Source organism: Paenibacillus sp. 2TAB26 (assembly GCF_052115145.1).
GTDB lineage: Bacteria > Bacillota > Bacilli > Paenibacillales > Paenibacillaceae > Pristimantibacillus.
Window position 1 is genome coordinate 1 of record NZ_JBFRGC010000032.1, and the last position, 86920, is coordinate 86920.

Annotated in this window: 67 protein-coding genes; 8 read left to right on the forward strand and 59 right to left on the reverse strand. The window is 46.5% G+C overall.

The annotated features are described in order from the left end of the window. The first annotated feature begins 16 nt into the window (after nt 1-16). On the forward strand, nt 17-97 hold the full coding sequence (locus AB4Z50_RS29165; protein ID WP_441884988.1) for an IS3 family transposase: 81 nt from the start codon (nt 17-19) through the stop codon (nt 95-97). Nucleotides 98-172: 75 nt separating this feature from the next. On the opposite strand, the gene AB4Z50_RS29170 is transcribed toward AB4Z50_RS29165, so the two are convergent. Continuing rightward, on the reverse strand, nt 173-1111 hold the full coding sequence (locus AB4Z50_RS29170; protein ID WP_441884875.1) for a VanW family protein: 939 nt from the start codon (nt 1109-1111) through the stop codon (nt 173-175). 143 nt (nt 1112-1254) lie between these two features. Between AB4Z50_RS29170 and AB4Z50_RS29175 the strand changes: the two genes are divergently transcribed. Continuing rightward, nucleotides 1255-2424, forward strand: a complete 1170-nt coding sequence (locus AB4Z50_RS29175; protein ID WP_441884877.1) for a hypothetical protein — start codon at nt 1255-1257, stop codon at nt 2422-2424. Nucleotides 2425-2497: 73 nt separating this feature from the next. Here AB4Z50_RS29175 and AB4Z50_RS29180 read toward each other — a convergent pair whose 3' ends face one another. Beyond that, entirely contained in the window at nt 2498-9379 is a 6882-nt protein-coding gene (locus AB4Z50_RS29180; RefSeq protein WP_441884879.1) for a rhamnogalacturonan lyase family protein, read from the reverse strand. Nucleotides 9380-10085: 706 nt separating this feature from the next. Between AB4Z50_RS29180 and AB4Z50_RS29185 the strand changes: the two genes are divergently transcribed. Next, nucleotides 10086-10442: a helix-turn-helix domain-containing protein gene (locus tag AB4Z50_RS29185; protein ID WP_441884881.1), complete on the forward strand. Its 357-nt coding sequence runs from the start codon at nt 10086-10088 to the stop codon at nt 10440-10442. 55 nt (nt 10443-10497) lie between these two features. Here the strand turns inward: AB4Z50_RS29185 and AB4Z50_RS29190 are convergent, their stop codons facing one another. The 20 genes from AB4Z50_RS29190 to AB4Z50_RS29285 all read right to left on the reverse strand — a co-directional run bounded on the left by AB4Z50_RS29190 (nt 10498) and on the right by AB4Z50_RS29285 (nt 33382). Then, entirely contained in the window at nt 10498-11367 is an 870-nt protein-coding gene (locus AB4Z50_RS29190) for a hypothetical protein (RefSeq protein ID WP_441884883.1), read from the reverse strand. An 85-nt stretch (nt 11368-11452) separates the two neighbouring features. Then, nucleotides 11453-14695, reverse strand: a complete 3243-nt coding sequence (locus AB4Z50_RS29195; protein WP_441884885.1) for a hypothetical protein — start codon at nt 14693-14695, stop codon at nt 11453-11455. 28 nt (nt 14696-14723) lie between these two features. Continuing rightward, the gene (locus tag AB4Z50_RS29200; protein WP_441884887.1) at nt 14724-16064 is read right to left on the reverse strand and encodes a UDP-glucose dehydrogenase family protein; all 1341 of its coding nucleotides are present in this window, start codon (nt 16062-16064) and stop codon (nt 14724-14726) included. 29 nt (nt 16065-16093) lie between these two features. Continuing rightward, on the reverse strand, nt 16094-17461 hold the full coding sequence (locus tag AB4Z50_RS29205; protein WP_441884889.1) for a sugar phosphate nucleotidyltransferase: 1368 nt from the start codon (nt 17459-17461) through the stop codon (nt 16094-16096). A 73-nt stretch (nt 17462-17534) separates the two neighbouring features. Further along, nucleotides 17535-18488, reverse strand: coding sequence for a polysaccharide pyruvyl transferase family protein (locus AB4Z50_RS29210; RefSeq protein ID WP_430059514.1), 954 nt, complete (start codon nt 18486-18488; stop codon nt 17535-17537). A gap of 1 nt (nt 18489) precedes the next feature. Continuing rightward, a complete protein-coding gene (locus AB4Z50_RS29215; RefSeq protein WP_441884892.1) occupies nt 18490-19842 on the reverse strand; it encodes a lipopolysaccharide biosynthesis protein in 1353 nt (450 codons plus the stop codon). A 9-nt stretch (nt 19843-19851) separates the two neighbouring features. Continuing rightward, nucleotides 19852-20751 carry a glycosyltransferase gene (locus AB4Z50_RS29220; protein ID WP_441884894.1) on the reverse strand — a complete coding sequence of 300 codons (900 nt, stop codon included), beginning with the start codon at nt 20749-20751 and terminating at the stop codon, nt 19852-19854. 3 nt (nt 20752-20754) lie between these two features. Beyond that, the gene (locus AB4Z50_RS29225; protein WP_441884896.1) at nt 20755-21786 is read right to left on the reverse strand and encodes a glycosyltransferase family 4 protein; all 1032 of its coding nucleotides are present in this window, start codon (nt 21784-21786) and stop codon (nt 20755-20757) included. A gap of 15 nt (nt 21787-21801) precedes the next feature. Next, nucleotides 21802-22374, reverse strand: a complete 573-nt coding sequence (locus AB4Z50_RS29230) for an acyltransferase (RefSeq protein ID WP_441884898.1) — start codon at nt 22372-22374, stop codon at nt 21802-21804. Beyond that, entirely contained in the window at nt 22371-23504 is a 1134-nt protein-coding gene (locus AB4Z50_RS29235) for a glycosyltransferase (RefSeq protein WP_441884900.1), read from the reverse strand. The genes AB4Z50_RS29230 and AB4Z50_RS29235 overlap by 4 nt, the downstream gene beginning before the upstream one ends. A gap of 1 nt (nt 23505) precedes the next feature. Then, on the reverse strand, nt 23506-24675 hold the full coding sequence (locus tag AB4Z50_RS29240; RefSeq protein ID WP_441884902.1) for a glycosyltransferase family 4 protein: 1170 nt from the start codon (nt 24673-24675) through the stop codon (nt 23506-23508). Beyond that, nucleotides 24672-26057, reverse strand: a complete 1386-nt coding sequence (locus tag AB4Z50_RS29245; protein ID WP_441884904.1) for a hypothetical protein — start codon at nt 26055-26057, stop codon at nt 24672-24674. Before AB4Z50_RS29245 ends, AB4Z50_RS29240 begins: the two co-directional genes overlap by 4 nt. A 21-nt stretch (nt 26058-26078) precedes the next feature. Continuing rightward, nucleotides 26079-27194, reverse strand: coding sequence for a glycosyltransferase family 4 protein (locus tag AB4Z50_RS29250; RefSeq protein WP_441884906.1), 1116 nt, complete (start codon nt 27192-27194; stop codon nt 26079-26081). Nucleotides 27195-27289: 95 nt separating this feature from the next. Next, nucleotides 27290-27979 (reverse strand): sugar transferase, encoded by a 690-nt coding sequence (locus tag AB4Z50_RS29255; protein WP_076269100.1) that lies wholly within the window; start codon nt 27977-27979, stop codon nt 27290-27292. Continuing rightward, nucleotides 27976-28884: a UTP--glucose-1-phosphate uridylyltransferase GalU gene (gene galU, locus AB4Z50_RS29260; protein WP_076269101.1), complete on the reverse strand. Its 909-nt coding sequence runs from the start codon at nt 28882-28884 to the stop codon at nt 27976-27978. The genes AB4Z50_RS29255 and galU overlap by 4 nt, the downstream gene beginning before the upstream one ends. 188 nt (nt 28885-29072) lie before the next feature. Continuing rightward, on the reverse strand, nt 29073-29765 hold the full coding sequence (locus AB4Z50_RS29265; RefSeq protein ID WP_441884909.1) for a CpsD/CapB family tyrosine-protein kinase: 693 nt from the start codon (nt 29763-29765) through the stop codon (nt 29073-29075). After that, on the reverse strand, nt 29746-30501 hold the full coding sequence (locus AB4Z50_RS29270) for a YveK family protein (protein ID WP_339204781.1): 756 nt from the start codon (nt 30499-30501) through the stop codon (nt 29746-29748). The genes AB4Z50_RS29265 and AB4Z50_RS29270 overlap by 20 nt, the downstream gene beginning before the upstream one ends. Nucleotides 30502-30664: 163 nt before the next feature. Further along, on the reverse strand, nt 30665-30949 hold the full coding sequence (locus AB4Z50_RS29275; RefSeq protein WP_430059502.1) for a hypothetical protein: 285 nt from the start codon (nt 30947-30949) through the stop codon (nt 30665-30667). An 863-nt stretch (nt 30950-31812) separates the two neighbouring features. After that, complete coding sequence (locus tag AB4Z50_RS29280) at nt 31813-32862, reverse strand: M42 family metallopeptidase (protein ID WP_441884911.1); 1050 nt, start codon at nt 32860-32862, stop codon at nt 31813-31815. A 43-nt stretch (nt 32863-32905) separates the two neighbouring features. After that, entirely contained in the window at nt 32906-33382 is a 477-nt protein-coding gene (locus AB4Z50_RS29285; RefSeq protein WP_441884913.1) for a GyrI-like domain-containing protein, read from the reverse strand. A gap of 164 nt (nt 33383-33546) precedes the next feature. Between AB4Z50_RS29285 and AB4Z50_RS29290 the strand changes: the two genes are divergently transcribed. The 3 genes from AB4Z50_RS29290 to AB4Z50_RS29300 are packed head-to-tail and all read left to right on the forward strand — an operon-like array spanning nt 33547 to nt 35459. Further along, complete coding sequence (locus tag AB4Z50_RS29290; protein ID WP_441884915.1) at nt 33547-34140, forward strand: bifunctional transcriptional activator/DNA repair enzyme AdaA; 594 nt, start codon at nt 33547-33549, stop codon at nt 34138-34140. After that, entirely contained in the window at nt 34124-34639 is a 516-nt protein-coding gene (locus AB4Z50_RS29295) for a methylated-DNA--[protein]-cysteine S-methyltransferase (RefSeq protein WP_441884917.1), read from the forward strand. Before AB4Z50_RS29290 ends, AB4Z50_RS29295 begins: the two co-directional genes overlap by 17 nt. 1 nt (nt 34640) lies before the next feature. Beyond that, nucleotides 34641-35459 (forward strand): SPL family radical SAM protein, encoded by an 819-nt coding sequence (locus AB4Z50_RS29300; protein WP_430059494.1) that lies wholly within the window; start codon nt 34641-34643, stop codon nt 35457-35459. On the opposite strand, the gene AB4Z50_RS29305 is transcribed toward AB4Z50_RS29300, so the two are convergent. The 26 genes from AB4Z50_RS29305 to AB4Z50_RS29430 form a co-directional block, all read right to left on the reverse strand. Continuing rightward, nucleotides 35456-36151, reverse strand: coding sequence for a DNA alkylation repair protein (locus AB4Z50_RS29305; RefSeq protein WP_441884919.1), 696 nt, complete (start codon nt 36149-36151; stop codon nt 35456-35458). The genes AB4Z50_RS29300 and AB4Z50_RS29305 overlap by 4 nt on opposite strands. 18 nt (nt 36152-36169) lie before the next feature. Then, complete coding sequence (locus tag AB4Z50_RS29310) at nt 36170-36787, reverse strand: DNA-3-methyladenine glycosylase family protein (RefSeq protein WP_441884990.1); 618 nt, start codon at nt 36785-36787, stop codon at nt 36170-36172. Nucleotides 36788-37242: 455 nt separating this feature from the next. Then, complete coding sequence (gene pgsA, locus AB4Z50_RS29315; protein WP_441884921.1) at nt 37243-37821, reverse strand: CDP-diacylglycerol--glycerol-3-phosphate 3-phosphatidyltransferase; 579 nt, start codon at nt 37819-37821, stop codon at nt 37243-37245. Nucleotides 37822-37910: 89 nt separating this feature from the next. Continuing rightward, nucleotides 37911-39839 carry a hypothetical protein gene (locus AB4Z50_RS29320; RefSeq protein WP_441884923.1) on the reverse strand — a complete coding sequence of 643 codons (1929 nt, stop codon included), beginning with the start codon at nt 39837-39839 and terminating at the stop codon, nt 37911-37913. A gap of 110 nt (nt 39840-39949) precedes the next feature. Continuing rightward, nucleotides 39950-41431 (reverse strand): extracellular solute-binding protein, encoded by a 1482-nt coding sequence (locus tag AB4Z50_RS29325; RefSeq protein WP_441884925.1) that lies wholly within the window; start codon nt 41429-41431, stop codon nt 39950-39952. A 104-nt stretch (nt 41432-41535) separates the two neighbouring features. Then, nucleotides 41536-42405, reverse strand: coding sequence for a carbohydrate ABC transporter permease (locus AB4Z50_RS29330; RefSeq protein ID WP_441884927.1), 870 nt, complete (start codon nt 42403-42405; stop codon nt 41536-41538). 24 nt (nt 42406-42429) lie between these two features. After that, on the reverse strand, nt 42430-43386 hold the full coding sequence (locus AB4Z50_RS29335; protein WP_441884929.1) for an ABC transporter permease: 957 nt from the start codon (nt 43384-43386) through the stop codon (nt 42430-42432). A 221-nt stretch (nt 43387-43607) separates the two neighbouring features. Then, the gene (locus AB4Z50_RS29340; protein ID WP_441884932.1) at nt 43608-45212 is read right to left on the reverse strand and encodes a response regulator transcription factor; all 1605 of its coding nucleotides are present in this window, start codon (nt 45210-45212) and stop codon (nt 43608-43610) included. Then, a complete protein-coding gene (locus AB4Z50_RS29345; RefSeq protein WP_441884934.1) occupies nt 45209-47080 on the reverse strand; it encodes a cache domain-containing sensor histidine kinase in 1872 nt (623 codons plus the stop codon). Before AB4Z50_RS29345 ends, AB4Z50_RS29340 begins: the two co-directional genes overlap by 4 nt. Nucleotides 47081-47082: 2 nt before the next feature. Continuing rightward, a complete protein-coding gene (locus AB4Z50_RS29350; protein WP_441884936.1) occupies nt 47083-48612 on the reverse strand; it encodes an extracellular solute-binding protein in 1530 nt (509 codons plus the stop codon). A 480-nt stretch (nt 48613-49092) separates the two neighbouring features. Then, nucleotides 49093-49974 carry a sugar phosphate isomerase/epimerase family protein gene (locus AB4Z50_RS29355; RefSeq protein ID WP_441884938.1) on the reverse strand — a complete coding sequence of 294 codons (882 nt, stop codon included), beginning with the start codon at nt 49972-49974 and terminating at the stop codon, nt 49093-49095. Nucleotides 49975-49992: 18 nt separating this feature from the next. Continuing rightward, a complete protein-coding gene (locus AB4Z50_RS29360) occupies nt 49993-51057 on the reverse strand; it encodes a Gfo/Idh/MocA family protein (protein WP_441884940.1) in 1065 nt (354 codons plus the stop codon). A gap of 30 nt (nt 51058-51087) precedes the next feature. Continuing rightward, on the reverse strand, nt 51088-52662 hold the full coding sequence (locus AB4Z50_RS29365) for an FAD-dependent oxidoreductase (protein WP_441884942.1): 1575 nt from the start codon (nt 52660-52662) through the stop codon (nt 51088-51090). Nucleotides 52663-52681: 19 nt separating this feature from the next. Continuing rightward, entirely contained in the window at nt 52682-53656 is a 975-nt protein-coding gene (locus AB4Z50_RS29370) for a sugar phosphate isomerase/epimerase family protein (protein ID WP_441884944.1), read from the reverse strand. Nucleotides 53657-53815: 159 nt separating this feature from the next. Beyond that, the gene (locus tag AB4Z50_RS29375; RefSeq protein WP_441884946.1) at nt 53816-55363 is read right to left on the reverse strand and encodes an ABC transporter substrate-binding protein; all 1548 of its coding nucleotides are present in this window, start codon (nt 55361-55363) and stop codon (nt 53816-53818) included. Between the two features lie 83 nt (nt 55364-55446). Further along, a complete protein-coding gene (locus AB4Z50_RS29380) occupies nt 55447-56337 on the reverse strand; it encodes a carbohydrate ABC transporter permease (RefSeq protein ID WP_076267076.1) in 891 nt (296 codons plus the stop codon). Between the two features lie 15 nt (nt 56338-56352). After that, nucleotides 56353-57258: an ABC transporter permease gene (locus AB4Z50_RS29385; RefSeq protein WP_441884992.1), complete on the reverse strand. Its 906-nt coding sequence runs from the start codon at nt 57256-57258 to the stop codon at nt 56353-56355. A 251-nt stretch (nt 57259-57509) separates the two neighbouring features. After that, entirely contained in the window at nt 57510-59081 is a 1572-nt protein-coding gene (locus AB4Z50_RS29390) for a response regulator (RefSeq protein ID WP_339204804.1), read from the reverse strand. A gap of 2 nt (nt 59082-59083) precedes the next feature. Beyond that, on the reverse strand, nt 59084-60829 hold the full coding sequence (locus AB4Z50_RS29395; RefSeq protein WP_441884949.1) for a sensor histidine kinase: 1746 nt from the start codon (nt 60827-60829) through the stop codon (nt 59084-59086). 92 nt (nt 60830-60921) lie between these two features. Beyond that, nucleotides 60922-63192: a glycoside hydrolase family 3 N-terminal domain-containing protein gene (locus AB4Z50_RS29400; protein ID WP_441884951.1), complete on the reverse strand. Its 2271-nt coding sequence runs from the start codon at nt 63190-63192 to the stop codon at nt 60922-60924. Between the two features lie 129 nt (nt 63193-63321). Then, a complete protein-coding gene (locus AB4Z50_RS29405) occupies nt 63322-64425 on the reverse strand; it encodes a Gfo/Idh/MocA family protein (RefSeq protein WP_441884953.1) in 1104 nt (367 codons plus the stop codon). A 22-nt stretch (nt 64426-64447) separates the two neighbouring features. Then, nucleotides 64448-65317 (reverse strand): sugar phosphate isomerase/epimerase family protein, encoded by an 870-nt coding sequence (locus AB4Z50_RS29410; RefSeq protein WP_441884955.1) that lies wholly within the window; start codon nt 65315-65317, stop codon nt 64448-64450. A gap of 519 nt (nt 65318-65836) precedes the next feature. After that, nucleotides 65837-66745 carry a fumarylacetoacetate hydrolase family protein gene (locus tag AB4Z50_RS29415; RefSeq protein WP_441884957.1) on the reverse strand — a complete coding sequence of 303 codons (909 nt, stop codon included), beginning with the start codon at nt 66743-66745 and terminating at the stop codon, nt 65837-65839. Nucleotides 66746-66786: 41 nt separating this feature from the next. Then, nucleotides 66787-67560, reverse strand: a complete 774-nt coding sequence (locus AB4Z50_RS29420) for an SDR family NAD(P)-dependent oxidoreductase (RefSeq protein WP_441884959.1) — start codon at nt 67558-67560, stop codon at nt 66787-66789. A 66-nt stretch (nt 67561-67626) separates the two neighbouring features. After that, entirely contained in the window at nt 67627-68787 is a 1161-nt protein-coding gene (locus AB4Z50_RS29425) for a UxaA family hydrolase (RefSeq protein ID WP_441884961.1), read from the reverse strand. Next, a complete protein-coding gene (locus tag AB4Z50_RS29430) occupies nt 68784-69107 on the reverse strand; it encodes a UxaA family hydrolase (RefSeq protein WP_441884963.1) in 324 nt (107 codons plus the stop codon). Before AB4Z50_RS29430 ends, AB4Z50_RS29425 begins: the two co-directional genes overlap by 4 nt. A 212-nt stretch (nt 69108-69319) precedes the next feature. Between AB4Z50_RS29430 and AB4Z50_RS29435 the strand changes: the two genes are divergently transcribed. Both AB4Z50_RS29435 and AB4Z50_RS29440 read left to right on the forward strand, forming a co-directional pair. Continuing rightward, nucleotides 69320-70192 carry an AraC family transcriptional regulator gene (locus AB4Z50_RS29435; protein WP_339204815.1) on the forward strand — a complete coding sequence of 291 codons (873 nt, stop codon included), beginning with the start codon at nt 69320-69322 and terminating at the stop codon, nt 70190-70192. A 134-nt stretch (nt 70193-70326) separates the two neighbouring features. Further along, nucleotides 70327-71193: a phytanoyl-CoA dioxygenase family protein gene (locus AB4Z50_RS29440; RefSeq protein WP_441884966.1), complete on the forward strand. Its 867-nt coding sequence runs from the start codon at nt 70327-70329 to the stop codon at nt 71191-71193. Nucleotides 71194-71302: 109 nt separating this feature from the next. On the opposite strand, the gene AB4Z50_RS29445 is transcribed toward AB4Z50_RS29440, so the two are convergent. The 11 genes from AB4Z50_RS29445 to AB4Z50_RS29495 all read right to left on the reverse strand — a co-directional run. Then, entirely contained in the window at nt 71303-72100 is a 798-nt protein-coding gene (locus AB4Z50_RS29445; RefSeq protein WP_441884994.1) for a polysaccharide deacetylase family protein, read from the reverse strand. A gap of 96 nt (nt 72101-72196) precedes the next feature. After that, nucleotides 72197-73909, reverse strand: coding sequence for a hypothetical protein (locus tag AB4Z50_RS29450; protein ID WP_441884968.1), 1713 nt, complete (start codon nt 73907-73909; stop codon nt 72197-72199). Nucleotide 73910: 1 nt separating this feature from the next. Then, on the reverse strand, nt 73911-74993 hold the full coding sequence (locus AB4Z50_RS29455) for a glycoside hydrolase family 88/105 protein (protein ID WP_441884970.1): 1083 nt from the start codon (nt 74991-74993) through the stop codon (nt 73911-73913). 1 nt (nt 74994) lies between these two features. Next, entirely contained in the window at nt 74995-76065 is a 1071-nt protein-coding gene (locus AB4Z50_RS29460; protein WP_441884972.1) for a TolB family protein, read from the reverse strand. Between the two features lie 26 nt (nt 76066-76091). Beyond that, nucleotides 76092-78434 (reverse strand): helix-turn-helix domain-containing protein, encoded by a 2343-nt coding sequence (locus tag AB4Z50_RS29465; RefSeq protein WP_441884974.1) that lies wholly within the window; start codon nt 78432-78434, stop codon nt 76092-76094. Nucleotides 78435-78490: 56 nt separating this feature from the next. Beyond that, nucleotides 78491-80104 (reverse strand): extracellular solute-binding protein, encoded by a 1614-nt coding sequence (locus AB4Z50_RS29470; protein WP_441884976.1) that lies wholly within the window; start codon nt 80102-80104, stop codon nt 78491-78493. 79 nt (nt 80105-80183) lie between these two features. Then, entirely contained in the window at nt 80184-80990 is an 807-nt protein-coding gene (locus AB4Z50_RS29475) for a carbohydrate ABC transporter permease (protein WP_441884978.1), read from the reverse strand. Nucleotides 80991-81090: 100 nt separating this feature from the next. Continuing rightward, nucleotides 81091-82071, reverse strand: a complete 981-nt coding sequence (locus AB4Z50_RS29480) for an ABC transporter permease (protein WP_441884980.1) — start codon at nt 82069-82071, stop codon at nt 81091-81093. A 1170-nt stretch (nt 82072-83241) separates the two neighbouring features. Continuing rightward, a complete protein-coding gene (locus AB4Z50_RS29485; protein WP_441884982.1) occupies nt 83242-84249 on the reverse strand; it encodes an ROK family protein in 1008 nt (335 codons plus the stop codon). Continuing rightward, a complete protein-coding gene (locus tag AB4Z50_RS29490) occupies nt 84246-84881 on the reverse strand; it encodes a D-sedoheptulose-7-phosphate isomerase (protein ID WP_441884984.1) in 636 nt (211 codons plus the stop codon). Before AB4Z50_RS29490 ends, AB4Z50_RS29485 begins: the two co-directional genes overlap by 4 nt. A gap of 50 nt (nt 84882-84931) precedes the next feature. Next, a partial coding sequence (locus tag AB4Z50_RS29495; RefSeq protein ID WP_441884986.1) for an S-layer homology domain-containing protein occupies nt 84932-86920 on the reverse strand: 1989 nt, incomplete at its 5' end.

Below are 86920 nucleotides of genomic sequence, written 5' to 3' on the forward strand. Positions count from 1 at the left end.
GGACATTGAAGCCTACATCCACTTTTACAATAACGAACGATTACAGGCAAAACTAAACGGCCTCAGTCCAATGGAGTTTAGGACTAAGGCCGTTTAACAGGTTTTATTATTTGTAATGTCTACTTGACGGGGGGCAGTTCAATTCGGCAGTCCCTTATCTAATCTTTCATGTTTATTTTTTTGGCTCCGAACCGCCAGCATCCATCTCCAGCTTGATTTCCTCAGGCAATTTTTTCGAAGCGCTGGGCACTTGTCTCGTTTTTGCATTAACGTCTTCCGAAGAGCAAATAACGATGCTAACCTGCCCTCCCTGCGCATAAGCACGAATGAGTATAGGCTGATCATATTTATTTTGAAACACAAAGTCCGGCCCATACCAGCTTACCGTCGCATCGCGGCCTGGCGGAACATATTTGACATGCCGGCTGTGTGAATAGCGCTCAACAATTTTGAGTCCTGCCCGATCCACTGCATTAAAGAGGGTAGATGAAATTTGACAAATACCACCGCCGACGTCTTCCGAAACCTCTCCCCTCACAATGACTGGAGCACGCAAATACCCTTTTTCCCTTGTCCGTATGCCAACTACCTCATTAAAAGAGAACCGTTCATCCGGGAAAACGACATGGTTATTAATTGCTTTCGCAGCTAATTCAACATTATGAGAACGGTTTTTGTTGCGTGAGTTGTAATATGTAGCATAGAGTCCAATTTTTTGGGTTTTGATGTTCGAGAGCAGCTCGCTGTCTACTTTCGGATAAGTCGTTAGCAGAGGAGCCTCAAGCTTTAATAGTTCCCCTTCATAAATAAAGCTGTAAAACTGCTCCTCGAACGCTTTCCGATTAAGCTTACTTCCTGTCTGCTCGGACATGATTCTCCCCGCTCCATCAAGCGCTGCGTTAATAGGAGGCTTCTGCACTCGTTTATCAAGCTCATCCATAAATTTATCAAGCTTCTCTTGATTAACGAGCGGAATGCCAGTCATCGAATCGCTATACTGTGCACGTTTCATTTCCGAAATCGCATGGCCTTCATGCTCGATAACTAAAGAATCAGAATATGCTCCTTGCTGGAACAAAAACAATATGGCCAGAATCCACGGCAATCCCATTATCGTTAATCACCCCCATACAGTAGTATCCGTGCTAGTATGAATCATTTTAGGCAGAAGCATGCATACTGCTGACCACATAATTATCGTGAAAATGGCTGAATATAAAGATAACGACAATTGTGATTGGAGGAGGACAACTTATGACCCGGATCTGGAGAAAAGCAGCTGTTGTTATATTCGTTCTTATATCGCTGTTAACCTTACAAACCAACGATGCCGCTGCACAGACGATGATGTTGAAGCCCAAAAAATCAAATGAGCAGCAGCAGCAACATATAATGATTATGACTGTCCGCTCTGGTCAACACTCCTCATTTATGAGCGAGCTGCAAATCGAAAGCCAAGAAATGAATGCCGCTTTGCGTCAATCCAAGCATGTTCCTGAAGCTGAAATAGACTATTACTCCGATATAGACATCGCGTTAAAGTCTGCTGAAACGGTACATTATCGCTTGGATCGCTCTGGACAGCTCTGGAACGAAGCTAAAGCAGAAAAAATAATTTTGCCTGACAAGCTGGCTAAGAAGCTGGTTCGGTTAGCCGAAGGGTTGCGGACACAGCATTACGGGAAATTGTTGACATGGCAGCAAGCAACGGAGCTTTTGCCTAAAAAAAGCATGTTTTCTGTGACGGAGCTGGAAACGGGATTAACCTTCCATGTACAACGGCGCGCAGGCAGCGATCATGCAGATGTTCAGCCGTTAACGAAAGAAGATTCCCGTGTTATGAAGCAAATTTATAATGACAAATGGAGCTGGAAAAGAAAGGCCATACTCGTCCACTCCGGCGACACCTGGATCGCTGCTTCTATGAATGGCATGCCGCATGGCGGTGACGGCATTCCAGAGAACGGCTTCTCTGGACACTTTTGCATTCATTTTCTAGGCAGCTCCACCCATAAATCAGACACTCCAGACCCCGCGCACCAAATGATGGTACATAAGGCTGCTGGTCAAATCAAACCTTATTTCGAATCTGTTCAGCCGAGCGTACTAGCTAGAAGCTTCGTGGAAGCGATGTATCATCAAGACCATGAGTTGTTGCTTCCGCTCGCCAAAGAAATGCCAAAGGAAAAGCTCGCTTCCATCTTACATGTTATGGAGTCACTCGTTTCCATACGAGAACAAATCCCGCCAAAATCCAAAGGCCAGATCCACACCGATGAGCTTGGTGAAGCCTTAACGACCGAAATAAGATTGCCTGTATCCATCCATCAGCTGAATAAGCCTCGCCAAAGCAGCGTCTATACCTTTATGTTCAAACGAGAAACCGCTAAGTCCCCATGGCATATTCAAGATATTATTGAATAAAAAATCCCTATAGCTGTGGAATCCGAATCATTCGGCTTTCCTTCGCTATAGGGATCTGCTCAGTTGACGTATTTTATTCGAGCATGCTCATCATCGAATAAATGACTTTTGCTGCTTGTGCTCTTGTACTCCATCCATTTGGCATAAATGTATTACCCGACATGCCGTTCAGAATGCCTGTCGACTGCATTTCCTGAACAGCCTTGACTGCATAATCGGCAATCTCCTCCTGATCGGTGAAAGCAATTCCGCCTCCACTCACAAGCTTCAAGCCAGCTACCTCAGCTGCACGGTAGGCCATAACGGCCATATCCTGCCGTAAGATAAGCTCGTTGACGCCAAAGGTTCCGTCAGACTTGCCTTTTATTATGCCAAGCTTCTCAGCTGCGGCAATTGAGCTGGCGTACCATGCGCCTGCTTTCACGTCGTTAAAGCTGCTTACTTCTTCGCTGTCTTCTAGCTCTAATGCCAGCATCAGCATTTTCACAAATGCTCCTCGTGTCACCTCGCCATTTGGCTGAAAGCTGCCATCTCCATAGCCATTAACAATGCTGCGCGCTGCCAATGCTTCAATCGGATCGATTGCCCATAAAGCTTGATTCAGATCCGTGAATGCAGATGCTGCGTATAGGCTAGAATAATAGCTGAAATGATTCGTTTTGAAGGTGATCATCCCTGTTTTTGCATCATACTTTCCATTGCGAACGATTTCGAATTTGCCATCGTCTGCGATATAATAAACGACCACATTACCCGGCTTCTCACCTGGCTTAAGCACATAAGGAACACTTATCTCAAGTGTATGCTTGCCGCCCGCGAATTCACTTATTTTCTTATCGCCTACATATAGATTGAAATCATAGACGGTTCCATCGCCAACTTTCTCTCGAATAGCCTCGGAGAGTCCAGAAGTATCCATCCTATCGATTGATAGTTTTAGCGTTGCTGTACCTGTGCCAAGCGCACCCTTAAGTGCTTTGTTCGAAAGGGTTACTTTTGCCGAGCCTGTATCAATTGTTAAAGATAATTCATCCTTCGTATTCCAGCCCGCAAACGCACCGCCACGAATGCTGATCTCTACTGATTTGGCAGAACCTACCGCATTCACCTTAATGGTGAGCGATTTCGCTGCTGCTTCGATCGCTTTTTGGAGATTCGCAGCTTCTACAACTGCTGTTGCCTTGCCGTTCACTGTCACTGCTTCAACCGTTACTTGATTGCCAGCAGGTGCTGGAGTTGGCGCTGTTCCACCCGACGATGAATCCGGTGTTGGACTTGGAGTTGGTGTCGGTGTTGGACTTGGTGAAACGACTGGATCTGCAAGCAGGGTAATTTTTTTCTCCCCTTTTACACCCGATCCATCCGCAGCCGTCGCTACGACGGTTACCTTTCCTTCCGCTGTCGCATGAAGCAGGCCATCTGTTCCGATTGCTGCCAGAGCAGTAGTGCTGCCATCCTCATCCACAACTGACCAAACAACATTTTTGTTAACCGCAGTATCCATATGAACCTCTGCATTCATCTGGAGCGTACTGCCCACCTTAACAGAATCGGCTTGCCCTGCCGCTGTTACCGTTATCGAGGTAACTAGCGCTTGAATATATTGAATATTTGGAGCTGCTGGCATCGCCATTCCGTCTCCTAAATAGAAGCTTGGATGCGGCGGCTGGTTATAAGCAACATTTTGCCAAGCTACTCCTAAACGATAGTTCGGATCATGCATCAGCGTGCGAATGCGATATTCGGTTTCATCCACAGTAGAGTAGATTCTAAATTCGCTGCTGTCTTCTGAACGCCACATGATCTCCTCACGCCAGTCGCCGAACAAATCAGCCTGCAAGCTAGAGTTCGCTTTCGTCGAGTTATTTGTAGAGGAGCCAACTGCGGTCAATAGATTAACCGTTTTTGCATTCATATAATCCCATTTATCGATGCGATTATAATCCTGCAGCTCGCGCAGCAGATCGCCATCCCACCATACGCCAAAGTTTGTCGAGCTTGGGATGCTCGTCGTTATTTTCTCGCCTTTGGCGCTGTATAATCCTGTAACCGGGATATGCTCGCTACTTACAATATTGGCGCTCCACATCTCTTCACCCAAATATCTTGGATCGAGATCCGCTGACATCCCGCGGCCCGTATCTACGCCGGTATGAATCCCCCAAATAATTTCGCCTGTACGCGCATCCTTCAAATCCATCCCGTATGGGGAGTCGCTATGCTCTTGTACAGCGAATATTTCCAGTCCCGGACGTTCAGGGTCAAGGTCGCCAAAGTGCATCGCATCACCGTGACCAAGTCCCGTATTGTAGAGCGGCTTGCCATCGTCATCAATACCCATCGCGCCAAAATGAATTTCGTCTTTGCCGTCGCCGTCCGAATCGCCTATCGATAAATTGTGATTCCCCTGGCCTGCAAAGGAGCCGTTTCCTTCATCGTTAGAGTCAAATACCCATCGCTTCGTCAGCTGACCATTGCGATAGTCATAAGCAGCAAGCACCGTACGTGTGTAATACCCTCTGCTAAAAACTAAGCTCGGCTTCTCGCCGTCAAGATAAGCTACCGCTGCTAGAAAACGGTCTACCCGATTGCCATAAGCATCTCCCCACGCTGTAACATCACCGCGAGGCGGATCATACTCTGTTGTGGCAAGTGCTTTTCCAGTTGAACCCTCGAATACGGTTAAATATTCATTGCCTAGCAAAACATATCCGGTACTGTTGCGATAATCCTTGCTTGGATCACCGATAGCTTTGCCCGTTCCGTCAATCGTGCCATCTGCTGTCTTGAACGTTACTTCTGCACGTCCATCACCGTCCAAGTCATAAACCATAAACTGCGTATAATGCGCCCCTGCTCGAATATTTGGTCCGAGATTAATGCGCCATAGCCGCGTGCCGTCAAGCTTATAAGCGTCCATATACACAATGCCAGTATAACCGGCTTGGGAATTGTCTTTGCTGTTGGATGGCGACCATAACATGACAATCTCATATTTACCGTCACCGTCGAGATCCCCTACGCTAGCGTCACCCGCTGCATACGTGTACGGCTGTCCGTCCTTCGTATAATCATCGGCTGGCTTCTGCAGCGGCACTGATTTGTACTGCTTTTGCCAAACGCCGAAGCTGCTGGTCGCCGCCTGCTCAACACCGCTCAGCACCGATGTAATATGGTACGAGGATGTGTCTTTACCCGCCGTATCCACATAGTTCGTGCTCTTCGTAATTAGCTCATCGTTAAGCTTGACGCCGTCACGATAAACATTGAAGCCGATTGACTCTGGATCAAGTCCTAACATACGCCATCCCAAATAGTTGCCGTTCTCCGTCTTAATGGCGACAGGCGAACGATCCAGATACTCCATTGCGCGAACTAGCGTTGTAATCGCCTGTGTCTCCAAAGCATCCGACAGCTCAGAAATGCCGCCCTCATTGACAGAGGCCACTTTATAGTAATAAGGAATCGTCGTCAAAACGGTGTTGTCGGTATAAGATGCCGTAGATGACTTTCCAATCAACGTATAAGGGCCATTCGCTTCTTTGGCGCGATACACATTGTACATTCTTGCCTGAGGAACGGCATCCCAAGTGAAGCTGATATCGTTTTTGTGAATGGAAGCAAGCGCAAGGCCTGTTGGAATCGCTGCTTTCTCCACATTCGGATCAATCATGGACACCTGTAGGAAATTAGATGTCACCGACTCAAATCCGGTATTGTCTATTGCCGACACCGAATATACGTACTCAAGGCCAACATCCGCGCTTGTATCAATAAACGTTGGTTGCGTCGTCACGCCTAGCAGCTCGGCGCTGCTGGCGACAGTAGCCTTGCGATAAACATGATATTTTACTGCATCTGCTCCTCCCGCCCATGAAAGCTCCGCCTTAATTGGATTGCTGCTCAAATCAAGATCGTTTAGCTCTAGCTTCGTAGGCGCTAGAAGCAGCGGTGTTATTTCAACCCCATTCAAATGAGCAGTCTGGCCGCTGAGGATCATGTTCAGCTGGCCGTCCTTAACGGCAATCATGTTGAACACCCGTTCAGCAATATTTTCCTTGCCTGAGGAAACCGTGCCGAAATCCTTGCCTTCGATATTAATATTCGTTTTCGTTGATCCGATCCAATCCCCTGTATAGGTTTTGACCGAATAATAACCGTTTGGCAGGTCCACTTTGAATTCATAGCTTTTGCCAAAATAAGCAACAAAGTCTCGTCTGAGCGCATCCGTACCCGCTCCGCGGTCGCGATCTATCATACCTGTGCTGTCCGTTATGCCATATCCGCGTTCAGCGGTGTAAATCGTATTGCGAGTAACCTCGGTATAACCAGCCTCAACTACACCGCCAATCGTTCCGAAATCATATTTGTACAATGCCGATTTCGTTTGAATAAAGATGGGATCGGATGGCGCAGACTCTCCTTTGCCATTCACTGCTGTCACATAAACATGATAGCTGTTCCCTTCAACAAGGCCGCCCATATTCAGCGTCGGAAGTGTAGAAGTACCAATCATGGCATACGCGCTATCCGGCTCTGAGGAAAGCTTGCGATAGATTTTGTAAATATCCGCTGTTGCTGTTTTGTCCCATTTGAGCAATGCTCCTGCATTGCTTATGCTTCCAGCGACAAGGCTGGTCGGCTTAGCCGGCACGTTTGCTGGCAATTCAATTTCTTTTACGGATTGAGCCAGAGGCAAATCCAGCTGCTTGATCGCTGCCGAGAGCATACGCGCGAGCTGGATGGCGCCATATTCTTGGAAATGCGTATCATCAGCGGAGCCATTCAGGAATGCTCCGTATACACCAGCTGGCGTATGAAGGAACACGGATAACGTTGCTGCTGGACCGATTGAATCGTAATACGCAATACTCAGCGCGCTCAAATCGACCACGTTAACGTCAAGCTCCTGCCCCACTTCCTTCATCGCTTGCACGTATTCTGGGAAGCTGACGTTAAACTTTCCAGTTTCGGCGTTGAAGCTGCGCCTGCCCATCGGCGTCACAAGAATTGGCGTTGCTCCGCGCTGCTTCGCGCCGTTTACATACGTTTTCAAATAGTTTTTGTAATCAGCTGGAGATGCATAACGATCCGGAACGCTAATCGTTGCATCATTATGACCAAATTGCACGAGGAAATAATCGCCCGGCTTTATAGCTCTCAGCACCTCATCCAAGCGGCCTTCGGATATAAAGTTTTTGGTGCTACGACCGCCGATCGCATGATTTTTGAAAATAACATTTTCAGAGAAAAAACTTGGAATCATTTGTCCCCAGCCCGCTTGTGGAAGCCAGTACGGATCGTATGTTTGTACTGTAGAATCACCTGCTAGATAAATAGTAGGCAGCTCGCCTGGTGTACGCTCCGCTTTTTTCGTAATGACGAGCGCGTTGATTTTTGGAGCAGTACCCGTAAACTCGAAGTTCAGCTGCCCGTCTACCAGCGCAATATCGAAGCTCATTTCAAGAAATTGACCTGCTGGCCTAACCGCATTGCCGTCCAGTCGTTTTACCTTTTCCATGTTCTCGACCGTAATTGAAATATCTGTTACGTCATTCAGATCCCCTGCAATAAGAGACACGGTGTAATCTGCATTCGGCAGATCCACAATGAAGGATGTGTCCTTTACGATGCTGAAGTCCGAGCGCAGCGCATCCGCTGTGCCGCGGTCGACGAAGCTTACCTTTGCCGGATCACCAAACCCGTATTTTCGCTCCGCGGAATAAGCAGCAGCAGAGGAAACGGAAACATAACCATCGGCTGCCCAACCTTTTCCAAAATCAAAACGTTTTACATCTCCATCCGGCAAGACAACCGGCGGCACATACACGGTGCTTGCCGCGTAAGCCGAGAAGTCGGACAAGACTTGTCCATTCCGTGCTTTTATTTTGTAATATTGCACGATAGCGGTATTCGCTGTTTGATCGATATACGACGATGCTGCTGATTGGCCAATCTCAGCATACGTCCCATCCACTGCATCCGAACGATATACGACATAGTCCGCCGCTCCAACAGAAGCGCCCCAAGCAAGCCGAGTAGAGGCGGCATTCACTTCGGTAACTGCTAGATTGGTGGGAAAAACAGGAGACTGCGGCATCGGAATCAAGGCAGCCTCGCTAGCTGTACTTAAAGGCGACTGCTGGCCAAAGGCATTGACTGACGAAACATAATACGTATAGCTGTCCCCAACACTTACATTAGCATCGGAATAGCTCGTTTCTTTGATTTGCTCAGCAATTGGCTCACTTGGCTCACTGCCGCCAGTCGTACGGTATACATGGTAGTAAACTGCATCCGTGACAGCTGTCCATTTCATTGAAACTCCACTTGCGCTTATACTCGTCAGCATGAGTCCTTCTGGCGCAGAAGGAAGTACTTGCTCGATAATAACAGCGTTCAATACACTGAATGTTCCATCGCCTGTCAGTTGAATATTTAGTTGTCCATCTGCGACTGAAGCATTATAAACCTTGCTCTCTACAGCTCTGCGAGAGTTGATAGATTCCCCGGCTACATCCTCAATCGTTACCTTCGTTTTGTAGGTAGAAGTCGTTTGAAGAAGATCACCGGAATAAAGCGTGACCTTATAGTTGCCATTAGGTATGTCCGCTTTGAATACAAAAGGAACATTTGTTCCTCCCAAAACAAAATCATTAATTACGTTATCCGGTGATTCTGCCCCTCGAAAACGAGAAGCAAGATTCATATCCAAACCATAGCCCTTCTCAGGTGTATAAAGCGTCGTTCCAGTAATTCCGATATAACCATCCGCAACAGGACCGCCTGTACTTCCAGCAGGTGCTGGCGCTGAACCAAAATCAAACTTCCACATCTGCGGCTGTGCAGTTTGCGCGGCCTCTGCTTGCTCATTTGTAAATCCAGCAAAAACCGTGCAGAAAACCATAACTACTGCCAACACTAACGACATGCTCCGTTTCAATCGCTTACTCATTCAGCGTTTGTTCCCCTTTCATAAATGGGCTAAAATAAGCTGTAAACGTTTCTAGCAATCACGCAAAATTTTTGGCAAGAAATATTTACCTCTTAATAGTACTCTTATAAAGAATGCGCTTTCATTAGAAAAAACCATAATGATTGTTCAAATATCCGTGTATTTAGGCAGCTTTTGCAAAAACGACAGACTTCGGCGGCGGCATACTGGGCTGTTGATTAGTGAAGGTGACTGTAAGCAAGCCGGTGTTCTAAAAGCCTTAAAGTTATGTTAGTTTGGTAGCTGTAGGTACATATATACGCTTATAGTGTTAGGTGGGCCGTTGGAGTGGGGATTTATGGTGGCTRTTAGMACGTATATGTTCTTAGAGCCTTGAAGTATCATGAGTTTGGCGGCTGTAAGCACATATATGTGCTTATGGAGTAAAACCAGCGTTGAAATAGTGATCTAAATTGGCTGTTAGCACGTATATGTTCTTAGAGCCTTGAAGTATCATGAGTTTGGYGGYTRTAAGCACATAGATGTGCTTATGGAGTCAATTCGCAGTCGGAGAGGGACTTTTGGCGGCTGTAAGGTTGCTTACAACAAGCTAGTGTTCTGATTTGTACATGCAATTGGAAAACATGATATAATTATGTGTGCATTTACCTTGCAAGCAATATGATCATTTAAAATAGACATTGTGACGTTGGAGAGGGGGATATTGATGTTTGCGAAGCGCCTTAAACAGCTGCGTAAATCGAGGAAATTAACGATGCAGGAAGTTGCTGATTATTTAGGAGTTGCGAAAAGCACCTATGCAGGCTATGAATCCGGCTATCGACAGCCGACTCTTGAATCCATTCAAACCATTTCACGCAAGCTGCGCACTTCCGCTGATTATCTTCTTGGGCTTACTGATTATCCTGAGCCGCCAATCGAGCTCAATCATAATGCGAAGGAATATTTGAATTATGATCAGCTGCACTGGGATGGGGTTCCTTTGGAAAAGGACGACCTGGATTTAATTCGCAACTTGCTCGAACGTGTACTCCGCGATCGCACCTTGCCAAAGGATGGATGATCTATCCACTATATCTATATTTGATTAAAATAAGGAACTCCAAACGTTCTTAGCTTCAACCGCCCATCAATTGCAGCAGCTTCGCCTCGAATTGCCCTTGAAGCTGCAGCATGAGATCGCTGAACGTTTGCTCCCACTTATCCGTAATTTCTGCCTCCACATTATCCTTTTCTGCTTGTGCAATAATTCCCTGCATTTTTGTACTGCATGTCGCTTCCACCTTCGAAAGCCCGTCCATCCATTTCTGGCTTAACTCCTGAAACGCGTAAGGGTCAGACATATCCAATTGCGCAACACTTGTTTCCGCTCCTGCCAATACATCATTCATATCCTGCGTACACTTAGCTTGAATCTGGACAATCTGCTGCTCATACTTTTCCGTTGACGTAATTGGAGCTTCCGTTTCCGGCACATTTGGCTGATCAGGCGAAGGCGAAGGCGTTGGCTTTGGTTTTGTCGTTGGCGTTGACGTTGAACCATCATTCGGCTTCGTCTCCGTCCCTTTGTTCGGTTTAGTTGTACTTGATGGCTTCGTCGTCTGAACGGGCAAAGGATTTTCATTTTCCCCAGCCGGCTTATCCGCCTCTTTCTCCGGCAGTACAGCTTCCCCTCCACTTCCAGCAGGCTTACCCGCCACCTGTTCCACTGGTTTGCCGGTTTTGTCAGTTGTTGGCGGTACGCCATCTACAGTTGGACTCGTTTTCTCAGGAGCAGTCCCATACAGTTCTTCCTCACTCAGCTGTGCTTGCTCGTTTAATGCTGCGCCATTCGCATTCACAATAAGTGATTGTTGTGAGGATTCATTCCAATAGAGACCGCCCCACACAAATAATAGAATAAGCGTTAACGAGCCTAAAATAATATTAATCGTATCCGGCTTCTGAAGCCGCGGACGCCGTTTCTTCCTTGCATGATGCTTGCTCATATTATGCTCATACCACCTTCCGTTTTGAATAGAAAGAAGCCAGTCTCCTTTCTCTTAGACGAGAAGGAAGACTGGCTGCTTTTTGTTAAGATCGCATGATTTCCGTAATAATAGTAGTAAGCAATTTGTTGACCTTGCTTTTCGTTTCGTTTATCGCCTTATTTTTCAGCGCGTTCGTTGTTTTTACTTTATTGATCTCATCAACAGCTACATTTCTAGCCTGTACAACATCCATGATCAGTTGTGCCTTCTGCTCATCGTTGGTCGCTGCTTTCAGCTTTTTCTTAACCTCGTTCAGCTTGCTATCCAATTCTTCAGCTATTCTCTTAAACTCTGCCTTAGGATCAATTTCCACATCTTCATTTACGAGCGTCACCTCTTGCTGGAAAATCACTTTAGCAGAGCCGCCGTATGGATTCACTAACGTCGCTTGAATAACAGCCGTACCATTAGCAACCTTTTTCGGAATCGTTACTTTCCCTCGCGAATCGACCGTGACATCTTTGCTTCCCGATACTTTCTTCCATTTCAAGAACGAGGATGGCAAAACAGTGCCAAGCAGCTTCAAGCTGTATTCATGCTGCCTTCCGCTATCCGTAATCTTCACCGCCGAAATAACTTCTGAACGGATATAAGCAACTGTTAATGCGTTAAGGGCCCGCTCATCATATTTCAGCTTTAGTTGGAATTTAAAAACAGATAGTCGTACATCAGCCGATTTAACACCTAAGTTGTTCAGCGCCTCGCTTAATGCATAATCATCCTTTTTGGATAAAATTTCACCCATGGCTTCCATAATAACCGCATTTATTTTTTCCTTGTTGCCGAGCAGCTGAGCGATCTCCTGCGGCTTCATATCCGAGATAATTTTGCGAACGGTCCCTTCAACACCAAGGCGGTCAGCTCCATCACCGAACAACAGAACGAGGAAATCATCCATGCTGAGGCTTGTTACCCCGCCTGCTGCGGCAATCGTCTTCAGTGCAGCACGGAATTCTGGATTCGTTCGAATCGCTTCAAGTCCCTTCGCTTCTGGATCATATTGCAGGGAGCCTACAGACTGAATGATCTGGAACACAGTCTTCTTCAGCTCCGCTTGGTTAACCGATGCGGGAAGCTTAGGAGCAATTTTGACCCAGACAGGATCAATAAGTGATTGATCCTTGGCAAAATCAAGCTTGGCGATCTCATCGCGCAAATTGCGTACATCCTGCACATCCGAAGGATCTCCAGCAAGCAGTGCCGCGTGAAGCTTATTCATTCTCTCAAGGAATTCTTCTGCCGGGAAGTGTTCTCCCTCTCCATTTGTAGCTGTTAACGTAACCTCTTTCTCAAATATAACTTTAGCTTGTCCACCATATGGGTTAATCAATGTGGCTTGAACAACCGCCGATCCGCTGGCAACGCCTCGCGGAAGCGTAACCGTACCGCCAGTAGATACTTTCACATCTTTGCTTCCAGATACTTTGCTCCACCGCAGCGCAAGCGGCGGAACATCCACGCCGAACACCTTCAAGCTGAATTTTTGCTCACGGCCATCTTCACTGACTTTAACAGCCTCGACAGCTTCAGAGCGCATATGAGCGATAATTAGCGCTTGAATTGCTGGCTCATCCATCTTCAATCGAGCTTGGAAGTTAAGCATGGTTGCAGCAGATTCCTCCGCCGTTACACCCAACTGGCTTAAAACGGAGCTGAACTTATAATTGCCGGTTTCACTTAGCAGCTCCTCTGTCTTCTGGAGCAGCAGTGTGGAAATCGCTTGCTTATCTCCAATCAACTGCAGCAGCTGAGTCGGTGACAGGCTGGCAAGCTTCTGCCTTATCGCGCCATCTACACCCGGGTTAACGCCACCATCGCCAAATAAAAACATGAGAATATCGTCTATGACAAAGCTAGTTTCGCCGCCTCCGGCTGCTCCAAGCTCAGCTAACACTGCACGATATTCAGGATTTTTGCGAATCTCCTCTAAACTTGCAGCCTGCGGGTCATATGGAATCAAGCTAATCTCCTTAACCATATTGAATAAAACAGCCTTCAGCTTTGCTTGGTCTGCTTCTGCGGGCAGCTTAGCTGCAATCTTCTTCCAAATCGGATCAATTAAATTGTGATCCTTAGCAAAGTCCAGCCCGGCAAGCTCATCACGCAAATTGCGAACAGCCCCAATATCTGCTGGATCTCCTGCTGCTAGAGCAGAATGCAGCTTATTCATCCGCGCAAGGAATGACTCTACAGGAAATTCGGTCTCATGCGAAATTGCAGCGTTTAAGGTTACCTCTTGCTCAAATATGACTTTCGCCGAGCCACCGTATGGATTAATCAGCTTAGCCTGAATAACAGCTGTGCCGGTTTTCGCAGCATCCGGTATAGTAACGACACCCGTAGGCAATACCTTTACATTAGAATCGCCGGATACCTTTGACCATTGCAGCACTTGTGGGAAAAGATATACGCCGAACACATTTAAGCTATACGAATGCACACGACCGGTGTAGTCTATTTTCACGCTTGATTTCACGCTTGATCGAATATACGCCACAGTCATCGCGCTGATCGCAGGCTCGTCCTTCTGAAGCTTCACCTGGAAGTTTTGTACGGTCGCTCTTACATCCTGCGGCGTCACGCCTAAATTTTTCAAAATAGAGCTGAACTTGTACTCCTTTGTCTCACCCATCAGCTTCTCCATCGCTTGAAGAAGAACCGTTACAATGCCCTGCTTATTGCCAAGCAGCAAAATCAGCTCCTCCGGAGACTTCTCCGCGATCAAGCTGCCAATCGTTCCTTCAACGCCTTTACGGCTGCTGCCATCGCCAAACATAAAGACAAGAAAGTCTTCCAATCGGATGTTTTCGTCACCGCCGGCAGCTGCAATCGTCTTTAACGTTGCACGAAACTCTGGATTCGTGCGAATAGCCTCCAAATCAGAGGCTTCAGGGTCGTAATGGAAGGAGCCTACAGCCTTGATCAACCGGAACAGGCTCGCTTTAAGTTCTGCTTTATCGGCAGACTCAGGAAGCTTCTCGCTAATTTTGGTCCAAATCGGATCGATCAGCTGCTGATTTGTTGCTTCATCCAAACCGGCAATTTCATCTCGCAAATTTTTAACCTCTTGCATGTCCTTCTTGTCCCCAGCTGCTAGTGCTGCATATAGAGCCTGCATACGCTCCAAAAACACGCTTGAAGGCAGCGCAGCTTCTGCGGCACTCGCCGCTTGAACAAATCCCAGCTTCTCGGTCAGCCCTTTCTGGCTGAGCGGTAATCCGCCTAGCGATGCTGTAAGCATAGAGATCGCCAGCGCGGATAAGGTTACTTTTTTTCGAAACGTCATTTCATTCACCTCTGGTCATTAGTTTGGTTTAAAATTGTAATACAGGTATTTGCTGCTTTACGCCTTGATTAAGGCTAGGGCGGCCTACGGAGTAATAAACAAATTCAGTACCAACCAAATGCTCCTCTTCGAAAACATTGCGGCCGTCAATCAGAATCGGACTTTTTAATACTTGTTGAAGCAGTCCAAGGTCAACATGCGAGAACTCCTCCCACTCTGTCAGCAAGCAAAGCGCATCCGCATCTTTTGCCGCTTCCATCGCGTCCTCGCACCATTCAACACCGCTAATTTCATATAAAGTGCGGAAGTTGTCAGTCGCAATAGGGTCATAAGCCTTGACCTTAACGCCGTTGTCCACCAAATGTTGAATAATTTCCGATGCTGGCGAATCGCGCACATCATCGGTATTCGGCTTAAATGCAAGCCCCCATACTGCAATCGTCTTGCCTGAAAGCTCACCTTGAAATATCGTCTCCAGCTTGCGAATGACGTTAAAGCGTTGATCCTGATTGACCTCTACTACCGAGCGCAGCAGCTTGAACTCATAATCAACATGTCCGGCAATTTGAATTAAGGCGCTTGTATCTTTAGGAAAACAAGAGCCCCCGTAGCCGATTCCCGCTTTTAGGAATGATGGGCCAATTCGCTTGTCATAACCCATTCCTTCAGCTACCTTCGTTACATCTGCGCCTACCTTCTCGCAAATATTAGCGATCTCATTGATAAATGATATTTTGGTAGCTAGAAATGCATTGGACGCATATTTAATCATTTCAGCGCTGCGAATATCTGTAATAACGATTTGTTCCGTTAAGGGAATATGAAGCAGCTTCATAATTTCTGCTGCGCTTTGTGAGCTGGCTCCAATAATAATGCGATCGGGATGCAGCGTATCTTGTATCGCCGAGCCCTCGCGCAAAAACTCTGGCAGCGAGATACTGTCAAACAACTCACTCGTGTGGGAGGAGATGACGGTTGCTAGACGTTCATTCGTTCCAACGGGTACGGTGCTTTTTACCGCTATGATTTTATAACCGTTCATCGCCTTAGCAATCTCTATGGCTGCTTGGTCAATGTAAGATAGATTAGCCTCGCCATTTGGCAACGGCGGTGTTCCTACCGCCAAAATGATAATGTCCGATTGCTGTACCGCGCTTCGCAAATCAGTCGTGAAGGTGAGCATTCCTGCTGCTCGGTTCGACGCTGCGAGCTCCTTGAGGCCTGGCTCATAGATCGGAATGCCGCCAGCGTTTAGTGTCTCAATTTTGCGCGGGTCCTTGTCTACGCAAATGACGCGATTGCCAAGCTCCGCATAACAAATGCCCGAGACGAGCCCCACATAGCCAGTTCCAATAACCGTGATGTTCATGCTATTCGCTCCTTCATTGAATGATTTATTTATACGGTGCATATTTGCATAATCTCATTCCAATCGAAGGCAAGCCGGACGATGTCCTCTTCTATAAGCTCCGTCCCTGTCTGAATTTCGATAATGTCCATTTCTGTTTCTGCGCGCAGGCTATGAAGGCTTTCTTTCGATATCGTTAGCACATCGCCTGATTTCACTTCAAAGCTTCGACCATTCAGCACCATGACGCCATGTCCGGCAACAATCGTCCATACCTCGTCTCTCAGCAGATGATATTGATAGCTTAAGTTCCGTCCTGGCGCAACGCATATTCGTTTAGTCAGCACTTCCTTGCCGTCGGGATATTTCAAATAATCAAGCACACGATAGCGGCCCCAACGACGCTCCTCATACATCGGACGCTGGTCGGAATGCTTCATGACCTCCTTGATCATAGGACTAGCCGCTTTGTCCGATACCAAAATTCCGTCCGGACTCGCCGCTACAATGACATTCGATACATTCAGCAGCGTAATCGGGATGTCGAGCTCATTAATGACATGCGTGTTCGTTGAATCTCCCGAAATAATCCCTTTTCCAATAAGCGGCGTTTCAATTTCCTCGGTCAAGGTGTTCCAAGTTCCAAGGTCTTTCCAATCGCCCTCATATGGCAATGCCACGATATGATTGGACTTTTCTACGATTTCATAGTCAAAGCTGTTTTTCGGCATCTTCCCGTATTGCTTCAGCATCTCGTCGTATTGAATCGGCAGTTCATTAGCAATCAGAATGTTAATGAGAAAATCAAGCTTGAATGCAAAAACCCCGCAGTTCCAAAGTGCAGCCTGCTCAATCATGGCTGCCGCTTCTTCTTCGCGGGGTTTTTCTCTAAAGCTGTTTACATTGACATAATTGTTCACCTCAGCTGCAAGCTCAGGAACGATATAGCCGTATTTTTCCGAAGGATACGTTGGCTTCACGCCCATAAGCGCTAAATCTGCTCCCGATTCATTCAAAACCAGCTCAAGTTCCTTCGTCTTATGGAAAAACGATTGCTCCACGTAGGGATCAACTGGCATGACAACGACTGTTTCATTCAAGCTTACGCCTTGCACCGAATATAAATAGGTTGCTGCGAGCGCGATAGCAGGGAAGGTATCCCTTCTTTCCGGCTCGACGATCACTTCAATCTCGCTTCCGAGCTGGCTGTGAATCATATCTACCTGCGGCTTGCTTGTTGCGATGTAAGCATGCTCGCGTAAACCCGCCTTCGTGATTTGTCCCCATACGCGCTGAACCATCGATTCACGCTCGCCGCTCTCGTCTTTTAGCACCTTCAAAAACTGCTTGGATCTCGATTCGTTCGACAACGGCCACAGCCGCTTTCCCGAGCCTCCGGATAGAAGAACAATCTTCATGTTGATTCCTCCTAATCGTTTTTATGATACGGTGATTCGATTCGCACTTACTCTCTTCGATATGCCAAGATCATTATGCTTCGTTCTTCACCACCAGCTGCGCTGACTTGATCCCGCTGGTCCATGTATTGTAATAGTTCGAGTTTTTGCCATATGAGTTATCGAGCAGCGTATTAGGCTTGTCCATCAAGCAGGATAATATATGCCCGTGCAGCCTAGAGGTTTGCACGATGCGATAGCCGCTGAAGCGCTTGACCGCTTTGTCTACGAGATAGTCGGAGTACTTGCCCCATATCGCCTGCATCGGCAGAGGGACACCGCTTTTCGTCATCATTTGCCCGATCATCTTAATTGATTTTTTCTCGACGCGATTGTATAGGGAAGCCCAGTCCAAATAATCGCCTCTCCCTGCCAGTTCAAAGCTCGCCTGCTCGCTTGTCTTCTCGATGTCGGTACGGAAGAAGCAGAGCAGCTCCTTGCCAGGGCTGCTTTTGGGCAAAATCGGCCACAGCTGATGTGCCATATCCGGCGATAAGTATACGCAGCATTTATCAAATTTTTGAGCTGCTATCCCATAGGACAGCGTATCCCGCACAAAAAGATGAACATCCTTATGCGCGTTAAAAATACGCGCCGTGCGATCATACTCCGCTTCCTTCTCGAAGAAAATCGTCTGCGGCAGCAGTACAATTCGGTGATTAGGATAATCCTTTACGATTTTCTCCCGCAGCTTCTGATGAACCGGGTACAAATCACCAAAGTTGCCTCCGCCTTGAAGCACGATAATTTGATCATTCGGAATGGTCAGCTTGTCTGGAAAATCAAGAACGCTATAACGCGCAGCCACGCGGATATGATTGTCTTTAAAAAACGCCTCTGCACCCTTCATAATGAGCAAATCGCCGCCATTGTTGTAAACGGGATAATCGATATAATAAATGCTTGAACCCGGTGGTATCACCTTCGTAATTCGGAGAAGCATCTTTTTGAGGCCCTCCATCGGATGTACCTGTGTTTCAACTTGCATATCAACGCGCTCCTTTACGTTGTTTTTTGTCTTTCAAACGCTCAATTAAAAAACAGAAATCATTTTTATCAAACAACATCCCTGATAGCTTTACTTGGAAAATAATTCTCATCGAGGCCAACGTCACTACTAAACGAATGACTGCACCAATTAATAAAGCAAGTGCAATTCCATTTAGCCCATACAAGGGTGTAAACAGAAAAAACAATCCGATGGTTGCCGCTAAGGCAATAAGCTGGCGGACAAGCACCAGCCCTGGACGGCCCATCGCATTAAACGAGGATGCCAAAATCCATGAGCCGCCACCGAGAATGCATTCGAACGACAGCAGATAGAAGGCCCCGCTTGCTTCAAGGAACGGCGCTCCGAACAGGATGCCCATCAAATAACGCCCGATGAACATGCTCGGGATGACGACAATCGTCATCAGCAGCATCGATAGCCGAAACGCCCTGCCTACCGTTGCGATGATGGCTGACTTCTCCATGCCGGTAACCTTCGGGAACACAACGTTCGTAATCGCCATCTGTACGACATTGAATACGCGGGACAGCGCATAAACGACGGTGTACAGCCCTAGTTCTCTAGCAGTCAGCATCGATAGAATGACAAGCTTGTCAAACTGTGTGTAAAGCGTGCCGAGAAGCTCCACTCCGAACACTTTGCTGCCATAGCCGAATAACGCTTTCGCTGCTAGCCGATTGCCGAGTCCCTTCAACCAGTTCATATGAAGCGTTTCTCTTAAACTATAGAGTGACCATGAAACGACAAGCACGCTGGTTACGAGAAATACAAGCGAAGCATTATGCAGGCTTAAATCGCCAATCGCCCATAACCCCAAGAGCCCAACCAGATTGCACAGCGGAACCAATAAGCGCAGACCGTTATAAATGTTAAACTTGCCAGTACTTTGCGCCAGCGCCGATATTAAATTAATAGCGAGTAGAATCGGCAGCATGAGTACCGTATACCATCTCGTAATTTGAATGATGTCAGCAGGATAGTTGCCGAGCCAAACCGGCAGCCATATCCACGCGACCACGCCAATGATGATGCTAACGGGAATTTGAAATAGAAAACCCGCTCTAACAAAATCGCTGCCGCTGCCTTTGTTTTGCTTCATATTATAAATAAGAGAGGTCGGCAGGCCGAAGCCAACAAGACCCGCGAGAAGCGTTGGCCAAAACAAAATGGCTGAAAATTCGCCCTTGCCAACAACGCCGAACATACGCGCCGTCACGATGGACGTCAGCGTGCTGATAACCATGACTAGCAGGTTCGTTGCACTCGTGCGCATAATCGTTTGAACGAGGCCGTTGCCTCTCCACGCTTTTGAAATAGCAAGCTGTGCCATAGCTTTCCGTCAACCCCTACCGTTATAGCGCAGAATGCCGACTAATGACCCGTTGCGATAACATATTTTCACGACTTGACTGATGAATTTCTTAAAATGAAAAATCGACAGCAAGGATGTTCCGATTGCCTGAATCATTCGGATCACATGTTTTACAATAGCAAAGAGGCTTCGATCCTGCCGCTTAACCGCATCGCTCACGCCTTGCCAGAAGATCCGCTTCAAAAACCATTTTTTTGTCGTTCTCTCCTTGGCAATTTTGTGTTGAACGGATCCATATGGCGTATAAAATACTTTGTAGCTTTCACGAATCCGTGCGATAAGCTCACTTTCCTCACTTGAGAGCAGGTTTGTGCCTACCCGCCCAAGATCCTCTCGGAACGGCTTATATTTATGAAAGACGCTTGCCCGAAACGCAACGTTTGCGCCATATGGAATGGACGGTGCAGGCATTTCCTTCACAACGTTTGCATAATCAAGAATCGTGAATACCGAGCGATGCTCCTCTGGAATCCAGTCCGGCTCAGCCGCTTCCCAGATCGGATCAATTTTGCCGCCTACGCAGCCAATCGCCGGATCGCTTTCGAACACGTTCACAATATGCTGCACCCAGTCCCGAGAAGCCAACGCATCATCATCCAAAAATAAAATGAATTCACCGTTTGCTTCCTTAATCGCTCGATTGCGGGCTACCGACAAACCAAGCTTGTTCTCAAAAATATACCGAATGCTTGGACCATACCGATACGCAAGCTTGCCTACCACTTCAGCTGTATTGTCTGTTGATCTGTTGTCGATTACAACAATCTCAATTTGTTCCCGCTCAAAGCTTTGAGCAATTACGCTCTCTATTGCCTCTCCCGTATCCTTCGCCCGGTTATGGGTGCAGATGGCCACCGTTACCTTCATCCTTTATCCCCATCCTTGGTAAACATTTTTTATCCTCTGTGCGATCGCGCTCCAGTCGAGCTCCTTAAGCACTTCTTCGTACTTAGGCGTCTTATGCTCTCTCTTCACATTTAACGCGGCTTTCATTGCATTTTCGAGACCGTTATAATCGCTTGGGTTGTAGCTCACGACCATATCCTCCATAAAATACTCATCGATAAAATCATTGTCAGGCATGACGATCAGCTTCCTGAACGAGAGGCCAAGTATCGCAGAGCCGGAGGTCGTAATTTCCTTGTACGGCATCACCATCACATCAACGGCGCTAATCAAGTCAGCCACTGCTTCATTTGGAATGAAGCGCAGGTCCAAAATAATGTTTTCCTTATCCTCTACCCGCTTCAAATAGGATTCCATTTGCTTGTCTGCTTTGCCCGCAATGATCAGATAGGTATTTCGAGTTTTGAATGCATTGAACGCTTCAATTAAATCCTCGACACCCTTATACGCCTTGATTGCCCCTAAAAACAAATAAACATCAGCTTCTTCGCTGATGCCATAAGACGCTCTGAAGTTGAAGCCTGCAGGCTTATACACGCCAAGATAATGACCATGCTTTACAACAAAAAGCTTGCTAGCAGGCACTCCGAATTCCATCATAACCTTACGTTTGATCGACTCCGAAGCAACCAGCAGCTTGCTGCAAAATTTGCAAATGATCGTTCGCATGTAACGCTCCAGCCGCTTAAACTTCACCTGATGCGGATACAGGTTATGAATCGTCCAAACCAGCTGCACTTTTCGCAGCTTCAAATAAATCATCGTCATTATAAATATGATCGATTTCACCATGAACAACAGCAGATTATCATTCTGATAGGCATGATGCATCCAGTGAATATGGACGATGTCGCCAGCTTTCGCTTGCCCGACCTGAAGCGCTAGCTTGCCATGCTGCAAATCCTTCACTTCCATGCCTTCACTGCTGAGTGAATCGGTCAATAAATCATTGTAAAAGTTCAATTCGCTTGATTTTGGCCACATCCATACTTTCATCGCCGTACGCTCCCTTTAGTTATATCTGCGAACCCATTCCTTCGTAATCTGGAGCTCGCGAATAATCTTTGCGGGTGCACCGCCTGCCAGCACATTATCCGGAATATCCCGCGTGACGATGCTGCCTGCAGCAATGACTGAACCGCTGCCAATCGTTACGCCAGGCAAAATAACAGCTCCGCGTCCAATCCACACATTGTCCGAGATGACGATGTCCTTGCTGCCTGCTCGGTCTTCCATATCTACGGGGTGGAAGTTCGTATCGATAATGTTCACCATCGGACCGATAATCGTGTTGCTGCCAATTCGGATCGACTTCGTGCAGCCAATGTCGAGGCCATAATTAAAAAACACATTATCCCCTACCCAAAGCTCCGCCTGCTTCTCTACGGTAACTGAAGAAGGCAGCGGCTTTGCATGGAAGGAAACGTTTTTCCCAACGATGAACCGCCCTTTGTTTCGCAAGGTCAGCTTTCCGGAAATACGGCCAAGCCTGCCAGCTGAACTCGCCTTGATTGGCAGTATGGCAGCTCCCTTCAATACAGCCAGGAGCTTGCCGAAGCTTAATCGATTATATACGGTGCTCATCTGACCATCCCGCCTGCCGCTTCCGATTTTAAGTTTGGCGCAAGCAGCTCACGATATGTCGACTCCACCTTCTTCGCAATGGAGCTCATATTAAAGTCGCTCATTACGCTTGCATAACCTTGGCTTGATAGTTCCTCATAATCAACTTCCCCATCGTAAACGCTTCTCATCGTCTGATACAGCTCTTCCACATCGCCGTCCTTCACGATGAAGCCGCCTCTCGTATGATGGATAATTTCTGGCGCTCCGCCCGAATCTGCAACGATAACTGGCGTTTCAACGAGCATCGATTCAATAATGACTCTGCCAAACGGCTCGTTAAGGGAGAAGTTTATCGTTAAATCACATTCCTTCATCACATCTAGCGGTTTTTTGCTGTAGCCATAGAAAACCACATGATGCTCCAAGCCGTAGGACAGCACCTTTTGGATCATGTCATTGTAATAGTCATCCGACCCGTCAACGGATGCATCGCCCACGATGAGCAGCTTCCAATTGTTCCGATTGCTGTCGCTTAGTTTCTTCACTGCCTCGATCATGAGATGGTATCTTTTCCATTCCACAATCCGGCCGAATGTGCCGATGACGAGTGTATCATCCTCCATAAAGGCTCTGCTCTTTCTCGTCAAAGCAAGCTCTGGATCAACACCGTTATAAATGATCGTCTTGTTGCTGCCCTGAATCGAATTGGCTACAAAATGCGAAATGCATATTACCTGATCGAAAAATTTAGGCAGCACTTGGTTGAACATACGCAAATGGGTATAGTCGCGATGATGCCAGATCAGCTTTGACTTCGTCATAAACTTTAGCGGAGCTGTGTACCAAGGTGCGCGCCAGCCGTTGGCATGAACGATGTCGATGCGATTTTTACGAACAAAGGACTGAATCTTAAGCACCGTTTCGATATAACCTAAGCCTAGTTTTTTCTTAATGCTGCCCAGCTGAAGCGGAAAATGAACATAATCCGATCTAATTTCATTTAGATACGTCGCATCGCGAGGACTTAACAAGAAAATCCGATATTTTGACGTGTCCAAATAATTGATGAGATGAATCAGGCTTTGCTCAGCGCCACCCTTCTTATCCGCATGGGTAACAAACAACACATTCGTTTTACCTCGACTCATATTAGAGCACCTGCTTTACTGGATAACTGACGTTTAAGGATTGCATATATGTTTTCAATACTTCTTTGTGATTGTAATGGGTGCGCAAGAAGCTTTGCGATGACTCCAGCAATGATTTTGCCCTGTGCGGATCATCGAATAGCTGCTTGATTTTCCCATAAAATTGCTCCGGCCGATCAGCGACCATAATATGCTCGTTATCTACAAGTCCTGTTCCCTCGTAGCCGATGGAGGTGGAGATAACCGGCAAGCCGTTCTGAATCGCTTCAATCGTCTTCAGCTTGACGCCTGCTCCATTCTGCATCGGGTTAACGAATAAATAGCCGCTTCGGTATATTTCATCCAAACTCTTTGGCGTATCATGTACAATGACATTCTTTAGGTTGTAGCTCTCGAGCCAGCTGAGGCTCTGTTTTCTGCTGTTCCCTGCTATGATGAACTTATAGTCCGGCTCCTTCAGCATCAGCGGGTGGATATGCTCCAGATACCACTGAATTGCTTCTCGGTTGTTCGGCATAAATAGGGAACCAATGAACACGACATGCTTGCTGCGAAAATCACTAGCTTCGAAGTTGACCTTCGTAACCGGAGGCGGAAGGAACAAGCTTTTTGCAGCAGGATGCTGTTTGCGGAAGCTTTCAAATTCCTTGCTCGATATAAACAAGTATTTATCCACCTTCTCCAGCATTTTTTTTTGCAAAATCGTGAATTTGCGGCTCTCCATGTGGTAATACATTTTGTGAACGACGTTTTTGGTGCTATTGGCTAGCGCCTTGAAATAGACCGCTTCATCGTTATGCACCCGCAGGATAACCGTATCATGCTTGATCTTTGGATTTTGCAAAACCGGATACACGTAGTCGCCTTCAAGCAGTACATAATCATAATCTCCTGCCAGCTCTACATTACTTAGTTCACTACGCGACTGCACCTGCATCGGAATAACATGCAGCAGATCAGCCAGCTTGCTTCTTCGATCACATAACGTAATCTCTTCCACGTAATTATATACTGTGTCCATTTCTTCCTTAGATGGCATCTGCTTGCCGCAAACGAGCAAGTGGATCTTCCAGCCAAGCTCCGCGAGCACCTTGATTCTCCCCCATGTGTCTACCCTTCCGCCATGATCGGCGGGATAGGGAAAATCACTGCACACCACAAGCATCTTCATTTGGATACCCCCGACCTTTTTGGTTGATCTATATCGTTTTTGCCTAAATAAAGGCTAATAAAAGCAAATAGCAGCCATATCTCATATTTAATCTCCAAGGAAACAAGAAGCATTGAAAATAAGATAAAAACTAAAGCAAGAAATAATATAGAGCTGGATTTCACTTTGACGATCAGGTTTTTGGCAAGCAGATAAAAGAACACGACTGCGAAGAGCCCGCCAAACATAATCCATTGGAAAAAGCCCGATTTGACGCCTAAGTTTTTGTCCGAGCCCGAATATTGCAACAGCTCCCCCGCATTAATTTGGCTGATGCCAAATGTATTGTAATAGAAATGGGACATCATGCTGATCGAATCATTCACATACTTATCGAAATACATGAGATATGCTCCTGTGCCAACCCCGAGCGGATTGTGAAACACCGTAATCAGCGCGATGATGATCGTTCCCATACGCGTGTAGGAAGATGTGTAGTTTTCGATGTCATTACTGAACGAGCTGACCAGCCCCGCAGAAAAATTAGTGATGAACATATACATGGCCAGAACGACTGAGATGAGCAAAACAAAATTTTTCTTTTTTCGAAAATCCAAAAACTTAATCATCGTCACGACTAGCGTGAACAAGCTGATAATCATAAACCCTTTGGAGCCTGTAATAAATAAGTAAAACAGAAAAAAACCTGAAGCATAAACGATCGTTAGCGTCTTGCCGAAGCTGTTCAAATACTTTGTCAGATATACCAAAATGGATGCATATACGACCACGATGGAGCCCGTCGTGCTGCTCTCCGAGGTCAACATCCGAACCCTCCAATAAGGGCTGCTCCCTGCATGCAAATACGTGAAGGCGTTCGGCATACTCATAAGCTCCAAGATCATAATGACCGTCAGCAGCGTAACGATTGCAAGGAAGCAACCATACAGCGTCTTAAAGCTTGTAATTTTGGAAAAAACGAGCTGCATATGCCTGATATAAAGCAGGATGAGCACAAAATAAATAAGTACCTTTATCGCTTTGCCAAGCAGACTCTCTGATCCGAAGCTGTAGCTGCCTTGAATGAATTGAATTAGCAAATAGGCAATGCTGATAAAGCACAAATATAAAATAAATCCGAATATATACTTCTGCAGCATGCTGCCATGCATCACCCGCTTATGCTTCGCCAGCAGCCCAATTTCGCATAACACAAACAGCGGAACCAGCAAAATAATGGGTGACCTGCCAATCTCGCCGATTATATTGACTAACGGGAAATCCTGGTAGACGGTCAGCACCAGCAAGAAGCATAAATAAATCGCCAAAAAGATTTGCTGCTTCTCTTCTTTTTTGGCTAATTTAGCTTTAATCACTAGATTGCTTTGCAAGATTTGGCTCATCTTCTCTCCATCCCCGTAAATCTAGACGTATTTTTTGACGGCGGAGGATAACGGTTTGCTTGATTTCTGCAAGGCTTCCTCGTAAAGCCGCTCGATTTGGTTGTTCATTTTATCCGAATGGAATTTCTCTTGGAAAATGTCCCATCCCGCTAAGCCAAGCGCTCTCAGCTTCGGCTTGTCCAGCTCATGAATGATGTCTGCCAGCTCCTGCTTATTATCGAAGTCGAATACATAACCGTTAACGCCATTGCTAATAATTTCCGGCAGCGCACCTCGATTGCTCGCAATAACCGGTTTCTTATTCCGCAGCGCTTCAATGGCGACGATGCCAAAGCCTTCCCAGCGTGATGGAATAATGACCGCATCACAGGATTGCATATAACGATCGATCTGAGAATTATCCACCCAGCCGATCTTAATTGTGTTCTCAGGAAACTTGTATTCAACTTCCTTCAGCACAGTATCGCCAACCAAATATAGGCGAACGTTTGTAAACTGATGCTTGTTGAACACCTCAAGCAGCAGATCAAACCCCTTCTGCCGATCAAAGCGTCCTACATAAAGTAGATGAATCATGTCAGGATCAGTCTCGAAAGGCGGGGTGCTTACTTCCGACGTATCCGAAACGCCATTATAAACGACTCCCGACTTGGCTGCTGGCAGTCCATAATGCATGGCCTTCTCATATTCATGCCTCGAAATATTGATAATGAAATCAGTCCGAAGTGCGAGCGTCTTCTCAACTAAGGCGAATATCCGCTGCTTCCACGGCTTTATATCCATCAGAAAAGCCCAGCCATGCGCATTATAGATGACGATCGGGCGCTTGCTCTTGAAAAAAAACAACGTCCGCAGGAAAAAACCTGCGAACGTTCCGTGTACATGTACAATATCAGGCTTGAAGTCCTTTACCTTACGATGAATAGCTTTCATGGCTTTCACAAAATAAGCCGGCTTCCTCTTGTAAGGGTACAAGCACAATCGATCTTGGCTAATTTGAAGCGACTCAGGGCTCGAATTCTGCTCAGAAGCCATAAGAAAAATATCATGTCTGCTCGCTTGGTAGCTCAGCACCTCGTTCAAGTGCGTCTCGATACCGCCCTTCGTAAACTCCGAAATATGCAGGATTCTTGCCATTTTTATCAACTCCTTAAGTTTTGCGTAGCAAAACTGACTTCGTAAGCATTAGCATAGTTTTGCGTAGCAAAACTATCTTCGTAAGCTTTCACACTCTAAAAAGCATCCTGAGAGCCGACTAACGTTTTCACCGTTCTCAGCATAATTTTGAAATCGAACCAAATGCATCGCTTCTGAATATAAGTCAGATCAAGCTCAACCATTTGCTTAAAGCATAGATTGTTTCTGCCGCTTACCTGCCAAAGCCCCGTGCAGCCTGGCGTTACGGACAAGCGCTGCTTGTCGTACTCCGTATATTCCGCTACCTCCCGTGAAAGAGGCGGCCTTGGACCAACCAAGGACATTTCGCCCCTCAGCACGTTCAGCAGCTGAGGCAGCTCATCGATGCTCGTTTTGCGAATGATCTTGCCGATCTTTGTAATGCGCGGATCATCCTTCATCTTGAACATTGCACCGCTAATTTCGTTCTTATCCAGCAGATCCTTCAGCTTGTCCTCCGCACCCGTCAGCATCGAGCGAAATTTGTACATGCGAAACGGCTTCTCATCCTTGCCGATCCTTGTTTGATAGAAGAAGACAGAACCTTTAGGGTCCTCCCACTTAATAAGGATAGCGATGATGATAAACAGCGGGCTTAACAGGATTAAACCGACTAGCGAACCAACAATGTCAATCGTGCGTTTGATAATCGAATACATGCTTACCGTTTGCTGAGCGCTGCGCCTATTCGAATAGTAATCAGAAACGCCGATTACCGCTTCATCCTGATATTGTGGAGGTGTCATCTTCTATCACTCCTTCCAGCTAATAACTGCTTGCTAAGCTCCCGTTCCATTAATTCCTCAAGCTCAGTCATCAACTGATACTTAATTTCATTATTTCTTAAGGCAAAGTCAAGCGTCGTCATAATGAAGCCTAGCTTCTCTCCGACATCATAACGAATGCCTTGGAAATCAAAGGCGTAAACGCCTTTTTCTACGTTAAGCTTTTGAATCGCATCGGTAAGCTGAATTTCGCCTCCAGCTCCGCGCTCATGGCGTCCTAAATATTCAAATATATCGGGAGTGAGCACATAACGGCCCATGATGGCTAAATTAGAAGGCGCTTGTCCTTGCGGCGGCTTCTCTACAAAACGATTGACCTCATAAAGATTGTCTACCCGCTGTCCTGGGTCAACGATACCGTAACGATGCGTCTGATCAACGCCAACCGTCTGTACGCCAATAACCGAGCGGCCGGTTTTCTCATATTGCTCAATAAGCTGCCTAGTGCAAGGGACTTCTGCTTCTACAATGTCATCCCCAAGAAGCACTGCAAACGGCTCGTCCCCAATGAAGTTGCGAGCGCACCATACCGCATGCCCAAGCCCCTTCGCTTCTTTTTGCCTTATGTAGTGAAGATTCACATTTGATGATTTTCTTACCTTTTCCAATATATCCAGCTTGCCTTTTTCTTCTAATATATGCTCAAGCTCAAATGCGATATCGAAGTGATCTTCAATCGCCCGCTTTCCTTTACCCGTTACGACGATGATATCCTCAACGCCTGATTCAATGGCTTCCTCTACAATGTATTGAATGGTCGGTTTATCGACGATCGGAAGCATTTCTTTTGGCATCGCTTTGGTTGCCGGTAAAAACCGTGTTCCAAGTCCTGCGGCGGGGATAATGGCTTTTCTCACTTTTTTCATTTGATTTCACCCTATCCTATTATTTTTTTTTGGTTGTTAAGGGGCATCTAACCCCTCCTCACGTCACACCCTTGACGATTAACGTCTAAGGTCGGCTGACCCACAGCATGACCGAGTGCCTCCGGTGATAGAGGTGCAGGAGACATTACCTATCTATTTCTTGCTTCTATGAGCTGGAGCAAAGACGATTAAGCTTCTGTCTTTTCTCCGTAGTAGTAAGAGTAGATATCTGAATGATTTCGATTGATCTTATTAAGCACGACGCCGATAAGATTTGCTTTCACATGTTCAAGTGACGCTTTTGCTTTAAGGGCAACATCTTTTTTCACTTTTCCCGAGTCGATCACAAGAACGACCCCATCGCTTTGCGTTGCTACAATTTGAGCATCCGTTACAGACATGATCGGCGGCGTGTCGATAATGACGACATCGTACCGCTCTCTAGCTGTCTTAAGCAGCTCCGCCATTTGCTCCGACGAGAGCAGCTCGGAAGGATTGGGAGGCGTTGGCCCCGCTTGGATAATGGACAGATTGTCCGTATTCGTAAACTGAATGATGTCCTCAAGCTTCAGTTGGTTCAATAAAGCCGTCGTTAAGCCGCTGCGGTTGGACTTCCCAAAGATATGATGCTGCGAAGGCTTGCGGAGATCCGCATCAATCAGAAGCACCTTTTTGWTTGCTTGTGCAAACGCGACTGCCATATTGGCGCATGTCGTGCTTTTGCCCTCGCTTGGCTTGGAAGAGGTGACCATAATAATTTGCAGCTTTTGATTAATTGTCGAAAACTCAATGTTTGTCCGCAGCATCCGGTACCCTTCAGAAATGGGCGATTTGGGATTCAGCTCCGTTATCAAGTTCCACTTAGGAATCAAACGAGACATTTTGTTCCCTCCCTGCATTCGTCTTTAACGTGGCGTTGCCGCTGTGTTCTGTCGCATCCCGCTCTTCGAACTTCGGAATCGATGTTAATACCGGTACTTCCAGCAGTGCCTCGATGTCCTCTTCGGTCTTAACCGTGTCATCCAAGTAATCCAGCAGGAAGGATATGCCTACACCTACCATCAATGCCATCATGAATGTGACTGCAATGTTCATCTTAGGATTCGGAGCAACGGGCCCGTGTTGTTCATGCGGATCAGCTTGGTCCAGCACGGAAACATTATCTACCTTCATCAGCTCTGGAACCGATTTTTGAAAAACGATGGCGATCGCATTCGCGATTTTTGCTGCTTGCTCATAGGAGTCATCACGTACCGATATGGACATGACCTGTGTTTCATTCACTGAGCTTACGCTTACCTTGCCGATGAGCTCGCCGTATGTCACACCGAGATCCGGGTATTGCTTGACAACTCGCTTCATCATTCGCGGCGTTCGCAAAATCTCTTTATAGGTTTTGATAAGTCCGATCGTGGAGTTAATCGATCCAACATCTATGCTCGGAATGAGCGAGCTGCTGTCCTTATACTGGTTAACGATTAACTTAGCGGATGCTTCATACTGTGGTTTGATAAAGTAGCTGGAGTAAATGCCGATGGTTAGACAGCTCACTGAAATAATTAAAGCTATCATCAATAGCCTTCTTTTCACGATGATCCAATACTGTTTTAATTCCAAATCATTTCCTCCATTGCTTTAAAATCATCCGTTGCCGAACTTCACGAAAGTTGTTCTTAATGAATATTAAAATTCTCTCATTATTCGAAACGCGAACTTTTGGGCATCGTTTGTTTACAGGAATAGGTTTATCCATGGATTCCTGCTTAGACATAAAATGTTATCATCTCGTGTTATTAATGAACTCATCCACGGTCCCGCCATTCATTACATGCTCCATCATATCGTCAGAGCAGGCTTGTAGGCCGATCTTACCGAGCAGCTGAGATATCAGCTTCGCCATGTCAATCGGTTCATTATGGATTAGGCAGCCAGTTGCCATAAGCAGCTCAGGCAGCGACCTCGCTTCCGATTGACCGTCTTTCTGTAATAGAGAAGGATCCTCGGATAGTATTTTCAAAAACTGCTTCAGCTTCATCTGCTTCTGCTCCTGATTTGAAACATTCATCTCTGAAACCTCCATTCATCAGCTCGCTCATACATTTTGAGTTTTGGAAAGCTTCTTGTCTCTCTTTGCACTCTAGTATGACACAGATGATAATAATTCTTGAGGGAATAAAGACATGGTCACACTTAGACAATCTTGCTCATTTTCATTATGGTTTTCATAAGTACGGACTCCTAATTGATGCGAATAGTGGGATATGTCATGTCATGTTTTTTATCGCCAAATTGATAATTCTGACTATTGAAAGCGCTTAATAAATTTTGGGTGAAAGTCCCACTTGGGACTCATGTTTTCCCRCATACTTTTTCCCTCTAACCCATGTAAAATAAAGGTTTTTTTCCTGTTTGCCACTTTCCAACGAACGAAGAATCCAATTAAAATTCCACTAATTTAGCGAAAAAATAAGGGACTATTGACCAGCATCCTACCTAAGCAGCAGTAAAACACCATTCGACATATTTCGCATTCCTCTTTTTCCTGTACGTTTTAACCCCTAACTGCCGCAAATTTACACTTAAAAAACAAAAAAAAGCGGGGTTTGAATTGAAAAATGGACTATTCGGAGCCTAAAAAGCGGATATTCCATCGTTCTCAGCTAATCGATCATACGTTTCAGCAATCTATATTTTGCACCCTGTCAGGATAAACCAACATCATTCGGGATAAATATAAAGCTTCTAAAGCACTGAAATCATAGAGCATTCCCTATCTTTTTGTCCCAAAATAACGCTTGGCGCTCTTCTACTAACGTCCTACTTCATTGTCTTTCTGACAAGTTTAGTCATCAAAAAAAAAGAAGAGCATCGATGTCATCGCCGCTCTTCTTCGCATTTTTTCTACCTATTGTATATTAACTAGAAATCTTACTCCATGACATAAGCCAGAAGCAAAGCAGACGTGCCAACGATGGCATCTGCGTGTGTGCGTTCCATGCCGTGGGAAGCGTGAACGCCCGGTCCGATTAATGCCGCACGAATATTGCTTCCGCCGCGCAGCGCAGCCGATGCATCGGAGCCATAGTGCGGGTAAATATCTACAGCATAAGCTAGGTTCTCACGCTTCGCTAATTCAATTAACTTAGTCGTCATATTATAATCGTATGGTCCAGTCGAATCCTTGGCGCAAATGGATATATCCTGCTCTGTCGCAGAAAGATCATCTCCCAGCGCTCCCATATCCACCGCAATCATCTCCGTTATATCCTCAGGAATATAAGAACTTCCGTGTCCCACCTCTTCGTAGGTCGAGAAGATCAGCTTGAGTGTATGTGCAGGTGTGTTCCCTTCACGCTTGAACCATTCCATTAATCCAAGCAGTGCTGCTACGCTTGCTTTATCGTCCAAATGCCGTGACTTCACCCAGCCATTCGGAAAGATGCGCACTCGCGGCTCCCACGAAATGATATCGCCTACGGAAATGCCCAGCCCCTCTGTATCTGCTTTGGTTTTCACCAGCTCATCTATGCGAATTTCCATATTCGCTTCTTCGCGCTTCCACTCCCGCGAATCGGAGTATACATGCACAGAGGCTTTCGTAGACAACACCGTTCCCTCATATTTCCGGCCGTCACGCGTGTGAATAACGCAATACTCCCCTTCGACCGTTTGCATATTGTAGCCCCCGATCGACGTGAAGCGAAGCTTCCCATCAGACTTGATCGAACGAACCATCGCTCCAAGCGTATCCAAATGCGCGGTTATGCCGATCACCTTCTCTGAATTGACGCCTGGAATGGTTATCATTCCGTTGCCTTTTGGCGTTATTTCGAGCGAATAGCCAAGCTTCTCTGCTTCCTCTCCTAAATGTTTTACAATGTCCATACAGTACCCGCTAGGGCTTGGAATGTTCAGTAAAGCTTCGAGCTGGCTAAGTATAAAATCCCGATTAAGCTGTTTCGAAAGTGGCAATGACATGATATTGTGCTCCTTTTAAAGCTATATTTTTTATAACCTCTCATTACTTCAATGCAATATACAAATCAATTTCATTATCGGGACTTTCGGGTTGATATCGTTCATCCCAAATTTCAAAATCGTAGTTTTTGGGTTCATTTCCCGTTTCACTCATCCAATCGCCATAGACATAGCCGTACGAACGACTTAGCTCGGATTCAAGTCCTTTGTGCTTGTATGTAACATACTTACTTTCAGTGACGGTATGACTAGTCATATCTACTGGAACATCAGCTTGTTGACTTACCTCGTAACAGACCAGATTCGTAAACCGATCGACATGTGGGTCAAAATCATCATTCATGGGGTAGATTTGCATTAAAATCACATTTTCATTTTTTCTATTCATAATTTCCGCTTTTCTTTCAACGAGTAATCGATAAGTATTCTTGCCAAGACCAGACTCAAACTCTGTTATGTTAGATTCAATACGATAGCCTACAACATGTAATAAAGGTAATGTTATTACTTTAGCTTCCATAAGCTCTCCTCCATTAGCAGCATTGATCCTTCTATTTTACGCGATTGCGCGTCAGGATCAAAGTCTACCCTCTAATCATCTCGCTTTCGTTATCTTGCTTTTACATTCTAAAATACGTACATACGTTCACTTTCGAGGTTATACTAATGATGGAGGTGAGCAAAATGGTGAAACAACACTCAGAAACATTGACCGAGGAACGGTGGCATGCCATCTTAAGCAACAATGCTGCTTATGACGGGATCTTCTTTTACGCGGTGAAAACGACAGGAATATTTTGCAGGCCATCCTGCAAATCCAAACCGCCCAACAAAGAAAATATTGCTATCTACTCTACGGCCGAGCAAGCTTTATCTGCCCGCTTTCGCCCATGCAAACGATGCAAGCCTACCGGGATGCGCCTGCCTGATGATGAATGGATTCATTTAGCTGCCGAATATATCGACAGAAACTATATGAACAACTTAACTTTACAAGTCGTTGCCGATCAATGTCACGGCAGCCCCTATCACCTGCATCGGACCTTCAAAAAAATCAAACACATGACACCCGTTGAATATATACAGCAATTACGAGTCGATAAAGCGAAGGAGCAGCTGACATCATCCGATTTGTCCATTTCAGAGATCGGTTCAAGCGTCGGCATGCACAACACGCCGTATTTTGTAACGTTGTTTAAGAAGAAGACGGGCTGCACACCCGCAGCCTATCGGCAATTGCACAAACAGGAGGCTGATTCGAATGACCAAACACAGTAAACCGCCCATTTATTGGACATTGCTCACGCACGAAGCTTGGAGCCTATACGTTGCAGCCACAACGGAAGGACTCTGTTTTATCGGCTCTCAGAATGAACCGATAGACGAGCTGGTCCAATGGGCAAATACCCGCTATCCAGGCAGCCCTTTACTAGAGAATGTTGAGTTGCTCCAGCCTTATACAATTGAAATAGCTGAATACCTTCAAGGTTCCCGCAAGCAATTCAGCATCTCCTTCCACTATCAAGGAACAGCCTTCCAACAGGAAGTATGGAAAGCACTTTGCGATATTCCTTATGGGGAAACGAAGTCTTATTCCGATATTGCCCATCAAATCCAGCGGCCCGCAGCTGTTCGCGCTGTGGGCACGGCGATTGGCGCTAATCCGATCTTAATTACAATTCCCTGCCATCGTGTCATTGGAAAGAACGGATCGCTGACAGGCTACCGCGGCGGCATAGAAATGAAAACAAAGCTGCTACAGCTGGAAAAACACTAATATGACGATCGAATATTTATATACACAGCCCAAAACCTTATTGAATAAAGGAACCGGCTTTCTTACCGGCTACAGCCATTCTTTAAATCCTTATACAGGGTGTACGTTTGGCTGTTCCTACTGCTATGTGCGGAAAATGCCTGTTTCTTTATTTCGAGGCGCCGAATGGGGAACATGGGTCGATATTAAGAAAAATGCTGCTGAAGTGTTTCGTAAACAATTTTTAAGAGAAAAGTCTAAAGGTCCGGTTACTATTTTTATGTCATCCAGCACTGATCCCTATCAGCCGATTGAATATAAGGAACAAATTACTCGCTCCTTGCTCGAGGTGATGGTTGATGACCCGCCTGATTTTTTGTTTGTGCAAACGCGAAGCCCGCTTGTTCAGCGGGATATTGATCTGCTCTTGCGACTTGGAGAGAAGGTTCGCGTCAGTATGACAGTCGAAACAGATCGCGAGGACATTCGAAAACATTTTTCACCGAATGCCCCACCGATTAAGGCTAGGCTAAAGACGCTTCAACTGCTAGCTGATGCGGGCGTTCCCACTCAAGCGACGATTGCCCCCATGCTGCCAAGCAGTGAGCAATTCGCCGAAATACTGCGCCCGCTCGTTGAACGCATCTGCATAGACGATTATTTTATGGGTGACGGAAGCAGTGGAAAACGAACGCGACAACTAGGCATCAATGCTTTGTATGAGCAGCTAGGTCTTGAGGAATGGTATCATCCGGCTGCTTATCGCGTCGTTTACGAGCGGTTCAAGCAGGTTTTTTCGGAGGATCGCATTTATGTAAGCCAGGAAGGCTTTGAGCCTTAGCTTTTTTTTCGTTTCATACCGCGTATTAAGATTTTGGTTTCTTGATCGACGCGGTATGATTCTATTATTTTTTGCAGAGCTTTGTTATAGGTGAAATCATCTAAAGAATTAGCACCGCTTTTCAAATAATTCATAGTAGCCTCTGGCTGCTTAATATAACAAATTGACAATGCCCAAGCTACCGCCATCTTGACGTAATACGTCTCTCGTTTCGTCTGATCAAGCAGCTGCAAGAGGCGCTCGATATAAGTTTCTTCAATATAATAGCCAAGCAGCATAACGACGCCAAAGCGTATCTCATACTCTTTGTCACATACCAAATACGGCTGTATGAAATCCCATACCGCTGACTTATTGTCCGTTGTAAATTTCAGTCCATTGCAAAAGCTGTCACAGACTGACCAATTGTCTATCTTCGGAACAAATTCAGCGACAATGTTTAAACGTTCTGTGATATCCGCTTGGGCATAACCAATGACCATCCCCTGCAGCATCACTTCCTCAAAGTACTCGCTATCCGCATCTTTTAAATAGGTACGCCAGTCATCACTTGCTATCGACTTGGCCAGCTGGCGCAGCTTCGGCAGCCGAACGCCTAATACATTATTAATTGTAGGAATAAGCGCAGCCGTAAATTTCTGAAAATCGTCTTCCTTCAATGCTATGAGCTGTTCTTTTATTGTTTTCTCCATGTTGTTGCTCCTTTTAGCTTACTCCATTGACAAGGTCCACAAATAAATCGAAGCCACTGAACCATAGGGCGAATACCTTAGCCGGTAGGTATCGAACTGTTCTTTGGTTAAATCTTGAAGACCATACAGCTTCATCATCCCGCGGCGAATGGCAATATCTCCCCAGCTCACGACATCTGGGCGCTCCATCGCATGAATGAGCAGCATTTCAGCCGTCCACTTGCCAACTCCCTTTAAGGACATCAGCTGCTTGATTACCTCTGCATCCGATAAGCGGTTCAGCTCTTCCAGCCGGATTTCACCTTGCATAATCGACTCCGCAATGCTTTTTATGCAAACGGCCTTCTTCATCGTTATCCCGCAGCTTTGAATCTGATCTGCCGTTTGATTAGCTATGTTCGAAGGGGATATTTCGCCAAGCCGCACCTGCATTCGCTCCCATATGGTGTGCACTGCTTTAGCTGAAATCAGCTGGCCTACAATCGCATAAACGAGTGAAGTGAATAAGTCCGGCATGATGATACGTTCGACTTTTCCGAGCCGAGACATGGCAGCACCAAGCCCTTCATCTACGCTTTTCAAATAATCGATCTCTGCTTGCCCATAGTCAAAAAGCTTTGTTTGTATCGTTTGCAGACGGCTCGCCCCCTGTAAATCGAAATAAATAGCTGTATATTCTTACTATACCTCATCGGGCTTTGTATGTTTTAATTACCGAATATAATCGCAAGATAACGAAATCGGCGATGATAGAAATAAAGGACATCAGATGCCTTATTTGCTTTGATTTCCTCTTTTTTCAGAAGTAACGGACATAGGGTACGCTATTAGGCTCCAAGCGTTATGATTTAACTTGATTTCGACTAAATAGCGGAATCTATGTCCGTTAGATGCAAATTAAGCCCAAATTATGAAGAATAGCGGATTCTATGTCCGTTAGCATCAAGCCTGAGTCACAAATGAATAGGAATGCTTAGAAGGAAAACGACCATTTCATAAAACAGCGGCAGTCTTGGACTGTTTCATCTCGTCCATCGCTGCCGCTGTATTTTAAATGGGATAGGTTTAATCGTTCTACTCTACTTTTATTTCTACTGCAGCAAGCGATAGTTGTTTTTGATGTAGTTAGCTCCGGATAGGATGGTCAACGCTAAGGCAACATACATCAAAATTTGATCAACAGGAATCGCTGTCAAAAAGCTGAGCGGACGATGGTTTAACAACACCGCTGAAATCGCAACAACTTGAAAGACCATCTTAATTTTGCCGAATTGGTCGGCTTGCAAGGCGATTTTTTGAGATGAGGCAACAATTCGAATGCCCGTTATAATAATCTCTCTTCCGATAATCACTACTGCGATCCAGCTGTAAATCATCTGCTCGCCTACCATTAATATTAACGCGGCGGATATTAGCAGCTTGTCTGCCAGCGGATCGAGCAGCTTGCCAAGATTCGTAATCTGATTATATTTTCTTGCGATATGTCCATCTAATTTATCCGTCGCTGAAGCGAGTATAAATAATGCTGCGGCATAATAAATGCCATAGGTATCTATATGTAGAAAAAATTCTGATTTGCTGATTAACCACTCGGGGTATATCGGAAAAAATAAAATAAACACAGGTATTAATAAAATACGAGCAATCGTTATTTTATTCGCTAGATTCATATGGTTCCTCCTTCGCATTATGCTAGTCATTATACCATATGTTGGTAGGCTTCTGAAGAAGCTACCTGCGCGCCTCCATAACCTATCCTTTATTCTTTCTTTAAAGACTGATTAAGCATATCCCAATCGGCATGCGAGGCGTCAAACAGCATTAGCCCGTCTGTGTACCGGAAAGCCGAACGAAATACCTCACCCTGCCGCTCGGCGCTATTCATCTGATTAAGGGAAATGCCCGCATATACCGGAACTTCTCCACCTGTGGCAATGTTGCCAAGCGCCATATATTTCTCCACCTCGGCCAGCGTATCCTGATACGTACCAATCATGAGGAAATCCAAGTGCCTGACATAGCCAGTGCCTCGGTAGTCCTTGGTATAGACGGAGCCCTCCTGAAATTGAAGGCGGCTGTCATATTGAAAATCCGGGCTGGCCCAGTTTGCACCGTTGACATAATAGGTATCAAACCAAGACCCCACGTAGGCAGATAACAAAACATCGCTTCCCGTTTGTCGATTATGACCGTCCACCATCTCCTTGACCTCCGCAACAAAAGAGGTAATGACGCCTGCACGGAAAGCCCACCAGTCCAAAATCAACGGACCATCTATTCTCGTATTGCCTTGATAATCGAATATGTCCTCTGGCCAACGATGAAGCCGCTTGCCCCTTTCCGCCAAATATGCCTCAAAGCGGCTGCATGCCAAAGGACTGAAATCCGCCGTTTCATTGTCGTATCTGCCCCGGTCCAAAATAATGCCGTCCACCTGATAGCCGGCCATCACTTCCCGGAAAGCAGCCAATTGATGCTCGCGCACCTTCTCATGAAGCGGGTTGGCAAATGCAACCAAGCCCGGAGCCGAGCTGTCTCGCTGCCGCTTGATCACGCCTTCATCTTGATGCTTGTAAACCATTTCCTCCCATTCAGGATGCTCATTTAAAATCGCATATTGACCACGTACAATGGAGCCTTCTGCAAATACATTCATGGATGCATGAATAGCTAGACCAAGCTGATGCCCCTCTTCTATAAAAATCTGCAGCAAATCCAGCTTTGGATAAGGAGTACTCTGCTTAGCGTTTACCAATTCACTCATGTGGGGACGCCTCGTCAGCGGATTTTTGAAGTAAGAAACGTACCCCTCCACCCCTTTAACGTCAAGCGCAATATCCGTAACGCCTGCATGTTTTGCTCGCTGCAGCAGTTTTCTTACAGCGTCCGCAGACTGCAGCTTCCCACTGTTGGCTCTCTGATCTATCCAAAGGATCGTCCTCTGCTTCCTCTCAGCACGGCTCTTAGAAAAAATAGCTAAGCTTCGAGCAACTGGGGTTTCGTTCCCCGCTTTGATCTCCACATCAACAAAGTTGACGCCAAGCGCCAGTTTCAGTTTATGGGCAAAAGCACCCTGCTCGTCTACCACAGCAGCTTCACCATTAACCATTAGCGCCGGAAACTCGCCTGCATTTCCGCCGCTCACATTACCGCTAACTGTAGTAACAGTCTGCGTTTCCGTATAAACGGATGGATGGTTCAAATAAAGGCTGAATTCATGATCAGCAGCGCCTGCCAGCCCGTGATGATCAGTCACCGCACCATCCTTGCGCAGCTTGATACGGTCTCCTTTTCTAAAGCAGGTAGACAAAAAGAAGCGGCTGCTTTCCGGAGCATACAAAGGATCAAGGGCAAGAAGCACGTAACCATCCTCAGGGATGTCTAGTATCGTTGGGCCCGACCAGGCCGGGGCAAAGCCGACAGGCGCTTCATTAACGACGCGTAAAACCAAGCCGCCTGCTCCCACCTGCACCGCAACGCCATTCTCAGGAACAGTGACCGATTCCCCCCATGCGCTTGTAAACAAGACAAGCCACTCTTCGGCCACCGGAATGGTGTTGACAGCCGTTATAGCGTGCCGCTGCCCTTCTAATGTAATCGTAATATCCTCTGGCGCAGCTTCCACTTGGGCATGGATAGCAAGCATATCAACCTCACTGCCTTTATGCGGCTTAAATGGTTCATTCATTTCTGTTCCCCCTCAGTCAATTATGCTAGGCATTTCGCCTGGGCGACAAAGAGGCACCTGCGATTCGCAGCTGCCCCTTTGCCATCAAGCCTACGTCTATAGGCAAGCCATTATTTTGAAATGGTTTGATACCACTCGTTCGCTTCCTTGACGGATTCTGCGCCGCCTTCGGCCATCCATTGCGAAAGGAAGGTATCGTAGTTGTCTCTAGATTGCGCACCTGCGATATACATTAGCACCGTGTCGTCCAGCAGCTTCGTCAGCTTTTGCTTGTTTTTGGATACCGCATCGATTGGCGGCGCAATCGACATCGGATCAACGACAATATTGCCTTTCGCCGCGTTTTCCTGAAACGCCTCATAGTAGCTTTGCAGCACAGGGTCCTTCCGAACGCGTGCCTGCCAGTAAGCCGGATAATCATATTCATTAACCCCGGTCATGTAGGAGCTTGCATTGGTTAAGTCATCATTGAATTTAGGCAGAATGGGATAATATTTTCCATCCTTCACTTCGTGATGAACGCCTTCCTCGCCAATGGCGAGCTTTATGAAGATATCCTTCTTCAGCTTGGTATCGAGCAGCTTGATCGCATGCTCCTTTTGCTTGGATATCTTCGGTATCGCAATAAACCAAGTAGTTGCCAGGTTAACGCCAATCGATGATTTGCCATCCTTGCCAACTAAGTATGGAATAATGCCGATTTTGGCTTCAGGGAAGTTTTTGACAAGGGCAGCTTCTGCGCTAGAAGCACTCCACCAAGCCAGCTTGATCATTGCGGCATTGCCGCTGGAAAACTTCTCAATCGCTTTCGCACTCGTATTGATCGGCATTTCCGAATCCAACAGCCCTTCGCTGTACAGCTTGTTCATATAAGCCAAAAATTCCTTCATCTGCGGAAGCTCTGCTTTATGCAGCAGCTTGCCATCCACATCGTTCCAGTCGTTCAGCACGCCGAATGCTGCTGCAATATCTCCATAGATAGAATCCTTTGAGCCCGTTAACGGAACAATGTTTTTGGCTTTCTTGATCGCTTTCAACACCTCATACAACTCATCCGGTGTTGTCGGGTTTTTCAAGCTCAGTTCTTCCATCCAATCCTGACGGACAACGAGCTCCTCGCCTACGCTAATGCCAGAGCCAGTCTCCGGTATAGCATAGATTTTGCCGTCAATCGTAACGCTTTCCCATGAATCTTCCTTAATCGCCGCTTTGAGGTTAGGGCCATGGCTTTCGATCAGATCATTCAGCGGCTCCAGCGCGCCCGCTGTTGCCAGCTTGTAGAACTGGGCAGAACCCAGCTTCATGATATCGAAGTTTTGCTTGTTCGCAACCATCAAGTTCAGCTTCTCGTCGGCACTTTCCGCCGGAAGCATTTCATAGGTAACCTTGTAGCCGGTCGCATCTTCTATGTTTTTAGCAACCGGGTCTGCGTTCGGATCGAACAGGCTGTACTGCATCAGCATCGTAAGTTTGGGATTGCCTTCGCCATCTCCCCCTGAGCCGCTGCCCGGAGCTGGAGTGGAATTGTTGCCGCATGCGGCAAGAGCAAGAGCAAATACAAGGACTATGGCCAACCAAGAACCTTTTTTCATAGAGTACCCTCCCGAATATGTGTTTTAAAGTCAAACTGCATTACCCTTCCATTGCCCGCTATCATGACAAGCTGACAGCATCACCGCCTTTCATGCCGATAGGTTTAACCCTTAACCGAACCTACCAGCACACCTTTGACAAAATATTTTTGCAAGAACGGATAAACCATCAGGATCGGCAGCGTAGCTAGCAATATTGAAGCTGCCTGAATGGACTGGGGCGTTGTGTTCAGCGCCGCGTCCACGTTATCCTTCAAAAACTCGCTGCTGGAGGATACCAACAGTTCCTTCAGATACAGCTGCAGCGGTTTGAAATCCTGATTGGTAATGTAGATCATTGATGTAAAATAGTCGTTCCAGAACGCCACCGCGAAAAATAGCGCAATGGTTGCCAGCACAGGAAGCGACAGCGGCAAAACAATGGAGAATAAAATTCGGATGTTGCTTGCTCCGTCCAGCTTGGCGGACTCCTCCAGCCCGTCCGGCAGCCCTTCAAAGTAATTTTTGATAATCAGCATGTTGAACACGTTGATGGCCGCCGGCAGGAATAGAATAGGAAACTGATTTACCAGTCCAAGATTATGCATGAGCAGGTAGGTAGGAATCAGGCCGCCGCTGAACAGCATTGTGAAAATAAACATCAGCAGAAACCATTTTCTGCCTCGAAGCTGAACGCGAGATAATGGATACGCCGTAATGGTCGTGAGGAACAATCCTAACGCCGTCCCCACAATGGCCAAAAGAATCGAATTTTTTAAAGAGTTAAGGAACATGGAATCCTTGAGCACATACATGTACGTTCCGGTCTGAAAGCCAATGGGCAGCAAATTGACCTTGCCGGAGATGACCGCCGCTTCGCTGCTGAACGATTTGGCGATCAAGTTAACGAAGGGCAGCAGCGTCGTCAGACCTATCAGTATGAAAAATAAATAGTTACAGAAATTGAACAGCTTCTCTGAAAACGATGTTTTCACGGTCACAGCAATCTCCCCTTTCAGTTACCAAATCCCGCGTTGCAGGTATTTGCGGCTAAGCGCGTTGCCCGCCAAGACGAGCGTGAAGGCAATAACGGATTCAAATACGCCAACAGCGGTCGTAAAGCTGTAGTCCTGATTGCCGAGGCCCATTCGGTACACATAGGTGCCGATGACATCTGACACCTTGTATACTGTGGGATTGTACATGACGAGAATTTGCTCTGTGCCAGCCTCCAGAATGCTGCCGAGCCTTAGAATAAACATCAGCAGTATAATGGGCGCGATGCCAGGCAGCGTAATGTGCCACAGCTGCTTCATCCGCCCCGCTCCGTCAATCTTGGCCGCTTCGTACAAGCCAGGATCGATCGTGGCGAAGGCCGCAAGATACACGATGGTGCTCCACCCCGTCTCCTTCCAGCCCGCTGAGGTAATCAGAACGCCCCGGAACACGCTATTGTCCAGGAAAAACGAGATCGGTTCCATGCCGATCATACCCATTGCCTTGTTGACCAAACCGCCGTTGCTGGAAAGCATGTCGATAAATAGACCGCTTACGATAACCCAGGACAGAAAATGCGGCAAATAGATAACGGTCTGAATCGCGCGCTTGAACAACATCCGCCTGATCTCATTCAACAGCAGGGCAATGAGAATCGGCAGCGGGAACAAGATACCGATCTTCAGAAAACTGATAATAACGGTGTTTTGAAAAACATGCAGAAAATCAGGAGAGTTGAACAGTTTGGCAAAATGCTTCCATCCCACCCACGGGCTAGCGTCATAGCCATCAAAGATATTGAAATCCTTAAAGGCGATGGTAATGCCATACATCGGGGCATATTTGAAGAGCAAAAGAAACAAAATTCCAGGGACAAGAAGTGCATATAAATCCCAATCCCGTTTGACATCGGCAGCAAGCCGTTTGACATAATTGTTTTTAGCCTGGGGCTTATCCAGTGGTGCCGTTGCGCTTTTCATCGTATTCCCCCTCGATTTGATGCTTTCTACCTAAAATTGTAGTATCCAGCGCTCAGGGTTGGTAGAGTAATGCCATTACTATTTCTGGTACTTTGATGTTTGATTTCTTCACAAAGGAACGTAATCGGCATTAAAAAAGACAAAACCGCTTTCTATAACTGAAAGCGGTTTTGTCTTATAATTTTTTTGGTTATTGCACGCCACCTAATTAGGCGCAGCTGTCACGCTTTAACTCCACCTGGGTTGACGCCCCAATATTTACGGAACACCTTGGTGAAATAGCTCACATCCCGGTAGCCCACGAGACGAGCGGCATCGTACACCTTGCCCCCATTCTGCAGAACGGATTTGGCCCGTTCCATCTTGCGCTCCAGCACATAGGTCGAAAAAGGTACTCCTGTCTCCTGCTTAAACAGCCGGCTTAAGTAAGATGAATTGATAAAAAGGCGATCTGCGACCGTATGCAGCGTAATATCCTGATCGATTTCCTGATTGACGATAGACAGAATGGAGCGAACCACTCCATTGCTCGTCGTTTTCCGCTGCTGCTGCAGGTAATCGCAGATGCGGCCAGTCAAGCGGACTAGCCAGGCCCTAATCTGTTCCTTCGTCGCCAGCAGCCTGATGTTCTCGAAATAAATCATATCCTCTCCTGCCACGCAGCCAATTCGCCAGCCCTGCTTCTGAATCATACGGATATACAGGCTGCTCAAATAAAGGACGGCCTCATGAACCTCTTCTGCCGTCTCCACGGACTCCAGGCTTTTGTCCCACAATCCTTGCAACGCCTCAAGCGCCTTGGCCTCGTCAGCGGTTTCCATGGCGATCTCCAGCGCTTTCTCCAATCCCTGCTGTACCTGAACCCCCTGTTCCTTACGGCCAATCTCGCGGTAAGGAATGGCGATGTCGCAGCCGTATACAATACGCTCCTGTAAGGCACGGCAAGCTTCGGCATACAGCGCACTCATGCTGCCAATCCCTCCGGCCGCAGCGCAAATGCCTGCGCTCGCTGTCAGCCCAAGCGTCTCCCGGGTGCGCGACAGCAATTGAACGACCGATGCCTGTACGCGCAAAGCGGTGTCTCCCGGCTCCTCCTCGCGCCGCAGCACAAAAACAAGGAGCGTGTACCCTTGATGGTCAGGGCACACCCAACAGGAGGCGGGCAGCATTTCTCTCGCCAGACATTGCAATGAGAAACGCCACATTGGAGCATCCTCCGCGCGAAAGCAGCCATCCCCTTGCGGAAGCGGGTCAATATCCACCACCGCAACTGCGATCCGGTCAGACTCCTCAAGCTCAATCTGATATTCCGCCCCTCTTCGCAGCACCTCGCTATCGTCGTAGTCGCCTGCTGCCCACTGCCGAATAAAACTGCTTTGCAAATGGGGAAGATGCTCACGCCACTTTACCTTCAGCTCTGCCTGCTCGCGCCACTGCTCCATCTCGTCTCGCAACTGCTTTGCCGCTTCCAGTACGGCGCCCAATATTTCCTCTTCAGCCGCGGGCTTCAGCAAATACTGGGAAACCCCTAAAGCGATAGCATCCTGAGCGAAGCCAAAGTTGTCATGTCCGCTTAATATAATCAGTTTCAGCTGTACGCCGTTGTCTGGATATTCCCTAAGCTTCCTCACCAGTGTCAGCCCATCCATCTCAGGCATCTGGACATCAATCAGCATGATATCGGGTCGCTTGCGCTCGATCAACGCCAGCGCTTCTACCCCGCTGGCAGCCAGTCCGACGACCTCAATGCCATGCTCCTCCCATGGAATATTATTAGCCAATCCCAACCTAAGCCGCAGTTCATCCTCAACGATCATTAAATTCATGCGGATCGCTCCCCTTTTTCCAGAGTATGGTGAGTTACAGCACGAAAACTTTCCTTGCATTGATCCAGCGGCAGCGAAATGGTGACCGAGGTTCCATGTCCTTGCACGCTTTCGACAATCAATTCAGCTTCCTTGCCGTAATAAAGCTTAATGCGAGTCATTACATTGCGCAGGCCGAACAGGTCACCCGTCTCCTCGTCCTCCAGCGAAAACAGATTCGCTTCGCGCTGTCCCAGCCGCTTCATTTCTTCTTGAATATAGGCTAGTCGCTGCGAACTCATCCCTGAACCATTATCGCTTACGGTGACCTGAACGGACTCTCCATCTTTTATTCGGCCGGAAATAATAAGCTTTCCGCCTTCCGTTTTCCCTTCCATCCCATGCAGGATAGCATTCTCCACAAGCGGCTGCAGCAGCAGCTTCAGAATCGGGATGGGGCGGCAATCCTCCTGAATGTCGTATTCCACCTCAAAGCTGTCCAAATAACGGATTTGCTGAATGCGAATGTAATAATGCAGATGCGACAAGCTTTCGTCAATCGTAAATACATCCTTGCCCTTGTTCAGGCTCAGACGGAAAAAACGCGACAAATTCAGCACCATCTCGCTAATTTCATCCGCCTCGTAATTTTTAGCTGTCCAGTTAATTGAATCCAGCGTATTATACAAAAAATGAGGGTTAATCTGGGTTTGCAAAAATTGAAGCTCCGTCTTGGCCAGCCTCAGCTGCTGCTCGTAATGATCTTCAATTAGCCGCTTCTGGTCTACGACCATCCGATTAAACGCTTCCGTCAAATAACCCAGCTCGTCGTGCCGCGTATTCTCCAGATGCACATTCATATTTCCCGTACCCAGACGCTTCATGCCCTTGAACAGCTTATCTACAGGAGAAGCGATACCGATATAAACGAGCCAGGATATGCCCAGCGCCAGAAGGACGCTGACGAAAATAATGGCTAACGTATACAATCGAAGCTGATCTGTTTTGGCGTACAGCTCTTTTTTTGGTTGAATCAGCGTCAGCCGCCATTTGGAATACTCCGAATCGATAGAAACGGTCATCTCCGCATCCGTCGTGCGGGGAAGGCCAGGCATGCCAACGCCCTCCGCAAGCGTATGCTCTGCGCCGTCGAGCTTGCCTGTCCCGGCAATCAATTTGCCGGTATCGCTGTGCAAATAAATGGTAGCCGAAGGCGATGGGAGCAGCGACTTCATCAGATTGATCAGCTTGCTTTTGTCCACTGTAATAATGACTACATCCGCTCTGCGATTGTTGTTGTACAAATCCATGGTTCGCAGCAGCGATACGCTATCGGTATTAATTAAGCTGCCGAAGGTCGCGTTGCCGGCAATCGGCTCCTCCGCCAGCAGATAAGTGATTTCCGTCCCGCTAGTAATGGCGGTATTCTCAAGCCATTGCTGCTGCTCTGGGCTACTCAGCCTTCTCCCTCCATAATTCGTCGAAATCATCATGTGGGAGGGCTGATGATACAAGGATATTTGCGATACGATATGATTAATAGAGTTTACATTCGACAGCTGCTTCAGCAGCATCGAAAAATCGACGATAGAGAGCGGCGACAATTCCGCTCCGTTATCTGCAAGCAGCTTGATAAACACAGGGTCTGTTGCAATCAGCGTCGAAATCTCCTCCACATTTTGCAAAGTCAAATCAATATAGTCCATAGCTGAATTCAGTACTGTACTGGACCGCTCCACCGCTTGGTCATGCAGAATACTGCGGGAGCGATCAACGGCAAATAGGCTTACCAAGACGAGCGGCAGCAAAATCAACATAAAATAGCAGGTTAGCCGAAACTGGATTTTGCGGGAAAAGCGATCCCGAAACCATTTGACGGGATTTCTCATGCTTATCTCCCCCCTCCGGCGCTCAAGCGGGCTTCGTACCATTGATTAACTTCCGCTGTAACCTCTGCGCCACCCTCGCGGTACCACTCCTCCACAAAGCTGTCGAACTCATCCAGCGAAACGATGCCCATCACGATTTGTGTAAAAATGCTCTCAAGCTCCTCTAAATGTCCGGCATACTTGCTCATCGCCGGTGTCGGAATTCCGAAAAATTCGTTTTTTATTAAATTTTGTTCAATCATCTGCAAATTATCGTATAAGTGAAAGTCGCCGAGCGAATCCAACCGAGCCTTAGCCATAACAGGATCAATGACATCGACGAGCGACTGGTAGATGCCCCTGTACAAATGCTTGTCATGCTCTACAAAATCGGTGACCATTTTCCCATTTTTCATCGACCAAATCTTGCCTTCAAAACCAAGCTTCAACGTCTCCCTGCCCTCTCCCACGATGAAATTAAGCAGCTTTACCACTTCTTCGGGATGTTTCTTACCGACCGGCACCACGTTGTAACCGCGGATTAAATCCTTGTTATATACGCCGCTGTGCCCCTCCGGTCCGACGGGATACTCCAGCGGAATCCATTCCGCCTTGGGATCTTTCTTTTTGCTTGCCGCAATGGGTCCGCGCGTATCGTACCAAGTCGCGGAAAACATGCCGACCTTTCCGTTCTCGATTTTTTCGATAAAGGCATTGTTGCGGTTAAGTGGGAATTCCGGATCAATCAGCCCTTCCCGGTAAAGCTTTGCCAGAAAAGCGAGCGCTTGCTTGGTCTCCGGCAGCGTACTGCCATTAACCAGCTTTCCATCGCGCGCCACCCAAGAGTTCAATTGAACACCAAAAGCGCCAAAAAACGGCGCTGTCCGCCCCATGTCCTCGAGCAAAATAAGGCCCATCGTATCATTGAGCCCGTTCCGGTCAGGGTCTTCCTTAGCAAAGGCGCGCATGACTTCATAATATTCGTCCAGCGTCTTAGGCGGCTGCAGTCCTAGATTATCGAGCCAATCCTTCCGCACATACATCAACTCGATGCCCTGCACGTCTGTTAAACTTGGAATGCCGTAAATTTTTCCGTCGTAGCGCATTCGATCCCAAGCCTCTTCAGGAATAAACTTCTTCAGATCTTGTCCATATTCGTTAATATAGTCGTCAAGCGGCGTAAAAGCCCCTTTTTTGACATATTCGTCAAACCAAACCGGGTTGAAAGTGTGAATGAGATCTGGGAGATTTCCGGAAGCCATAATGACGTTTAGTTTCTCTTCATAAACTTCCTGAGGGGGAATATTGACCCGCAAATCCAGTCCTGTACGTTCCTTTATATAGTTTATATAAGGATTATCGTTTTCGTCTGAACCATCCGGGAATGTCATGCCCAAATCGTTAATGACCATCGAAATCGCGACGCGGCTCTGCGATGTGGGCAGCGGCTGACCAAGCTTCTCCCACTCGCTGCAGCTTGGCACCGTCGCAGCTACCATTAACAACGCTATTATCCGAACAATCAAACGACAGTTGAACCTTTTGCGCTCCATAGCTCCCCCTCCATCTTTTCCGGAATGCATCCGGCATTACTCCCTATTCAACTTCTCCTTCAAGCAAGCGCTAGACTGCGGTACATAACCAGCAAAAGCAGCCTCCTTCCCACCTACTCACTGTTATCTATCTAAATTATGTTAACTATAATAACACGAAATACAACTAATAAGAGTGGAAAGGCATAATGCATCAGACCAATCTTCTTTTCATGTCATTAAAGCGAACATACATTAAAGCGGTTGCATAAATAACAAGGTAATACGGATATCGCTATAGAATATACTTCCTATATTTTAGAATAAATAGAAGCGGCTGCCCTTATGGCTATTCGAACTTTGCAGGCTGTTGAGCCCATCCTATTCCAATAGCCGCTCCAGCAACCGCTTTACGTCCAATCCAGCAAATGTGAATAAATCTGTTATTTCCATTGTACTTCCAACAAGCGCCCGCTTAAATCTTAGATTCAATAACTGGGGCTAGCGGAAGCTCTTAATAAATTGAACCGCTTTGCGTATATCGGTCTCCGGCTGATCTCCAACTTCGCGTTCGATCGTCAGATAGCCATTATATCCAATCTCCTTTAACGCCGTAAAGTATCTGTCGAAATCAACATTCCCTTCGCCGAGCGGCAGCTCACGGAAAAATTGTCCCGTGCTCACCATCTCCGCAATTTTGGCATGATCCATCGGCTCATAGCCAAGCGCACCGTATACCATGCGAGGATCTACCACCTTGCGACGTATGCCGTCCTTGACATGGGTGTGCACGACGTAATCCTTAAGCAGGCGAACCCCTTCCGCTGGATCATCCCCCGTCACCATCACCATATTGGCAGGGTCAAAGTTGACAGATACCCCTCTGCCACCTAGCGTATCCAGAAAACCTTTCAGATGGGCCGCCGTCTCAGGGCCGGTCTCGATAGCGAAATAGGCCTTCATGCTGCTGGCATATTCATTCAGCTCGCGGCAAGCCTCCTGCATAACAGCGAACACCTCTCCATCTTGGTCCTCCGGCACGATTCCGATGTGTGTCGTTACAATGGTCGTGCCGAGGTCCAGCGCCAAATCGAGAATCCGCTTTGATTTCTCTACTTTTTCCTCGTTAAAGGATTTATCCTGGAAGCCATGGCCGCCCAGGTCGCCGCATAACGCGCTGATTTCCAGCCCTAATGAATCGATATAAGCCTTCAGCTCCCTGCGGGCGGCAGCGCCGAGATTAGCCGGGTCCATCTCGCCTGAAACGGTATAGATTTGCACCCCCTCCGCACCAACCTCCTTCGCCTTCTTCAGCCCTTCCTTAACGCCGACGCCAAAGCTGTCTACAATGACGCCTATGGGATTTCCGATATTTACAGACATGCCGATTCCACGCCTCCCCTAGTCGAAATGGATTTCCTTGCCTAGAGTCGCCGACTCGTACACGCCGCAAAGTATTTTCATGATTTCAACGCCGTCCTGCACCGGACTGATCGTGTCTTTCTTCCCTTGGCAAACTTCAACAAAGTAATTGATTTCGTCTTGGAAGCCCTGCACAAATTCGAATGAGAGATTGTCAATTTGCGGCGTGGCGTTCAGAATCGTGTCATACTTCTCTGTAATTAAAGTCAGCTCCGGCTCCAGCTCGACGCCGCCTTTCTCGCCATAGAGCTTTACCGTCAGCTCATCCTGCTTCGCATGCAGCGTAAAGCTGACATCAACCAGCAGCGACGCCCCGTTCTCAAAGCGTACCAGCGCATTGGCCATGTCCTCAACCGTGTTCAGTGCTGCATCATAATCGGCTGCCTTGTAGAACTTCAAGTTTTTCACATTGGACCGGTTGCCTAAACGGTTGTAGGTGTTGCCGCTAATCGATTTAACTTTGGGCTTGCCCATCAAATACCAGCAAAGATCGATGACGTGAACGCCGATATCGATCAGCGGACCGCCGCCGGAGCGCTCCACATCAGCGAACCAGCCTCCAGGGTTGCCCAGCTTGCGTATGCATGAAGCTTTGGCATAATAAATCGGGCCGATTTCACCATTGTCCAAAAATGCTTTTACAATCCGCGTATTGGAGGCATAGCGGCGGACAAATCCTACCTGCAGCGTCTTGCCGGATTCCTTGACAGCCGCTTCAACCGCTCGTGCCTCCTCCACCGTTTTGCTGAGCGGCTTCTCGCAAAGCACATGCTTTCCTGCCTTCAGAGCGGCGATACTGATCTCCGCATGGGTGTTGTTCCAAGTACAGATGCTGACCGCATCAATATCGGGGTTCGCCAGCAGCTCGTTGTAGTCGGTGTAAACGTTAGGAATGTTATATTTCTCCGCCTTTGCCTTCGCCCGTTCTTCCTTCAAGTCGCAGACAGCGACCAGCACGGCATCCACGTTTTTGCTGTAGGAGCCAAAGTGCATTTCTGATATGGAGCCAGCTCCGATTACGCCAATTCGAATAGGATTGCTCATTGCGATTTTCTCCTCATTAGTTAATTTAGTTTAAACTGCACGCAGCGAAGGCCATGCCAGCTCGATGCCCTCAGCAGCCAGAAACCTCTGGTAAGCGGCAAGCTCTGTCTCCGAAGAGCGGACATCGCTTGGCGTCAAGCCGCGATCCAAGCAGAAGCTTGCACAATAGCCCGCTGCCTCGCCAATATTCCATTCCACCGGATGAAGCCGGTAGCAGCCGTTTGTAATATGAGTAGTTCCGATATTTTTACAAGCAGCAAGCAGATTGTTCACTCTTACCGGGATGAGACTGCCCAAAGGAATCTGGAACGGCAGCGACGATATATCAATATAGGGCTGATTTTCCGTGCTGGGATGCAGATCAATGCGGTAACAGCCGATGCCCACTGAATCCGAGAAATATTCAGCACGGCCGTCAGGACGGCTTTCCGTTGCAACATGCTGCTCCAGAATCGTAAACTCCGCCTTGATTCGGCGTGACTCCCGAACGTACGGATACATGGCAAGCCCATCCTCTGTCCCCACCACATCGGGACGAAGCCTTAGCCCTGGGTAACCTTTTCCCCCATCCGGGCGAGGAGCCTCTGTCTGCATCCAATAAAGCAGCGACAGGCTGAGCTGCTTCGCCTCGCTTAAGTGACGCTCCCTATCTTCCGGCTTCACATCGATAATAGAGCCCAGCCAATAATCGTTCTGCGGCCAGTTGACCAGCGAAATAGAACTGTTGTAAGTCCCTTGAACGTAGTGCTCCTTCTCAGCGATTTGACGATATTTGAACAGCGAAAAAGCGCCTTCGCCAGGGAAAAGACCGTACTGAACCGGCTGCATCGTTGCCGGCTTGACGCCGGTCCAGCTTAGCAGGCGATCCGGCCAGAAATCCGCCTTGTATTCCTTCCAGAAATCATAAAGCTCTGGCTTTGGAATCGTATGATCCTCGCCTTCCAGATAATCGATGGCGAAGCAATAGGTAAAGCCCTGCATATCTTGCGGCAGCGCCTCTCCTTCTACAGCATGAGGCTCCCCGGTTTCTTCACGTGCTTCCGCACCCGTGACGTATTCCACGCCTGCCAGCGGGAGCAGGTCGCCGCATTCCGTAGCGTCGAGAAAATATGGAGCCTTCAGCAGCACCGTATTTCCGCTGTCCAAGCTTTTAACCGTCACCGAGACGATGGTATCGCCATCGCAATGGGCGTTTACTGGAACATGGCGGCGCAATATCGTCAGCTTACCGCTATGTACATAAGGAGCAAGCTGACGCTCCAAAACGGCAAGCGCCGCGCGTGGCTCGTGACATAAACGGCTGACCGTACCGCCACCTGGGTTTAGCTGTTCGTTCTCCCGCGCCGCTGTCGTGAGTGGAAAGGCATCAAGGTAATAAGCGCGGATATCCTCGCGAAAGCGGCGATAGCTCCGGGTGCAGCCGAAGGACTCGATCCAGGGATGCTCGTCAGGCGGAACCGCCTGACTCGTTAATTGACCGCCGATCCAATCCGTCTCCTCGGTCATGATAACGGTTTTGCCCGACTTCGCCGCTGCCAGCGCCGCCGCAACTCCTCCCGTGCTTCCTCCTATAACTACGATGTCGGCCATTGCTTCTCGTTCCATGCGCTTATCTCCTTTGGGGTTAAATAATGGTTGCAAAATAGTCATAGCTGCGCCGAATGCCTTCCGCCTCGCTGCCTACACCTTCATATTCAAGAACAAACGCTCCGCGGTATCCATTCTCCACCAGCTTGTTCACGATTTTCTCCAATTCAACATCGCCGTCTCCTAGGTTGATTCCTTCAAAAGCTTTGCCTCCGAGAGACTTATAGCGCCCGTCTTCACGCATTTCAAAATCCTTGAAATGAACATGCGAGACATAGGGGAGCAGCGTCTCAAGCGCGGCTGTCGGATGCTCGTCTACGAGCAGAAAATTGCCTGTGTCAAACGTGGATCGCAGAGCCGGAGAACCAACCCGATCGATGATCGTTTTGACCTGCTCGCCGCTTCCCGCTAACTTTCCGTGGTTTTCCAAACAGAGAACCAAGCCTTCCTTCTCAGCGACCGCAGCAGCTTCTTTCAGTCCATCCACAATCCAGTCCAGCGCTTCTTCGTAGGTTGCAATGTCGCTAAGGTTGCCGGAGAACACGCGGATGACGTTTGTTCCCAGTATCTTCGCAACAGGGTAGGCATCCGTAATCTCCTTCAGCGCCCCTGCTCTTTCCTCCTCGGTTGCCTTGACGAAATCATTGGCTACCGCGTAGCTGGACACCTTGATGCCATTATCTCTCACAAATGCAAGCACGCTTGGCAGTTCCTCCAGAACGTCCTTCCAGAACACATTCAACAGCTCGACATCCTCAATCCCTTCATCCTTGCAAAAGGATAGAAAATCCAGCACCTTCCATCCGTTTTCTCTCACGGTTCTGTGCATGCTCCACATGCTAAGTGACAGCTTCATTTTGCAACTCCCTCCATGCTCTGTTATGGCCTCGCTTTGTTGATAGGCAACGCTATTGCTTACTGCGTACCACCATTGTAAAAGCTGCCATCCGGCATAAATAGAGTAGACCGATGACCATTTTTGGTAACTTGATGCGATTATCTCTCCATTCACTAAAAAAAGAATTGAAAGTTCCTATTAACGAAGCACCGCGGCTGCTCTCCAACAGTCGAAACGAATGCGAAAGTTGAATGATTTAGATCTTATATAACTAAAAAAGGGCTGTTCCGAAAGTAGTTATCTACTTTCGGAGCAGCCCCATTCAGCTTCTTCCTATTTTTTAGCTGCCGCCCAAGCGTCCAGCTGTTTTTGTTTCTCTGCGATAATTTTGTCTATTCCCGCTGCTTTCAGTTGTTTATTGAATTCAGGCAGCTTCGAAACAGGATCGACCGTTCCGGTCTCCAATGCAATTTTGTACTGGTTTTGCACATTCGTTACTGCCGCAATTTCTGTTTTGACGGCATCTGCATTAAAAGTAAAGCCAAGCGCTTTTGATTTCACGGCGTTTCTATTAAACTCAGCCAGCTGATTCCAAAGCTCTGGATCATCGCCATTCCAAATGTGTGAAAGCGATTGGTTGCCAAACATCCAGCCCATTTGCAGGTTGTAGCCTGAGTTTGTTGCATCCACGCCTTGCGGGTAATCAATGACATTGTCGGAAACCTTCACGTAATGCTTGTTCTCAATCCCGTAATCCAGCAAGTTGATGAAGTCTTTATCGGTATACATCATATTCAGCAGCATCATCGCTCTCTCAGGGTCCTTCGAGTTTCTTGCGATACTCCACATAATGGAAGTAATATTATACGTCGCTGTTGCTGCAGGGCGGAAATGTACCGATACCATCTCTTTGCCTGTAGATCTCGATTCCTGCGTTTCAATTCCCGGCTTCATATGGGATATGAACGAGAATGCCTTGCCCGATTTAACTAAGTTGTATTGCGTCTCAGTGCTTGTAGCCGCATCCTTCGCAATATATCCTGCTTGATTCCATCTTCTCACTGTATTCAGCATTTCGGCATATTCCGGCGTCTCATACATATTCACGACCTTCAGGTCGTTGTCATAGCCTGGAAGCACGCCAAAGCCTTCGCCCAAGTTATCAAAGTAGCTGAGAACATAAATATCGAGAATAGATGTTCCATACTTAACTGTCGGAATCATACCCGGTTCATTATCTTTAATTGTTTTGAATACAGCGTCCAAATCATCCAACGATTTAATCGCAGCAGTATCAATGTTATATTTTTCAACCAAATCTTTGCGCATCGTGATGCCATAATCTGCTGCCAAATCTCTGATACTTGGTACTGCATATATTTTTCCATCGATTCTCGTCGCATTCAAGAACGCAGTATCAAGGGAGTCTAGCGCTTCCGTAACCCCTTGTCCTTTATCAGCCAAATATCCGTCAAGCTCAAGCAGCTGCCCTTTAGCTACATCTTGGCTGTAGGTTCCAAGTCCGCTTACGATCAAATCCACCTGTTCATTACCCGACATCATTAGCGTCTTCTGCTGAGCCCATGCGCCAAAGCCGATAGGTACCAGCTTTACTGTCGCATTGATTTTTGCTTTTGTCATTTTGTTGATTTCGTCCTGCACAAGCTTTAGATCCTTAGGCTCGCCCCCGACCGGAAATACCATAACCAGCTCAACAGGCTTAAGATCCCCGCTGCTGTTGCCGCTTTTTCCTTCTGCTGTTTTTCCGTCGTTGCCTGCATTTGTGCCTTTGTTGTCTCCATTGCCGCATGCACTGATCACCATTGCGAAAGCTAGTACGATTAAGAGAAGCGTTTTTGCCACAAACTTGTTTTTTCTCATTGCTGTGACCTCCCTATTTTTATTTGTGATCCGATTCTATCTATAAATGCATGATCCATGCCGTTATAGCGTCTATGAAAGATTTATCCTTTAACAGCACCAATCGTCAGGCCTTTAACAAAATACTTTTGGAAAAACGGATAGGCGATCAACAGTGGAATGACCCCAATTGCGGCCATTGCCATCCGCATTGGCGCAAGCGGAATATTCGCTCCAATATCTGCATTACGGCTGCCTGCCTGCGTAGAAGATTGTAAAAACTGTACGTCCAGCAATATCCGATTGAGAAGGTTTTGAAGGCTATAATAATGACTATCTGTAAGATAGATTAAGCCATTAAACCAGTCATTCCAATATAAAATGGTGTAAAATAATCCTACTGTAGCAAGCACCGGCGTCGAGAGCGGCAATACGATCCGGTAAAATATTTTCCATTCCCTTGCCCCATCGATATAGGCGGATTCAATAATCGCTGTCGGAATTGAGCTTGCAAAAAAGGTTCTCATCAATATGATAAAAAATCCGTTCATCAAAAGGCCCGGTATGATTAAGGCCAGCATCGTATTTTTTAAATCGAAATAGTTGGTGTAAAGCAAGTACGTCGGTACAAGACCTCCGTTAAACAACATCGTAAAAAATACATAAAATGCGAGCGTATTGCGAAACGGCATTTCTAGACGCGAGAGCGGATAAGCGACCATCGCAGTAAGCGTAAGTCCAAGCGTCGTACCAATTATAGTCGTTAAAACCGTAATGCTGTATGCCCTTATAATGTCAGAAGAGCTGTTCCACAAATAGTGGTATGCGGAGAAGCTTATTTTATCAGGGAAAAACGCATAACCGCTGCGAACAAGCTCCATATCATCGGTAAGGGAGGCGGAGAACAGCAGCCAGAACGGCATGATGCAGAAAAAAGTGAACACTAGCATAACGATGTTAATGATCCATTGATAGAGCTTCCCCGATGCTTGCATAATACATCTCCCTTTCTAAAACAACGCGTTGTCTTTGTTGTATTTTCGTACGACCGCATTCGATAAAATGACCAAAATGAAACCGACCAATGCTTGGTACAAACCTGCGGCCGAGGACATCCCGATGTCGCCGAGGTTAATCAATGCTCGATAAACATAGGTATCAATCGTATTCGTAACAGGCATCAGCGCTCCTGTGTTAAGCGGAACTTGGAAGAATAAGCCGAAATCAGAGTAGAATATACGTCCAATGGCGAGCAAAGTCATAATCGTAATAACCGACGATACGAGCGGAAGCGTAATCTTCGTAATTTGCTGCCACCGGTTAGCTCCGTCGATCGTTGCTGCCTCGTAATACTCATTATCAATGCCGATGATCGCTGCCAAATAAATGATGCACAAATTGCCTACGCCTTTCCACACGCTTACGAGCGTTAAAATCCATGGCCAATACTTGGTCTCACTGTACCAAGAGATAGGATCAAGCCCCATCGTCGGAAGCAAGGTTTTGTTCATGAATCCGTTCTCAACATCGAGGAAGCCGAGCACCAGATAGCCGACAATAACCATCGAGATTAGAAAGGGAAGCAGGATTAGCGTCTGATACAGCCTTGATAAGAAACGTTTGCGAATTTCATTAAGCATTATCGCAAGCGCTAATGCAATCCCCGTATTCAACAGGATAAAGGTAATATTATAAAGCAGCGTATTTCTTGTAATGATGTAAGCGTCCGTTGTTTTGAACAAATACTCAAAGTTTTTAAAGCCAATCCAGTCACTGCCCATAATTCCTTTGGCAAAATTGATGTCCTTAAATGCGATCACGATTCCGAACATCGGCAAATAGTTGTTAATCAGCAGGTACAAAAGGCCGGGCAGCGCCATCAGTACGAGGGCACGGTATTTCTTAACCTTTCTCATCTCCGATGCGAATGCTGCTTTCTTCTTCGTCTTCAATGAGACCTGCTTCATATTGGAGGGTGACGTCTCAGGATTTGCTTGCACGGGTCTCAACCACCTTTGGCTTCGTTTAATATGTTGCTTAACTAATAGTAGCGCAAACAAAATAGAGCCACTACTAATAATCCGACATCCGACTTTCGAGTTTCCGACATCATAAACGGGAAAAGAAAAATGCCGTCAGAGGGTCTCTAATCCTCTAACGGCATCGTTTATTTGGACGGACAGCCTTTGCGATAATACTGGGGTGTCATCGATACTTCTTTCTTAAACAACGTAGAAAAATACGAAAAATTCGAGAAGCCAACCGCGAGTGCGACGTTGCTGATCGTAGTATCGGTTCTTGCGAGCAGCTCCTTGGCAAGATTGATTCTTTCTTTCAAAATATAATCGGATATTGAGAGCCCCGTCTCTTTCTTAAACAGTTTAACGATGTAATCAGGGCTTAACCCAATATAATCGGCGATATATTGTCTGGACAGCTCCTCATCGATGTGAAGCGCAATGTAGCGCTTGATCTTCTCGACCACCGTCTCCGTAGAATCCAGCTTTTCCATATGGACGAGCGCCTTCTCAAGCACATCCCGCACCCAATTCTGAAGGTTCGTCACGCTTCGTGTCGCTGACAAAATACGCTCTGGCGTCAAATGATCCGAAAAGATTTCATCCGCGCGCAGTCCCTGCTCATGCAGCGTATGCAGAACCATTTGCAGAAAGCTTTGATAAAATTGCTGCAGCCTTTTGGCGCCTAAGCACTCAATTCGTTTCCATGAATCCAAAAACTGCTGCGATTCATCGAGTACCTTTTTCTTATTTCCTTGCTTAATGAGCTCCGACCATACATTCATGGGCGGCATTGGAATCTGCGATTCCTTCTTTATTGGATCATCGATGAACATCACACAGTCTGCCATATTAACTTGATTCTTTTTAAAAGCGATCAAGCCTTCCACCATATCGCGCACTTCATGGACTTGTGCCGATTTGCCTATATAGCAGGACACGTGACAATATAAATAATGATTGCTCATCTCAATAAAAGACTGACAGCGCCTTTTGATTTCTTTGCTAAAAAGCTTGCCATCTTCTGTTTGCATAACATCCTGTGCAAACACAATGAGCATGTAATCAGCGTTCATCCGGACGATTTGTGCACTAGCAGCACGCTGAATAACGACCTCCTCAAGGGCGTTGTGGAGCGCATACTCCATAATTTGCAGATCACGGGCGGTTAATGATTTCTCCCAATGCTCGATACTGATAAGAACCGGCAGAAATGTCATAGACCTCGTGTACGGAAGCTTCTGCTTGCCGATAACCTCCAACATTTTATCCTGATTAGACGGAATGGCTTGCTTCAGTACATCCTGCCAGAAACGCTCAGCCACCATCGTTGCCGATTCCCGCTCCTTCCTGATTTTCTCGATTAGCTTCGTCATCACAAGCTTCAATTCATCATGCGGAACGGGCTTCAACAAATACTCGAAGCTGCCAAGCTGAAGAGCTTTTTTCGCATATTGAAAATCAGCGTGACAGGTAAGGAAAACACATTCGGTTTGGGGATACTGTTCACGCACCCATTCAAAGAGCTCCAGCCCGCTGCCCTGCGGCATTTCTATATCACAAATCATCATATCAAATGGCTGAAGACTAAATTCCTCCTTCGCTTGCCGAAGATTATGTGCGAGAGTGACACTTATAATGCCGAGCTCTCTCCAGTTCACACTCGATTTAATGCCGTTTGCGATAAAGATCTCATCATCAACGATTAATAAACGGTACATATTCACGACCTCATTTCTTTCGTTAAAGGCATCGTTATTTCAACTGCTGCACCATCTTCGTTATAAAAAGCCATGCTCGCCTTGTCCCCGTATAACAGCCGCAATCTGCGTCTTACATTCCAAATGCCAATATGCTCGCCATCTTCATTCATTAAATTAATTTCCTGCTGCAGCTTCTGCAAGACCTCCTCGGAGAAGCCGCGGCCTGTATCATGAATTTGAATTCGCAATCTCTCTTCTGGCATCAATTCGCATCTTCCAATCGTTATCGCAATATGAGTCGGCTCATCCGTGTTAATTGCGTGTTTTATCGTATTCTCGGCAAAGCTTTGGATAATTAACGGAGGAATGTAACATTCCCTCAGCTCGCCATCAACAGTGATGTCGTACGTAAAGCTTCCGGGAAAGCGGAAGGTCTGGATTTTCAAATAGTTTTCACTATGATTAAGCTCATCCTGCAGAAGCACGTAATCCGTCTGGCTGCGGAACATAAACCTGAAATAGCGGATCAAGGAGAGGGACAGCTCCTGTATTAATTCGTACTTCTTCTCTTGTGCCAAGTAATAGACGATGTTCAAGCTATTCAAAAAGAAGTGAGGGTTAATTTGCAGCTGCAGCTGTTTCAGCTCTGCTTTCTGGTTAATCAATTGTTCCTCATATACGTCAATTTTCAATTGTTGAATATCGCAGACCATGCTGTTGAACGTTTCGTTCATCATTTCGAATTCATTGGAGGTCGGTTTATTCGGTATTCTTGCCTCCATATAGCCTTCTTTGATTTTGCGCATGGCGACAATAATTCGATTGATCGGCAGCAGAACCACTTTACGCAGAAAATACAGAGCAATCACTAGAATGAGAATCGAGCCTGTCGCAATAAGCACAATGATTCTTTGCAGATAAGGAAGCTTCTCCAAAATATTTTGCTCGGGTACGACAGCTACTAATCCAAATTCACCTTTGCCTGACTTTTCGCCCATGACGAGGTAATTGTTGTCTGCGCCTGAAAGCTGATACGTCTTAGAGATATAGGATAAATCGATTTTATTTTTTTCGAAAAAGTCCTCGTCCTGTAGCGGCCTATTGCTCTCATCAACAAGCAGCGACCTGCCTTCCGATCCGAGGTCTAGAAAGTCCAGCGGGTCCATAACTCCGTCCACATTTACCCCTGCCCCAATGTACAGGTTGCCAGCCTTAATCATATGCAGCAAATAATTTTGTTCTTTCAAATTCAGCACAGACCATTTATCGTACTGATAGCTTTTCATCGCTTGTTCATCGTTCAGAAGCGCAACAATTCCTTCCTTGATGAAATCATTGTTGGTATAAGCAGAGCCCGTCAGCTTAGGCGCGAACAACAAATCCTGATTCAAGGGTGAATAAATAAAAAAATAGTCCAATGCTTTATAATAAGTCGCATTGTCTCTTAACTCTGTAAATAGCCAAATTCGCTGCAAATTGTATAAATCTACATCTGCTTCTGGGAGACTATCGAGAATATTCAATCCGGATTCTTCCGCAGTAAATTTGAGCATGTAGCTATCTATATCCTCAAGCGTCGTATCAATCAAACCCATGTATAGATTAAGCATATTGCTGTTGGACTGCGCCACTTGATTACGAACGACATCAATGGAATACAAATTGTTATAAATAAGAAAGGAAACCATCGGAATCATAATAAGCATAAGCCCTGTTACCAGCTTAAATCGAAGCGAATTAAAGAGAGAACGATTAAGTAATTTCAAGATCTGCTAAGCCCCCATTTGCCTCTTAAATAAAAAATAGAGCTATATACAACTATTAGCCGGGGATTAATCCCCGGCCGCACGTTATCAAACTATTTTTTCTTGCCGTAGCGTTTCGTCCTATCATCCACGATAATCCCGCTCCAGTTTAAGCCATATGCAAAATCATAGGCGTTCCCCTCGGAATCAACATGTACTTCCATATCGTGTGCAACATCTTCCAGCTGCTCCTCAACGGTCTTCATATTCGCAGGCATCTGCATCGGCAGCAGCCCTGAAGGCTCTGCTTCACCGGTAATAATATCTAGAATCGCTTGATCCTGTACCCCAAATGCAGCAATGATTGCATCGGCCTCTGCTTCAAATTCTGCAACGATAGAAGGCTTCGATAATTGCAGCGACACAATGACAGGTTTGCCTTTCATAACCTCTTTCGTTCTCAGTACAGCCTCCAAGTCCGAAGCATTTGTGGTCGTTACCGTTTTCCCCTTATAGGAGCGGTTTAACACATCTCTATCATCGCCGGCTATACTAATTTCCCTAGCATGCTCTGCGGTATAAGGGGTGTATTGCAAGCTTATCGGAACATAACCGTTTCCACCTGCTTCAGCATCTGCCTTGCTGTATCCGCTGCCGGAATCTGCCCCCGTAATGAACACCATTGCAAAATCAGCTATCTCCGGGTCATCCGTTACCTCGAAATATTTCTGTATAACATCCATATTGACGGGATATCCATCAAATGCAGCAGTCGGGAATCCGATCCAATTGGTACCTGCTGGTCTGTAGCGTTTAGGAATATAGACTGTCTTCATTTTCTGTATCGGGAGAACGTTTCCTTTGTTTTTAAGCAAAACGAGTGATTTGAGCTGCGCTTCGTAGCCTGCTGTCATAAATTCAGCATTGCCGACAATGCGAGTGGTTTGTTCGGGATCACAATACGGGTTCTCGAATAAGCCGACGCGGAACATGTTCTTCAAGAGCCTTACCGCTGACTGCTCAAACCTTGCTCGCATATAAGCTTCACCGTGCTCTGCCACACCGATATGGTAAGCTTCAATGACAGGACCCGCATCATTATTTCCACCGAATTGATCTACTCCGGCCATAAGTGCTTTGTAATGACGCTCCGAAACGGTATAACCTTCCTCAACCCCCCATGCACGTCCTCCTGGAAACAATCGTGTAATATCAGTGCCTTCATCGTCCGTAATTCCCCAGTCCGTGCACACGACACCATCGTAGCCATATTTATCACGAAGCAGGTTACCGATGATGTGAGCGTTGTAAGCATTGCCGACATTCTCGCCATTCACCTGATCTTGATTATAGGAAATCGTATAATAAGGCATGATGGCCGATGCTTTCTCCGTCCCTCCTGAGAGCTTGAATGCGCCGTCCAAGAACGGGATCAGATGCTCCTCGAAGTTGTTGCCTGGATATACAGCAAATTTGCCGTATCCAAAATGAGCATCTCTGCCGCCTTCGCCCGAACCGCCGCCCGGCCAATGCTTGACCATCGCATTTACGCTTCCTGATCCCCAGCCGTCTGATGGAGACTCTTCTTCAAACGAGGTCTGAAACCCGTCGACATAGGCTTTTGCCAAATCGGCTGACAGTCTTGAATCCTCTCCGAACGTGCCGTCGAAGCGTGACCATCTTGGATCGGTCGCGATATCGATTTGGGGAGAAAGAGCGGTTGCTATGCCAAGCGCCCTGTATTCCTTAGCAGCGATCTTCCCAAACTGATGAACAAGCTCAGGATCAAAARCTGCTGCAAGCCCCATCGTTTCGGGCCACATGGAAATTGCGCCTCCCGCCCCTGCATTATATTCCTTGCTCGCATCGGACCCATGGCGCGGATCGCTGCTGTTATTCGCCGGGATGCCCAAACCTGTACTTTCGGCCAAGGCTTGTACTTTATTGTTCCAATGAGCAGCAATCTCCGGACTTTCAACAAAAGTAAGGAGTACATGCCGCAGATGGTCTTGGGTTAAAAACTTTATTTGTTCATCGGACAAATCATGCGGCTTCGCACCGCTCTCCGAATAGGGCTTGCCATTATAAGAGGCGGTGAAAAAGCCATGTGAAGCTGGAACAGCCTGATGTGCGCTGTACAACATCAAACCGGCAATTTGCTCGATGGACATTTTTGAGGCTAAATCCTTTGCTCGCTCTTCTGCCGGCAAGCGCCAGTCCTCGTATTTATCCAGCTTCCCATCCTTATTGAAGTCTTTAAATGCAAAACCATCTTCCACTATAATATTTACGCCTGAATTAGCTGAATATCCGAGTGTTGGGCCACCTTCATTTTTTACATATGTAATCGTTTCCAATTTTGTTTCAGTCCAATGATCACTCATGTCATTACTGCCTCCTAGGACGATTATCATATTCAGACATTAACGTATTCCCTCTCACTAGCGGAAAAACCTTCCCACTGATGGAAAGGCTCCCTTTTATATTGTTATTCCGTTAAATGAATTGAAACTTTATTCAAATTCTACAACTTTGCCCGTTTCAGCCGACTTATAGATCGCCTCTAAAATTTGCGTGACCACATAAGCTTGCTCTGGTTTTACGAGAGGCTCGGTATCATTAATAATACTATCGAGCCATTGTCTTGCCTCTTTCACGCCATCATCCTCAGCCCCTGGACCGAAGTAAGCAATGCCCCCGCTAAAGGAAGGTTTCGTCTCTACAAGCTGTCCGTGTTTGGCGCTATTAAAGATGACATCGCTTTTCCCAAACGTTGAGCTAGCTTTCATTTCTGCTCCGCCTTCTGTCCCGCAAAGCGTAGTCATCGCCTCTTTAGCATCGGTTGTATTTAATATCCATGACGCCTCCAAGAAAATCGTAGCGCCGTTTTCCATTTTAATAAATCCAAAAGCCGAGTCTTCTACATCATATCTTTCCGGGTCCCATGCTCCCATCATATTGCCTTCGAACTTATCCGCCATTTTATGATAGACAGAACCACTCACCGACTTCGGCTTATAGTTATCCATGAACCATAATGCCAAGTCCAGCGCATGCGTGCCTAAATCGATTAACGGTCCGCCGCCCTGCTGCTCTTTATCCAGAAAGACACCCCATGTCGGCACTCCGCGTCTGCGCACGGCATGAGCTTTAGTCATATAAATGTCTCCTAAATCACCTTCGCGGCATGCCTTATGCAAAATTTGAGAGTCATTTCTAAATCTATTCTGATAGCCAATCGTCAGTTTCTTGCCTGTCCGCTTAGCCGCATCTACCATTTTTTTGGCTTCAATTGAGTTGATCGCCATTGGCTTCTCACACATGACATGTTTGCCCGCTTCTAGTGCATCAACTGTTATATAAGAATGCTGCAGGTTCGGTGTTAATACATGAACAACATCAATTGATTCGTCTTCGAGCAGCTTTTTGTAATCGACATAAACTTTAGCTCCCTCGCTTCCAAAATCCTGAGCTGCCTTTTGCGCTTTCTCTTCTATAACATCACAGAAGGCAACCATTTCACCCATATGTGAAAGCTTGGCTAACGATGGCATATGCTTCTGGTTCGCGATACCGCCGCAGCCGATGATACCGATTTTAAGTTTTCCTTTGTTCATTGAACATTCTCCTCCTTATGGGCTATACATATTGTTGAAGCACAGTCAGATCCTTGCGAATGCTGCCAAACTTGTCTTCCGACTCGCCCTCGTTCTCCACAAGCGCATAACGGACATGCCCCATTGCGTGGATTTGCTCGTACACAGCTGCAAAATCAAACCTGCCTGTGCCAAGATCAACGAAGTCTCCAGGGCCAATATGCTTCTGATAGATTTGAAATGGTTCAAGCCCTTCTTCGCTGCCTTGCTGCATAGCTTCCATAATATTGAGCTGGCCGGATAGATTATTGCTTATATCCTTCTGGTGGACAATATCACAACGATCGCCAAGCTTCTCTAACACATGAATCGGATCTATGCCTGCACGTACGACCCATGCCATATCTATTTCAAATTTCACATAGGATGGATCTGTATTTTCCAAAATCAAGTCGAACAGCGTTTGATCACCGACCGCTTTAAACTCATGCGCGTGATTATGCAGATAGAACTGGAACCCGCCATCCTTCATTTTTTTGCCGATACTGTTCATTTGCTCCGCGGCTTTCAGCGTATCCTCACGATCTTTGATCCACACGGATGGGAGTACAATTCGTTGACAGCCGATACCTGCGTAATACTTCATAAGCGAATCCCAGTCATGCGAAATCAATTCTTGCCCTGGCATCGTGCCTTCATGAACCGCTACTGCATTTAGACCAAGCTCACGAAACTTATCTCGAACCGCTTCCATAGGAATTTCATCAATATATCGTGTAAAGGACTTCATATTGAATCCAATAAGCTCAATATTTACATACCCTGCGGCAGCAACCTTCTCCAGCGTTCCAAAGTAATCCTCACCAAGCTCCCTGTATACGGAAAAAATATTAATGCCTGCTTCAATAGTCATTCGGCGAAATACCCCCATCTCGATTGGTTGATTGTGTTCTTATTTATTATGATAGAATACCGGAGACTTTCTTTCTTTCACGTATCCGTCATTCTATTATTGAATTTCCGCACTGTGGCTGTCGGAATGAAAGATTTGCCGCCAACTTTTTGGATAAAAAAAAGGGACTGTCTCAAAAGTAGAATTACCTCCACTTGAAACAGACCCTGTTTTTTTTGTTAGAGCTTAGGCAAAACGATGTCCTTCCCTTATCCTACTTATAGCTAGCGAACCTAATAGCCCTTATTTAGAACATTCATCGTGGCTTATACTTGTAACGAACTCTAGAATCGTTATTTCGAGAAGAGTTGCTCATAACCCCTTATAAAGCATGCTATATAATACAGTTCGTTAGTGAAATAATCTTGAGATGTTATCCGCTGGATGAGCCCGTTTATAGCCAACCGCATGTCATTCTTTAATAATAAAAAAAGAAAGCCTCAATGATACAGGCTTTCTCCACTCGCTGATCTATGCTGTTTACTGAACTTCCTCTACAAACCGATTCGTCAGCGAACCCAGCTTCTCGATTTCGATCGTAACCGTATCGCCAGCCTTCAGCCATACCCGCTTCTCTTCCGGGTAGCCGAGTACAACACCCTCAGGCGTTCCAGTAAGAATAATATCGCCTGGCGACAATGTCATATGCTGTGAGACATAGCTTACGATTTCATCACAGCTAAAAACCATATCCGAAGTATTGGACTGCTGACGTACTTCACCGTTAACCGTGCAGCCAATGGACAGATTGTTAGGGTCTGCAATTTCATCTGCAGTGACCAAATAAGGGCCGAGCGGGCTGAACTTGTCCAGTGATTTGCCAAGCAGCCACTGCTGCGTGCGCATTTGCAGATCCCTTGCGGACAAGTCGTTGACGCAGCAATAACCGAATACATGCTCCAGCGCCTGCTCCTTCTCGACATACTTTGTTTTCTTGCCGATGACGATAACCAGTTCAGCTTCGTAATCAACCTGACTTGTCACCTTTGTTGGAAGCGGAATATCTTCTCCATGAGCAGCCACGGTGTTATCGAATTTGTTGAACAAAATCGGATACGCAGGAATTGGAGCGTTGGTCTCATGCGCGTGTTTGCGGTAGTTCAGTCCGATGCAAATAATTTTGCCCGGCTCGGTTACACATGGGCCGAATGTAATATCCTCTTCGCGAAATAGGGCAGCAGAATATTGTTCTGAAGCTGCGGAGACTTCCTCCACAAACTGGCTTAACGAACCAAGTGCATCCGAGCCACCTTCGATCACTTCCATAACTGCTGTCGGTACATTCGGCTTATTGTTGATTTTGAGTGCCTCAACGATATCCAAGACGCCACTCGCTAATTTAACTCCTAAATGAGAGCCATTTTCTTTTTGAATGACAAGCAATTTCATAGTTATCTTCCTCTCTTTTGTGGATGATTCATACTGCCGCGTCAGGCATTTTTGCCGAACACGACGCCTCCATCAATATAAAGCGGTGAGCCCATCATAAAGCTCGACTCATCGGATGCAAGAAACAGTGCCGCCTTCGCTACATCTTCCGGACGGCCTAATTCATTGCTGAGCTGCCGTGATTTTAGCGATGCGATGGCAGCCTCTGGGTCCTCGTAAGAGGTGCGTAAATAGTTTTCAACAAACGGCGTCATAATCGTACCCGGCAAAAGTGCATTCACACGAATATTGTACTTAGCATAATCGACCTGCATCGATTTGGTAAGTGCCAGTACCGCTCCTTTGGTTGCTGCATAAGACGCGCGGTTTGCAAGACCCATCTCTGCAATACAGGAAGACATGTTAATAATCGTGCCGCTCGCTCGTTCCATCATATGAGGCAAGACATACTTGGAAGGCAAGTAAACCCCGCGAATATTGACCCGGATCACGCGATCCCAGTCATCCGGCTCCACCTCATGAAGCGCCCCTACACCGCTAATGCCGGCATTATTAAACAGGACGTCAATTCGGCCGTGCGCGGCAAGCGTTTCGCTTACCATGGATTGAACGGAATCTGGATCAGTAACATCCGCATAAACAAACGAAGCCCGCCCCCCTAGGGCGTTGATCTCTTCTACCGTTTCATTTCCTTTATCTGCGTTCAGATCGTTAACCACAACAAACGCGCCTTCCTTGGCGAATAGCAGCGCCGAACTTCTGCCAATGCCTGAACCTGAACCGGTAATGAGGACAATCTTATCCGCTAATCTCATATACTAAGCTCCCTTCTATATTCGAATTCATGCCCCAAAACTAACCACGTGGCTCACAAAATGTTTCTATAGGCTAGGTCCGATACGGTTAATGCTGAATTCTTGATGGCCCAGCGTTTCTGCCTTCGTCCATTTTCCATCCGCTACATCTATGATTTCTTGCCATATTTTCTCTCCTGCCGACTCCAAACTCAGCATGCCGCCCAGCATATCGCTGACGTCGACGTCCATATTATCTTCCATCCGCTCAAACATCCGTTTATTCCCTGTAATTTTGATAACTGGCACGACTGCTGCCCCCGTTGGCGTTCCTCTCCCCGTCGTAAAACAAACGATATGAACGCCCCCCGCTGCCATGCCCGATACACATTCGATATCATTGCCCGGCGAGTCCATGAAGTAGAGTCCGCCCTCCGGTATTTGTTCTGCGTATTCGATAACTCCTTTAATGGGTGCTTTCCCGCATTTGCTAATGCAGCCTAGTGATTTCTCTTCAATCGTAGAAAGACCGCCTTCAATATTGCCAGGACTCGGATTGCCGCCCCGCATGTCAGCGCCCATCCGCTCTACCTCTTTCTCGAAACGGCCGACAATATGATACAGCATATCCGCCGTTTCTGGCGTGGCACAGCGCTGTGCCAGCACATGCTCGGCGCCGATAATTTCGGTCGTCTCGCCGATAACGATTGTTCCGCCTGCTGCGATTAAAGAGTCCGCGGCTTCACCAAGTGCCGGATTCGACGACAAGCCGGAAGTGGCATCGGAGCCGCCGCATTTCACGGCTACCTTGAGTTTTGACAGCGGAACAGGCACTTTCGGCTGACGCTCAAGCTCCACCATCATTTGTTTGGCTAGTTCCGTTCCATGCTGGATCGCTTTCACTGAGCCGCCAACCGACTGGATATCAAATACTTCCACCAGTTTGCCGGTTTTACGAATATCCTCTGCAAGCGCGTAGGGATCCACTACCTCACACCCTAGACTGATGATGATCACTCCGCCTACATTTGGATTTTTGCCAGTTCCCGACAGCACCTCGAAAGTACGTTCCTTGTCCGCTCCGATCTGGCTGCATCCATGCTGATGAGGAATGGCCACAGTACCCGGTACTAGCTGCATGATTCGGTTGCAAACCTGATTGGAACAGATGACCGTTGGAATGATGAGCAGATGATTGCGGATGCCAATATCTCCGTTCGCTCGTTCGTACCCCATAAATGTGCTCATGCTTCCACCTTCCCGGCTATATCGCCTCTGCCGCGTATTCCTTCAATATTGTGGACATGAACATGCTGCCCCACCAAAATGGCCATGCTCGCTCGCCCGATGGTTTCGCCGTATTTCCGCACTTCCTGTCCTTCACTAAGCGCCTTAATCGCCAGCTTATGTCCGAATGGGATAACATCAAGTGCTTTAATTTCATGAATTTCCTCACCATCTCTGTAGCGAATGGTTTCTTCAGCTTCAACATCACGCAGCGCCATCACAACATGATCTCGGTCATCCATAATTAAAGCATCGACGCCATCTGTCATTTGTTGTTTCATTCAGCCACTCCTCCATCTTTTGTTCGTTCATGACTAATCGGTTTACTATCCAATTTTTAATCGTTATCCTTCATAATAATCGAGCATTTAAGATATGAAAATTGCGAGAAAACGCTTAAACATACCCTATTTTGACTATTATTCGGATAGCCATTACACTAGTACCGAACAGCATATTTTTATATCTTCCTCATCAAGGAGGTACCGCCAAAATGAAGCCGATTCGCAAGCAATTTGATGCTGCTGCTTCTTTTCCATTCGAATTCAGCTATCGTGCGGTAAAGGATTCGCATAATGAGCTACCCAACCACCTGCATGATTGGCATGAAATCGTCTATGTCCATTCGGGAAAAGGCGTGTTTTTTATTGATGGCTCCTTCTATGCCATAGAACCCGGTGATTTATTTCTGCTCCCTGGCAACACCGTCCATCGTGCATTGCCGGATGAAGAAGCTCCGTTGACGGTGAGCGCCATTTATTTTCACGGACGTATCGTTCAATGGGACTCCTTAGGCGATACCTTTTCTTTTGTTCAATGCTTTGAGGAGGCTAACAAGCGGAAGAGCCAGAAGCTCAGTCTGGATACATCCGACCAGCACTTAATAGAAACGATGCTGATTCATATTAACGATGAGTTGACAATGGATAAACCAGGGCGCCGCCATGCTGCCGTCCTTCATCTGCTTCAGCTTCTGCTTCTGCTGAATCGCCAAATACCCGCTCCAACAGCCGAACGGAAACATACCGGTGCGCCGGAGTGGATGAGGCTAACGCTTCGTACAATCGACGAACATCCTTTTGGTGACGTCAGCTTATCCACGCTAACCGCCAAAGCGGCAGTGAATCCATCACATTTTACGCGTGTCTTTAAGCTTCTTACTGGTATGACGCTAACTGAATATGTCACGGCAAAACGGATCAGTCACGCCAAGGAGCTCCTTCTATCCTCGGATGCGCCAATCCATGCGATAGCGAGCGAATGCGGGTTTGAGAGCCTGCCACATTTCCATCGCACATTCAAAAAACTAACAGGAACGACGCCAGCCGGCTACAAACGCAGCAGCCTATCGTCAGACTTTAAATAGGCGCAGCAGGGACTTCATGTTAAGCAGGTTAGCGGATGTATTGATAAATCATCGTACTGTTATCTAAATACAGCTTCAGCTCCTATTTGGTACGATGGGTTCAATTGTTGATAACGAATAGGAGGAAATAAAACATGACAAGTCCATCTAATTTCGGTAGTTTAACGAAAGAACAAATTGATTTTTATAATGAGCAGGGCTATCTTGTGCTTCCAAATCTGCTGTCGGAACAGGATTTAGCGCCCGCCAAAGAAGCGATGAATAAGAAAGTATCCATGATTGYAGATGAGTTAATGCATGCAGGACTTATTAGCGATAAACTGGAGCATCGGCCCTTCAAATATAGGCTCGCGGAGTTGTTTGCGGATTTAACCTCAGAGGAATTTCTGAACTACGGTAGAAGCTGGCGTGATAGACTGCCTGGCTACTTCGATTTAATGAGCAATCCAAAAATTTTGGACGCTGTGGAATCCTTAATCGGGGGAGAGCTTTTTTCCAATCCGGTCTACAACACAAGACCCAAAATTCCGAAAGTTGCTGCTGGAGCAGTGCCTTGGCATCAAGATAAATCATATTGGCCCGATGCCAATTCTAATCCTGTCATAACCGTTTGGATTCCTCTCGTCGATGCGAACGAAGTTAATGGCTGCTTGCATATCAAGCCTAAGACTCATCGCACGAAGCTATTGGAATGGCATAGCGAAAGCCATACAGGTACAGGCTACACGGCGTTGCATGAAAGCCAGCTGGGAAAAACAAAAACTGTCGTCTTGCCCGTTCCAGCTGGAAGCGCGATTCTTTTTAATGACCGTTGTCTGCATATGTCCACCCCCAATGAATCAGACGAGGTGCGCTGGAGCGTAGATTTGCGATATCAACCAACGGATCAAGATCCCATGCCATCCCATGGCGCAGGTTTTCTAGCAAGAAGCTATCTTCACCCTGAAAGAGTAGCCACTCTGGAAGATTGGCTTGCAGAAAAGCCCGAACACAACACATAAAATATATGGGAACTTAGCATTTGTTCAGCCAGAAGAGCGAGATATGCTCTTCTGGCTGTTTATTCTAGAAGCTGCCGAACTTCAGGAATGGCGAAAGCTTAGCCTTATTTTAAAACTGAGTAACTTGACCTGCACTAATTTTAATAGGCTTATCGTCCACGCTTATCCAGACGTCGAGCGCAGAAGGGTTATGAACAATGCTTCTGTCTACTGAGAATCTAAGTCTCTCGAGCGCCTGCATATAGGCTATAATCTCTGCATTCGTAGCATGCCAGATGGTATCGTTATCCTTTAGCAGCTCCCCCGCTTGATCAATAATCTCCCAGTTATCGTCATTGTCAAACTCATAGCTATGGCCCCAAACATAAAGCAAAGACATTCTACTAAACCATTCCTTAAAGTCTTTGAAAATTTCAACTTGTTCTAGCAATTGTTTATGATGACATGTTGGATGCCAACGAAGCGGATCAGCTGGCATATCGAATCTGCCATGGCTGTTCACCGTTCTAGCATATTCAATTCCAAGCGCTGGAAGCATCGCAACGACTTTGTCATTATAAGTTCCAAAAGGATAACTCATTCCACGTACCGGATATTGTACAAGACTCTCCAGCGTCCGCCGATCTTCCAAAATTTCATGTGCTACTTGATCTGGTGGAGAGATTTCTAGAAAAGGGTGACTAACCGTGTGCGCAGATACTTCATGGCCTTGAAAGAGCGTTCTAACCTCTTCCGCTGTAATATATCCCTCGCGCCCAAGAAAACCAGAGTTAAGATGAAAGGTACCTTTGAAGCCATACTGATTTAATTTCGATACGAGCTGCCGGTCTTGAGTGCGCCCATCATCATAGCTGAAGGTCATAGCCTTCGTTCGTCCTTCTGGAAATAACGTGTACTGAACTTTCATCACATTTCGTCCTCTCTTATTCTTTTTGCTCAGCTGGACTATACACACTGCTAAAAGAAAAACCCATCAGTTCGATGGGTCAAGCTTTGTGGATAATTACAGCATACTAGGCTTCAACTGCAAAGTAAGCGCTATATCCTCATTATTCCAGCTTGCACTAATAGTTGCAAGCTCTTTTGTACGTTCGATTTGCGGCTTGAAGCTATCAACTCCTTGTCCTATGCAAAGAGAGAAAAGAAATGCAGCCTCGTTCATTTTTTGAAAATCAATAACCTTCTTTTCACCGGTATGAAGTACAAGGTCGATGCCCAGCAAGTCACCCTTCCTAGTTACTTCCCAGCTCCAGTCTCTGGCTGCCTCACCTGCACTCTGATCATCAAAGGCTGCAAACCAACTGCGCAGCGATACCAGCGTCTCCCCTATTCGAAGGCTAACACTGCCTTTCTCCACTACGGTGCTGACCTGATCCAAAGCGCCGCCAATTTCCAGACGGAATCGCAAATCTGACGCTTCGATTGAGCCATGAATCATATCCAAATTCGGGTGGGTATCACCGCCATTGACGACAAAATTCACTCCAAACAACAGATGGTTCTCCCGCTGCTCCCCATGAAAAATAGCAGAACAATAATCATAACCATCGTGCAGCGCACGCAGATGCAAGTAAGTCGCCTCGCCACCATTATCAACATAGGCGAGCAAAGTCCTTGTCTGGTTCCACATAATCTCTTTGTTGAAGCTGCCAAGTGTATAGGTCGGCGTCATATAAGTAGTTGCCCACTTCTCTTTACCGTTTCCATTGATCCCGAAGCATTCCCTTATCGTCCGCTGACCGAGCGCAAGGAAACCTTCTACATATTGCTCTGGACATACAGCGCCGCATTTATACCAATCTTCATAATAAGGAAGTTCATCCTCCATATAAAAAGCCAGCTTTCCTTTGGTTGCTAATTGTAGAAAAGCTTTGCTTTGAGGTGTAAGCAGCGTTTTGTAACAACGGCTGTGCGGACCGGACCACTGCCTTGTACCGGCATGAAAATGATCCGCTACACTTTTCCATGCGATGTTCAGCAAGTCGTTTCCAAGCTGCTTTGCATAATCATTGCTCGTTTCCGTTACAATAGCAGACAGCTCCAAAATAGCAACATAAGTGTACGTCGGACTATTATATTCTTGGAACGCCTGCCGAGGCATTGTATAGCTATGCAGCTTTTCCAGTCGTTCCAAACCGTATTTTGCATAATCCTGCCGCTCGAACCATTCACCAGCGATGAGCGTAACGAATGCGCCCATAATTGCAATGTTAGTGTAATGCGGTCCAACATTCCGAATGATAATCGCGTCACAGGCATTACAAATAGCTTGTTTCACCGACTGCCGCAGCGTCTCTGGCAGCCTTGCATCGTGCCTTGAAATGATCAGCACAAGCAGCTTGCCGCAAAAGTCAGCCCAGTTCCAATCAGGAGGGGACATTTGATCAAGCGGCTCCTCATAAAACCAAGACCAGATACCGAATGTATTGCGGCTCCGATCTGTATCCTGCAAGGAAACGATTTGCTCAATAATATCGAAAGCACGCTGCTCATAATGTTCTTTCCCTGTATCCAGCAGACCCAGCGCATAGCTGAGCGAGCTCCGTGTTGAATGGATAAAATCAGCCTGTTTAATGGTCGTATGATAGCCGGGACTACTGAAGGGTGACCTAAGTAAACGGTTTTCTGAATTGTACTGGGAGTCTAGGGAATCAATCAGCTCAATCAACTTGTTTCTGTTATCGAATGAATTATTGGAATTGTCCACTATGTTCATTTCATCCCTCACCTGTAATCAAGTTATCTTCGTTTGCTTGCTCAGAAGTCAGCAAGAGCATAAATTCTGTCAACAGCTGTAAAGTTAAGCCTTGCCCATAAAGTGTCGGATAGATCGGAATCTGATTATAAGCGTCATCGGATGGCATAATAGGTGTTCCGCCCGAGACACCTGCAACTTCACCATTAGAATTAATTAGCGACAACACTTCAGATAGCGTTCGCTCAGCCGGCTCCAGAAATGAGGCGTCAAGCATACCTGTGTTGACTCCTCTAAGAAAACCGCATGCAATTCCAGCACTTGCCGAGGTTTCTTTATACGTATCCGTGCGATCCAGCACCGTATGCCACAGCCCGTCTGCAGCCTGGCAAGAGCGTAGTGCAGCGGCAAGAGTGGAATATCGTTTGTTAAGCTCTGTTGGTATGGCTGCTAACCCGCTGATTTCACTCACAATCTCGGGTATGCTCATAACGATCCATGCATTGGCGCGAGCCCAACGAACCGCTGATAAATGGTTGCCTGCCTCACAGTTCCAGCCGTGAAATAACAATCCCGAATTCGAATCCTGCAGCAGCTGCAAATGAAGCATGGTCTGCTCTAGTGCCTCTGTAGCCAACTGCTTATCACCCGTCGTTCTCGCCAGCCTAGCTAGAAATAAGACAGCCATAAATACCGTATCTGCCCAAACCTGTTCACGGAACTCGGCAGCCTCCGTAACGGTGTGCTCGAAAGCCCGCTCGCGTGTACGCGGCGCTTCATTCAGCATCCACTGTGCAATTTCCTGTGACTTGGCGAGCAGCCAAGCCTCTCCGGAGCGGCGATATAAGGAAGGAAATACGGCAAAAGGCGCCATTGCATTAATTACTTTCTGAGCATCGGCCTTATGCTTATTCTGCTCTACCCATTTTTCCACGTACTGGATCGCTTCTTCTTGCCCTGACTTCTCACCATAATCCAAAATTGAGATGATACCGACACCAGGAACCCAGTCCCACTGATTCATATCCATGCCCCAATTCCCCTGATGATCATCGGTCATATAACTGTAGATTTTGCTCATCGCCTCTGCAATCTGCCCTGTCATATCAGTTCTCCTCAGTGAATTGATCAATGTCGATGATGCCAATCCATAAGTGCTGCTCCTCATCTGCAAAAGTAAACGACACCTTTTTACTATCGGGACTGAACATGGGGTGGGGATGTCCGGGATGATCTCTCCATAGAGGCAGCTCGCACAGCAGCTTGGAGGTTCGCTTCTCCAAATTGATGAGGACGATTTTGCTTACCTTCATTCCCTCTTCAAACGTATCCGCAACGGCAAAACGCCCATCTGGACTCGGCGCTACATGCCAGTACCTGTAGTCGCCATTGATAAGTTCATGATCTTTGCCCGTTTTTTCAACCCGATATACTCCTGTTGGTTTTAGCGGGCTTTGCGGATACTTGACGAAATACAGATACTCCCCATCTGCTGCCCACATCTCGTGCCCCACATATTCCACATGCTCACCTGTATCCAGCCGCTGCTGGCGAAAAATATTACGTATCTCACGCGTCGTTGTATCCGCAACGTAGATACGATCTGCAATATGGTCTGTCCTGCCCTCATGGGCAAAAAAAACAAGCTGATCATAACGAGGATTAATCATCGAATGATTCGCAATAGGGTAGGGCTCTTTAAACCCCGGTGCAGCAACAACAGAGACCTCACCTGTGAGGACCTCAACAATCCCGACTACCCATTCCTCGCCGCGTTTCCAGTAAGTTCCTATTTTCTTTCCGTCATTTGTGATGGAGAGTGGACCATACACCTCAGTCCCAACCTCCATTCTGCATACGTTGCGAGACAGCATCGTATGCAGATTAAACTCATAAATCGCAGATCCGACATAATAATAGAAATAATCATTTGACGATACAACACCGCATCCCCAGCTGAGGTTTTCTATCAGTGTTTCAACCGCACCCGTCTCTATATCAAAAAGAACATAACGCCCTTTAAAGCTCTCATCTATGTCTGTACAGACCATAATATTGCGGCTGTCTGCCATCCAGGTTTGAGCTGTAAAATAGTTTTGGCCGGTATCCGTACCAGGGTTTCCAACAGCCTGAATAGCGATATTCGTTAAAGGATCCTTCAACTTGCGAATGATCATGCTGCACCCTTCCTCTCCTCTATAGTTCAAACCTCTCCATCTTCTTCTCTCCGCGCCCGATCTCTGAATTCCGTAGGCGTTAGCCCTGTTATTTTCTTGAATAATCTCACAAAGCTATTCACATTTGTATAGCCTACGCCCTCCGCAATATCGCGTATTTTCTCTTCCGTATCCTTCAGCAGCTGCTTGGCCTTGTTCATGCGCGTCTCCATCAAAAAATCGATAAAATTGCACTCCTGCTGTTCTTTAAACAGCTTGCTGAGATGAGATACGCTCAAATGAAATTCGCTCGCGAGCAAATTAAGCGACAGGTCGCTGCGCATATAATGTTTTTGAATATAGAGCATCACATTGTCAATGACATCATTTCGTTCCCTGTTGCTTCGCTTTTCCTTAATTCGTTCGATGAAGCTCGAGAGTGATTGGATCGTAAAGGCCTCAAGATGGTGCAGCTGCTCATACTGGTTCAACATTTCAACCATGTACTGCTCCGGCAAAATCCCCTCAGGGTCAACGCCAATTTCTACAGTGGCTGTCGCGGCCTTCATCAGGCATTGTACAATCAGCTGCATAATCATTTCCGGCGGCACGACATGCTCGGTGAACGATTCGAACCATCTGTGTACTTGCAGCTTCATCTTCTCTGTATCCGACACCTTAACCGAAGCGACAATCCCATCTGTCATGGCAAATAATCGGTAAAATTGCGGGGATTGCTCACTGAACACATCCTCTTTCGTAATAATCGAATTGCTCCCCATTACGAGCTTATAGCTCAGCGCCTCAAGCGATTGCTTATAGGAGCGATGAATTTCGTTGACCGTTTCAACAATATCTCCGATGCCAATCGTAATCGTGCGGTTAAAATACTCCTGAACGAAATCCTTCATTAAATCAGCTACTGCGACCGCCCGCATCATATGGCGCTGCGGATCATCTTGATCACCGAAGCTCATAATGACAGCGCATTTGCCAATGCTCACTTCCACTGCAATGCCGCGGCTCTCTGCATTCATCAGCTCCTCTGCTACATTGCAGAGCGCATAGGCATAAAGCTGCAAATCCCGCGGCGAAGCAATTTCATGCTTGTTGTCAAATTCAATGCTCATGACGACATAATGCTCTAGATACAAACTAATGCCAAGCATATCCATATAAGGCTGCAGCACTGCAATATTTTTGCGTTTCTCAGAAAGCAATTCAGTGAGCAGCTGCCATTTGATAAGCGGCTTGCTTTCAATTACCTGCTTATGCAGCTCTTCCCGATCTTGCAAAATATGTTGTACCGTCGATTCGAAATATTGAAATTCATCCGTGTATTTCCGTGTTGTTCCTTCCTTCGGATGAATTGTCAAATGCCGAGTCATCGCCTGAATAAAACGATTAACTGGCTTGAAAATCCAGCGGCCTACCATCGCTGCCGATGCCGTTGCCACCACAAACAATACAATGGCAAGAATAAGCAGGCCATTGCGAATGGCATAAAGCGGCTTTAGAAACTGCGCTTCCGGCACTACCCGAACAATATTCCATCCCGTATAGTCTGACTTCACATAAAAAACGGAGGATGCTGTCCGTTCAACCTGCTCAGAAAAATGGCCGCTCGTTTCCGAGGCATTCAATATCTGGTTAATATACGGAAATTCACTAATGTCCTTGCCCAGCTTGCTCTGGTCTGCATGCAGCACCACGACGCCTTCACTATCCATAATAAAGGTCTGTCCTTTATCCATCGCAGCCGTATTGCGAATCAAGCCGTACAGCAGATCCTCCTTAATATTTACGGCGATCGCACCTTCCCGCGTACCTGACGAATGAATAAGCGGATAAGAGCGTACCAGCGTTACAACATTGCGGTATACCGGATATTGCGAGTGATTAAGCTGTACCTTGCGAGTCGACATCCAATTGAAATATCCATCATACTGCTGAAATTCTGGAATCCATGAGAAATCCAGCTTATAATCCTGTTCAGTCAATACATTTCCTGAAACGAGCCGCTGCGTGCCATAGGAATAAAGATCGATGGAAAAGAGATAATCAATACTATTAATCGCATTCGTAATTAGAGTGGATACGCGGAAAGCATTGTTCTTGCTCTCCAAATCGGTCAGCTCATCATTGAAGAACCGTCCCACCTCAGACGTCTTCAGCAGCTGAATTGCCGATTTATCAATATGCTTAAGCGACAGCTCCAGCTTCTGATCCAGCTGTCCTAGCAGTTCCATGTTCGTACTGGTCAACTGCCGCTCCAGCTGTCGGTTGAATACGGAGTACGTCAAAAATGCAGAAGAAAAAACGAGGAAGAACAGCAGCATCGATAGTACTGCAACCGCTTTTACAAGCCGCCGATTTTGTACGAGCTTCATATCTGTTCCTCCTTCATTTTTGTCTTGTCGCGCAAATGCTTCGAATCTAAAAGAATCTAGAAGCTGGCTTTATTGTCTTCATACCACTTCTGGGCAATCTCTTCTGCTTTTTCACCACCAAGGCGTTTCCATTCCTTGCGAATCTGATCCAGTGCCCATTGACCTGTATATTTGTCTCCTTGGGTTACGGCATTAGCACGTGTTTCCCTAATGAAGGTATCCAGTGTTGAACGGATTTCATTAATTTCATCAAAGCTTGGCTGATATGGAATATCGCGGCGGAACTCATTTTTCAACGCAATATCGAGCGATTCCATATCAAGCTTAGCAATGCGCTGTGACAAATCATCGCTGGCCGCTTGAACAAGCAAATTCTCGGCTTTAAAACCGCTCTCGTCACGCAATACAGCGTATTCTCCTGCATAAATAACTTCTTTTGTAAATTTATCCGGATCAAGACGTTTCGCAACGTCACCTACCATTTCATGATGGACGCCTTCCTCTCCATTCACGAGTGTGAACCAGCCCTTCTCCAAAATCCAATCCAAATACTCCATAGCGGCCTTCGGATTTTTCATATCCTTATTGAAAGTGACATAAAATAGCGGCGAAGCCTCCTGATACGTACCATATTTGCCATGCGGAGTAGCAACCGCTTCCAATGGCTCAGGCTTGGCGTCCGGCACATTAATGAGTAGATCCTTCGTTATAATATCGGTATTACCGAGTCCCCATTGCCCCATATAGATTCCAGCTTTACCTGTTGTCCACAACTGGGTTGCACGCTGATTGTTGCTATCCGTTAAATATTCACGATCAACAAGTCCCAAATCATACAGCTGCTTCTCCAGTTCAATCGCTTCACCAAAACGGTCAAGGGTTGCACCATATACCATTTTCCCATCTTCCACATACCATTGATTGTTCATGGCCGCATATAGAGCAGAGTAAATATCGAATGTCGTATGACCGACTATTGGCGTGCTGTCTGGGTAGCGTTCTTTCATTGCTTTGGCTACAGCAACAAGCTCTTCCACTGTCGTCGGCCTCTCAAGCTTCAATTTGTCGAGCCAATCCTGTCTTATCCACATGCCATGGTTTACAATGCCGGTAATCGCACGTTTCGTCACTGCCGCATAAACTTCTCCATTGAAAGTAATATAGGGCAGCAAATCCGGATTTTCTTCCAAATATTTTTTGTAGGTCGTGCTGTATTTCTCAATATAATCACCGATCGGTTGAATAACTCCTTGGGTGACCAGCTTGCCAATATATGTCCGGTCATATTCCCACAGCAGGTCCGGCGCTTGTTTCGATGCAATCAATACGTTTAGCGCATCCTGTGCTTGGTTGCGCGGTACAGGTACGATCGTTACATCAATACCCGATTGCTCGCGAATCCATTTTACCCAGCGATTTTCTTCATAGGTACCCTCATCGCTTGACACTGCTCCTCTATCAAACGTGGAAATGCTGACCTTCTTAGGCATCCCATCATAGGGATCTTTCTCGCCTGTAGAGGACTCGTTGGCAGGTTTGTCAGTGGCCTTGTTCGTTGTATTCGTAGAACTGCTGTTTTCCCCACTGTTGGAACATGCCGTTGCCAAGAGTGCCATAATCATAATCAGCATAAGCAACATTTTTCCTTTTTGTATTCTCTTCTGTTTCATACTTGACCTCCTACAAAATAATTTTTTTATATCAAAATGTGCATTCTTGGCACCCTTGATATTCAGCTCAAGCCGTACATTATCCTTTAATTGAACCAAGCAGCACGCCTTTAATAAAATGCTTTTGCAAAAATGGGTACACACACAGAATCGGCACGATAGCAAACACGACTGCTGCAGCCCGAATGCCTTCCGGCGTAATCGAGATTTGCGACACACCTTCACCGCTTCCACGCAGCAGTTCTGGACTTACCAAATCGATCATCTGGTACAGCTTCACCATCAATGACACTTTATCCGTACTTCGAATGTAGATTAAGACATTCATATAGGAATTCCACCAGCCCACGGCATAAAACAATGTTAATGCAGCGATGACCGGTTTGGAGAGAGGCAATATAATTCGCCATAAAATAGTGAAATCACCGGCACCGTCAATCGCAGCGGATTCTTCCATCTCGTCAGGCAGCCCTTCCAGAAACGATTTCATAACGAACATATTGTAAGCGCTTATAAGTGCTGGCAGCCAAAGTGCCCAATACGTATTGGTAAGTCCAATGCTATTGATAAGCAGAAAATTAGGAATTAATCCACCGCTGAACAGCATCGTAAATAAAATAGCCATCAGCATGACATTTCTGCCTTTTAGTCTCGCTTTAGAGAGCGGATAGGCAGCAATGATCGTAAAAATCATATTCAACGCTGTTCCGATGACCGTAATGATGATGGTGTTCTTCATCGCTACGATTAATTGGCCGTCTTTCAGCAGCTTTAGATAGGCTTCCATATTGAAATCAACTGGCCACATGAAAATTTCCGCGGCATTGATTGCCCTGCTGCTGCTAAACGATACAGCAATAACGTTAATAAACGGAAATAACGCCATGTAAGCAAGCAGCGCCAGCAAGATGTAGTTAAGCCAGCGAAATATGACCGAAAAAACGCTATGTTTTCCAAGCTTCAGGTTGCATCACTCCTTTCATCCCTTACCACAATCCTCGTTCTCCCAGCGCCTTAATGATTCGGTTCACCGACACAATAAGAATGAGCGCAATCAGTGATTGGAATAAGCCTAATGCAGTTGTGTAACTATACTGCAGGTTGACAATCCCCCTTGTGTACACGAAGGTGCTGATAACCTCGGCCACACTCGTTACTGCCGGATTCCTCAGTGCATATATCTGCTCGAAACCAACGTCCATCATTTTTCCTACTTGCAAAATAAGAAGAATCGCAATTGTACTGCGAATGCCTGGCAGTGTCACATGCCAGATCTGTCTTATTTTATTGGCGCCGTCAATTTTGGCCGCTTCATACAACGTCGGATCGATCGAGGCCATCGCAGCTAAGTAAAGAATCGTCCCAAATCCGGCTTCTTTCCAAATACCAGACACAATGAACGTCACCGGCCACCATAGCTTATCTGCCATAAAATAGATCGGCTCTATTCCAAACGCCTGCAATAAATAATTCACTATGCCTGTAGATGGCGATAACAGTGCAATAATGATGCTTCCGAGGACAATCCACGAAATAAAATGAGGAATGTACAGCAAGTTTTGCAATGTTCGTTTATACCACTCCACCCGAACTTCATTAAGCATGATCGCGAGCAGAATCGGAGCAGGAAACGCAAAGAGCAAGCTGTACAGGTTAAGCAGCAGCGTATTTTTTAATACGATATAAAACTCGCGACTGGCAAACAACTTCTCAAACTGCTGGAATCCTACCCAAGAGCTTCCCCAAATCCCATCGGATAATCGATAATTTTTGAAAGCAATGATTTCCCCAGCCATCGGTGCATATTTAAATAGCAATAAATAGATGGCTACTGGCACTAGCAGCATATAAAGAAATCGATTGCGTTTTAATTCCTTCCGCATGGATCTTATCCATCTCGAGCCTGCTCCTGCTTTCGGCATTTTAGGCATGGGAGCTAGATCCGTTGACTGCGAATGTTGCTTCAAAGTAATCCCCCTTTCTTTTGGCATGTTATCATTCTGTTCAGCAACGCCTTGCCAACTTAACGTAACATGTACAGCCGAATGCGGAAATCTCCACTTTTTGTGCTGCTATTCCTTCACTCTGAAAGCGCACCTTCCATTTTTGTGATGCTATCCCTTTTTCATTATCTATCGGCTGAAAACCCTTTATTTACTTGACATCTTGGGTTTTCAGCATGCAAATCCGAAGTTAGAGCGCCAAGTTAGATAGGCACAGTCCAGATACAAGAGGAGGGCAATTCGTGCGATAAAATGGTCGAGGAGCCTGTAACCATTTTGATTCTGTCGTCAACACTTATTAGGAAACGCTTACAATTGGTTGTTATTAAAACACCAAAACTAACTTGTCTGAGCACCCGTAAGAACCTATTTGTTCTTACAGAGCCTGCCTGACCGCCTTAACGCATCCGAATGATCGTTATAAGCACATATGGGTTCTTACTGCTCCAAAACTAACTTGTCTGAGCTCCCGTAAAAACCTATAGGTTCTTACAAAGCCCGCCTGACCGACAATCTGCATCCGAATGGTCACTGTAAGCGCATATGTGTTCTTACAACTCCAAAACTAACTTGTCTGAGCTCCTGTAAGTACCTATAGGTTCTTACAAAGCCGGCCTACAGTCTGCATCCGAATGGTCACTGTAAGCGCATATGTGTTCTTACTGCTCCAAAACTAGCTTGTCTGAGCTACTGTAAGAATCTATTGGTTCTTTCAGAGCCCGCCTGACCGCCTTAACGCATCCGAATGATAGCTGTAAGCACATATGGGTTCTTACAGCTCCAAAACTAACTTGTCTGAGCTCCTGTAAGAACCTATTTGTTCTTACACAGCCAGCCTGATCGACTGCCCACAACCGAAAGATTGCTGTAAGCACATATGGGTTCTTACTGCTCCAAAACTAGCTTGTCTGAGCTCCTGTAAGAACCTATTTGTTCTTACAAAGTTAAACCATACAGACTGCGGTTCGTCCCTATGGATATCAACCTTGATGTGCTTAGTGGCTGGTTAATCCAAGTTGTCATATTAACTAAGTCTCCCTAATAATAAAAAAAGATCACCCGTATTGGTGATCTTTTTGTTTCAACTATAAACGTTGCCCACATTTTATGATTTGAATAATTCGCTCTTATTTATTAATCCTTTCTAATTGCATCAAGCTGAGACTGGCTCATGTGCAAGTCTCTAGCAACAGACAAAGCTGCATAATCTCCGACTTCTTCTCCAAGACCGGCAGGAACGATCTCGCAAATCGCTAAGGAATTCGGTAGAGCCTCCATCTGGAGCGCTTCCAGCATATAGGGTTCGATAAGCTGTCTTTGTCTTCCATAGATGCTCCCGATGATAACTTTTTGCGGATTAATAATATCAATGAGGATAGCTACTCCGCGTCCCAGATGACGTCCGACGTCTTGGAAAATACGGAGTGCCCATGGATCGCCTTTTAAAGCCGCTTCTGCTACATCTCTAGCAGAGATCTCATCGATGGAATCAGATGGATGATAGAAGGATGGGAATTCTCCACCGCTATCCATTCGTCCTGTCACTAAGGATTGAGCAGCACGGGCTATGCCTCCCCCACTGCAGAAGCCCTCAAAAGATCCTGCTTTGTTATATCCGATCGGTCCTTCATTCTCCAGTCGAATATGTCCCACTTCGCCCGCATTGTCATTCGTTCCTGAATATAAACGTCCATCCAGAATAAGTCCTGCTCCCATTCCAGTCCCGAAGGTAAGGAAGATCATATTGCGGGTTCCTCGGCCTGCACCCCATTGCCATTCGGCGAGGGCACATGCGTTGGCATCATTTTGCAATCCGACCGGTACATTAAAGTAATGCTCAATCGGACTAATGACGTCGACTTTATTCCAATGTGACAAATTAGGGGGAGATAGAATAAGCCCATATTGGCTATTTAGAGGTCCACCACAGCTGATACCTATCGCTTTTAATTGTTGTCTATCACCCGGATATTTTAAGAACAAAAGGGTTAATTCATCAATCATTTGTTGGATGGTCTCTTCTGGCGTAGGCGCAGTCAAAACGTATGCTTTATCGATAATTTGTATTTGATTTTCCGATAATCGTCCGATTGTGACCGCGCATTTGGTTCCGCCAATATCAATTCCAGCATAAGTGATCATCCTCCAAAAAACACCTCCTCAAGCATGATGCACAAGGTATGATAGATAGGAAGATGCCGCTCTTGAACATCCGGTGTTTCGTAATAGGGGACTGTGATCGTAACATCACATAGCACCTTCATCTTACCTCCCGATTTCCCTGTTAACCCAACGGTTTTCATTCCCTTTGCTTTAGCGATTTGAAGGGCACGAATGATGTTGCGAGAGTTCCCTGAAGTGCTAAGGCTTAGAAAGACATCCCCTTCATTGCCATAGCCGTAAACCTGCTGTGCGAAAACCATATCGGAATCTACGTCATTAGCGTAAGCTGTCATAAAAGCACTCTGACTTACTAACGAAATGGCGGGTAAAGCACCTTGCAATCCATTACAAATCTCGTCAGCCTCTTCTGGAAATAACTGCGTAAACTGATGCCGGAAGGTTTCGGGAACCGAACGTGTTAGCATGAAACTTTTCATCAATTCCCCCACAATATGCTCGCTATCGGCTGCGCTTCCACCGTTTCCGGCAACCAGCACTTTTCCATTATGACGATAACAGGTTTCCAAGAGGCTAAAGGATTGCTGGATTTCAGGAAGACATTCCTTCAAATCCGGATACTTGGCATAGAGAGCTTGTAGATGACGATTCATGCATGATTTCCTTTCAAGAAGCAATTTCGATTACATTGTCCTTCACTTCATTAAGACTTATTAATTTGATTAATCATAATAAGAATGAACTGTGCTGCCTCTGCTCTCGTAGCATTAGCTCGCGGATGGAACATATTATCCCCTTTTCCCTGTACGAGGGCCGCTTCATTCATTGCTGCCACAGAAGGCATTGCCCATACAGGTATGTCCTTGGCATCGGCAAACTCGACATTCATGCTTGTATCTTTATTCAGTCCAAGTGCTCTTGCGACTAGTACGGCCATCTCTGCACGTGTGATAAGCGCATTAGGAGCAAATGAATCAAGACTGATACCAGAAACAATGCCAGCCTTCACAGCTGCTTGCACGTTTGCTGCATACCATGCATCCTCCTTCACATCCTTAAACAGCTGCACTTCCTCAGATGCTTCGAGGTTTAAAGCACGAACTAAGAGAGATACAAATTCCGCTCGAGTTGTATCGCCTGCAGGCTTGAACATGGAATCATTCACGCCGTTCACAATATGCTTTGCCGACAATACTTGGATCGTTCTTGTAGCCCAATGAGTAGTGAGCAAATCGCTAAACGTCTTGTTATATTCCAAAACTGCATATTTGCTCAAATGCCGAAGTTTGACAGTCAATGTTTTGGCACTGCTGTTCACTTTACCACCCACATATTCCCAAACCTTAGTCAACTCGTTATAGTAATAAATACCGAGAAGCTCTTCATCAACCCCATCGGCATCATAAGGTAAAGTAATCTCTACACCGTCTTTTCCCCCTTTAACTTCGACCACGCTGCCGTCTGTCTTTTTTAACTTCATACTAATTTCATACACTTGACCTGCAATTGTTATTTGTGCAGTTGCACTTTGAGAGGCTGACCGATTGTCACCCGCTTCGCTCACTGGCTTAATCTGCGCTTCAATTGCTGCCCCTGCCTCATTGCCGATCTGTCCTCTCCAAGCATTGAGCAGTTCTCGATCTACATTTACGATTACCGAACCCGCCACTACGGATAAAGGATGATCTCCAATTTGCGCTAATGGAATCGATACGACGGATTGGTCATTGCTTAGCTTTACTATCGCTTTACCATTTTCCACTGACACTATGCTCCTAGCCATATTTCCATTGCTTCCGCCAGAACCATTATTACCTCCATTGCTGCTGTCTGTAGAAAAGTCTAATTGATCTAAATATTTGATTTGCCCTTTGGGTTCATTCCCATTAAAGCTCTGAATCCAATTAGGGTCCGTTATAATCCAAAGCTTACCATCCCTAATTCCCCAAGGCTTGCCATCCGCTGAGCTATAAAGCACTTGTGTCGTACTAGTCGCATTCGAATTAAGTACCTGTACCTTTGTTCCATTCTCTAATACCGTAAATTCGTTCGTAAAATAGGAATCAATCTCTGGTAACGCCCCCAGGTTTTTGCGATAGCCCATATACATGGTATTTCGTTTGCCAGCCTTTAGGCTTCCCTGAGCCAATAAAGCTTCACCGTAGATGGTCGTAGCTGGATCGTCCTCCAAGCTGACGACTAGGACTTTCGTGGCTATATTAGGATCAAAAGTAGGCACAACCCACTTATTATCGAAGGTTTGAAGCGTTGCTCCGCCTCGATAATCATTACCTGGGAGTACAACATTACGTCTATTCAACATCCACCAAGTCTCGCCGGCAGGATATACGTAATAGACCTCAGGTCGATAGGTTTCAATATGTGCTAGAGAATCAGGAGCCAGAATCGCATCCTTGTATTCTTTCAGCCAATCGAACTGAATCGGTTTAGCGGTATAATAACCATAAGCTTCCTGGCATGATGTGAAATAATCACAATTAAATAAGAAATCATATATCCCTTTGCTCCCCGCCTCCAGGAGCCTATCAAAATGATTAAACATCGTTTCTTTGTCTGGATATCCCTTTTCGCCGGATTGATATTTTCGGTCCATATTTTCATCCAGCTGCGTTTCCGTCGTCAAAAACCATAAGGTTTGTGCAGATTGTTCGATTTGAGAATAGGTATAACC

What these genes read in the sequence shown, in the direction of transcription:
- AB4Z50_RS29170 (WP_441884875.1), bottom strand. Translation starts at nt 1,111, where the DNA reads ATGGGATTGCCGTGGATTCTGGCCATATTGTTTTTGTTCCAGCAAGGA.
- AB4Z50_RS29175 (WP_441884877.1), top strand. Translation starts at nt 1,255, where the DNA reads ATGACCCGGATCTGGAGAAAAGCAGCTGTTGTTATATTCGTTCTTATA.
- AB4Z50_RS29180 (WP_441884879.1), bottom strand. Translation starts at nt 9,379, where the DNA reads ATGAGTAAGCGATTGAAACGGAGCATGTCGTTAGTGTTGGCAGTAGTT.
- AB4Z50_RS29185 (WP_441884881.1), top strand. Translation starts at nt 10,086, where the DNA reads ATGTTTGCGAAGCGCCTTAAACAGCTGCGTAAATCGAGGAAATTAACG.
- AB4Z50_RS29190 (WP_441884883.1), bottom strand. Translation starts at nt 11,367, where the DNA reads ATGAGCAAGCATCATGCAAGGAAGAAACGGCGTCCGCGGCTTCAGAAG.
- AB4Z50_RS29195 (WP_441884885.1), bottom strand. Translation starts at nt 14,695, where the DNA reads ATGACGTTTCGAAAAAAAGTAACCTTATCCGCGCTGGCGATCTCTATG.
- AB4Z50_RS29200 (WP_441884887.1), bottom strand. Translation starts at nt 16,064, where the DNA reads ATGAACATCACGGTTATTGGAACTGGCTATGTGGGGCTCGTCTCGGGC.
- AB4Z50_RS29205 (WP_441884889.1), bottom strand. Translation starts at nt 17,461, where the DNA reads ATGAAGATTGTTCTTCTATCCGGAGGCTCGGGAAAGCGGCTGTGGCCG.
- AB4Z50_RS29210 (WP_430059514.1), bottom strand. Translation starts at nt 18,488, where the DNA reads ATGCAAGTTGAAACACAGGTACATCCGATGGAGGGCCTCAAAAAGATG.
- AB4Z50_RS29215 (WP_441884892.1), bottom strand. Translation starts at nt 19,842, where the DNA reads ATGGCACAGCTTGCTATTTCAAAAGCGTGGAGAGGCAACGGCCTCGTT.
- AB4Z50_RS29220 (WP_441884894.1), bottom strand. Translation starts at nt 20,751, where the DNA reads ATGAAGGTAACGGTGGCCATCTGCACCCATAACCGGGCGAAGGATACG.
- AB4Z50_RS29225 (WP_441884896.1), bottom strand. Translation starts at nt 21,786, where the DNA reads ATGAAAGTATGGATGTGGCCAAAATCAAGCGAATTGAACTTTTACAAT.
- AB4Z50_RS29230 (WP_441884898.1), bottom strand. Translation starts at nt 22,374, where the DNA reads ATGAGCACCGTATATAATCGATTAAGCTTCGGCAAGCTCCTGGCTGTA.
- AB4Z50_RS29235 (WP_441884900.1), bottom strand. Translation starts at nt 23,504, where the DNA reads ATGAGTCGAGGTAAAACGAATGTGTTGTTTGTTACCCATGCGGATAAG.
- AB4Z50_RS29240 (WP_441884902.1), bottom strand. Translation starts at nt 24,675, where the DNA reads ATGAAGATGCTTGTGGTGTGCAGTGATTTTCCCTATCCCGCCGATCAT.
- AB4Z50_RS29245 (WP_441884904.1), bottom strand. Translation starts at nt 26,057, where the DNA reads ATGAGCCAAATCTTGCAAAGCAATCTAGTGATTAAAGCTAAATTAGCC.
- AB4Z50_RS29250 (WP_441884906.1), bottom strand. Translation starts at nt 27,194, where the DNA reads ATGGCAAGAATCCTGCATATTTCGGAGTTTACGAAGGGCGGTATCGAG.
- AB4Z50_RS29255 (WP_076269100.1), bottom strand. Translation starts at nt 27,979, where the DNA reads ATGACACCTCCACAATATCAGGATGAAGCGGTAATCGGCGTTTCTGAT.
- galU (WP_076269101.1), bottom strand. Translation starts at nt 28,884, where the DNA reads ATGAAAAAAGTGAGAAAAGCCATTATCCCCGCCGCAGGACTTGGAACA.
- AB4Z50_RS29275 (WP_430059502.1), bottom strand. Translation starts at nt 30,949, where the DNA reads ATGAATGTTTCAAATCAGGAGCAGAAGCAGATGAAGCTGAAGCAGTTT.
- AB4Z50_RS29280 (WP_441884911.1), bottom strand. Translation starts at nt 32,862, where the DNA reads ATGTCATTGCCACTTTCGAAACAGCTTAATCGGGATTTTATACTTAGC.
- AB4Z50_RS29285 (WP_441884913.1), bottom strand. Translation starts at nt 33,382, where the DNA reads ATGGAAGCTAAAGTAATAACATTACCTTTATTACATGTTGTAGGCTAT.
- AB4Z50_RS29290 (WP_441884915.1), top strand. Translation starts at nt 33,547, where the DNA reads ATGGTGAAACAACACTCAGAAACATTGACCGAGGAACGGTGGCATGCC.
- AB4Z50_RS29295 (WP_441884917.1), top strand. Translation starts at nt 34,124, where the DNA reads ATGACCAAACACAGTAAACCGCCCATTTATTGGACATTGCTCACGCAC.
- AB4Z50_RS29300 (WP_430059494.1), top strand. Translation starts at nt 34,641, where the DNA reads ATGACGATCGAATATTTATATACACAGCCCAAAACCTTATTGAATAAA.
- AB4Z50_RS29305 (WP_441884919.1), bottom strand. Translation starts at nt 36,151, where the DNA reads ATGGAGAAAACAATAAAAGAACAGCTCATAGCATTGAAGGAAGACGAT.
- pgsA (WP_441884921.1), bottom strand. Translation starts at nt 37,821, where the DNA reads ATGAATCTAGCGAATAAAATAACGATTGCTCGTATTTTATTAATACCT.
- AB4Z50_RS29320 (WP_441884923.1), bottom strand. Translation starts at nt 39,839, where the DNA reads ATGAATGAACCATTTAAGCCGCATAAAGGCAGTGAGGTTGATATGCTT.
- AB4Z50_RS29325 (WP_441884925.1), bottom strand. Translation starts at nt 41,431, where the DNA reads ATGAAAAAAGGTTCTTGGTTGGCCATAGTCCTTGTATTTGCTCTTGCT.
- AB4Z50_RS29335 (WP_441884929.1), bottom strand. Translation starts at nt 43,386, where the DNA reads ATGAAAAGCGCAACGGCACCACTGGATAAGCCCCAGGCTAAAAACAAT.
- AB4Z50_RS29340 (WP_441884932.1), bottom strand. Translation starts at nt 45,212, where the DNA reads ATGAATTTAATGATCGTTGAGGATGAACTGCGGCTTAGGTTGGGATTG.
- AB4Z50_RS29345 (WP_441884934.1), bottom strand. Translation starts at nt 47,080, where the DNA reads ATGAGAAATCCCGTCAAATGGTTTCGGGATCGCTTTTCCCGCAAAATC.
- AB4Z50_RS29350 (WP_441884936.1), bottom strand. Translation starts at nt 48,612, where the DNA reads ATGGAGCGCAAAAGGTTCAACTGTCGTTTGATTGTTCGGATAATAGCG.
- AB4Z50_RS29355 (WP_441884938.1), bottom strand. Translation starts at nt 49,974, where the DNA reads ATGTCTGTAAATATCGGAAATCCCATAGGCGTCATTGTAGACAGCTTT.
- AB4Z50_RS29360 (WP_441884940.1), bottom strand. Translation starts at nt 51,057, where the DNA reads ATGAGCAATCCTATTCGAATTGGCGTAATCGGAGCTGGCTCCATATCA.
- AB4Z50_RS29365 (WP_441884942.1), bottom strand. Translation starts at nt 52,662, where the DNA reads ATGGAACGAGAAGCAATGGCCGACATCGTAGTTATAGGAGGAAGCACG.
- AB4Z50_RS29375 (WP_441884946.1), bottom strand. Translation starts at nt 55,363, where the DNA reads ATGAGAAAAAACAAGTTTGTGGCAAAAACGCTTCTCTTAATCGTACTA.
- AB4Z50_RS29380 (WP_076267076.1), bottom strand. Translation starts at nt 56,337, where the DNA reads ATGCAAGCATCGGGGAAGCTCTATCAATGGATCATTAACATCGTTATG.
- AB4Z50_RS29385 (WP_441884992.1), bottom strand. Translation starts at nt 57,258, where the DNA reads ATGAGAAAGGTTAAGAAATACCGTGCCCTCGTACTGATGGCGCTGCCC.
- AB4Z50_RS29390 (WP_339204804.1), bottom strand. Translation starts at nt 59,081, where the DNA reads ATGTACCGTTTATTAATCGTTGATGATGAGATCTTTATCGCAAACGGC.
- AB4Z50_RS29405 (WP_441884953.1), bottom strand. Translation starts at nt 64,425, where the DNA reads ATGAACAAAGGAAAACTTAAAATCGGTATCATCGGCTGCGGCGGTATC.
- AB4Z50_RS29410 (WP_441884955.1), bottom strand. Translation starts at nt 65,317, where the DNA reads ATGACTATTGAAGCAGGCATTAATATTTTTTCCGTATACAGGGAGCTT.
- AB4Z50_RS29415 (WP_441884957.1), bottom strand. Translation starts at nt 66,745, where the DNA reads ATGAAATTGCTTGTCATTCAAAAAGAAAATGGCTCTCATTTAGGAGTT.
- AB4Z50_RS29420 (WP_441884959.1), bottom strand. Translation starts at nt 67,560, where the DNA reads ATGAGATTAGCGGATAAGATTGTCCTCATTACCGGTTCAGGTTCAGGC.
- AB4Z50_RS29425 (WP_441884961.1), bottom strand. Translation starts at nt 68,787, where the DNA reads ATGAGCACATTTATGGGGTACGAACGAGCGAACGGAGATATTGGCATC.
- AB4Z50_RS29430 (WP_441884963.1), bottom strand. Translation starts at nt 69,107, where the DNA reads ATGAAACAACAAATGACAGATGGCGTCGATGCTTTAATTATGGATGAC.
- AB4Z50_RS29435 (WP_339204815.1), top strand. Translation starts at nt 69,320, where the DNA reads ATGAAGCCGATTCGCAAGCAATTTGATGCTGCTGCTTCTTTTCCATTC.
- AB4Z50_RS29445 (WP_441884994.1), bottom strand. Translation starts at nt 72,100, where the DNA reads ATGAAAGTTCAGTACACGTTATTTCCAGAAGGACGAACGAAGGCTATG.
- AB4Z50_RS29450 (WP_441884968.1), bottom strand. Translation starts at nt 73,909, where the DNA reads ATGAACATAGTGGACAATTCCAATAATTCATTCGATAACAGAAACAAG.
- AB4Z50_RS29455 (WP_441884970.1), bottom strand. Translation starts at nt 74,993, where the DNA reads ATGACAGGGCAGATTGCAGAGGCGATGAGCAAAATCTACAGTTATATG.
- AB4Z50_RS29460 (WP_441884972.1), bottom strand. Translation starts at nt 76,065, where the DNA reads ATGATCATTCGCAAGTTGAAGGATCCTTTAACGAATATCGCTATTCAG.
- AB4Z50_RS29465 (WP_441884974.1), bottom strand. Translation starts at nt 78,434, where the DNA reads ATGAAGCTCGTACAAAATCGGCGGCTTGTAAAAGCGGTTGCAGTACTA.
- AB4Z50_RS29470 (WP_441884976.1), bottom strand. Translation starts at nt 80,104, where the DNA reads ATGAAACAGAAGAGAATACAAAAAGGAAAAATGTTGCTTATGCTGATT.
- AB4Z50_RS29475 (WP_441884978.1), bottom strand. Translation starts at nt 80,990, where the DNA reads ATGGCGTTATTTCCGTTTATTAACGTTATTGCTGTATCGTTTAGCAGC.
- AB4Z50_RS29485 (WP_441884982.1), bottom strand. Translation starts at nt 84,249, where the DNA reads ATGATCACTTATGCTGGAATTGATATTGGCGGAACCAAATGCGCGGTC.
- AB4Z50_RS29490 (WP_441884984.1), bottom strand. Translation starts at nt 84,881, where the DNA reads ATGAATCGTCATCTACAAGCTCTCTATGCCAAGTATCCGGATTTGAAG.